The sequence below is a fragment of the Streptomyces sp. NPDC048560 genome, from assembly GCF_040650955.1.
Classification (GTDB): Bacteria; Actinomycetota; Actinomycetes; order Streptomycetales; family Streptomycetaceae; genus Streptomyces.
Window position 1 is genome coordinate 269,686 of record NZ_JBEZIJ010000001.1, and the last position, 115,343, is coordinate 385,028.

The 115,343-nt window shown below is 70.4% G+C and carries 94 protein-coding genes (1 of these 94 running past the window's edge); 40 read left to right on the forward strand and 54 right to left on the reverse strand.

Translation table 11 applies throughout. The features are described from left to right. Window positions 1-140: 140 nt before the first annotated feature. Window positions 141-1,514, reverse strand: a complete 1,374-nt coding sequence (locus AB0C82_RS01170) for a cellulase family glycosylhydrolase (protein WP_362835028.1) — start codon at window positions 1,512-1,514, stop codon at window positions 141-143. A 71-nt stretch (window positions 1,515-1,585) separates the two neighbouring features. Beyond that, window positions 1,586-4,147 (reverse strand): glycoside hydrolase family 9 protein, encoded by a 2,562-nt coding sequence (locus AB0C82_RS01175; RefSeq protein WP_362836961.1) that lies wholly within the window; start codon window positions 4,145-4,147, stop codon window positions 1,586-1,588. Window positions 4,148-4,652: 505 nt separating this feature from the next. On the opposite strand from AB0C82_RS01175, the gene AB0C82_RS01180 reads away from it, so the two are divergent. The 4 genes from AB0C82_RS01180 to AB0C82_RS01195 all read left to right on the forward strand — a co-directional run bounded on the left by AB0C82_RS01180 (window position 4,653) and on the right by AB0C82_RS01195 (window position 10,730). Next, window positions 4,653-5,675, forward strand: coding sequence for a LacI family DNA-binding transcriptional regulator (locus AB0C82_RS01180; RefSeq protein WP_362835030.1), 1,023 nt, complete (start codon window positions 4,653-4,655; stop codon window positions 5,673-5,675). 862 nt (window positions 5,676-6,537) lie between these two features. Beyond that, the gene (locus AB0C82_RS01185) at window positions 6,538-7,644 is read left to right on the forward strand and encodes a lytic polysaccharide monooxygenase (protein WP_362835032.1); all 1,107 of its coding nucleotides are present in this window, start codon (window positions 6,538-6,540) and stop codon (window positions 7,642-7,644) included. Between the two features lie 514 nt (window positions 7,645-8,158). Next, window positions 8,159-9,136 (forward strand): terpene synthase family protein, encoded by a 978-nt coding sequence (locus AB0C82_RS01190; RefSeq protein ID WP_362836963.1) that lies wholly within the window; start codon window positions 8,159-8,161, stop codon window positions 9,134-9,136. Between the two features lie 124 nt (window positions 9,137-9,260). After that, complete coding sequence (locus AB0C82_RS01195; RefSeq protein ID WP_362835034.1) at window positions 9,261-10,730, forward strand: carboxylesterase family protein; 1,470 nt, start codon at window positions 9,261-9,263, stop codon at window positions 10,728-10,730. A 94-nt stretch (window positions 10,731-10,824) separates the two neighbouring features. Here AB0C82_RS01195 and AB0C82_RS01200 read toward each other — a convergent pair whose 3' ends face one another. The 5 genes from AB0C82_RS01200 to AB0C82_RS01220 form a co-directional block, all read right to left on the reverse strand. Continuing rightward, entirely contained in the window at window positions 10,825-11,040 is a 216-nt protein-coding gene (locus tag AB0C82_RS01200; protein ID WP_185298361.1) for an EF-hand domain-containing protein, read from the reverse strand. 551 nt (window positions 11,041-11,591) lie between these two features. Further along, window positions 11,592-12,107, reverse strand: coding sequence for an ATP-binding protein (locus tag AB0C82_RS01205; protein WP_362835036.1), 516 nt, complete (start codon window positions 12,105-12,107; stop codon window positions 11,592-11,594). 251 nt (window positions 12,108-12,358) lie between these two features. Continuing rightward, window positions 12,359-13,126, reverse strand: coding sequence for an enoyl-CoA hydratase-related protein (locus AB0C82_RS01210; protein ID WP_362835038.1), 768 nt, complete (start codon window positions 13,124-13,126; stop codon window positions 12,359-12,361). An 84-nt stretch (window positions 13,127-13,210) separates the two neighbouring features. After that, window positions 13,211-14,449 carry an Ig-like domain-containing protein gene (locus AB0C82_RS01215; protein ID WP_362835040.1) on the reverse strand — a complete coding sequence of 413 codons (1,239 nt, stop codon included), beginning with the start codon at window positions 14,447-14,449 and terminating at the stop codon, window positions 13,211-13,213. Between the two features lie 199 nt (window positions 14,450-14,648). Beyond that, window positions 14,649-15,875, reverse strand: coding sequence for an Ig-like domain-containing protein (locus tag AB0C82_RS01220; RefSeq protein WP_362835042.1), 1,227 nt, complete (start codon window positions 15,873-15,875; stop codon window positions 14,649-14,651). 154 nt (window positions 15,876-16,029) lie between these two features. On the opposite strand from AB0C82_RS01220, the gene glgX reads away from it, so the two are divergent. The 4 genes from glgX (at window position 16,030) to AB0C82_RS01240 (ending at window position 24,467) form a co-directional block, all read left to right on the forward strand. Then, the gene (glgX, locus tag AB0C82_RS01225; protein ID WP_362835044.1) at window positions 16,030-18,273 is read left to right on the forward strand and encodes a glycogen debranching protein GlgX; all 2,244 of its coding nucleotides are present in this window, start codon (window positions 16,030-16,032) and stop codon (window positions 18,271-18,273) included. 70 nt (window positions 18,274-18,343) lie between these two features. Next, entirely contained in the window at window positions 18,344-20,194 is a 1,851-nt protein-coding gene (locus tag AB0C82_RS01230; protein ID WP_362835046.1) for an ABC transporter ATP-binding protein, read from the forward strand. Then, complete coding sequence (locus tag AB0C82_RS01235; protein ID WP_362835048.1) at window positions 20,191-22,062, forward strand: ABC transporter ATP-binding protein; 1,872 nt, start codon at window positions 20,191-20,193, stop codon at window positions 22,060-22,062. Before AB0C82_RS01230 ends, AB0C82_RS01235 begins: the two co-directional genes overlap by 4 nt. A 377-nt stretch (window positions 22,063-22,439) precedes the next feature. After that, window positions 22,440-24,467 carry a M4 family metallopeptidase gene (locus AB0C82_RS01240; protein ID WP_362835050.1) on the forward strand — a complete coding sequence of 676 codons (2,028 nt, stop codon included), beginning with the start codon at window positions 22,440-22,442 and terminating at the stop codon, window positions 24,465-24,467. A gap of 161 nt (window positions 24,468-24,628) precedes the next feature. Here the strand turns inward: AB0C82_RS01240 and glgP are convergent, their stop codons facing one another. After that, window positions 24,629-27,313 carry an alpha-glucan family phosphorylase gene (gene glgP / locus AB0C82_RS01245; RefSeq protein WP_362835051.1) on the reverse strand — a complete coding sequence of 895 codons (2,685 nt, stop codon included), beginning with the start codon at window positions 27,311-27,313 and terminating at the stop codon, window positions 24,629-24,631. Between the two features lie 633 nt (window positions 27,314-27,946). On the opposite strand from glgP, the gene AB0C82_RS01250 reads away from it, so the two are divergent. The 4 genes from AB0C82_RS01250 (at window position 27,947) to glgB (ending at window position 35,897) form a co-directional block, all read left to right on the forward strand. Further along, window positions 27,947-29,998 (forward strand): alpha-1,4-glucan--maltose-1-phosphate maltosyltransferase, encoded by a 2,052-nt coding sequence (locus tag AB0C82_RS01250; RefSeq protein ID WP_362835053.1) that lies wholly within the window; start codon window positions 27,947-27,949, stop codon window positions 29,996-29,998. Further along, complete coding sequence (treS, locus tag AB0C82_RS01255; RefSeq protein WP_362835055.1) at window positions 29,995-31,719, forward strand: maltose alpha-D-glucosyltransferase; 1,725 nt, start codon at window positions 29,995-29,997, stop codon at window positions 31,717-31,719. Before AB0C82_RS01250 ends, treS begins: the two co-directional genes overlap by 4 nt. Window positions 31,720-31,947: 228 nt before the next feature. Beyond that, window positions 31,948-33,441, forward strand: coding sequence for a phosphotransferase (locus tag AB0C82_RS01260; protein WP_362835057.1), 1,494 nt, complete (start codon window positions 31,948-31,950; stop codon window positions 33,439-33,441). A 65-nt stretch (window positions 33,442-33,506) separates the two neighbouring features. After that, window positions 33,507-35,897 carry a 1,4-alpha-glucan branching enzyme gene (gene glgB / locus AB0C82_RS01265; RefSeq protein ID WP_362835059.1) on the forward strand — a complete coding sequence of 797 codons (2,391 nt, stop codon included), beginning with the start codon at window positions 33,507-33,509 and terminating at the stop codon, window positions 35,895-35,897. Between the two features lie 68 nt (window positions 35,898-35,965). Here the strand turns inward: glgB and trxA are convergent, their stop codons facing one another. Both trxA and AB0C82_RS01275 read right to left on the reverse strand, forming a co-directional pair. Next, on the reverse strand, window positions 35,966-36,307 hold the full coding sequence (gene trxA, locus AB0C82_RS01270; RefSeq protein ID WP_362835061.1) for a thioredoxin: 342 nt from the start codon (window positions 36,305-36,307) through the stop codon (window positions 35,966-35,968). A 3-nt stretch (window positions 36,308-36,310) separates the two neighbouring features. Beyond that, window positions 36,311-36,715 (reverse strand): MerR family transcriptional regulator, encoded by a 405-nt coding sequence (locus tag AB0C82_RS01275; protein WP_362835063.1) that lies wholly within the window; start codon window positions 36,713-36,715, stop codon window positions 36,311-36,313. A gap of 105 nt (window positions 36,716-36,820) precedes the next feature. On the opposite strand from AB0C82_RS01275, the gene AB0C82_RS01280 reads away from it, so the two are divergent. After that, complete coding sequence (locus tag AB0C82_RS01280) at window positions 36,821-38,011, forward strand: MFS transporter (RefSeq protein ID WP_362835065.1); 1,191 nt, start codon at window positions 36,821-36,823, stop codon at window positions 38,009-38,011. A 166-nt stretch (window positions 38,012-38,177) separates the two neighbouring features. On the opposite strand, the gene AB0C82_RS01285 is transcribed toward AB0C82_RS01280, so the two are convergent. Further along, on the reverse strand, window positions 38,178-39,533 hold the full coding sequence (locus AB0C82_RS01285; RefSeq protein ID WP_362835067.1) for a cation:dicarboxylase symporter family transporter: 1,356 nt from the start codon (window positions 39,531-39,533) through the stop codon (window positions 38,178-38,180). Window positions 39,534-39,693: 160 nt separating this feature from the next. On the opposite strand from AB0C82_RS01285, the gene AB0C82_RS01290 reads away from it, so the two are divergent. The 3 genes from AB0C82_RS01290 (at window position 39,694) to AB0C82_RS01300 (ending at window position 42,827) form a co-directional block, all read left to right on the forward strand. Further along, a complete protein-coding gene (locus tag AB0C82_RS01290; RefSeq protein ID WP_362835069.1) occupies window positions 39,694-41,370 on the forward strand; it encodes an ATP-binding protein in 1,677 nt (558 codons plus the stop codon). Next, window positions 41,367-42,041, forward strand: coding sequence for a response regulator (locus AB0C82_RS01295; protein WP_362835071.1), 675 nt, complete (start codon window positions 41,367-41,369; stop codon window positions 42,039-42,041). Before AB0C82_RS01290 ends, AB0C82_RS01295 begins: the two co-directional genes overlap by 4 nt. Window positions 42,042-42,203: 162 nt before the next feature. Further along, window positions 42,204-42,827 (forward strand): helix-turn-helix transcriptional regulator, encoded by a 624-nt coding sequence (locus AB0C82_RS01300; RefSeq protein WP_362836965.1) that lies wholly within the window; start codon window positions 42,204-42,206, stop codon window positions 42,825-42,827. A gap of 23 nt (window positions 42,828-42,850) precedes the next feature. Here the strand turns inward: AB0C82_RS01300 and AB0C82_RS01305 are convergent, their stop codons facing one another. Then, complete coding sequence (locus tag AB0C82_RS01305; RefSeq protein ID WP_362835073.1) at window positions 42,851-43,876, reverse strand: ATP-dependent 6-phosphofructokinase; 1,026 nt, start codon at window positions 43,874-43,876, stop codon at window positions 42,851-42,853. Between the two features lie 356 nt (window positions 43,877-44,232). On the opposite strand from AB0C82_RS01305, the gene pta reads away from it, so the two are divergent. The 3 genes from pta (at window position 44,233) to pyk (ending at window position 49,120) form a co-directional block, all read left to right on the forward strand. Beyond that, the gene (gene pta, locus AB0C82_RS01310) at window positions 44,233-46,314 is read left to right on the forward strand and encodes a phosphate acetyltransferase (protein ID WP_362835075.1); all 2,082 of its coding nucleotides are present in this window, start codon (window positions 44,233-44,235) and stop codon (window positions 46,312-46,314) included. Continuing rightward, a complete protein-coding gene (locus AB0C82_RS01315) occupies window positions 46,311-47,612 on the forward strand; it encodes an acetate kinase (protein WP_362835077.1) in 1,302 nt (433 codons plus the stop codon). Before pta ends, AB0C82_RS01315 begins: the two co-directional genes overlap by 4 nt. A 74-nt stretch (window positions 47,613-47,686) precedes the next feature. Then, window positions 47,687-49,120: a pyruvate kinase gene (pyk, locus tag AB0C82_RS01320; protein WP_362835079.1), complete on the forward strand. Its 1,434-nt coding sequence runs from the start codon at window positions 47,687-47,689 to the stop codon at window positions 49,118-49,120. Between the two features lie 87 nt (window positions 49,121-49,207). On the opposite strand, the gene AB0C82_RS01325 is transcribed toward pyk, so the two are convergent. The 4 genes from AB0C82_RS01325 to AB0C82_RS01340 all read right to left on the reverse strand — a co-directional run bounded on the left by AB0C82_RS01325 (window position 49,208) and on the right by AB0C82_RS01340 (window position 53,358). After that, window positions 49,208-50,512 (reverse strand): hypothetical protein, encoded by a 1,305-nt coding sequence (locus AB0C82_RS01325; RefSeq protein WP_362835081.1) that lies wholly within the window; start codon window positions 50,510-50,512, stop codon window positions 49,208-49,210. Then, on the reverse strand, window positions 50,502-51,056 hold the full coding sequence (locus AB0C82_RS01330) for a DUF6114 domain-containing protein (RefSeq protein ID WP_362835083.1): 555 nt from the start codon (window positions 51,054-51,056) through the stop codon (window positions 50,502-50,504). The genes AB0C82_RS01325 and AB0C82_RS01330 overlap by 11 nt, the downstream gene beginning before the upstream one ends. A 95-nt stretch (window positions 51,057-51,151) precedes the next feature. Beyond that, a complete protein-coding gene (locus AB0C82_RS01335) occupies window positions 51,152-51,796 on the reverse strand; it encodes a DUF6230 family protein (RefSeq protein ID WP_362835085.1) in 645 nt (214 codons plus the stop codon). 596 nt (window positions 51,797-52,392) lie between these two features. Further along, the gene (locus AB0C82_RS01340) at window positions 52,393-53,358 is read right to left on the reverse strand and encodes a tetratricopeptide repeat protein (protein ID WP_362835087.1); all 966 of its coding nucleotides are present in this window, start codon (window positions 53,356-53,358) and stop codon (window positions 52,393-52,395) included. 334 nt (window positions 53,359-53,692) lie between these two features. Between AB0C82_RS01340 and AB0C82_RS01345 the strand changes: the two genes are divergently transcribed. Next, the gene (locus AB0C82_RS01345; RefSeq protein ID WP_362835089.1) at window positions 53,693-54,352 is read left to right on the forward strand and encodes a TetR/AcrR family transcriptional regulator; all 660 of its coding nucleotides are present in this window, start codon (window positions 53,693-53,695) and stop codon (window positions 54,350-54,352) included. Here the strand turns inward: AB0C82_RS01345 and AB0C82_RS01350 are convergent. The 4 genes from AB0C82_RS01350 to AB0C82_RS01365 form a co-directional block, all read right to left on the reverse strand. Beyond that, entirely contained in the window at window positions 54,328-56,028 is a 1,701-nt protein-coding gene (locus AB0C82_RS01350) for a methylmalonyl-CoA mutase family protein (RefSeq protein ID WP_362835091.1), read from the reverse strand. The genes AB0C82_RS01345 and AB0C82_RS01350 overlap by 25 nt on opposite strands. Window positions 56,029-56,133: 105 nt before the next feature. Then, entirely contained in the window at window positions 56,134-56,466 is a 333-nt protein-coding gene (locus AB0C82_RS01355) for a DUF3817 domain-containing protein (RefSeq protein WP_362835093.1), read from the reverse strand. Between the two features lie 43 nt (window positions 56,467-56,509). Continuing rightward, window positions 56,510-57,019 carry a MarR family transcriptional regulator gene (locus AB0C82_RS01360; protein WP_362835095.1) on the reverse strand — a complete coding sequence of 170 codons (510 nt, stop codon included), beginning with the start codon at window positions 57,017-57,019 and terminating at the stop codon, window positions 56,510-56,512. 9 nt (window positions 57,020-57,028) lie between these two features. After that, on the reverse strand, window positions 57,029-58,441 hold the full coding sequence (locus AB0C82_RS01365; protein ID WP_362835097.1) for an MFS transporter: 1,413 nt from the start codon (window positions 58,439-58,441) through the stop codon (window positions 57,029-57,031). A gap of 72 nt (window positions 58,442-58,513) precedes the next feature. On the opposite strand from AB0C82_RS01365, the gene AB0C82_RS01370 reads away from it, so the two are divergent. Together AB0C82_RS01370 and AB0C82_RS01375 are read left to right on the forward strand one after the other, a co-directional pair. After that, complete coding sequence (locus AB0C82_RS01370; protein ID WP_362835099.1) at window positions 58,514-59,509, forward strand: DUF5937 family protein; 996 nt, start codon at window positions 58,514-58,516, stop codon at window positions 59,507-59,509. A 78-nt stretch (window positions 59,510-59,587) separates the two neighbouring features. Beyond that, a complete protein-coding gene (locus tag AB0C82_RS01375) occupies window positions 59,588-60,619 on the forward strand; it encodes a glycoside hydrolase family 6 protein (protein WP_362835101.1) in 1,032 nt (343 codons plus the stop codon). A gap of 4 nt (window positions 60,620-60,623) precedes the next feature. Here the strand turns inward: AB0C82_RS01375 and AB0C82_RS01380 are convergent, their stop codons facing one another. The 4 genes from AB0C82_RS01380 to AB0C82_RS01395 form a co-directional block, all read right to left on the reverse strand. Continuing rightward, window positions 60,624-62,591, reverse strand: coding sequence for a kelch motif-containing protein (locus AB0C82_RS01380; protein ID WP_362835103.1), 1,968 nt, complete (start codon window positions 62,589-62,591; stop codon window positions 60,624-60,626). Between the two features lie 3 nt (window positions 62,592-62,594). After that, window positions 62,595-64,403 carry a cellulose synthase catalytic subunit gene (locus AB0C82_RS01385; protein ID WP_362835105.1) on the reverse strand — a complete coding sequence of 603 codons (1,809 nt, stop codon included), beginning with the start codon at window positions 64,401-64,403 and terminating at the stop codon, window positions 62,595-62,597. Window positions 64,404-64,578: 175 nt separating this feature from the next. Further along, the gene (locus tag AB0C82_RS01390; RefSeq protein WP_015578763.1) at window positions 64,579-64,872 is read right to left on the reverse strand and encodes an MTH1187 family thiamine-binding protein; all 294 of its coding nucleotides are present in this window, start codon (window positions 64,870-64,872) and stop codon (window positions 64,579-64,581) included. Next, complete coding sequence (locus tag AB0C82_RS01395; protein WP_362835107.1) at window positions 64,869-65,216, reverse strand: DUF3817 domain-containing protein; 348 nt, start codon at window positions 65,214-65,216, stop codon at window positions 64,869-64,871. The genes AB0C82_RS01390 and AB0C82_RS01395 overlap by 4 nt, the downstream gene beginning before the upstream one ends. A gap of 160 nt (window positions 65,217-65,376) precedes the next feature. On the opposite strand from AB0C82_RS01395, the gene AB0C82_RS01400 reads away from it, so the two are divergent. The 4 genes from AB0C82_RS01400 to AB0C82_RS01415 all read left to right on the forward strand — a co-directional run bounded on the left by AB0C82_RS01400 (window position 65,377) and on the right by AB0C82_RS01415 (window position 68,011). Then, complete coding sequence (locus AB0C82_RS01400; protein WP_362836967.1) at window positions 65,377-66,009, forward strand: AIM24 family protein; 633 nt, start codon at window positions 65,377-65,379, stop codon at window positions 66,007-66,009. After that, on the forward strand, window positions 66,009-66,659 hold the full coding sequence (locus tag AB0C82_RS01405; protein ID WP_362835109.1) for an AIM24 family protein: 651 nt from the start codon (window positions 66,009-66,011) through the stop codon (window positions 66,657-66,659). The genes AB0C82_RS01400 and AB0C82_RS01405 overlap by 1 nt, the downstream gene beginning before the upstream one ends. Next, a complete protein-coding gene (locus AB0C82_RS01410; RefSeq protein WP_362835111.1) occupies window positions 66,656-67,432 on the forward strand; it encodes an AIM24 family protein in 777 nt (258 codons plus the stop codon). Before AB0C82_RS01405 ends, AB0C82_RS01410 begins: the two co-directional genes overlap by 4 nt. Window positions 67,433-67,534: 102 nt before the next feature. Beyond that, on the forward strand, window positions 67,535-68,011 hold the full coding sequence (locus AB0C82_RS01415; RefSeq protein ID WP_362835113.1) for a MarR family transcriptional regulator: 477 nt from the start codon (window positions 67,535-67,537) through the stop codon (window positions 68,009-68,011). 3 nt (window positions 68,012-68,014) lie between these two features. On the opposite strand, the gene AB0C82_RS01420 is transcribed toward AB0C82_RS01415, so the two are convergent. Continuing rightward, on the reverse strand, window positions 68,015-69,526 hold the full coding sequence (locus AB0C82_RS01420; protein ID WP_362835115.1) for a HAMP domain-containing sensor histidine kinase: 1,512 nt from the start codon (window positions 69,524-69,526) through the stop codon (window positions 68,015-68,017). After that, window positions 69,523-70,185 (reverse strand): response regulator transcription factor, encoded by a 663-nt coding sequence (locus AB0C82_RS01425; RefSeq protein ID WP_362835117.1) that lies wholly within the window; start codon window positions 70,183-70,185, stop codon window positions 69,523-69,525. Before AB0C82_RS01425 ends, AB0C82_RS01420 begins: the two co-directional genes overlap by 4 nt. Before the next feature lie 117 nt (window positions 70,186-70,302). Between AB0C82_RS01425 and AB0C82_RS01430 the strand changes: the two genes are divergently transcribed. Then, complete coding sequence (locus AB0C82_RS01430; protein WP_362835119.1) at window positions 70,303-70,974, forward strand: PepSY domain-containing protein; 672 nt, start codon at window positions 70,303-70,305, stop codon at window positions 70,972-70,974. Window positions 70,975-71,028: 54 nt separating this feature from the next. Here the strand turns inward: AB0C82_RS01430 and meaB are convergent, their stop codons facing one another. Both meaB and AB0C82_RS01440 read right to left on the reverse strand, forming a co-directional pair. Next, on the reverse strand, window positions 71,029-71,988 hold the full coding sequence (gene meaB / locus AB0C82_RS01435; protein WP_362835121.1) for a methylmalonyl Co-A mutase-associated GTPase MeaB: 960 nt from the start codon (window positions 71,986-71,988) through the stop codon (window positions 71,029-71,031). A 41-nt stretch (window positions 71,989-72,029) separates the two neighbouring features. Beyond that, window positions 72,030-73,232, reverse strand: a complete 1,203-nt coding sequence (locus AB0C82_RS01440; protein WP_362835123.1) for an acetyl-CoA C-acetyltransferase — start codon at window positions 73,230-73,232, stop codon at window positions 72,030-72,032. Between the two features lie 134 nt (window positions 73,233-73,366). Here AB0C82_RS01440 and mce point away from each other — a divergent pair, with 134 nt between their 5' ends. The 7 genes from mce (at window position 73,367) to AB0C82_RS01475 (ending at window position 82,997) form a co-directional block, all read left to right on the forward strand. Continuing rightward, entirely contained in the window at window positions 73,367-73,795 is a 429-nt protein-coding gene (mce, locus tag AB0C82_RS01445; protein ID WP_328905931.1) for a methylmalonyl-CoA epimerase, read from the forward strand. 163 nt (window positions 73,796-73,958) lie between these two features. Next, the gene (scy, locus tag AB0C82_RS01450) at window positions 73,959-77,822 is read left to right on the forward strand and encodes a polarized growth protein Scy (protein ID WP_362835125.1); all 3,864 of its coding nucleotides are present in this window, start codon (window positions 73,959-73,961) and stop codon (window positions 77,820-77,822) included. Between the two features lie 184 nt (window positions 77,823-78,006). Further along, entirely contained in the window at window positions 78,007-78,945 is a 939-nt protein-coding gene (locus AB0C82_RS01455; RefSeq protein ID WP_362835127.1) for a cellulose-binding protein, read from the forward strand. 96 nt (window positions 78,946-79,041) lie between these two features. After that, on the forward strand, window positions 79,042-80,043 hold the full coding sequence (locus AB0C82_RS01460) for an ATP-binding cassette domain-containing protein (protein ID WP_362835129.1): 1,002 nt from the start codon (window positions 79,042-79,044) through the stop codon (window positions 80,041-80,043). Window positions 80,044-80,048: 5 nt separating this feature from the next. Then, window positions 80,049-80,828 carry an ABC transporter permease subunit gene (locus AB0C82_RS01465; RefSeq protein WP_362835131.1) on the forward strand — a complete coding sequence of 260 codons (780 nt, stop codon included), beginning with the start codon at window positions 80,049-80,051 and terminating at the stop codon, window positions 80,826-80,828. 106 nt (window positions 80,829-80,934) lie between these two features. Next, window positions 80,935-82,128 carry an ABC transporter ATP-binding protein gene (locus tag AB0C82_RS01470; protein ID WP_362835133.1) on the forward strand — a complete coding sequence of 398 codons (1,194 nt, stop codon included), beginning with the start codon at window positions 80,935-80,937 and terminating at the stop codon, window positions 82,126-82,128. Continuing rightward, window positions 82,125-82,997 carry an ABC transporter permease subunit gene (locus tag AB0C82_RS01475; RefSeq protein WP_362835135.1) on the forward strand — a complete coding sequence of 291 codons (873 nt, stop codon included), beginning with the start codon at window positions 82,125-82,127 and terminating at the stop codon, window positions 82,995-82,997. The genes AB0C82_RS01470 and AB0C82_RS01475 overlap by 4 nt, the downstream gene beginning before the upstream one ends. Window positions 82,998-83,011: 14 nt before the next feature. Here AB0C82_RS01475 and AB0C82_RS01480 read toward each other — a convergent pair whose 3' ends face one another. Then, complete coding sequence (locus AB0C82_RS01480) at window positions 83,012-83,341, reverse strand: ATP/GTP-binding protein (protein WP_362835137.1); 330 nt, start codon at window positions 83,339-83,341, stop codon at window positions 83,012-83,014. Window positions 83,342-83,552: 211 nt separating this feature from the next. Between AB0C82_RS01480 and AB0C82_RS01485 the strand changes: the two genes are divergently transcribed. Next, the gene (locus AB0C82_RS01485; RefSeq protein WP_362835139.1) at window positions 83,553-84,584 is read left to right on the forward strand and encodes an LLM class flavin-dependent oxidoreductase; all 1,032 of its coding nucleotides are present in this window, start codon (window positions 83,553-83,555) and stop codon (window positions 84,582-84,584) included. A 158-nt stretch (window positions 84,585-84,742) separates the two neighbouring features. Here the strand turns inward: AB0C82_RS01485 and AB0C82_RS01490 are convergent, their stop codons facing one another. After that, the gene (locus AB0C82_RS01490; protein ID WP_205022376.1) at window positions 84,743-85,135 is read right to left on the reverse strand and encodes an SCO5389 family protein; all 393 of its coding nucleotides are present in this window, start codon (window positions 85,133-85,135) and stop codon (window positions 84,743-84,745) included. A gap of 260 nt (window positions 85,136-85,395) precedes the next feature. On the opposite strand from AB0C82_RS01490, the gene nucS reads away from it, so the two are divergent. Next, window positions 85,396-86,067 (forward strand): endonuclease NucS, encoded by a 672-nt coding sequence (nucS, locus tag AB0C82_RS01495; RefSeq protein ID WP_362835141.1) that lies wholly within the window; start codon window positions 85,396-85,398, stop codon window positions 86,065-86,067. Between the two features lie 75 nt (window positions 86,068-86,142). Here the strand turns inward: nucS and AB0C82_RS01500 are convergent, their stop codons facing one another. The 3 genes from AB0C82_RS01500 to AB0C82_RS01510 all read right to left on the reverse strand — a co-directional run bounded on the left by AB0C82_RS01500 (window position 86,143) and on the right by AB0C82_RS01510 (window position 90,248). After that, on the reverse strand, window positions 86,143-88,611 hold the full coding sequence (locus tag AB0C82_RS01500) for an ATP-binding protein (RefSeq protein ID WP_362835143.1): 2,469 nt from the start codon (window positions 88,609-88,611) through the stop codon (window positions 86,143-86,145). A 226-nt stretch (window positions 88,612-88,837) separates the two neighbouring features. After that, a complete protein-coding gene (locus AB0C82_RS01505) occupies window positions 88,838-89,161 on the reverse strand; it encodes an STAS domain-containing protein (protein ID WP_185298421.1) in 324 nt (107 codons plus the stop codon). A 238-nt stretch (window positions 89,162-89,399) separates the two neighbouring features. Continuing rightward, window positions 89,400-90,248, reverse strand: coding sequence for a 3-hydroxyacyl-CoA dehydrogenase family protein (locus AB0C82_RS01510; protein WP_362835145.1), 849 nt, complete (start codon window positions 90,246-90,248; stop codon window positions 89,400-89,402). Between the two features lie 275 nt (window positions 90,249-90,523). Between AB0C82_RS01510 and AB0C82_RS01515 the strand changes: the two genes are divergently transcribed. Next, complete coding sequence (locus tag AB0C82_RS01515) at window positions 90,524-91,096, forward strand: cob(I)yrinic acid a,c-diamide adenosyltransferase (protein ID WP_362835147.1); 573 nt, start codon at window positions 90,524-90,526, stop codon at window positions 91,094-91,096. A 23-nt stretch (window positions 91,097-91,119) separates the two neighbouring features. Here the strand turns inward: AB0C82_RS01515 and AB0C82_RS01520 are convergent, their stop codons facing one another. Further along, entirely contained in the window at window positions 91,120-91,662 is a 543-nt protein-coding gene (locus tag AB0C82_RS01520) for a hypothetical protein (RefSeq protein ID WP_362835149.1), read from the reverse strand. A gap of 152 nt (window positions 91,663-91,814) precedes the next feature. Here AB0C82_RS01520 and AB0C82_RS01525 point away from each other — a divergent pair, with 152 nt between their 5' ends. The 3 genes from AB0C82_RS01525 to AB0C82_RS01535 all read left to right on the forward strand — a co-directional run bounded on the left by AB0C82_RS01525 (window position 91,815) and on the right by AB0C82_RS01535 (window position 95,704). Further along, window positions 91,815-93,011 (forward strand): histidine kinase, encoded by a 1,197-nt coding sequence (locus tag AB0C82_RS01525; protein WP_362835151.1) that lies wholly within the window; start codon window positions 91,815-91,817, stop codon window positions 93,009-93,011. After that, window positions 93,008-93,658 carry a response regulator transcription factor gene (locus tag AB0C82_RS01530; RefSeq protein ID WP_362835153.1) on the forward strand — a complete coding sequence of 217 codons (651 nt, stop codon included), beginning with the start codon at window positions 93,008-93,010 and terminating at the stop codon, window positions 93,656-93,658. Before AB0C82_RS01525 ends, AB0C82_RS01530 begins: the two co-directional genes overlap by 4 nt. A gap of 168 nt (window positions 93,659-93,826) precedes the next feature. Then, window positions 93,827-95,704, forward strand: a complete 1,878-nt coding sequence (locus AB0C82_RS01535) for a glycoside hydrolase family 18 chitinase (protein WP_362835155.1) — start codon at window positions 93,827-93,829, stop codon at window positions 95,702-95,704. A gap of 111 nt (window positions 95,705-95,815) precedes the next feature. Here AB0C82_RS01535 and AB0C82_RS01540 read toward each other — a convergent pair whose 3' ends face one another. The 20 genes from AB0C82_RS01540 to rho all read right to left on the reverse strand — a co-directional run. Then, on the reverse strand, window positions 95,816-96,262 hold the full coding sequence (locus AB0C82_RS01540; protein WP_362835157.1) for a DUF2550 domain-containing protein: 447 nt from the start codon (window positions 96,260-96,262) through the stop codon (window positions 95,816-95,818). Between the two features lie 133 nt (window positions 96,263-96,395). Then, on the reverse strand, window positions 96,396-96,773 hold the full coding sequence (locus AB0C82_RS01545; protein ID WP_362835159.1) for a F0F1 ATP synthase subunit epsilon: 378 nt from the start codon (window positions 96,771-96,773) through the stop codon (window positions 96,396-96,398). Between the two features lie 109 nt (window positions 96,774-96,882). Beyond that, window positions 96,883-98,325, reverse strand: a complete 1,443-nt coding sequence (atpD, locus tag AB0C82_RS01550; RefSeq protein ID WP_362835161.1) for a F0F1 ATP synthase subunit beta — start codon at window positions 98,323-98,325, stop codon at window positions 96,883-96,885. Continuing rightward, window positions 98,325-99,242 (reverse strand): F0F1 ATP synthase subunit gamma, encoded by a 918-nt coding sequence (locus AB0C82_RS01555; RefSeq protein WP_362835163.1) that lies wholly within the window; start codon window positions 99,240-99,242, stop codon window positions 98,325-98,327. Before AB0C82_RS01555 ends, atpD begins: the two co-directional genes overlap by 1 nt. A 3-nt stretch (window positions 99,243-99,245) precedes the next feature. Beyond that, window positions 99,246-100,817, reverse strand: a complete 1,572-nt coding sequence (gene atpA, locus AB0C82_RS01560) for a F0F1 ATP synthase subunit alpha (protein WP_328905910.1) — start codon at window positions 100,815-100,817, stop codon at window positions 99,246-99,248. A 143-nt stretch (window positions 100,818-100,960) separates the two neighbouring features. Further along, on the reverse strand, window positions 100,961-101,776 hold the full coding sequence (locus AB0C82_RS01565) for a F0F1 ATP synthase subunit delta (protein WP_362835165.1): 816 nt from the start codon (window positions 101,774-101,776) through the stop codon (window positions 100,961-100,963). Next, on the reverse strand, window positions 101,773-102,318 hold the full coding sequence (locus tag AB0C82_RS01570) for a F0F1 ATP synthase subunit B (RefSeq protein WP_362835167.1): 546 nt from the start codon (window positions 102,316-102,318) through the stop codon (window positions 101,773-101,775). The genes AB0C82_RS01565 and AB0C82_RS01570 overlap by 4 nt, the downstream gene beginning before the upstream one ends. A 43-nt stretch (window positions 102,319-102,361) precedes the next feature. Then, entirely contained in the window at window positions 102,362-102,592 is a 231-nt protein-coding gene (atpE, locus tag AB0C82_RS01575; RefSeq protein WP_073889576.1) for an ATP synthase F0 subunit C, read from the reverse strand. Between the two features lie 72 nt (window positions 102,593-102,664). Further along, the gene (atpB, locus tag AB0C82_RS01580) at window positions 102,665-103,486 is read right to left on the reverse strand and encodes a F0F1 ATP synthase subunit A (protein WP_362835169.1); all 822 of its coding nucleotides are present in this window, start codon (window positions 103,484-103,486) and stop codon (window positions 102,665-102,667) included. Between the two features lie 225 nt (window positions 103,487-103,711). After that, window positions 103,712-104,149: a hypothetical protein gene (locus AB0C82_RS01585; protein ID WP_362836969.1), complete on the reverse strand. Its 438-nt coding sequence runs from the start codon at window positions 104,147-104,149 to the stop codon at window positions 103,712-103,714. 263 nt (window positions 104,150-104,412) lie between these two features. Further along, window positions 104,413-105,777 carry an MraY family glycosyltransferase gene (locus tag AB0C82_RS01590; RefSeq protein ID WP_362835171.1) on the reverse strand — a complete coding sequence of 455 codons (1,365 nt, stop codon included), beginning with the start codon at window positions 105,775-105,777 and terminating at the stop codon, window positions 104,413-104,415. 84 nt (window positions 105,778-105,861) lie between these two features. Further along, window positions 105,862-107,142: a serine hydroxymethyltransferase gene (gene glyA, locus AB0C82_RS01595; protein ID WP_362835173.1), complete on the reverse strand. Its 1,281-nt coding sequence runs from the start codon at window positions 107,140-107,142 to the stop codon at window positions 105,862-105,864. Between the two features lie 155 nt (window positions 107,143-107,297). Then, window positions 107,298-107,939 (reverse strand): protein-tyrosine-phosphatase, encoded by a 642-nt coding sequence (locus tag AB0C82_RS01600; protein ID WP_362835175.1) that lies wholly within the window; start codon window positions 107,937-107,939, stop codon window positions 107,298-107,300. Next, window positions 107,936-108,583 (reverse strand): L-threonylcarbamoyladenylate synthase, encoded by a 648-nt coding sequence (locus AB0C82_RS01605; protein ID WP_185298440.1) that lies wholly within the window; start codon window positions 108,581-108,583, stop codon window positions 107,936-107,938. The genes AB0C82_RS01600 and AB0C82_RS01605 overlap by 4 nt, the downstream gene beginning before the upstream one ends. Before the next feature lie 61 nt (window positions 108,584-108,644). Next, the gene (gene prmC, locus AB0C82_RS01610) at window positions 108,645-109,490 is read right to left on the reverse strand and encodes a peptide chain release factor N(5)-glutamine methyltransferase (protein ID WP_362835177.1); all 846 of its coding nucleotides are present in this window, start codon (window positions 109,488-109,490) and stop codon (window positions 108,645-108,647) included. 40 nt (window positions 109,491-109,530) lie between these two features. Then, window positions 109,531-110,607 carry a peptide chain release factor 1 gene (gene prfA / locus AB0C82_RS01615; RefSeq protein WP_362835179.1) on the reverse strand — a complete coding sequence of 359 codons (1,077 nt, stop codon included), beginning with the start codon at window positions 110,605-110,607 and terminating at the stop codon, window positions 109,531-109,533. A 151-nt stretch (window positions 110,608-110,758) separates the two neighbouring features. Beyond that, window positions 110,759-110,983, reverse strand: coding sequence for a 50S ribosomal protein L31 (gene rpmE, locus AB0C82_RS01620; RefSeq protein WP_362835181.1), 225 nt, complete (start codon window positions 110,981-110,983; stop codon window positions 110,759-110,761). Window positions 110,984-111,149: 166 nt separating this feature from the next. Next, window positions 111,150-112,274 carry an LCP family protein gene (locus AB0C82_RS01625; RefSeq protein WP_362835183.1) on the reverse strand — a complete coding sequence of 375 codons (1,125 nt, stop codon included), beginning with the start codon at window positions 112,272-112,274 and terminating at the stop codon, window positions 111,150-111,152. A 121-nt stretch (window positions 112,275-112,395) separates the two neighbouring features. Next, window positions 112,396-114,144, reverse strand: coding sequence for a trypsin-like serine protease (locus AB0C82_RS01630; protein ID WP_362835185.1), 1,749 nt, complete (start codon window positions 114,142-114,144; stop codon window positions 112,396-112,398). Window positions 114,145-114,433: 289 nt separating this feature from the next. After that, window positions 114,434-115,343, reverse strand: partial view of a transcription termination factor Rho gene (gene rho, locus AB0C82_RS01635; protein ID WP_362835187.1) — the 3' end only. Its footprint extends 1,184 nt past the window's final position; 910 of the gene's 2,094 nt are visible here — the last part of the coding sequence; the start codon falls outside the window, past its right edge; it ends in the stop codon at window positions 114,434-114,436.

Sequence of the window (115,343 nt, forward strand, 5' to 3'; positions counted from 1 at the left end):
CCACCACCTTCACCCCCCCGGCCCCCCACATGACCGAAAATACCCCCGCGCCCGCGCGGGGCGGTCACGCGTTGAACACCAGCGCGTGGTGGGGGGGGGGGGGGGGGGGGCCCCCGGCCGCCCGCCCCCCCGCCCCCCGGTCAGCTGGTGGGGAAGTTGTCGGCGGTGCTGATCCGGTTCTTGAGCAGCGCCCCCGATTCGGTCAGCACACCACTGCTGCTGTAGTCGCTGCCGTTGCAGGTGCCGGGCCTGAACGCCGCGCTGCTCTCGTCGGCGTCGGAGTAGGTCCAGTTCGCGTAGCCGATCTTCAGCTGGTCGAGCAGGTCCAGCCAGGCCGTGGTGCTCGCCCGGTCCATCGCTCCGCCGCCGGTGGCACTCACCGTGCCGAACTCGGTGACGAACAGCGGCAGCCGTGAGGCCGCCCGGCTCAGCGTGCTGCGGTAGTTGTCCTTGTGGCTCGCGGCGTAGAAGTGGAACGCGTACATGATGTTGGTGGCATTGACGGGATTGTTGACGACCTCGCTCTCGTCGGAGCCGTCCGAGACCCCCAGCGAGGACCAGCCGCGCGTGCCGACGATGATGACGGCGTCCGGGTCGGCGGCCCGGATCACCGGGATGACCTGTTCGGCATAGCTCTTGATGGCCGTCCAGCTCACGCCGTTGGGCTCGTTGGCGATCTCGTAGATCACGTTCTTCTTGTCGGCGTTGCGGGCCGCGACGGACGCGAAGAACGTCTTCGCGCGGCCGAGGTTGTAGTTCGGATCGCCCGGCGTCAGCGTGTGGAAATCGATCATCGCGTACATGCCGCGCGCCTCGGCCATGTCGACGAGGCCGTTGACGCGACTGGTGAAGCCCGCGGGGTCGGTCTCGTAGCCGCTCTCCTGCACGTACATGGCGACGCGCAGCAGGTCCGACTTCCAGTCCTTCGCCAGGGCGTCCACGGAGGCGCCGTTGTAGCACTTGCTGAACCACTGGATGCCGTGCGTGCTCATCCCGCGCAGCTGTACGGGGCGGTTGTACTGATTGCACAGGTTCACGCCGCAGACCCGGACCTGTCCGTTGACCTCCAGGGGGGTGCCGCCACCCGTGCCGGGCGGCGGGGTCTCATCGACGGAACCGGTACAGGCGACGCCGTTGAGCGTGAACGCCGTGGGCTTCGGGTTGGCGCCCGTGAAGGAGCCCGTGAATCCGACGTCGGCCGCCGCGCCGGTGGCAAGCGTGCGGTTCCAGTCGAGGCCGACGGTCGTGACCGCCGTACCGGACTGCGACCAGGTGGCGTTCCAGCCCTGGACGAGCTTCTGTCCCGCGTCCGGCATGGTGAACTTGAGCGTCCACCCGGATACGGGTTCACCCAGGTTGGTGATCTTCACTCCGGCCTGGAAGCCGCCCTGCCACTGGCTGGTGACCGTGTAGTCGACCTTGCATCCGGCGGCGGCCGCCGCCTGGGGGCTGAACAGGGCCGTGAGGCCCAGGATCGTCGCGCAGGCCGCCAGTAGAGCCAAAAGGCGTTTCACAGCATTCCTCCTCGTACGCAGTGGGAACGACACGCCGGCCGCGGCACGGGCCCGTGTCGGGGTTCGGCCGCTCATCGTCCTGATGCCGTTCCGCACGCCCGGTCGTTCAGCCTGAAGACCCGGGGGTCGTTCACGGGGCCGGTGGACCGGCCGTTGAAGCCGAACCGCACCGTCCCGCCGGGGGCGATGGCGATGTTCCAGTGCAGCGCATCGGCGGTGATGCCGGGACCGCTCTGCCGGACGTCGGCGCCCCACGTGTCGGTCACCCGCTGCCGGTCGGCGAACGTCCAGTCGAGCTTCCAGGGCCGGATGGTCTGTGCGCCGGTGTTCTTCACCACGACCTGAGTGGTGAAGCCGCCGTCCCAGCGCTGCGAGGTGTACGTGACCTCGCACCGGGCAGTGGCGGGGGCACCGCTGCCCAGATCGTCCACGTAGGACGCGACCCAGGCGAGCGGGGCGTTCCAGTTGACGGTGATCTCGTTCGTGGACCAGGACTCGATGTCGTCGATGTAGCACATCGACGGTGCGCAGCCCTGCAGCCGTGCTTGCGCGACCGGGTCCTGGATGGCGTCGTTCGGGCCGCCGGCCAGGGACCCCGGGGCGGGGTGCGGCAGGGCCGGGTCGAGCTGGTTGGCCCAGAACCGGTGGTGCTGGTTGCGCGAGTCCCGCTCGCCGTATCCGGTGACGTAGGACTGGTTCAGCGCGTTGCGGCCCAGCAGGTAGTCCAGTCCGCGCAGTACCGCGTCACGGTAGACGGTTCTGCCGGTCAGGTCGTGCGCCGAGCCGAGGACGACCATGTTGTTGGCGACCTGGCTGTTCGAGCCCCAGACGTAGTGCCCGTCCTCGGGCGCGTACGGCAGGCCGTACGCCTCCCGGGCCGAGTCGGCCGCGTATCCGTCGGCGGCCTCGGTCACCATGCCCCGCACCGTGGCGAGCTGCTCGGCGGACAGCTTGCTCGGCACGGACGCAAGGTTCAGGGCGCCGAGCCCGGCGGTCGCACCCCAGGACATGCCGCCGCCCGGGAAGACGGCGTCGGTGTCGCCGTGCAGCGGGGAGTTGAGGACTTCCTGGCGGTACGCGTCCTCGCCGGTGGTGAGGAACAGCTCCGCGGCCGCCCAGTAGAACTCGTCCCGCACGTCGTCGTCGTTGTAGGCGCCGCCGCCCGTCGCGTCCTGGGGGTCGGCGAGAACGTCCGGGTGGGCCTTGGCCGCCGTCCACGCGGACCGCGCGGCCGACCGGCACCGCGCGGCGAAGTCCGCGTCGTAGACCTGGAAGAGGCGGGCGCACTGGGCGGCGGTGGCAGCCAGGTTCAGGGTGGCGGCCGTGGTGGGCGGATGCAGTTCCCGGGGCTGGGGGTCGCGGTCCGGCCGGAGCGGCAGGCCGGTCCACGCCTTGTCGTGCAGCTTGTGGTGCGCCATGCCGGCCAGCGGCTTCCCCGCGGGCACCTGCATCCGCATCAGGAACTCCAGCTCCCAGCGGGCCTCGTCGAGGATGTCGGGAGTGGCGTTGCCGTGCTCCGGCAGACGGAGCCGGCCGTCACCGAGCGGCCCGGCGTCGGCGTTCTCCTCGTACAGGGTCCGTTCGAAGGTGGACATCAACTGGGCTACGGAAATACCGCCGTTGACGACGTACTTGCCGTGGTCACCGGCGTCGTACCAGCCGCCCGCCGCGTCGAGGCGGTAGTCGCAGACGCCCGGCTGGCAGGGCACGTCCTTGTCGCCCTGGTTGGGGCTCACGCCCAGGTGGCCGGCGGGCCGCGCGTACTGCTCGCCCACGATGTCCGCGTCGATCTCGATGCCGCTGCGGTTGTGGTAGAAGTACGCGAGCGCGTCGGTGCGCAGCGACGCGTAGAGGTCGTCGCCGATGGCGAACGGCTCACTCCTCTCGCCCGCGACCGTGACGGTGTAGCCCTCCCCCGGCGTGGTCACCGCGCTGAAGTCGAAGGTGTGGACGTTCTGCCGCGATGCGGTGTCCACGCTCGCGGGGGTGGTGGCGCCGCCTGCCAGGCGCGTCCCGTCGGCCGCGTCGAGCGTCCAGGCCAGCGGTCCGGTCTCCTCGGTGACGAACGTGCCGCCCTTGGGGCCGTGCGTCAGGTACCCGACCTGGTTGACCCTGACCGGCGATCCGGTGTCGGGTTCGTACGGCGGTGGCGCGGTCCCGCCGCGCAGCGAGACGTCGTCGACGCAGAAGGTGAGGGCCTCGGCGCTGCCCCCGATCTGGAACGCGAGCTGTGCGGCCTCGTGGTCGGCTCCGGCCGTGAAGGTCTCGGTGACGCGTTCGGGCGTCGTCCCGACCTGCTGCGCGGTGGCGAGTTCCGTGGTCCACGGTTCGGTCGCCATCTGCACGTTGGCACGGATGGTGACCGGCACGGTGGACGTCGCCGTGTAGCTCAGGGTGTATCCCTCGCCCGCCGTGAGGGCGAGCTGGTTCTGCCCCACGATGGCGTCCCATGCGTTGGCCGTGCCCGCGGGTACGTCGGCGCACAGGCGTCCGTCCGACACCGCGACGGGGCTGTTGGCCGTCGACCACCAGGGGGCGGTGCCGGCGGAGAAGTCCCCGTTGACGATGACCTCGGGGGCCTCGTCGGCGGGTTCGGCCGCACCCGCGGGTGCGGCGAGGCCGGCGGCCAGCATCCCGGCGGTGGCCGCCACGCCCAGTAACGCGCTCACGCGTCTGGAACGGCCCGGTTGACGGAACGTACGGGACAGGCGGGGAGAGAGAGGCTGATGTCGCGGCACACTGAAGTCCTTAGGGGAGGGGAAAGGCACGCAGTGACTGGAGCACCGGCATTGCGTCCGGTGGGGGCGGAACATAAGTGGGAGCGCTCCCAATCTCGTGCGTCGCGAGAGGCGCCGTCAAGCTGTTGGACAGCATTCACCGCTGCCGTGTTCTCGGGGACCGACCGCGCCCACGGGCCGTGGACCCCGTCCCGGGCCGCTGTCCGCACCCCCGGCACGAAGGCCGCCGCCCCGCGGCCGGCCGGGCGGACGAGGGCGGGGGCGGACCCTCACCGATCACTCGGCACGCGCCTGACCGGGGGATATACGGGTGCGGTCGCGGGAGGTTCCCGGAGGTCGGCGGGACATGCGGCCGGGCGCTCCTCGGGCCGTAGGATCGGGTGTTCTTGGGGGTGGGAACATGCTGAAGCGAAGTTCCGGCACACCGACGCTGGAGGAAGTGGCCGCCCTTGCCGGTGTGGGGCGGGGCACGGTCTCCCGGGTGATCAACAACGCGTCCGGAGTCAAGGCGTCCACACGCCGTGCCGTACAGCGCGCCATCGACGAGCTGGACTACGTGCCCAACGTGGCGGCGCGTTCACTGGCCGGGCGGCGCGCGGACGCCGTCGCGCTGGTGATGACGGAGACGGACTGGCGGCTGTTCGGTGAGCCGTTCTTCTCGGAGATCGTGCGGGCGGTCGGGGACGCCCTGACCGAGTCGGGCGTGCAGCTCCTGCTCACGCTCGTCCGCACCGACGCCGAGCGGCAGCGGCTCGTGGAGTTCGTACGCGGCGGCCGGGTCGACGGGGCTCTCCTGATGTCCGTACGGGCCGAGGACCGGCTGCCGGACATGCTCGCCGACGCGGGGCTGCCCACGGTGCTGCTGGGCAGGCGCTCGGGTGACGAGCGGGTGACCTACGTGGACGCGGACAACGCGGGCGGCGCGCGGGACGCGGTCGGCCATCTGGTGCGCGGCGGCCGGCGGACCATCGCCGCGATAGCGGGCCCGCCCGAGATGCACGTCGCCCAGTGCAGGCTGCGCGGTTACCGGGAAGCGCTGAAGGACGCCGGACTCCAGGAGGTGGCGTCCCTGGTCGCACAGGGCGACTTCACGGAGGCCAGCGGGAGGCGGGCGATGGCGGGGCTCCTCCAGCTGCACCCGGAGGTCGACGCCGTCTTTGCCGCGTCGGACAGCATGGCAGCCGGGGCACTCGCAGCCCTGCGGGCGGCGGGGCGCCGGGTGCCGCAGGACGTGGCGGTGGTCGGCTTCGACGACTTCGAGCTGGCCGAGCAGACCGAGCCTCCGCTGACGACCGTACGCCAGCCCATGGAGGAGATCGGCCGGACCATGGTGCGGCTCCTGCTGGAGGAGATGGAGCAGCCGAAGGTGGCGTGGCGTCATGTGATCCTGCGGACGCGGCTGGTGGTGCGCGAGTCGGCCTGATCCGCTCGCGTACGCGGCGGCGAAACCCGGGCACGGGGCGCACCGCAGGCCGGTCACCGCCGGCCCGATCCGCGCGCGTACGCGGCGGCGACCCGTCCCCGGGCGCACCTCACGCCGGTCACCGTGACGGCCGCGCACGGAAGATATCGGGAGCGCTCCCAGCCCGTGGACACGACGGGAGGGCGCCGTCGCATCTGCCTGCCACCGCTGACCTGCCTCTTCGCAATCCGTTCGTCACAGTGCGTCCCGATGGGTTGTCAGGAACACGGAGACGCTCCTACAGTCCCTAGAAACCAGTGGGTGGGAGCGCTCCCAGACGTACGCGAGCCGGCGCTCCGGATTCCCTGGACGCCCCATGAACGCCCCATCCGGTCACCCTCCCAGAGAGGCCCCGCATGAGAGCGCCACCGCAAGACCCATGCACGCGCGCACTCTCCGCGGCGGGCCTGGGCTGACCCGCACGATCCGGCGCCCACCGCGCCGCCCCGCACTCCGTATCCCGGAGCCGCACCGCCCCGCTGCTCCGCCGCACACCCGCCGCCCCGCGAGCGGCACCGAGCCGTGCCCAGCACCCGGGCCCAGGCGCCCGTGTCCAGCACCCCGCGTCCCGGAACCGCGCAACGTCGACTCCCACGGCACAGCGGCTGTGTCCGCGCAGGAGCCACGGCACCACCTGCCCCGGCCCGCACGCCCGAACTCCCCAAACCACGACGCACCGCCCTCCTGATCCAGGCACACCCCCCAGACTCCTCGCCCGTCGGTCGGGCGTCCTCCCCCGCACGGGGAGGGCTGCTCACCGGGCGGTGACCGCAGGAGACAGGCCCCACCGGAAGCCAATCCCCACACAGGCACAGGAGACACCATGGCTCGACGCAAGAAACAACTCGTTTCCCTGGCGGCGGTGCTCGCGACGCTGCTCAGCGGGATCGCCCTGACGCTGATGGGCCAGGGCAGCGCCCAGGCCCACGGCGTGACGATGACCCCGGGATCGCGCACCTACCTCTGCTGGCTGGACGCCAAGACCAGCACCGGCGCCCTGGACCCGACCAACCCCGCGTGCAAGGCCGCGCTCGCCGAGAGCGGCGCGACCGCGCTGTACAACTGGTTCGCCGTGCTCGACTCCAACGCGGGCGGACGGGGCGCGGGTTACGTCCCGGACGGAAAGCTGTGCAGCGCCGGTGACCGGTCGCCGTACAACTTCACCGGTTACAACGCCGCCCGGGCCGACTGGCCGCGCACGCACCTGACATCCGGGAAGACCATCCAGGTCAAGCACAGCAACTGGGCGGCACACCCGGGCTCGTTCCGGGTGTACCTGTCCAAGCCCGGCTACTCGCCCAGCACCGAGCTGGGCTGGGACGACCTGGATCTGATCGAGACCGTCACCAACCCGCCGCAGACAGGCTCGCCGGGCACGGACGGCGGCCACTACTACTGGAACCTGAACCTGCCTTCGGGCCGCTCGGGTGACGCGGTGATGTTCATCCAGTGGGTTCGCTCGGACAGCCAGGAGAACTTCTTCTCCTGCTCCGACGTCGTCTTCGACGGCGGCAACGGCGAGGTGACCGGCATCCGCGGCTCGGGCGGCACCCCGGACCCGACGCCGACCCCGGACCCCACACCCACTCCGGACCCGACGCCCACGCCGCCCGACCCGCACACCGGCTGCATGGCCGTCTACAGCGTGACCAACTCCTGGAGCGGCGGCTTCCAGGGCTCCGTCGAGGTCATGAACCACGGCACGACGGCGCGTGACGGCTGGGCCGTGAAGTGGACACCCGGCGCGGGCGCCCAGGTCAGCAGCGTGTGGAACGGCCAACTGGCCAGGGGGTCCGACGGCACGCTCACGGTCAGGAACCTCGACTACAACCGGACCATCCCGCCGGACGGCAGCGTCACCTTCGGGTTCACGGCGACGTCGACCGGCAACAACTTCCCGGTCGGCTCGATCGGCTGCGTCACCCCGTAGCCACTGGCACGAGCAGCGCCGGTTCCCGCATCGTGCGGGAACCGGCGCTGTCGTGTCTCAAGGCTCGTTCCCGGCCCGGCCGCCACCTGGCGCGGCACACGGTCCGAGCCCTTCAGCGCACGCGCCCTGCCCCAACTCCGCGTACAGTCCCAGGAGTTACCCGAATGCTCAGAAACGTTCAGGTGTTCTGGGCGATCACGCAATTTCGGTCACAAACCGCTTCCGTCAGCCGCCGACAACCGGTTCACTAGGTGTCACGCATGGTGATGCGAGCGGTCCTGACAGCTCGCGCGCACGGCTCCGACACCCCGGGCACCCGGCGGAGGGAAGTGGACGCGATGACGGTCTTACCTCGCACGGTGACCCTCTGGCCAGGGCTGACGCTCCTGGGGCACCCTCCCGCCGACGAGCCGGCTCCGATGCGTGAATTCGATCAATTCCCGGTTCGTATCGTTCATCCGCATCGTTTCGACGAGGGGCACCAATGAGCCAGATTGTGTTGCCGGTGTTTCATATGCCGTTCCAGAGCGCAGGGTGCAATCCAGGGATGGAGCAAACGAGGAAGGCCGCCTGGGAGTGGGCGGAATCCAATGATCTCCTGTTGTCTCCGGTGGCCAGGAAGAAGATGGTGCGGACACGGCCGGAACTCTGGATATCTCTCATCTTTCCGTCCGCCTCGCAGCAGCATCTCGACCTCTTCTGCCAATGGCTCTTCTGGGCCTTCCTGGTGGACGACGAGTTCGACGACGGACCCGCCGGGCGCGATCCGCGGATGTGCGAGGAGGCGATCGCCCGGCTCGTGGACGTGCTGGACGGCGCCGTGCCGCACGGACCGATGGAGCGCGCGCTCGACGGACTGCGGTGGCGCACCTGCCAGGGCCGGTCCCAGCGCTGGATCCGGCAGTTCCGCAGGGACACCGTCGCCTGGCTGTGGACGTACTACGCGGAGGCCGTGGAGCGGGCGGCGGGACAGGTGCCGAGCCGGGCCGACTTCGTGAAGCACCGCCGGGACTCGGTGGCGATGCAGCCCTTCCTCGACCTGCACGAGATCACCGCGGGAATCGATCTGCCGGACTCGGCCCGTAGCCTTCCCGCGTATATCGCGCTGCGTAACGCGGTGACCGATCATTCCGGTCTCTGCAACGACATCTGCTCCTTCGAGAAGGAAGCCCTGCTCGGATACGAGCACAACGCCGTCCGGCTCATTCAGCGGGACCGCAGATGCACACTCCAGGAAGCGGTCGACGAGGCGGGAATTCAGCTGGCCCGCATAGCCGAGCGCGTACAGCGGGCCGAAAAGGAACTTGCCGAGGAAATATACGCGGCGGGTATCGACGGCGGGACCAAGGCCGCTCTGGAACGCTGCGTCCAGGACTACCGCGGCCTGGTCCGGGGCGATTTCGACTACCACGCGCGCGCCGAGCGGTACACCCGCCCCGATCTGCTGGAACTCGACGAACGCGAAGTGATGTCGGGGTACTTCGCCGCCTGACGGCCGTCCGGCCGCAGCGTCGCCGCGAGGGACCGGTTCCGCCGGAGCCCTCGGGCGCCGTCGCGCGCGGAAGCGGGTACGTATGGAGTCACGACCGTCGTCCCGCGAAAGGCTGACGCGCACCATGCCCGAGACCCAGGTGGACATACCCCCGCAGGTCCTGACGGCCCACGGCGCCGTGCGCGGCGCGGTCGAGGGGGGTGTGAGGGTCTTCCGCGGCATTCCGTACGCGGCCGCGCCGGTGGGAGCCCGGCGCTTCCGGGCGCCGGAGCCGCCCGAGCCGTGGGACGGGGTGCGGGACGCCGTCGCGTTCGGCCCGACGGCACCCAAACGGGGGTACGCGCCGCCGCTGGACCGGCTGCTGCCGGACCCGGAGGTGGCGGGCGACGACTGCCTGAACCTGAATGTGTGGACGCCGTCGGCCGGCGCGTACGGACTTCCCGTCCTGGTCTGGATCCACGGCGGATCTCTGCTGCACGGCTCGTCGGCCGTGCCGGTGTACGACGGGACGGCGTTCGCCCGGGACGGGGTGATCCTCGTCTCGGTCAACTACCGCCTGGGCATCGAGGGGTTCGGTGTCCTCCCCGACGCGCCGCACAACCGGGGGCTGCTCGACCAGCTCGCGGCGCTGGAATGGGTACGGGACAACATCGCGGCGTTCGGCGGCGATCCGCACCGGGTGACGGTGGCCGGGGAGTCGGCCGGAGCCGTCTGCGTCGGCGCGCTCCTCGCGGCACCCCGGGCGGCGGGACTGTTCCGGCGCGCCGTGCTGCAGAGCGGTACGCCGACGGCCCTCTCCCCCGAGGCCGGGCGGCGCACGACGGAACTCGTCGCGGCGCGCCTGGGAGTTGCGGCGACAGCCGCCGCACTGGCCGGACAGGACCCGGAGAAGCTCCTGGACGCCCAGACGGAGATCACCGCGGGCGGCTCCCCGCTCACCGGCGGAAACCCCTTCCAGCTCGTGGTGGACGGCACGCTGCTGCCACGTGATCCGGCGGAGGCGCTGCGCGAGGGCGCCGGCCACGGCGTCGATCTGCTGATGGGGTCGAACAGCGAGGAGTACCGGCTCTGGTTCGTGCCCAGCGGGCTGACGACGAGGCTGGGGCGGGTCGGACTGCGCCTGGCGCTGCGGAAGTTCGGGGTACCGCGCGCCACACTGCGTACGTACCGCGGCAACCGCCCCCGGGCCACGCCCGGTGAACTGCTCGGCGCCCTCGCGACGGACCTGCTGCTACGGGTCCCGCTCAACCGGCTGGCCGACAGCCGGGTGGAGGCCCGTGCCGCCACGCGTCTCTACGAGTTCGGCTGGCCCTCGCCCGTGCAGGGTCTCGGCGCCTGCCACGCACTGGAGATCGGATTCGTCTTCGACACGCTGGACCGGCCGGGCACGGTGGCTCTGACGGGCCCCGGCGCCCCGCAGGAACTGGCCGACGCGATGCACGGTGCGTGGGTACGGTTCGCCGGGTCCGGCGACCCCGGCTGGCCGGCCTGGGACGCCACCCGGCCGGTGATGGTGTTCGGTCCCGGTGCGCCGGCGGTGGTCCTCGGCCCGCGGGAGGACGAACTGCGGAGCTGGGAGCCGTACCGCGGCTGACGGGGACGCACGCGACGTCGGGAGAGGACGCGACGGATGGGGCGGGCGCGTCCGGCGGCCCCCCGGCCCTGCGGCCGGGGGTCCCCCAGGCGGGTCAGGCCTTGTTCTGCGCGGCCCAGAACTCGTCGAAGGTGAGCAGGCCGTCACCGTTCGCGTCGTTCGAGTTGATGATCGCCTGTGCCACCGTCTCGGTGACGAACGGGTCGCCGAGCTGAGCCATCGCGCTCTTGTACTCGTTCGCCGTGATGAGGCCGTCGCCGTTCTGGTCGAACCGGTCGAATGCCTTGCGTGCCGACTCGATGTCCGCCACTGTTCCGCCCCTTCGTCATACGTCACTGCCGGGGGTCAGATTATCGGGCGTATTCGGGGGCCCGGGCGGCGGCCGGTGAACTCGGCGGAGAGGGTGCGGGCCACCGCCACGGTGGCGGCCACTCCGGCCGGTCCGCTCCCAGCCACGAGGTATCCGGTGGGCACGGGGGCGGCGCTCACTCCACCTCGCACCCGCACCGGATCTCCACATGAAGAGGCAATGAATTACACGACCGGCCCCATGGTTATGCACGAAAAGCCAGGTGGGTGACCCAAAGCACCTACGATTTATTCGCCAGATGGGCAGCTATGTACGCGATTGCCCGGATTGGGACTTTGGCACCAGGGGCACCGGTCTGCCATAGTCGGTGGCACGACCCCCATTGACCCGGGCCAGGTCGTCCACAGCGGCCGTGAACACACCCCCCATTTCACGGCCCCCCATAGAGGCCCCCGACGCGCCGCACAACGGCTGACCGGGGGCTTCTGTGCGTCCGGTCGCGTAGGCGGGGGGTCGAGCGGGTGCCGGGCAGGGGCCGGGGCCGGGCGAGGTCAGCGGTCGGAGATCCGCATTTCGAACCACGTGGTCTTGCCGCGCGGTAAGAGGTCCACGCCCCATCGGTCGGAGAGCTTGTCGACAAGGAAGAGCCCTCGCCCGCTGACATCCATCTCCCGGACCGGCATCAGACAGGGGAGCCCGCGGGAGGGGTCACGCACCTCGATCCTGATCCAGCCCCGGCGGCGCACCATCCGCAGACCGAAGACCCGGGCGCCGGTGTGGCGCACCGCGTTGCCGACCAGTTCCGAGACGAGCAGAACCGCGTGCTCGGCGATCAGCGGGGAGAGCGCCCACTGCCGCAGGACCACGCCCGCGGTGAGCCGGCGGGCGGTCGCCGCGGACTCCGGGCGCGAGGGCAACCGGACCTCGTCCTCCGTCGGATTCCCGAACAACTCCAGTGCCTTGAACGCCTGTTCGTCCTCACTGGTCGATGTCCAGCGTGCCGCGGTTGCGCTGCTGCGCGGTCGCGGCTGTTCCACACCCTCCAGGCCCGCCATGCCCACCATCATGGCCGCACGGAGTGGGTTCCGGGGCCGTTCCGGGGGAATCCCTCCCCCGGAATCAGGCATTCCGCAGACATGGGTAGGCATATGCCACTGGCAGAACGCGGCCCCGGACAGCCCGGCTGACCTGCGGAAACACCCTCCAGAAAGGTATGTGCCGGAGTCGGCGGACCGCCGGGCCTTAAGGTTGCCTTAAGGCCCAGCTAATCCGCCCGCACGGATGAACGCACGCCGCTCTGTACCCAACTGGCGTTCGGTCAGAGGAACTTGGCCTTGCCCGGCCCCTCCTCCACAAAGCTGCGCATTCCGCGCTCGCGGTCCTCGGTGGCGAACAGACCTGCGAACCAGTTCCGCTCGATCGTGAGCCCGGTGTCGATGTCGGTCTCCAGGCCCGCGTCCACGGACTCCTTGGCCGCGCGGAGCGCCAGCGCGGGCCCCTGGGCCAGCCGGGCGGCCCAGGCGTGCGCCTGCTCGTACACCTCGGCCGCGGGCACCACCCGGTCCACCAGACCCATCGTCAGGGCCTCCGCCGCCTTCACGTGACGGCCCGTGAAGATGAGGTCCTTGGCCCGGGAAGGGCCGACCAGCCGGGCGAGCCGCTGGGTGCCGCCCGCGCCGGGGATCAGACCGAGCAGGATCTCCGGCTGGCCGAGCCTCGCGTTGTCCCCGGCGATCCGGAAGTCGGCGCAGAGCGCCAGCTCGCAGCCACCGCCGAGCGCGTAACCGGTGACGGCGGCGACGACGGGCTTGGGAATGCGCGCGACGGCGGTGAAGGAGTCCTGCAGCGCCTTGGACCGCTTGACCATGGCGGTGTGGTCCATCGCCTGCATCTCCTTGATGTCCGCGCCCGCGGCGAACACCTTCTCACCGCCGTAGAGGATCACGGCCCGCACGTCATCGCGGCGGGTGGCCTCTTCGGCCAGCTCACGCAGACGGTCCTGGGTGGCGACGTCCAGGGCGTTCATCGGCGGGCGGTCCAGCCGGATCGTGCCGACGTTGTCGCTTACTTCGAGGGTTACGGTCATGGGAGGCAGGTTAACCGGCGCTAACGGCAGCGGGGCCGGTGCTGTTGGTCACAGCACCGGCCCCGCTCCGTCGGACGACAGGACCTACGCGGTCCACTCCGGCCAAGCCATGTTCCAGCCGTTGAGGCCGTTCTCAGGCTGGATCGTCTTGTCCTTGGAGTTCTTCACCACGACCACGTCCCCGATGAGGGACTGGTTGAAGAACCAGGCCGCCGGGGTCTGGCCGTCGTAGCCGCCGCGCACGTCCCGCAGACCGACACAGCCGTGGCTCGTGTTGGTCGTGCCGAAGATGCCGGAACCGCCCCAGTAGTTGCCGTGGATGAACGTGCCCGAGGTGGACAGACGCATCGCGTGCGGCACGTCCTTGATGTCGTACTCGCCGCCGAAGCCGACGGTGTCGCCGTTCATCCGGGTCACCTTGAGCTTCTCGCTGATGACCATCTGCCCGTTGTAGGTGGTCGTCGCCGGGGCGCCCGCGGAGATCGGGATGTCCTTGATCTGCTTGCCGTCCCTGACCACCTTCATCCGGTGGCTGCTCGCGTCGACCGTGGAGACCTGACTGCGGCCGATGGTGAACGACACCGTCTTGGCCTGCTTGCCGTAGACCCCCGGCCGCCCCTCGACACCGTCGAGGTCGAGCCGCACGGTCACCTTCGTGCCCGCGGCCCAGTACTCCCGCGGACGGAAGTCCAGCCGGTCGTTGCCGAACCAGTGGCCCGCCACCTCCACGGGCGGATCGGCCGTCACACGGATCGCGTTCTCCACGGCGTCCGGGTCGGTGATGCCCCGGGTGAAGTGGATCGACACCGGCATACCGACGCCGACGGTCGAACCGTCCTCCGGCGTGTACTGCCCGATGAAGGTGTTCTGCGGGACCAGCGTGGTGAACGTGGTGTCCTTCGCCGACTCGCGCCCCTTGGCGTCCTTGGCGACCGCGTGCACCGCGTACTTCGTCGCCGCCGCAAGATGCCGGTCCGGGACCCAGCTGGCCCCGTCCGCCGCGATCTTGCCCTCGACCTCGTTGCCCTTGGGGTCGGCGACCTTCACCGTGCTCAGCTTGCCCTTGGCCGCCGAGATCTTGAGGGCCCCGCTCGTCGCCACCGAGTCCGCGCCGTCCTCGGGAGCGATCGTCACGACCGCCTGCGAGGCGCTGGTGTCGGCGGTCTTCGGCCCGCTGTCCTTCGCCGGCTTGTCACCGCTCTCCGCCGTGCCCCCGCCGCAGGCCGTGACCAGGAGCAGCAACGCGCCCAGTACCAGAGCCAGGAGTCCGGCCGCCCCGCGCCGTCCGCCGGCCGATGCCCCCCATATGGGCTGCCCGTTCAATGTGGTCGTCTCCCCTCGCACGGCCCGGCGTCCCGCCGGAACCCGCACCCCCGGCGCGCTGAACATGCGCGCCCGGCGCTAGATAATCACACCGGAAGCGAGGATTGCTCCCCTCCGAATGTCACCGTTCAGTCCCAACTTGTCCGGGGACATGCGCAGGTGGCAGGGGGTGCGGCGGAGCCGGCGGGCCGGCCGGACGTCAGCGCAGCGCGGACCCCGCCTTCCATGCCTTCCATCCCAGGTTCCAGCCGCCGAGACCGTTGTCGGGCGCGACCTTCCTGTCCTTCGAGTTGACCACCTCGACCACGTCGCCGATGAGGGTCCGGTCGAAGAACCAGCCGCCCGGGGCGTCCCCGCTGCCACCCTTCACATCACGCAGTCCGATACAGCCGTGGCTGGTGTTGAGGGAGCCGAAAGTGTCGTCCGAGGCCCAGTAGTTGCCGTGCAGGAAGGTGCCCGACTCGGTGAGCCGGATGGCGTGCGGGACGTCCTTGATGTCGTACTCGCCGCCGAAGCCGACCGTGCGGCCGTCCATCCTGGTCACCTCGTGCAGCTCGGTGACGACCATCTTCCCGTTGTACGTGGTCGTCTTCGGGGCGCCCGCCGTGATCGGCACGGTGCTGATCAGGTCGCCGTCACGGCGCACCTCCATCGTGTGCTCGGCCGCGTCGACCAGGGACACCTGCGAACGGCCCACCGTGAAGCCGACCGTCTTCTGCTGGCTCCCGAACACCCCCGGCGCGCCCTCCACATCACGCAGGCCCACGTCGACGGTGACCTCGGTGCCCGGTTTCCAGTACGTCGCGGGGCGGAAGTCGAGCCGCTCGTCGCCGAACCAGTGGCCCACGACCTCCACCGCGGGATCCGCGGTGACCTCGATGGCCCTCTCGACGGCCGCGCGGTTGCGGACCGGGCGGCTGAAGTCGAAGGAAACGATCATGCCGGTGCCCACCGTTGAGCGGTTCTCCGGTTTGAAGTACCCGATGAATCGGTGCTCGGGGACCACCGTGGTGAAGGCGGTGCTGCGGGCCGAGCGGCGGCCCGCGGCGTCCACCGCCACCGCCTCGACGCTGTATTTGGAGGCGAGGCCGAGCCGGCCGGTGCCGCCCGAGGGCGACCAGGAGAGCCCGTCCTCGGAGATCCGGCCGGCGACCACCTCGCGCTGGGCGTCCTCGATCCGGGTCACCGTCACCCGCTCCAGCCGCCCGTCGGGCACCTTCACCTCGATCCGGCTCTGCGGGCGGACGTCCTTGGCGCCGTCCTGCGGGGAGATCCGGATCACGTCGGGGGACGAGCGGGGTTTGCCCTCCCCCACATCCCGCGTTTCTTCGGTGCAGCCGGTCAGTACGGCCAGCACGGTGAGCAGTCCGGCCCATGTCAGCACGGCGGCCGAACCCGCCCGTGCGCTTTTCGCTACGTGGTTCACGCACCCCCAACGACCAGGGCCGCTCGGGGGAAACGTGAGTGCGGGGGCCGCCGTGGGCAGAACAGAGGGAAGGACCACATCGGGATGGCCACGGCCGGGACGCCGTGAGCTCCCTCGCCGGTGCCGGTCCGAACGAGCCGCGGGAGGCTGAGAGGTGTCGAGCGCAGCCGAGCAGGAGGCATTGCAGGAGTCGATCGGAAAGGCGGTGGAAGGGAGATCCGGGGTCGTGGCCGCTCGTGGCGCACCGCCCGCACCACCCGTATGGCCGGGGGCGCCCATGCCGCTCGGTGCCCGCTTCCGGGTGGGCCCGGACGGGGTGGCGGGGACGAACTTCGCGCTCTGGGCGGGCGGGGCGGAGTCTGTCGACCTCTGCCTCTTCGACGAACGCGGCGGCGAGACGCGCTGCCCGCTGACCGAACTGACCCACGAGATCTGGCACGGCTTCGTGCCGGGCGTCCTGCCGGGCACCCGCTACGGCTACCGGGTGCACGGCCGCTGGGACCCCTGGACCGGCGCCCGCTGGAACGCGGCGAAGCTGCTCCTCGACCCGTACGCACGGGCGGTGGACGGCACCTTCACCCTGCCGCCGGAGGTGTACGGCCATGTGCGCGACTGGCCCCAGCAGCAGGTCGCGGACACGGTCCGCGACGACCGGGACTCGGCTCCCTTCGTCCCCAAGGGGGTCGTCGTCCATGACGACGACGACTGGGTGGAGGACCGGCGGCCCAAGACGCCCTGGGCGGACTCCGTCATCTACGAACTCCACGTACGCGGTTTCACCAAGCTCCATCCGGACATCCCCCCGGAGCTGCGCGGTACGTACGCAGGTCTGGCCCACCCGGCGGCCATCGGCCATCTGAAGCGGCTCGGGGTGACGGCGGTCGAGCTGCTGCCGGTGCACCAGTTCGCCCACGAGGACCACCTGCTGCGCCGCGGGCTGCACAACTACTGGGGCTACAACTCCATCGGCTACTTCGCCCCGCACGCCGACTACTCGGCGAGCGGTACCGCGGGCCAGCAGGTCGGCGAGTTCAAACGGATGGTGCACGCCCTGCACGACGCGGGGATCGAGGTGATCCTCGACGTGGTCTACAACCACACCGCGGAGGCGGGCGAGCTGGGGCCGATGCTGTCGCTGCGCGGCATCGACAACCGGGGCTACTACCGGCTCCAGGCCGACGCCCGCAGGTACGCGGACTACACGGGCTGCGGCAACACGCTGCACGTGGTGCAGCCGCAGGTCCTGCGGCTGATCACCGACTCGCTGCGGTACTGGGTGACGGAGATGGGCGTCGACGGATTCCGCTTCGACCTGGCGGCGGCGCTCGCCCGCTCGATGCACGACGTCGACATGCTGTCCCCGTTCCTCGCGGTGATCGCCCAGGACCCGGTGCTGCGCCGGGTCAAACTGATCGCCGAACCGTGGGACGTCGGCAACGGCGGCTACCAGGTAGGCGCCTTCCCGCCGCTCTGGACCGAGTGGAACGACCGCTACCGCGATGCCGTACGCGACTTCTGGCGCGGCGCCCTGCCCGACGTAAGGGACCTCGGCTACCGGCTGACCGGCTCCAGCGATCTGTACGCCTGGGGCGGCCGACGGCCGTACGCCTCGGTCAACTTCGTCACGGCGCACGACGGCTTCACCCTGCGCGACCTGGTGAGCTACGAGCACAAGCACAACGAGGCGAACGGCGAGGGCAACCGCGACGGTACGCATGACAACCGTGCCTGGAACGGCGGCGCCGAGGGCGAGACCGACGATCCGGACATCAACGCGCTGCGCCGCCGCCAGCTGCGCAACCTCCTCACCACGCTCCTCCTGTCGACCGGTGTCCCGATGCTGGTGGCCGGCGACGAGATGGGCCGGACGCAGGGGGGCAACAACAACGCCTACTGCCAGGACAACGAGGTCAGCTGGCTGGACTGGTCGCTCCTGGACCAGCCGGAGTGGCGCGGGCTGACCGAGCTGACCGCCCGGGTGCTGGCGCTGCGCCACACCCATCCGGTGCTGCGGCGCCGTGCCTTCTTCTCGGGCCGGGCCCAGTCACCGGACGGCCTGCGGGACCTGGCGTGGTTCACCCGTGAGGGCAAGGAGATGACGGAGCGGGACTGGTACGCGCCCGCGGCGACGCTCGGCCTGTACCTGTCCGGGCGTGACATCCCGGGCCGGGACGCCCGCGGCGAACAGGTCACCGACGACAGCTTCCTGACGCTCCTGCACGCGGGGCACGAACCGGCCGGGTTCACCCTCCCGGGCGCGCCCTGGGCGACGACGTACGAACTGGTCCTGGACACCTCTCTGGAGGACCAGTCACAGGCCCCGGGAACACTGCACCAGGGCGGCACGACCCTGGACGTTCCGGGGCGGACGGTGCTGCTGATGCGCGTGCGGGAGTGAGGCGCGCAGGCCGGACGCGGCGGAAAAAGGACATGAGAGATGTCAGTGGTGAACCGTAGGCTCGCTCCTGATGCCCGAAACACTTGCAGAGCACACGGACCGGTCCGCCGTGCGCTCGTTGCTGCGCCTGTGGCCCTATGTCCGCCCCATCCGCGTCCGGCTGTTCAGCGCCGCGTTCGTCGCGATACTGGCCTCGTGCCTCGGGCTCGTGATCCCGCTCGTGCTGAAGTGGATGGTGGACGGTCCGGTCGCCGACCGCGACCCCGGGGGCGTGTGGCTGGGAGCGCTGTACCTGCTGCTCCTCGGGATCGCGGAGGCGGTGCTCTTCGGCCTGCGGCGGTGGCTCGTGGCCCGGCCGCTCGCGGGGGTCGAGGCATCGATGCGAGCGGACCTCTACCGGCATCTGCAGCGGCTGCCGGTGGCCTTCCACGACCGCTGGCCCTCGGGGCAGCTGCTCTCGCGCGGGACCACGGACCTGATGCTGCTGCGGATGTTCCTGGCCTTCCCGCTGACCTTCCTGGTGGTCAACGCGACCACGATCCTGGTCGGTTTCGTCATCCTGTTCGACCAGGAGTGGTCGCTCGGTCTGGTGCTGCTCGCGCCCGCCGTCCCGCTGGTGATCCTCTGCTCGCTGTTCGAGACGAAGTACTCCGTGGTGGCGCGCGAGGCCCAGGACCAGGTGGGTGATCTGACGACGGTCGTCGAGGAGAGCGTGCTCGGCATCCGGATCGTCAAGGGCTTCGGCCGGCACCGCAGCCAGGCCCTGGCCTTCCGCGAGCTCTCCCGGCGGCTGCGCGGCACGGAGCTGGGCAAGGCCAGGCTGCTGGCCGGGATCTGGGCCCTCATCACCACCATTCCGGAACTGGCGATCGGCGCGGCGCTGGTCCTCGGCACGGTCCAGGTGGCCGACGGCGACCTGTCCGCCGGCACGCTCGTGGCCTTCCTGTCGACGGCCCTCGCGCTGCGCTGGCCGGTGGAGTCGATCGGCTTCCTGCTGGCGATGAGCCAGGAGTCGGCGACGGCGACCGAGCGGTACTTCGAGGTCATGGACGTGGCGGAGGAGCACGGCCGCGACGGGGACGGCCGCGGCCGGGAGGCCGACGAGCCCGGCATGGTCTTCGAAGGCGTGGAGTTCCGGTATCCCGACGCCGAACCCGGTTCGGCGCCCGTGCTCGCGCGCATCGATCTGCACGTCCGCCCCGGCGAGACGATGGCCCTGGTGGGGGCCACGGGTTCGGGGAAGACGACGCTGACGGCGCTCGTCCCGCGACTGCACGAGATCACATCGGGCCGGATCATGCTGGACGGCGAGGACATCGCCGGGATGGCACGGCCGCGGCTGCGCGAGCTGGTGTCGGTGGCGTTCGAGGAGCCGACCCTGTTCTCCGCGTCGGTCGGCGAGAACGTGCTGATGGGCGCCGAGGGGGCGGGCGAGGAGGAACTGCGCCGGGCCCTCGCGGTGGCGCAGGCGGAATTCGTGTACGACCTGCCGCACGGCCTGGACACCCAGGTCGGTGAGCAGGGGCTCAGCCTCTCCGGTGGTCAGCGCCAGCGTCTCGCGCTGGCCCGCGCCGTCGTCGGCCGCCCTCGCTTCCTGGTGCTGGACGACCCGCTGTCCGCCCTGGACGTGCACACGGAGACGCTCGTCGAGGCGGCGCTCCGGCAGGTGCTGGAGCGGACGACGGCGGTGGTCGTGGCCCACCGGCCGTCCACCGTGATGCTCGCCGACCGGGTGGCCCTGCTCTCCGAGGGCCGGATCAGCGCGGTCGGTACGCACCAGGAACTGCTGCGGACCAACGCCGAGTACGCCTGGCTGATGTCGGGCGCCGCGGAGCCGGAGAGCGCCGGGGAGCGCGGAAGCGCCGAAACCACCGCGGCCGCCGCCGAGGACGCCACTGCCGAGGAGGGCAGCACCCGATGACCAGTGCCACGACCGACGGACCGGCTCTCACCGACGACAGCCCGCCCGGCCCGAAGGCGGACCCGGCCGGGCCCGCCGGTGATCCTTTCGACCGGGACGCCCTGCCCGCGCCGCTCGGCGCGACCCGCGCGCTGCTCCTCTCGCTGCTGCGTCCGCTGCGCGGCCGGGTCCGGGTGGCCGCGCTGCTCCTGGTGCTCCAGCAGGCGGCTGTCCAGGCCGGCCCGCTCCTGGTGGCGTACGCCATCGACAGCGGCGTACCGGCGTTCCGGCGCGACGACTACGGGCCGCTGATCGCCGTGGCCGCCGGATACGGGCTCTGTTCGCTCGGTGCGGGTCTCCTCCAGTACGCGTTCATCAGGGGCTCGGCGCGGATCAACCAGGACGTCCTGCTCGATCTGCGCGGCCGGATCTTCCGGCACGCGCAGGCGTTGAGCGTCGACTTCCACGAGCGCTACACCTCCGGCCGGCTGATCTCGCGCTCCACCACGGATGTCGAGTCGCTGCGGGAGCTGCTGAGCGAGGGCCTCCAGGAACTGATCGGCGTGATCCTGTCGTTCGTGTCGATCTCCGTGCTGCTGCTCTGGCTGGACCCGGCCATGGGCTCGATCGCGGTGCTCTCCTTCGTACCGCTGTACCTGCTGGTGCGTCTGTACCGGCGGCGGGCCGCGAAGGTGTTCGCGACCCGGTCCACGGCGATCGCCTCGGTCATCGTCAAGTTCGCGGAGACGATGAACGGCATCCGCCCGGTCCAGGCCTTTCGCCGGGAACGGGGCAACGACGCGGACTTCGCGGTGCTCAACCGCCGTCACGAGCGGGCCAACGGCGACTCGATGCTGGAGATGGCGCGCTATGTCGTCGGCTCCCGGCTGGTCGCCAACACGGCCGTGGCGGCGATGGTGCTGTGGGGCGCCTACCGCGTGGCGTCCGGGACGCTGGCCCTCGGGGTCCTGGCGGCGGCCGTGCTGTATCTGCGGCGGCTCTACGACCCGATCGACCGGCTCGGGATGTTCCTGAACTCCTACCAGTCCGCCGCCGCTTCGCTGGAGAAGATCGCGGGTCTGCTGGCGCAGACGCCCACGGTCCCCGAGACGGACGATCCCAGGGAGCTGCCGGCGCTGCCCGGTGACCACCCGGGCCGCGAGGTCGCCTTCGAGGGAGTGCGCTTCGCCTACCGCACGGGCGGCGAGGTCCTGCCGCGCTTCGATCTGAGGGTGCCGGCGGGGCAGACCGTCGCCGTGGTCGGCTCGACGGGTGCGGGGAAGTCGACGCTGGCGAAGCTGCTGGCCCGCTTCTACGACCCGACCGAGGGCCGTGTCCTGCTGGACGGCACCGATCTGCGGGACCTCTCGACCGCCGAGCTGCGGCGGGGCGTGGTGATGGTGACCCAGGAGGCGTTCCTGTTCTCCGGGACGGTCGCGGAGAACATCGCGATCGGCAGGCCGGACGCGACGCCGGCGGAGATCGAGCGCGCGGCGAAGGCCATCGGCGCGCACGACTTCATCAGCAGCCTGCCCGACGGCTACGACACGGACGTGCGCAAGCGGGGCGGCCGGATCTCCGCGGGCCAGCGCCAGCTCGTCGCGTTCGCCCGCGCGCTGCTCGCCGATCCCGCGGTGCTCATCCTGGACGAGGCGACGAGCTCCCTGGACATCCCGGGTGAACGGGCGGTCCAGCAGGCGATGGACACGGTGCTGCACGGCCGTACGGCGGTGGTGATCGCCCACCGGCTGTCGACCGTGGAGATCGCGGACCGGGTGCTGGTGATGGAGCACGGCCGGATCGTGGAGGACGGCGCCCCGGCCGAACTCATCGCCGGCACGGGCCGGTTCGCCGGTCTGCACAAGGCGTGGCGGGAGAGCCTGGCCTGACGGGGCCGCGGTCCGGGGCCCGCTCCGGAGCCTGCCGGGACGGCGCGGAACGAGCCACACTCCGCGCCGTCTCATCAGGTGGTCACCGGCCGGAAACCCATGGGCCGTTCGAACACACCTCGCGGGCCCCTGACCCCCGATCGCCGTGGGATTCCGGGCCCGGCCGAACTCCGGACGACATCGCGGCAATGATCGCGGAAACGTCCGCTTAACGAACATGGCCCATCGGGCATCGAACTGTTTCCGGCCAACTTCTTGACGCGGTCCTGACAGATACCGCCATCTGCTGACACTCTTCACCCCGTTCTGCGCACTTCTTGCTCTGCCCGGATGGCTCACCCAGCCGCCCGAACACCCCCCTCGCAGAAGGAGTCAGCGTGAGATCCACGCACAGCCGTCGTGCCACCGCGACCGGCGCTCTGATAGCCGCCGCAGCCATGCTCGCCGTCGGAATCCAGACCGGTACCGCCACCGCCACTCCCGGCAGTGGTCCCGTCGCCGCCCCCGCAGCGAAGGCCGACCCGGGATCGCTCCCGGCGCAGCTTTCGCCCTCCCAGCGCGCCGAACTGCTCCGCGACGCCAACGCCACCAAGGCCGCCACCGCCAAGCAGCTCGGCCTGGGCCCGCAGGAGAAGCTCGTCCCCCGCGATGTCGTCCAGGACCGCGACGGCACCACCCACACCCGTTACGAGCGCACCTTCGACGGGCTTCCCGTCCTCGGCGGCGACCTCGTCGTACAGGTGACCGGGGCCGGGAGGACCGAGGGCGTCACCAAGGCGTCCAAGGTCACCACCGCCCAGCTGAAGGCCGTCGGCACCACGGCGGACGTCGCGCCGGCCGTCGCGGAGAAGCAGGCCCTGGGCGCCGCGAAGACCGAGGGTTCGAAGGCGACCGAGGCGAGCAAGGCGCCGCGCAAGGTGGTCTGGATGGCGAGCGGGACTCCGCAGCTCGCGTACGAGACGGTCGTCGGCGGCTTCCAGCACGACGGCACCCCCAACGAGCTGCACGTCGTCACGGACGCCTCCAGCGGCGCGAAGCTCTTCGAGTGGCAGGCCGTCGAGACCGGCACCGGCAACACCCAGTACAACGGCCAGGTGACGCTCGGCACCGCGCCCTCGTACACGCTGACCGACACCACGCGGGGCAACGGCAAGACGTACAACCTGAACCGCGGCACGTCCGGCACCGGGACGCTCTTCTCCGGCACGGACGACATCTGGGGCAACGGCACCCCGCAGAACCTGGAGACCGCCGGTGCGGACGCGCACTACGGCGCGGCCGAGACCTGGGACTACTTCAAGAACAAGCACGGCCGTACGGGTATCCGGGGCGACGGCGTCGCCGCGTACTCCCGCGTCCACTACGGCAACAACTACGTCAACGCGTTCTGGCAGGACAGCTGCTTCTGCATGACGTACGGCGACGGCGACGGCAACGTCAAGCCGCTGACCTCGCTCGACGTCGCCGCCCACGAGATGTCGCACGGCGTCACCGCCGCCACCGCCAGGCTCGTCTACAGCGGTGAGTCCGGCGGCCTGAACGAGGCGACGTCCGACATCTTCGCCGCGGGTGTGGAGTTCAACTCCAACACCGCCGCCGACCCGGGCGACTACCTCGTCGGCGAGAAGATCGACATCCGGGGCAACGGCACCCCGCTGCGCTACATGGACAAGCCGAGCAAGGACGGTTCGTCCAAGGACGCCTGGTACTCGGGCATCGGCTCGATCGACGTCCACTACTCCTCGGGTCCGGCGAACCACTGGTTCTACCTGCTCTCCGAGGGCAGCGGCGCCAAGACCGTCAACGGCGTCTCCTACGACTCGCCGACCTCCGACGGACTGCCCGTGACCGGCATCGGCCGGGAGAAGGCCCTGCAGATCTGGTTCAAGGCCCTCACCACGAAGTTCACCTCCACCACGAACTACGCGGGGGCCCGCACCGGCACCCTCGCCGTGGCCGGTGAGCTGTACGGCACGACCAGCGCCGAGTACAAGGCCGTGGCCGACGCCTGGGCCGGTATCGCCGTGGGCGCGCGCCCCGGTGGTGGCGGCGGCGGTGGCACCGTCTTCGAGAACACCACCGCCGTGGCGATCCCGGACAACGGCGCGGCCGTCACCAGCACGGTCAACGTCACCGGTGTCACGGGCAACGCGCCGAGTACCCTCCAGGTCGGCGTGGACATCACGCACACCTGGCGCGGTGACCTCGTCGTCGACCTCGTAGCCCCGGACGGCAGCACCTACCGGCTGAAGAACTCCTCGTCGAGCGACTCCGCGGACAACGTGGTGGCGACCTACACGGTCAACGCCTCGTCCGAGGTGGCGAACGGCGCCTGGAAGCTCAAGGTGCAGGACGTCGCCGCGCAGGACACCGGCAGGATCAACAGCGTCAAGCTGACCTTCTGAGACCCACCGGCCTCCGCGATCCGCTGAGATCGGTCGAGGGCCGCCCTGACCCCCCGAGTCCCCCCGCGGGCCTCTGAGGGTGCACCGAAAACGGAACGGCCCGGGCGGAGTTCACTCTCCTCCCGGGCCGTTCGCCACTCCCGTTCCGGCCGGGAGGGACGTCAGCGCAGCAGTACGCCCGCGCCGTCCACCTCCCCCTCCGCCGGCAGCGCCACCAGGCCGAGTTCGGCGCCGGAGGCCAGCAGCCGGTGGGAGGGCAGGACGCGCACGGTGTAGCCGTACGGTCCCGTCCGGTCCAGGGCCAGCGTGCCCTCGTACAGCCAGCGGTCCTCCAGGTCGTGACCTCCCGCCGGCTTCAGCGGGAACGCCTGCGCGTCCGCGATCGCGTCGCCGGAGTCGACCCGCCCGGCGACCACCTGCACCTCGACGTCGTCCGGGTCGAGACCGCCGAGTGCGATCCGTACCCGGAGCGACAGGGTGGACCCCAGTTCCGCCGAGCCCCCCGTGACGGAGGCGGCCGTCGCCTCCACATGGTCGACGGCGACCCCGGGCCAGGCGGCCCGTACCCGGGCCTTCCACACCGCGAGTTCCCGGGCCGTCCCCGGATCGAGGGAGCGCCGGGCCAGCGCGGCGGGCGCGTAGAGCCGCTCCACGTACTCACGGACCATCCGCCCCGCGAGCACCTTGGGGCCGAGCGTGACCAGGGTGCGGCGGACCATCTCGATCCAGCGCTCCGGCAGCCCGTCGGCGTCCCGGTCGTAGAAGCGGGGTGCGACCCGGTCCTCGATCAGCGCGTAGAGGGCGTTCGCCTCCAGCTCGTCGCGCCGGTCCTCGTCCGTGGCGGAGCCGTCGGCGGTGGGGATCTCCCAGCCGAAGTCGGGCTCGTACCACTCGTCCCACCAGCCGTCCCGCACCGACAGGTTGAGGCAGCCGTTGAGCGCCGCCTTCATTCCGCTGGTGCCGCACGCCTCCAGCGGGCGCAGCGGGTTGTTGAGCCAGACGTCGCAGCCCGGATAGAGGCTCTTCGCCATGCCCATGCCGTAGTCCGGCAGGAAGACGATGCGGTGGCGCACCCGCGGGTCGTCCGAGAAGCGCACCAGCTCCTGCACCAGCCGCTTGCCGCCGTCGTCGGCCGGGTGCGCCTTGCCCGCGACGACGATCTGGATGGGGTGCTCCGGGTGGAGCAGCAGCTCCGTCAGCCGGTCGCGGTCGCGGAGCATGAGCGTGAGGCGTTTGTACGAGGGCACGCGCCGGGCGAACCCGATGGTCAGTACGTCCGGGTCGAGCACTCCGTCGATCCAGCCGAGCTCGGCCGTACCGGCGCCGCGCCTGCGCCAGGAGCCGTACAGCCTCCTGCGCACCTCTGTCACCAGCTGTTCGCGCAGGACCCGGCGCAGGTCCCAGATCTCCCGGTCGGGGATGCCGGCGACGGCGTCCCACCGCATGGGAGTGCCGCCGGGGCGTCCGTGGGACTCGCCGTCGAGGGCACCTTCCACCGGACCGCCCGCGAGCGCGTCCTCGGCGCGGCCGGCTCCGACCTTCCCGGCACCGAGCCTGAAGACCTCCGGCGCGACCCAGGTCGGGGCGTGCACGCCGTTGGTCACCGAGGTGATCGGCACCTCGGAGGGATCGAATCCCGGCCACAGCCCGGAGAACATCTCGCGGCTGACCGCTCCGTGCAGGGTGGAGACGCCGTTGGCGCGCTGGGCGAGCCGCAGCCCCATCACCGCCATGTTGAAGAGACCGGGTTCACCGCCCTCGTACGTCTCCATGCCGAGCCGCAGGATCCGGTCGACGGCGACCCCGGGCAGCTCGGCGTCGTCGCCGAAGTGCCGGGCCACGAGCTGGCGGTCGAAACGGTCTATGCCGGCGGGTACCGGTGTGTGCGTGGTGAAGACCGCGCCGGCCCGCACCACTTCGAGGGCGGCGTCGAAGTCCAGCCCGGTCTCGGAGAGTTCCCGGATGCGTTCGAGGCCGAGGAATCCGGCGTGGCCCTCGTTGGTGTGGAACACCTCCGGGGCGGGGGTCCCGGTCAGCCGGCAGTACGTCCGCACGGCGCGGACCCCGCCGATTCCGAGCAGCATCTCCTGGAGCAGGCGGTGGTGGCTGCCACCGCCGTACAGCCGGTCCGTGACATCGCGTTCGCCCGCCGCGTTCTCCTCCACGTCGGAGTCGAGCAGCAGCAGCGGTACGCGGCCCACCTGGGCCTGCCAGACGCAGGCATGGAGCGAGCGCCCGCCGGGCAGGGCGAGCACCACGCGGCTGGGCGTGCCGTCCGCCTCCCGCACCAGGGTGAGCGGGAGTTCGTTCGGGTCGAGGACGGGATAGTGCTCCTGCTGCCAGCCGTCGCGCGACAGGGTCTGGCGGAAGTAGCCGTGCCGGTAGAGCAGGCCCACCCCGATCAGGGGTACGCCCAGGTCGCTGGCGGCCTTGAGGTGGTCGCCCGCCAGGATGCCGAGCCCGCCGGAGTACTGCGGCAGGGCCGCGGTCACACCGAACTCGGGCGAGAAGTAGGCGACGGCCGCGGGGAGTTCCGCGCCGGCGGCGAGCTGGTCCTGATACCACCTCGGGCCGTCACGGTAGGCGCGGAGGTCGTCGGAGACCTCGGTCAGCCGGCGCAGGAACTGCTGGTCACCGGCCAGCTCGGCGAGGCGCCCCGCGGACACGTTGCCGAGCAGACGGACGGGGTCGGCGTCCGCGGGCCGCCAGCCCTCGGGGTCGACGGCCTGGAAGAGCTCACGGGTCTCGTTGTGCCAGGACCAGCGCAGGTTGCGCGCGAGTTCCTGAAGCGGTTGAAGGGAATCGGGGAGGACAGGACGCACGGTGAATCGACGAATGGCCTTCACGTATTCCACCTTTACAGGGGACGTACGAATCCGAGGGACGCACCACGGTGTGCACCCTCTCCGTCACCCTCGAAGGTAGCGGCGCGCCGTGGATCCCGGCCACGGCGTACGACCGGCTCACCGGCTCCGGCGCTCACCCCCCGTCCGCACCCCCGTACAACGGCCCCGCCCGCAGGGGTCGGGCGCACGATTCAGGCGCCCCATGCGGCCCGTTGGCCTCAGACGATATGGCCGATTCCGCACCCTCCTGCGGTCTTGTGGCACTTCGGGGGCACACGGAAGGCTTCCGGGTGGCGCCCGGGGCACGGGGAACCGCCGCGGGGCGCCCGGCAGCTACGACCGAGTAGTTAACACGGCACCGGATTGCCCACCCGAGAACGGTGGGCAGGCTTTCCCGGTACACAGCCTCGGCAGTCCGTATCCGCTCACCCGAATCGGGCGCGGATACCCCGCGCAGCACCCATTCGAGTGCCATTCGAGTGAACGCGGACAGGAGCGGCCATGCCCACAGCCAGCCAGCCGACAGCAGAGCGGCTACAAAGGACAAACCCTAATAAGCGCGCCACACCCGTACAGCTCTCCGCAGCACAGTCGTGCCCCGCGCCCCCCGAGCTCCAGCCCCCAGGTGATTCCATGATCGGTCGCATTCCCGTCCTCGACGTCCGTCCGCTCGTCGACTGCGGCAGAAGGCCGGCCAAAGCCGTGGCCGGTGAGACCTTTCAGGTCACCGCCACGGTCTTCCGCGAAGGCCATGACGCGGTAGCGGCCAACGTCGTCCTGCACGACCCGAGCGGACGCCCGGGGCCGTGGACGCCGATGCGTGAACTGGCGCCGGGAACGGACCGCTGGGGCGCCGACGTCACTCCACCGGCCGAAGGCGGGTGGACCTATACGGTGGAGGCCTGGAGCGACCCGGTGGCCACCTGGCGGCACGCCGCCCGGATCAAGATCCCGGCGGGCATCGACACCGAACTGGTCCTGGCCGAGGGCGCCGCACTCTACGAGCGGGCAGCCGAGGACGTACCCAAGCAGGACGGCCGGGAGGCGGTGCTCGCCGCCGCCGACGCCCTGCGCGACACCACGCGCCCGGCGGCCTCCCGGCTCGCCACGGCACTCTCCCCCGCCGCCGAGGAGGCCCTCTCCCGCCACCCGCTGCGCGAACTGGTCACCGCCTCACGCCCGTTGCCCCTGACCGTGGAACGCCGCCGGGCGCTGTACGGCTCCTGGTACGAGCTGTTCCCGCGTTCCGAAGGCGCCCGGGTGGAGGAGGTCAAGCCGCCGAAGGGGACGAGGAAGGGCCGGGCGGGCAAGGCCGCGAAGCCGCTTCCGCCGGCCACGCGCATCGTCAGCGGCACGTTCCGCACGGCCGCCGAGCGGCTGCCCGCCGTGGCCGCGATGGGCTTCGACGTCGTCTACCTCCCGCCCATCCACCCCATCGGCACCACCCATCGCAAGGGCGCGGACAACACCCTCACCCCCGGCCCGGACGACCCGGGCGTGCCGTGGGCGATCGGCTCGGCCGAGGGCGGTCACGACGCCGTCCACCCCGAGCTCGGCACGCTGGCCGACTTCGACCACTTCGTCGAGACGGCCCGCACCCTGCGCATGGAGATCGCCCTGGACTTCGCCCTCCAGTGCTCCCCCGACCACCCCTGGGTGACCGAGCACCCGGAGTGGTTCCACCACCGGCCCGACGGCTCCATCGCCTACGCCGAGAACCCGCCGAAGAAGTACCAGGACATCTACCCGATCGCCTTCGACAAGGACATGCGCGGGCTGGTCGCGGAGTCCGTGCGCGTCCTGCGGTTCTGGATGGGCCACGGCGTGCGCATCTTCCGCGTCGACAATCCGCACACCAAGCCGGTGGTCTTCTGGGAGAAGGTGATCGGCGAGATCAACCGCACCGATCCCGACGTGATCTTCCTGGCGGAGGCGTTCACCCGGCCCGCGATGATGCGCACGCTGGCCGCGGTCGGCTTCCAGCAGTCGTACACGTACTTCACCTGGCGTAACACGAAGCAGGAACTCACCGAGTACGTCACGGAGCTTTCGGGCGACTCCGCCTCGTACATGCGGCCCAACTTCTTCGTGAACACCCCCGACATCCTTCCCGGTTACCTCCAGGAGGGCGGCCGCCCCGCCTTCGAGGCGCGGGCCGTCCTGGGCGCGACACTGGCGCCGTCCTGGGGCGTGTACGCGGGATTCGAGCTGTGCGAGAACACCCCGGTGCGTCCCGGGAGCGAGGAGTACCTGCACTCGGAGAAGTACGAGATCAAGCCCAGGGACTGGGAGTCCGCGGAGCGCGAGGGCCGGTCGCTGGCTCCGCTGATCACCTCGCTCAACCGGATCAGACGACGCCATCCGGCGCTCCAGCAACTGCGCGACGTCCACTTCCACTCCGTCGACAACGAGGCCCTGATCGCGTACAGCAAGCGCTCGGGTTCCGACATCGTCCTGGTGGTGGTCAACCTCGACCCGCACCACACCCAGGAGGCCACGGTCTCGTTGGACATGCCACAGCTCTGCCTCGACTGGCATGAGCGCGTGCCGGTGCGCGATGAGCTCACCGGCGACACCTATCACTGGGGCAGGACCTTCTATGTGCGTCTGGAACCGGGTGTGACACCCGCGCACATCGTCGTTCTGCGACCGTCCCCGCCGACCGGAGGGTCACCCACACCATGATCGTCAACGAGCCCGTCCACGACACGTTCGAGGACACTCCCGCCAAGGACCGCGATCCCGACTGGTTCAAGCGTGCCGTCTTCTACGAGGTACTCGTCCGGTCCTTCCAGGACTCCAACGGCGACGGCATCGGCGACCTCAAGGGCATCACGTCCAAGCTCGACTACCTGCAGTGGCTGGGCGTCGACTGCCTCTGGCTGCCGCCGTTCTTCAAGTCGCCGCTGCGCGACGGCGGTTACGACGTCTCCGACTACACCGCCGTGCTGCCGGAGTTCGGCGACCTCGCCGATTTCGTCGAGTTCGTCGACGCCGCGCACCAGCGCGGTATGCGCGTGATCATCGACTTCGTCATGAACCACACGAGCGACCAGCACGACTGGTTCCAGCAGTCCCGCACCGACCCCGACGGGCCGTACGGCGACTACTACGTCTGGGCCGACGACGACAAGCAGTTCCAGGACGCGCGGATCATCTTCGTGGACACGGAGACGTCCAACTGGACCTTCGACCCGGTGCGCAAGCAGTACTACTGGCACCGGTTCTTCTCGCACCAGCCCGATCTCAACTACGAGAACCCGGCGGTGCAGGAAGAGATCATCTCGGCGCTGCGCTTCTGGCTGGACCTGGGCATCGACGGCTTCCGGCTGGACGCCGTGCCGTACCTCTACCAGCGCGAGAACACCAACTGCGAGAACCTGCCGGAGGCCCACGCCTTCCTCAAGCGGGTCCGCAAGGAGATCGACGCCAACTACCCGGACACCGTGCTGCTGGCCGAGGCCAATCAGTGGCCCGAGGACGTCGTCGACTACTTCGGTGACTTCCAGAGCGACGGCGACGAGTGCCACATGGCGTTCCACTTCCCGGTGATGCCGCGCATCTTCATGGCCGTACGGCGCGAGAGCCGCTACCCGGTCTCGGAAATCCTGGCGAAGACCCCGGCGATCCCGAAGAACTGCCAGTGGGGCATCTTCCTGCGCAACCACGACGAGCTCACACTCGAGATGGTCACCGACGAAGAGCGCGACTACATGTACGCGGAGTACGCCAAGGACCCGCGGATGCGGGCCAACATCGGCATCCGCCGCCGGCTCGCGCCGCTCCTGGACAACGACCGCAACCAGATCGAACTGTTCACGGCCCTGCTGCTCTCCCTGCCCGGCTCCCCGATCCTCTACTACGGGGACGAGATCGGGATGGGCGACAACATCTGGCTCGGCGACCGCGACGCGGTCCGCACCCCGATGCAGTGGACCCCCGACCGCAACGCCGGGTTCTCCTCCAGCGATCCGGGGCGGCTGTACCTCCCCACGATCATGGACCCGGTCTACGGCTACCAGGTCACCAACGTCGAGGCGTCCATGGCCTCGCCGTCCTCACTGCTGCACTGGACCCGGCGGATGATCGAGATCCGCAAGCAGAACCACGCGTTCGGAACGGGCTCCTACACCGAGCTGCCGTCCTCGAACCCGGCCGTCCTCGCCTTCATCCGGGAGGCCCCGCCGAACGGTGACGGCACCGACGATCTGGTGCTGTGCGTCCACAACTTCTCCCGGTTCGCACAACCGACGGAACTGGATCTCCGGGCGTACAACGGCCGTCATCCGGTGGAGCTGATCGGCGGGGTGCGCTTCCCTGCCATCGGCCAGTGGCCCTACCTGCTCACCCTCGCGGGACACGGCTTCTACTGGTTCCGGCTGAGGAAGGACCCACCCGTCGCCTGACGGCGAACTGCCGCGTACGACCTCCCGCGGGGCGGTTTCCGCCGCCCCGCAGGGGGCACTCTCCCCCCATATCGAGCTCTTCCGGGATCCTCCGGCCCTTTAGGGGCCAAAGATCGAGTCCGTACGGACCTTCCTCTCCCGACACGTCCCGCACAGCCGGACAGCCATTGCCGCAATCCGGGACACTCTTCGCATCCTGTGGTGTGCCCGGGGAAAGGACGCGATGCCATGTCGGAGGCTGCATCCACTCGAGTCGCCACATCGAAGAGTAAAACGAAGAGCACAACAACGAGCACGACGGCGAGAACGACAGCGAGTACGACAGCGAGCACACTCACGAGTTCCGAAGTGGTGGCGGCGGACAGCGCCATCGCGGGTGAGGACCTCCTGTCCTCCCTCGCCCCCCTGCTCCACACCTGGCTTCCTGGCCGGCGCTGGTTCGCGGGCAAGGGCCAGCCGGTCACCCATTTCTCGCTCGTCTCGGCGACCGAGATACTGCCGGTGCGCTCTGCCGGCACGGGGCCCGGACTGCTCCATCTCCTGGTCAGGGCCCACCAGCCCGGCCTGTCGGCGAACACGTCCGGCGACTGCTACCAACTCCTGCTCGGGGTACGCGCCATGCTCCCGCCCGCGCTGGCCTCCGCCCGCATCGGGCGGGTCCAGGACGGGCCGCTGGCCGGCCGCACGGTCTACGAGGGTCTGCACGATCCGCGCGTCGCCGAACTCCTGCTGGAACGGCTCCGCCGTCCCGGCACCCTCGGTCCGCTGCGCTTCGAGCGCACGTCCGCGATCCCCGCCGGGCTCGCGCCCCGGCTGCTCGACACGGAACAGTCCAACTCCTCGCTCGTCTACGGCGACTCCTTCATCCTCAAGATCTTCCGCCGGGTCTTCCCGGGCACCAACCCGGATCTGGAGCTGCCGCTCGCCCTCTCCCGCGAAGGGTGCGGGCGGGTGCCCGCACCGGTCGCCTGGTTCGAGGCCACCACTCCGCAGCCGGTGACGCTCGGAGTGCTGCAGCCGTTCCTGCGCGGAGCGGGGGACGGCTGGCAGCTCGCCCTCGGCGCGCTCGCGGCTGGCCGGGACTTCGTACCGGAGGCCCGCGCCCTGGGGCGGGCCACCGCCGAGGTGCACCTCGCGCTCGCCGCGGCCCTGCCCACGCCCGCGCTGCGCCCCTCGCAGACCAGACAGCTCGCCGACGGGATGACGGAGCGGCTGGAGGCCGCCGCCCGTGCCGTACCGGCACTCGTGCCGTACGTGCCGGGGCTGCGTACCGCCTTCGACGCCGTCGCCGCGCTCGGGCACGGGGACAGCGGCTGGGCGGTCCAGCGGGTCCACGGCGATCTCCACCTCGGTCAGGCGCTGCGTGCCGGGAACGGCTTCTGGTCGCTGATCGACTTCGAGGGGGAGCCCGCACGGCCCCTGCCGGAGCGCCGCCGTCCGCAGCCGCCGGTGCGCGATGTCGCGGGAATGCTCCGCTCCTTCGACTACGCGGCCCGCTCGCACCGCCCGTGGAACGACGCGTGGGCGGCCGGCTGCCGCGCCGCGTACTGCGAGGGATACGCGCGGGCCGCGGGCTCCGACCCGCGCGACGAACCGGAACTGCTCCGCGCCTACGAGACCGACAAGGCGGTGTACGAGGTGCTGTACGAGGCACGGAACCGGCCCGACTGGCTGCCCGTGCCGATGGCCGCGATCCAGCGCCTGGCCGCGGCGGCCGACTGAACCACCCCGCCACTTCCCTCCCCCTCTTCCCTCCGCTTCTCTCCCCCTCCGAGGAGGCAGTCCCTGTGACCGCCCGCAAGCCGTCCCGCAAGACGTCGAACCCCATCGAGGTTCCGCCCGTCCAGCAGCCGGTGACCGCCGAGGTCTCCGCCCCGACCGCCCCCGCCGCGTCCACCGCAGCCCCGGCCAAGGGTGCCGCCGCGCCGCCGGCCAAGCGCGCCCGGGCCAAGCGGGCGGCCGCGACGCCGCCACGCCCCCGGCGCGGCGGCGGCAGCAAGGAGGTACTGCCCGCCGTGGCCCTGGACGGCGGGGACCGGGCGCGGCTGCTCGCCGGTGAGCACCACGCCCCGCACGACGTGCTGGGCGCGCACCCGACCGTGGGTGGCGTGGAGTTCCGCGCGCTGCGACCCTTCGCTCGATCGGTGACCGTGGTCGCCGAGGGGCTGCGGGCGGAACTGCACGAGGACGGCGACGGGTTCTTCGCCGGGGTCCTGCCGCTGTCCGACGTCCCCGAGTACCGGCTCTCGGTCGCCTACGAGGACAACGAGACGGAGGTCGACGACCCGTACCGCTTCCTGCCCGCACTCGGCGAACTCGACCTGCACCTGATCGGCGAGGGCCGGCACGAGGAGCTGTGGACCGCTCTCGGTGCCCGGCCGATGGAGCACCAGGGGGTGACCGGCACCCGCTTCACCGTGTGGGCGCCGAACGCCCGCGGGGTGCGGGTCGCCGGTGACTTCAACTACTGGGACGGCAAGGGCCTCCCGATGCGCTCACTCGGATCGTCCGGCGTGTGGGAGCTGTTCGTCCCGGCGATCGGCGAGGGCGCCCTGTACAAGTTCGACATCTGCCGCCCCGACGGCTCGCACACCATGCGTGCCGACCCGATGGCCCGGCAGACGGAGATTCCCCCCGCCACCGCCTCGGTGGTCACCGCCTCGCACCACGCGTGGCAGGACGCGGACTGGATGGCGCACCGCGGCGACCGCCCGGTCCACGAGGCCCCCTTCTCGGCGTACGAGGTGCACCTGCCCTCCTGGCGGCCCGGCCTCACCTACCGCCAGCTGGCGACGCAGCTGCCCGCCTACGTGCGCGATCTGGGCTTCACCCACGTCGAGCTGATGCCGGTCTCCGAGCACCCCTTCGGCGGCTCCTGGGGCTACCAGGTCACCGGGTTCTACGCGCCGACCTCCCGCATGGGCGGCCCGGACGACTTCCGGTATCTCGTCGACGCCCTCCACCAGGCCGGCATCGGCGTCATCGTCGACTGGGTGCCGGCGCACTTCCCGCGCGACGACTGGGCGCTCGCGGAGTTCGACGGCCGCCCGCTGTACGAGCACTCGGACCCGTCCCGGGCCGCGCACCCCGACTGGGGGACGCTGGAGTTCGACTACGGCCGCAAGGAGGTGCGCAACTTCCTCGTCTCCAACGCGACGTACTGGTGCGAGGAGTTCCACATCGACGGCCTGCGGGTCGACGCGGTGGCCTCGATGCTGTACCTCGACTACTCACGCGAGGACGGGCAGTGGTCGCCGAACGAGCACGGCGGCCGGGAGAACCTGGACGCCGTGGCCTTCCTCCAGGAGATGAACGCGACCGTCTACCGGCGCAATCCGGGGGTCGTCACGATCGCCGAGGAATCCACCGCCTGGACCGGCGTCACGCGCGCCACCGACCAGGGCGGGCTGGGCTTCGGCCTGAAGTGGAACATGGGCTGGATGCACGACTCGCTGGTCTACATGTCCAAGGAGCCGGTGCACCGCAAGTACCACCACAACGAGATGACCTTCTCGATGGTGTACGCGTACAGCGAGAACTACGTCCTGCCGATCTCGCACGACGAAGTGGTGCACGGCAAGCAGGCGCTGGTCAGCAAGATGCCGGGCGACTGGTGGCAGCAGCGCGCCAACCACCGCGCCTACCTCGGCTTCATGTGGGCCCACCCCGGCAAGCAACTCCTCTTCATGGGGCAGGAGTTCGCGCAGGGGGCGGAGTGGTCCGAGGGGCACGGACCCGACTGGTGGCTGCTCGACCCCTCGTACGAGGCCTCGGGCGACCACCGCGGTGTCCGCACGCTGGTGGGTGACCTGAACGCGGTGTACGGGGCGGTGCCCGCCCTCTGGCAGCGCGACACCGTGCCGGAGGGTTTCGACTGGGTCGACGGGAACGCGTACGAGGACAACGTGTTCGCGTTCCTGCGCTACGACGCCGACGGCTCGCCCCTCCTGGCGATCTCGCACTTCTCCCCGGTGGTGCGCCACGACTACCGCGTCGGGGTGCCGGACGGCTTCGAGAGCTGGGTGGAGATCATCAACACGGACGCCGCACGCTACGGCGGTGGCGACGTCCGCAACGAGGAGCCGCTGAAGCCGGAGGCGGTGTCCATGCACGGCAGGCGGTCGAGTGTCCTCCTGACGCTGCCGCCGCTGGCCACGGTGTACTTCCGGCCCGCGTGACCCGCTGACCCGCACCCGGCCCGACGGGGGCCCGCACCGCATCCGCCGGTGCGGGCCCCCGGTGGCACTCAGGCCGGCGCGAGCACGTCCTCCAGCTCCTGGAGCAGCTTGCGCCTGGGGCGGGCTCCGACCATGGACTTCCGCGGTTCGCCGGCCCGGAACACCATCAGCGTCGGCATCGAGAGCACCGCGTACCGGGCGGTGATGCCCGGGTTGGCGTCCACGTCGATCGTGACGACCTTGAGCCGGCCGCTCTCCTGCTCCGCGACGGCGCCGAGCACCGGGGCGAGCTGACGGCAGGGGCCGCACCAGTCGGCGGTGAACTCGACCAGGACCGGGAGCTCCGCCCCCAGAACCTCCTCGTCGAAGGTCGCGTCGGTGACCTCGGAGACGCCTTCTATGTGCATCATTCGTCATCCTCCCAGTTCGCAACGTGGTTCGGGGCCCCCGGGCAGGCCGGCCGAGGCCTCGACCTCGGCACGGGCCAGTTGCACGCCCACTTCGTCCCTGACCGTCCGCAACTGCTCGATGAGCGTGTCGAGTTCGCCGAGTTTGCGGCGGTAGACGGCGAGGGAGGCGGGGCAGGCGTCACCGGCCGGGTGGCCGGCACGCAGGCATTCGACGAACGGGCGGGTCTCCTCCAGATCGAACCCGAAGTCCTGCAGGGTCCGGATCTGCTGGAGCATCCGCAGATCGTTCTCGTCGTACGTGCGGTAGCCGTTCACCGCGCGCCGTGCGTGCAGCAGCCCGCGTGACTCGTAGTAGCGCAGAGTCCGCGTGGTCGTCCCGGCCCGCTCGGCCAGCTCCCCGATTCGCATAGGCCGACCGTAATCCTTGACGCGGACGTCAGGGCAAGGCCCGGACCCGGAGCTCTGCGGCACGTCGCCCCGGCAACGGGTGGTCCGGAGGCTAGCGTCGGCGGCATGGACGGTGATCGTCGAGGGTGGCGCCGGTGTGAGCTCGGCGGGGCGGTGTTCGCCGTGTGCATGGCCGGCACCACCCTGCCCACCCCGCTGTACGGCCTCTACCAGGAGAAGTTCGGCTTCTCCGAGCTCGTGGTCACCCTGGTGTACGCCGCGTACGCGTTCGGGGTCATCGGGGTGCTGCTGCTGGCGGGGAACGTCTCGGACACCGTGGGCAGGAGGCCGGTACTGATGTGCGGCCTGGCGCTGGCGGCGGCGAGCGCCGTCTGCTTCCTGTCCGCCACGGGGCTCGGCTGGCTCTTCGCGGGGCGGCTGCTGTCGGGGCTGTCCGCCGGCCTGTTCACCGGGGCCGCCACGGTGTACGTGATGGAGCTGGCGCCGCCCGGCGGCGCCTCCCGGGCCACCTTCGTCGCGACCGCCGCCAACATGGGCGGGCTGGGCTGCGGTCCGCTGCTCGCCGGAGTCCTCGCGCAGTACGCCGCGTGGCCGCTGTACCTGCCCTTCGCCGTACACCTCGCGCTGGTGGCCGGCTCGGCCGCCGTCCTGTGGTGGCTGCCGGAGACCGTACACGAGCGGCGTCGGCCGAGGACCGTACGGCCGCGGCGCCCCGGTCTGCCGCCGAAGGTGGGGGCGGTGTTCGGGCCCGCCGCGACCGCGTCGTTCGTGGGCTTCGCGCTGTTCGGGGTGTTCACGTCCGTCAGCCCGGCGTTCCTCGCGCAGTCCCTCGACGTGCGCAACCACGCCGTGACCGGTGGCGTCGTGGCGCTCGCCTTCTTCGCCTCGACCGCGGGCCAGCTGGCGGTCGGCCGGGTGGGGGCGGGCCGGTCGCTGCCGCTGGGCTGCGCCGGTCTCCTGGCCGGACTCGCGCTGCTGGCGGGGGCGCTGCACTGGGACCTGCTGGTGCTGGTGGTCCTCAGCGCCCTCGTCGGCGGGGCCGGGCAGGGGCTGTCGTTCCGCGGGGCCCTGGCCGCGGTGGCCGGGGCCTCTCCCCCCGACCGTCGGGCCGCGGTCGTCTCCACGCTGTTCGTTGTGGCGTACACGGGTATCTCGGTGCCCGTGATCGGCGTGGGGGTACTGACCGGCCCGATGGGCCTGGAGGGGGCGGGACTGGTCTTCATCGCCTGCATGGCCGTCCTCGTCTCGACGGCGGCCGTCTACCTCCTCCGGCATCCGGTGCGGGCCGGGGCATGAACACACGCGCGGGGCCGGTACGGGGTTCCGTACCGGCCCCGCGCGTACCGATGTCGCGCGTACTTGTCCGCGGACCGCCTGGGATGACGAAGAAGACGCCGCCCACGACCATCGCGGGGCTGTAGGCCATCACGCTCACGCCCCGCCCGCCCTACGGTTCCCTGCCTCAGACCTTCGCGGGCACCTCGCCGCCCTCACGCTGCTCGGGGACCACGCTCTCCACCGGCGCGTCATCGGCGAGGGTCTTCTCGTCGAACGGGATCCGGCCGGCGAGGACTTCGTCGACTCGCTGCTTGTCGATCTCCTTGGTCCAGGTGCCGACCAGGACCGTGGCCACCGCGTTGCCGGCGAAGTTCGTCAGGGCGCGGGCCTCGCTCATGAACCGGTCGATGCCGACGATCAGGCCGACGCCGTCGACCAGTTCGGGGCGGTGCGACTGGAGCCCGCCCGCGAGGGTCGCGAGGCCGGCGCCGGTGACGCCCGCCGCCCCCTTCGAGGCGATCACCATGAAGACCAGGAGCGAGATCTGCTCGCTCGCGCTCAGCGGGTCGCCCATGGCGTTGGCGATGAAGAGGGAGGACATCGTGAGGTAGATCGCGGTGCCGTCGAGGTTGAAGGAGTAGCCGGTCGGCACGGTGATGCCGACGACCGGCTTGCTGATGCCCAGGTGCTCCATCTTCGCGATGAGCCGGGGCAGGGCCGACTCCGACGACGAGGTGGACACGATCAGCAGGAACTCACGGCCCAGGTACTTCAGCAGCGACAGCAGATTGACCCCGGCGACGAGCCGCAGGATCGTACCGAGCACGACGAAGACGAACAGCGCGCAGGTGACGTAGAAGCCGATCATGATGATCGCCAGGGACTTCAGCGCGTCGAGGCCGGTCTCGCCGACCACCGCTGCCATCGCGCCGAACGCGCCGACCGGGGCGGCCCACATGATCATGGCGAGGATCCGGAAGACGAGGCGCTGGATGTGGCCGATGCCGCGCAGGACCGGCTCGCCGGCGGCGCCCATCGCCTGCAGCGCGAAGCCCGCGAGCAGCGCGATCAGCAGCGTCTGGAGGACCTCGCCGCCGGTGAAGGCGGAGACCATGGTCGTCGGGATGATGCCGAGCAGGAAATCCACGGTCGACTCGCTGGCCCCCGCCGCCTGCTTCTCACCTGCGGCACGGGCCGCCTCGGTGATGTGGAGGCCGGAACCGGGCTCCAGGATGTTGCCGACGACGAGGCCGATGGCCAGGGCCACCGTCGACATCACCAGGAAGTAGCCGAGGGCGAGACCGCCGACGGCTCCGACCTTGGCGGCCTTGCGTACGGAGCCGACGCCCAGCACGATCGTGCAGAAGATGATCGGCGAGATCATCATCTTGATCAGGTTCACGAAGCCCGCACCGATGGGCTTGAGTTCCACGGCCACCCCGGGGGCCACGAAGCCCACGAGAATGCCGAGAACCACGGCTCCGATCACGGCCAGGTAGAGATAATGGGTCCGGTCCCGCCTTGCGGCTGTTACTGCCACGGGGGCCTCCTCGGCTGATGTCGCGGTCGCTCCCCCGTCCCTGGGGGCATCGGCGACTATCCATCCCCCTGTGACCCCCGTCACCCTTGCGTTCATATCGTTCACGGTCGGGTTCAAGCCACCTCCGGACACGCTGACCGGGCCAGGCAGACTGGACGGCATGCGCCTCCCCCGTACCCGCCCCCGGAGCCTGGCCGGACAGCTCTTCGCCATGCAGGTCGTGCTGGTGGCCGCTGTCGTCGCCGGGTGCGCGTTCTTCGCGTACGCCTCCGGGAGCGCGCAGGCGCAGGAGACCGCCGCCCGGCAGGTGCGGGCCGCGGCGCTGGCGGTGGCCGGTTCCCCTTCCGTGCGGGAGGCCATCCGCACCCCGGACCCCTCCGCCGCGCTCCAGCCGTACGCGGAGCAGGTCCGCGAGGAGACCGGGATCACCTTCGTCACGATCATGAGCCCGCGACTGGTCCGCTGGACGCATCCGGACCGCGAGCGGATCGGCGAGACGTTCCTCGGGCACACCGCGCAGGCGCTGCGCGGCGAGACGTTCACGGAGACGTACACCGGCACCCTCGGGCCCTCGATACGGGTCGTGACACCGGTCAGGGACGGTGGCAGGATCACCGGCCTCGTCAGCGCCGGCATCACCGTGGAGCGGGTCTCCACACAGGTACGCGAACAGCTCGGCGCACTGGGTCTCGCGGCGGGCGGGGCGCTGGCACTCGGCGGGCTCGGCACGTATGTGATCAACGCCCGGCTGCGGCGCCACACGCACGGCATGAACGCGGGCGAGCTGAGCCGGATGCACGACTACCACGAGGCCACCCTGCACGCGCTGCGCGAGGGGCTGCTGATGCTCGACGGGCGGCGCCGGATCGCGCTGATCAACGACGCGGGCCGCGAGCTGCTCGGCCTGGGGCCCGGTGCGGTCGGCAGCACCGTGGCCGAGCTGGAACTGCCCGCCCCGCTGACCGGGGCCCTGCTCGCCTCCGAGCCGCGGGTCGACGAGGTGCACCTGGCGGCGGACCGGGTGATCGTCGTCAACACCCGTCCGGTGGTGGGCGGGGAACGGCGTGGCACCGTGGTGACGCTGCGGGACCACACCGAACTGCTCTCCCTCTCCGGGGAGTTGGACTCGGAGCGAGGTTTCACCCAGGCGCTGCGTTCCCAGGCCCACGAGGCGGCGAACCGGCTGCACACCGTGGTGTCGCTGATCGAACTGGGCCGCGTCGAGGAGGCCGTGGACTTCGCCACGGCGGAACTGGAGCTGGCCCAGGTCCTCACCGACCGGGTCGTCGGCGCGGTCGCCGAACCGGTGCTGGCCGCACTGCTGCTCGGCAAGGCGGCGCAGGCGAACGAGCGGGGCGTGGAGCTGGTGCTCGCCGACGACAGCCTGATCGACGACGGGGCGCTGCCCGCGACGCTCGCGCAGCGCGATCTCGTGACCATCCTCGGCAATCTGATCGACAACGCGGTCGACGCGGCATCGGAGGCGGCGACGGGCGGCCCGGGAGCGGGGGGCGCCGGGCACGGCACGGCGGCCATCCCTTCGCCGCGCACCGGCTCGCGGGCCCGGGTCACGGTGACGGCGCTCGCGGGGGACGGCGAACTGCTGCTGCGGGTCGCCGACACGGGCGCGGGCATCGGTCCCGACGACGCGGACGAGGTCTTCCGGCGCGGCTGGTCGACACACGGCGCCGGACGCGGGCTCGGCCTCGCCCTCGTACGGCAGGCCGCGCACCGCAACGGCGGGAAGGTCTCGCTGGACCGGGGCGCCGACGGCGGCGCCGAGTTCACCGTGCGGCTGCCGCTGCCGGACCGTACGGCCGGAGAGGTCACCGCATGATCCGGGTGCTGGTCGTCGAGGACGACCCCGTGGCGGCGGACGCCCATCAGCTGTACGTGGGCCGGGTGCCGGGCTTCGAGGTGGCGGCCGTGGCGCACTCGCGGGCGGAGGCGGCGCGGGCGCTGGAGCGCACGCCGGTGGATCTGCTGCTCCTGGACCTGTACCTGCCCGACGGGCACGGCCTCCAGCTGCTGCGCTCGCTGCGTGCCGCCGGGCACGCCGCCGACGTCATCGCCGTGACGTCGGCGCGTGATCTCGCGGTGGTGCGGGAGGGGGTGTCGCTCGGTGTCGTCCAGTACGTGCTGAAGCCGTTCACCTACCCCACCCTCCGGGACCGGCTGGTGCGGTACGCGGAGTTCCGTGCGGCGGCGGGCGAGGCGAGCGGCCAGGAGGAGGTGGACCGGGCCCTCGGCGCGCTGCGGGTCGCCCATCCCTCGGCGCTCCCCAAGGGGCTGAGCGGTCCGACGCTGGAGGCGGTGACCCTGGCCCTGCGGGACGCCGGAGAAGGGCTGACGGCGGCCGCCGCCGGTGAGGCGCTGGGAATCTCGCGGATCACGGCCCGGCGCTATCTGGAACATCTGGTCACGACGGGCCGGGCGGCGCGCAGGCCGCATTACGGACAGGTCGGACGTCCGGAGCTGCACTACCGCTGGGTTCCGGAGAGCCACTGAACGCGTCGGCACGACCCGGTTCGTCCTAGTAGCTTCCTACGAAGGGTGATCTGGGCGGAACCGACCGTAGCCAGGGGGTCCTTTGCCTCCTACGGTGGGGCCGTGCATCCCACTCCGCCCTTCAACGCCCCCGCCGCGCGCCGACTTCGCGAGGCTCTGGGGATGGCGCCCGGTCATGTCGCGTACGGTCTCGCAGCTCAGTACGGCCTCCGGCTCCCGCCGGAGACGGTGATCGCCTGGGAGCGGGGTACGGCGACGCCGACGGACCGCGAGCTGACGGCGCTCGCGGGTGTCCTGTGGTGCGCGCCCGGCGAGCTGCTCGCCGCCGCCTCCACCCTGCGCGAGCACCGGCTGACCCAGGGCCTCTCCATCGAAGAGCTGGCCGGCCGGACAGGACTCAGCGGCGCCTCCTACCAGCGGATGGAGGAGTCGAACCGCTGGCGCGGCAACGAACGGCAGTCGGCCGCCCTGTGCGAGGCGCTGGAGCTGACGGCCGCCCAGTTCCTGACCGCGAGCGGCCGCAACGAGGACCTGGCGGAGCTGCTGAACAGCGCGGTGACGACGCGCTGGCAGGCGTACGTGCGCCCGGTCACGAAGCTCGTACCGCTGGACCGGGTCCTGATCCAGAGCGTGCTGGAGCAGTTGCACGCCGACTACCAGTCGCTGATGGTGTCGACCCTGACGTGGAGCAGCGCGGACACCCAGCGCCCGGAGACGACGGGCGACTCGGGCCGCGCCTTCCTCGCCCGGATCGTCGAGCACTTCTGGCGCACGGCGGGCGTGTAGGACCGCCCTGGGGGCCGGGTCCGTCAGAAGACCGACTCGGCCTCGTACATCCGGTCCGCCGGGACCGTCTTGAGCCGGGTGACCGCGTCGGCGAGCGGGACCATGGCGATCTCGTTGCCGCGCAGCGCCGTCATCCTGCCGAAGTCGCCGCGGTGGACCGCCTCGACCGCGTTCCAGCCGAAACGCGTCGCGAGGACCCGGTCGTACGCGGTCGGTGTGCCGCCGCGCTGCACGTGCCCGAGGATGACGGGCCGGGCCTCCTTGCCGAGCCGGCGCTCCAGCTCGATGGCCAGGCGGTTGCCGATGCCCGCGAAGCGCTCGTGGCCGAACTGGTCGATCTCGCCCTTCGCGTACGGCATGGAGCCCTCGGCCGGGTGCGCGCCCTCCGCCACACAGATCACGGCGAACTTCTTGCCGCGCGCGAAACGTTCCTCGACCATCTTGACCAGGTCGTCGACCTGGAACCGCCGCTCGGGCAGGCAGATCCCGTGCGCGCCGCCCGCCATGCCGGACTCCAGCGCGATCCAGCCCGCGTGCCGGCCCATCACCTCGACGACCATGACCCGCTGGTGCGATTCGGCGGTGGTCTTGAGGCGGTCTATGGCTTCGGTCGCGACGCCGACTGCGGTGTCGAAGCCGAAGGTCCGGTCGGTGGCGGAGATGTCGTTGTCGATGGTCTTGGGCACGCCGACGACGGGCATACCGGCGTCCGACAGCATCCGGGCGGCGGTCAGGGTGCCCTCGCCGCCGATCGGGATGAGCGCGTCGATGCCGTAACGGCGGCTCAGTTCGTCGCAGTTCTCTGCGGCTTCCCGCAGCCGGTCCCGCTCCAGGCGGGCTGAGCCGAGAATGGTGCCGCCGCGGGCCAGGATGCCGCTGACGGCGTTGAGATCGAGAGGCCTGTAGTGGCCGTCGAGCAGTCCTTTGAACCCGTCCTCGAAGCCGATGACTTCGTCGCCGTGACCCACGACGGCGCGGTGCACGACCGACCGGATCACTGCGTTCAGGCCGGGGCAGTCGCCGCCCGCCGTGAGAATTCCGATGCGCATCGTGCTGGGTCTCCTGCTCGCTAGTGCCGTGCATTCGGGGGGCTCCTCGAAGGGACCCCCGTACCGTGAGCCACGGCGATTGTCCCACGCCCGGTCCGGCCCCCGCTCTCCCGGCTGCTCCGGCACGAGGGGCCGGGAGATCCCGCGAGGGGCCCGGGCGGGGGTCTCCGGCGGCCCGCGGACCCGTGGAAACCCCGGGGAACGGGCCTGTGAACGGCCTCCGGCGGGGCCCGCTCCGGCGGGCGCCCACGCCGCCCCCGCAGGTATCGTCAAGAGCAATGCAAGCCAATGACACCCCTTTCGGGATATCAGCAACCCCACCGGACGAGTCGGCCGATCAGGACGGGAGAGCACGCGTGGCGCGCAGCGTGTACGTGACGGGAATCGACCGGGGGGACGGCCGCCAGGTCGTCGACCTGGGAGTCATGGAGCTACTGACGCGTCAGGTGGACCGGGTCGGAGTCTTCCGGCCGCTGGTCCATGACGGCCCCGACCGGCTGTTCGAGCTGCTGCGGGCCCGCTACCGGCTCACCCAGAGCCCCGCGAGCGTGTACGGCCTCGACTACCACGAGGCATCCGCGGTCCAGGCGGAGCAGGGTACCGACGAACTGGTCTCCCTGCTCGTCGAGCGGTTCCACCAGGTGGCCCGGGAGTACGAGGTCGTGCTGGTCCTCGGCTCGGACTTCTCCGCCACCCAGCTCCCGGACGAGCTGGCGCTCAACGCCCGACTGGCCAACGAGTTCGGCGCGTCGGTGATCGCGGTGGTCGGCGGCAAGGACCAGACCGCCGAGTCCGTACGGTCCGAGGCGGGCAACGCCTACCGCGCGTACGCGGGCCTCGGCTGCGACGTCCTCTCGGTGATCGTGAACCGGGTCGCGCCGGAGGACCGCGAGAAGCTCGCCGAGCGGCTCGCCGCCCGGCTCCCCGTCCCCTCTTCGGTCCTCCCGGACGACCCGGCGCTCTCCGCGCCCACCGTCGCCCAGGTCACCGCGGCGCTCGACGGCACCGTCCTGCTCGGCGACGACGCGGGCCTGTCCCGGGACGCCCTGGACTTCGTCTTCGGCGGCGCCATGCTGCCGAACGTGCTGAACGCGCTGACCCCGGGCTGCATGGTGGTCACCCCCGGGGACCGCGCGGACCTGGTGATCGGCGCACTGGCCGCGCACAGCGCGGGCACCCCGCCCATCGCGGGACTGCTGCTGACGCTGGACGAACGGCCGGGCGAGGACATCCTTCGGCTCGCCGCCCGGCTCGCGCCGGGCACCCCGGTCGTCGCGGTGGCCGGCGGGTCCTTCCCTACGGCGGCCGAGCTCTTCACGCTCGAAGGCAAGCTCAACGCGGCGACGCCCCGCAAGGCGGAGACCGCGCTCGGTCTCTTCGAGCGCCATGTGGACACCGCCGCCCTGCTGGAACGGCTCTCCGTGGCCCGCAGCAGCCGGGTCACCCCGATGATGTTCGAGCACGACCTGCTGGAACAGGCGCGCTCCAAGCGCCGCCGGGTCGTCCTGCCCGAGGGCACCGAGGAGCGGGTGCTGCGCGCCGCCGACGTACTGATGCGGCGTGACGTCTGCGAGCTGACGCTCCTGGGTGACGCCGACGTGATCCGCAAGAAGGCCGCGGACCTCGGCATCGACCTCGCGGGCACCCAGCTGATCGACCCGCAGACCTCCGAACTGCGCCAGTCCTTCGCCGAGCGGTACGCACAGCTGCGGGCCCACCGCGGAGTGACGGTCGAGCTCGCGTACGACGTCGTGTCGGACGTGAACTACTTCGGCACGCTGATGGTCCAGGAGGGCCTGGCCGACGGCATGGTCTCCGGATCGGTGCACTCCACCGCGGCGACGATCCGCCCGGCGTTCGAGATCATCAAGACCAAGCCGGACGCCTCGATCGTCTCGTCCGTCTTCTTCATGTGCCTCGCCGACAAGGTCCTCGTGTACGGCGACTGCGCCGTCAACCCGGACCCGGACGCGGAACAGCTCGCGGACATCGCCGTGCAGTCGGCCGTCACCGCGGCCCGGTTCGGCGTGGAACCCAGGATCGCGATGCTGTCGTACTCGACCGGCACCTCGGGAACGGGCGCGGACGTCGACAAGGTGCGGGAGGCCACCGAGCGGGTACGCGCCGCACGGCCGGATCTGCGGATCGAGGGCCCGATCCAGTACGACGCGGCGGTCGAGCCGTCCGTCGCGGCCACGAAACTGCCCGGCTCGGAGGTCGCGGGCCAGGCGTCGGTGCTGATCTTCCCGGACCTCAACACCGGCAACAACACCTACAAGGCCGTGCAGCGCTCGGCGGGCGCGGTGGCCGTCGGCCCGGTGCTCCAGGGGCTCCGCAAACCGGTCAACGACCTGTCCCGCGGCGCGCTCGTCCAGGACATCGTCAACACCGTGGCCATCACCGCGATCCAGGCGCAGGGCGAGGAGCGAACCGTATGACCGAGCCGACCGACGAAGGTACGACCACCGTGGCAGCCGTACACCCCCATCGCGTCCTCGTGCTCAACTCCGGCTCCTCGTCGGTGAAGTACCAGCTCCTGGACATGCGGGACCACTCCCGGCTCGCCACGGGCCTGGTCGAGCGGATCGGCGAGGCGACCTCCCGGCTCACCCACACCCTCCAGCCCGGCGGCGGCGCGGAGCCGCGGATCCGGACGGGCCGCATCGCCGACCACGAGGGGGCGCTGAAGGCGGCGGCCGAGGAACTGGCCGCCGACGGATTCGGCCTGGACTCCCCCGAGCTGGCGGCGATCGGTCACCGGGTGGTGCACGGCGGGCTGCGGTTCACCGAGCCCACCGTGATCACGGACGAGGTGCTGACGGAGATCGAGCGGCTCGTCCCGGTGGCCCCGCTCCACAACCCGGCGAACATCACGGGCATCCGTACGGCGCGCGCGCTGCGCCCGGACCTGCCGCAGGTCGCGGTCTTCGACACGGCGTTCCACACGACGATGCCGGAGAGCGCGGCGCGGTACGCGATCGACGTCGAGACCGCCGACGCGCACCGCATCCGCCGCTACGGCTTCCACGGCACCTCGCACGCGTACGTCTCCCGAAGGACCGCCGAGCTGCTGGGGCGCCCGCTCCAGGACATCAACCTGATCGTGCTGCACCTGGGCAACGGCGCCTCGGCGTCCGCGGTGGCGGGCGGCCGGTGCGTGGACACCTCGATGGGACTGACCCCCTTGGAGGGGCTGGTCATGGGTACGCGTTCAGGAGACATCGATCCGGCCGTCACCTTCCACCTGAAGCGGGTGGCGGGGATGTCCACGGACGAGATCGACGTCCTGCTGAACAAGAAGAGCGGTCTCGTGGGGCTCTGCGGCGACAACGACATGCGGGAGATCCGCCGCCGGGTCGACGAGGGCGACGAGCGGGCCGCGCTCGCCTTCGACATCTACATCCACCGGCTGAAGAAGTACATCGGCGCCTATTCGGCGGTCCTCGGGCGGGTGGACGCGGTGGTGTTCACGGCGGGTGTCGGGGAGAACTCCGCCCCGGTGCGGGAGGCTGCCATCGCCGGTCTGGCGGAACTCGGGCCGGCGGTGGACGGGGACCTCAACGCCGTGCACTCCCGTGAGCCCCGGCTGATCTCGCCGGACTACGCGCGAGTGGCGGTGGCGGTGGTGCCGACGGACGAGGAACTGGAGATCGCCGACCAGACCTTCGCGCTCGTCGGACAGGCCGGGAGGCCCGTCGGACAGGCCGGCCCGCTCATCGGACAGGTCGACAACTGAGCACCCCCGCGCCCCTTTGTATCTTCCACCAGACGGAATATTCCGCAGCGAAACAAACCGATAGGATCCGCCTCATGCGCCGTTCCAAAATCGTCTGCACCCTCGGTCCCGCCGTCGACTCCCATGAGCAGCTCGTCGCTCTGATCGAGGCCGGCATGAGCGTGGCCCGTTTCAATTTCAGTCACGGCACCCATGAGGAGCACCAGGGCCGATACGACCGGGTCCGCAAGGCCGCCACCGAGACCGGCCGCGCGGTCGGCGTACTCGCCGACCTCCAGGGCCCCAAGATCCGCCTGGCGAAGTTCGCCGAGGGCCCCGTGGAGCTGGTCCGCGGGGACGAGTTCACGATCACCTCCGAAGACGTTCCGGGCGACAAGTCGATCTGCGGTACGACCTACAAGGGTCTGCCGGGCGACGTCGCCAAGGGCGACCCGATCCTGATCAACGACGGCAACGTGGAGCTCAAGGTCGTCGCGGTCGAGGGCCACCGCGTGCGGACCATCGTCATCGAGGGCGGTGTCATCTCCGACCACAAGGGCATCAACCTGCCCGGCGCGGCCGTGAACGTCCCCGCCCTCTCCGAGAAGGACGTCGACGACCTGCGCTTCGCGCTCCGGATGGGCTGCGACCTGGTCGCCCTGTCCTTCGTGCGGGACGCCGAGGACGTCAAGGACGTCCACAAGGTGATGGACGAGGAGGGCCGCCGGGTCCCCGTCATCGCCAAGGTGGAGAAGCCGCAGGCCGTCGAGCACATGGAGGGCGTCGTCGCCGCCTTCGACGGTGTGATGGTGGCCCGTGGTGACCTGGCCGTCGAGTACCCGCTCGAAAAGGTCCCGATGGTGCAGAAGCGCCTCATCGAGCTGTGCCGCCGCAACGCCAAGCCGGTGATCGTGGCGACCCAGATGATGGAGTCGATGATCACCAACTCGCGCCCGACGCGCGCCGAGGCGTCCGACGTCGCCAACGCGATCCTGGACGGGGCCGACGCGGTCATGCTGTCCGCCGAGTCCAGCGTGGGCGCGTACCCGATCGAGACGGTCAAGACGATGTCGAAGATCGTCGTCGCCGCCGAGGAGGAGCTCCTCTCCAAGGGCCTCCAGCCGCTGGTGCCGGGCAAGAAGCCCCGTACACAGGGCGGTTCGGTCGCCCGTGCCGCCTGCGAGATCGCGGACTTCCTGGACGGCAAGGCGCTGGTCGCCTTCACCAAGTCCGGTGACACGGCCCGCCGGCTGTCCCGCTACCGCGTCTCGCAGCCGATCCTCGCCTTCACCACGGAGGAGGCGACCCGCAACCAGCTCGCGCTGAGCTGGGGCGTCGAGTCCTACGTCGTGCCGCACGTGGACAACACCGACGCCATGGTCGACCTCGTGGACGCGGAGCTGCTCAAGCTGAACCGCTACAACGACGGCGACACGATGGTCATCACGGCCGGTTCGCCCCCCGGCGTCCCCGGCACCACCAACATGGTCCGGGTGCACCACCTGGCCGAGGTCGTCGAGCGCGGCTGACGCTCCTCCCGGCAGATGACGGTGGGCCGTATCCCCTGAGGGATACGGCCCACCGTTTCGTGCGGCTCCCGAACGGGTTCCTGGTGGCTAGCTGTTGCCGCCGGTGAAGAAGTTCGACAGACCCGGCACGCGGAGCGAGCCGCCGAACTGGCCTGCCTGCGTGACCTTCACCTTGGTGAAGAAGGCGAAGGGGACGTTCAGCGGCGGCGGGGTCTCCGGGCTGAAGGTGACCGGGATGAGGCCGAAGAGGTTCCCCTTCAGCTCCTCCGTGTACATCGTCACCTCGCCGTTGCGGATCGTGGACGTGGAGCCCTCGTCCGAGGTGACGTGACCCGTCGTGCCGGCCGGTCCGGCCGTCAGCTGGTGGAGGTCCTTGATGTCGATGGAACTCGCGGTGAACTTCAGCACCTTCTTGATGCTGCCGTCCGACCGCTTCACCTCGACGATGCCCTTGTAGTCGAGCCCGTTGAGCGTGAGCATCGACGACTCGAGGACCCACGGCTCGTTCGGGAGCAGCGGGATGCCCTGCTCCAGGTCGGCCGCGGCGAGCGCCTCGGGGTCGGGAACCGGACACGGGAAGCGCTCCTTGGCGCCGTCCGGGATGTCCTCGTCCTTCACCGGGTCCAGGCCCTTGACGCCCTCGTCGAGCTCCTCGACCTCCTTGCCGGCCTTGTCCGCCGCGTCGCGGATGGCGTCGGCGGTCCTGTCGACCGGTTCCTTCGCCTCGTCCGCCTGGTCCGCCGGGGTGGTGGGGGCGGGCTCGGCGGGCGCGGGCTCGGCGGGAGCGGGCTCCGCCGGTGCGGGCGTCTCGGTGGTGGGAGCCGGGGACGGGCTCGCCGTCTCCTCGTCCGGTCCGTCGAGGAGGTCCTTGAGCGCGTCACCGACGCCGAGCGGGTCGAGCGGGTTCGTCGTCCCGGTGGGCTCGGGTGTCGCGGCGGGCTCGTCCTTCGCCGTGGTGGCGGGCTCGTCCTTCGCCGTGGTGGCGGGCGTCGTCGAGCTCGCCGAGGGCTCGGGTGCGGCCGGCTGGGTCGCCTCCGGCTTCTCGGCCGGTTCGGTGGCGCCGGGGTCCGGCGCGGCACTCGTCGTGGCGCTCGGCGTCGGCGTCGCGGTCGGCTTCGGCTCCTGCGACTCGCTGGGCTCGTCGGAGCGGGTGACGCACGGCCCGGGAGCGAAGGGTATGTCAGAGGCGTCGTCGGCCATCGCGAGCTTGGGGGTGAGCCCCATGCCGACGAAGACCGCCGTGGGCATCGCGGCGAGCGCGAAGGCCTTGCCCGCGGGTATGTGGAGCTTCGTCAGCAGCGACTTCCTCGGGGCCGCGTGGCGCGGGCCCCTCCGCTCGCGGAGGTCGTCACCGGTGACGGTGTTCATCTGCTGTCCGTCGTCACCCCGCACGATGCCCCCCGCCGTCGGCGTCGACCGCCGTGTCGTACGCGGCGGGCTGCTGCGGAACGGCCGCCCCGTGGAACGCTTCCTCCGAAGGCGCGGCCTGCGGCTGCTCCTCCGCCACGCCCTTGCGGTACGGGTCCTCGGCCTCCGCGGGCTCGCCCGGGGCCCAGGAGATGGACAGCGCGCCGCCCAGCATGGAGAGCAGGAAGCCGATCAGGAAGCCGCCGATGTTGGCGACGGGTATGGAGATCAGCGCCAGCAGGATCGCCGCGACGCCGGCGAACACCCGCACGATGTGGTGGAACCACATCGTCAGGCCGAGCGTGATCAACAGGACCCCGATGATCAGGGATCCGGCGCCGGCGGTGGTGGACATCGCCAGCGTCATGTTGCCGAGGTGGAGATCGGCGTAAGGGAAGTAGGCGATGGGTACACCGCCCACGATGGTGAACAGGCCCGCCCAGAACGGCCGGTTACCCCGCCAGGTGCGGAATCCCCGCCGGAAGACGGTGAGGTAGTGCTCGTTCTGCCCTGTGGACTCGGGGCTCATGGAAAACAGCTCCCTGGAACCGGTACTGCTGTGAGAAGAGAAGGGGTGGGCGGCCGGACGCCCTCAGGGAGCGTTCCGGCCACCCGGGCGAGTGCTTAGAAGCACTCCTTGACGCCCTTGTGCAGCTTCAGGCTCAGGTTGCTGAGCTTGAAGGTGCCGGCCGTGGTCGCCCAGGCCGTCTGCTCCACGTTGGTCAGGGTGGCCTTCTTCGCGCGCTGCGCGAAGCCGCCCGGCTTGACCGCCGCTTCCGTGCCGGCCTGGATGCCGGGGGCACCGAGGGAAGAGGCACCGACGCCGATGTCGATCTGCTCGAAGTACGCGTCCGCGTCGAGCTGGGCGACGTCCAGGTAGAGGTTGGTCGCCTCGACCGGCTTCTTCGGGTCCGTACCGGCGTTCAGCTCCAGGCTGACGCTGCCGAGACCGAAGGGCAGGTTCGGCGTGACCACCGACTGGCACATGTTGGTGATCGTGGCCTTGCTGAAGCCGGACACCGCGACGGGGTGTGCCTGCTTCTCCTTGCCATCGATGTCCGTGCCGACAGCGACGCTGCCGTACTGGACGAAGTCCTCACCGACGAGCTTGTCCGTGCTGACCTTGAAGCTCTGGCCGGACACGGCGAAGGACGCGGCCAGCGCACCCTGCGCGAGACCGACACCCACTGCCGCGGTCGCGACGACGCTCGGCACCATGACGAGAGCGAAACGCTTCCATCTCGTCCCACCGCGGATTTGGGAACTCATAATTTTCCTCCTTCTCGGACGTACATCTCCGGTCGGGCTCGTGCCCGCCCTGGGATGGGAGAAGTGCTACGTCCTCGGGAAGGAGAGCGCCCGGACCGGAGGCGTGTACCGCATCCGAATCACCGGCGATCACCCCCGAGCGACAACCACTGGTCACGCTTCTGCGCAACCGGTTCGGACAGGCCCTGCCGAACGGCAGGAACCCCCCTGTCCGCGATCGGCGCCACTGCCGCCGACCGACCCGGTGGGGACCCGAAGGGCCGCAGGCCCCGACTGGCGGTGGGGCTGGCGGTATCGGACCGAGCTTGGCCGATCGTGGTGCATTCACGGCCGGGACACAAGGGGTGTCGTTACTCGCTAGTAACGGGCCGATAACCGAGCCGCGACAGGGCGGCATCGACCGGCCACACAGGGTGGTGCCAAACGGACACAGGAATCGGAAGAATGGGGACCTTGACGGACAGATCCCAGGGCGCGATTTACTGCGAGTAACAGTTCGCGTCTTTGTCAAGATTTGGCAAAGCGGAGGGTTCTCTTATCCCCCGGGGCGCGAAAACGGCCGTGGTGCCCGAAGGCTCCACGGCCGTGTTGTCAGATCAGAACAAGACCCGCGCCAGGGCCGTACGGGCGGCGGCGACCCGGGGGTCGTCGGGTCCGATGACCTCGAAGAGCTCCAGCAGCCGGATCCGCGCGGCGTCCCGGTCGTCACCGAAGTTGCGGCGGACGGCCTCCACGAGACGGCCGAACGCGTCCTCGACGTGTCCGCCCACGAGGTCCAGGTCGGCTGCGTCGATCTGCGCATGGAGGTCGTCCGGCTTCTCGGCGGCGTCCTTGCGCACCTGCTGCGGGTCCATCTTCTGGACGCGCCCCAGCAGGTCGGCCTGGGCGAGGCCGAGCTTCGCCTCGACGTTGGCCGGGTCGTCGGCGAGCACGTTCTTGTACGCCTGGACGGCGCCGCCGAAGTCGTTGGCGTCCAGCGCCTGCGCCGCCGCTTCCAGCAGCGCGTCGTACGGACCCGCGGGCACCTCGGCCGGCGGCTGTCCCGCAGCGCCCTCGCCCTGCGCCGCGGGATCGACGACGATTCCGGTGAGACCGAAGCGCTCCTCGCCGACCTGGATCAGCTGGTCGAGCGTCTCGCGGATCTGGGCCTCGGGGGCCGCGCCCTGGAAGAGCGGGAGAGCCTGCCCGGCGACCACGGCGAAGACCGCCGGGATGCTCTGGACGGCGAACTGCTGCATCAGCATCTGGTTGGCGTCGACATCGACCTTGGCCAGCACGAACCGGCCGTTGTACTCGAGGGCCAGTCGCTCCAGCAGCGGGCCGAGCTGCTTGCACGGCTGGCACCACTCGGCCCAGAAGTCGATGACGACGGGAACCTCGGCGGAGCGGGTCAGTACGTCGCGCTCGAAGCCCGCCTCGTCGACGTCGATCACAAGGGAGCTGGGGGCCGCGGCGGCGGCGCCGCCCTGGCGGGAGGCCTCGGCACGGGCCTGCTCGGCCTTGGCCTTGGCCTCACCGGCCGCTTTTACGGCGCCGAGGTCGACGACGCCGCTCATGGACATGTTCCTAGGCTGCATACGTACATCCTCCCCCCTGCACCGGTCGTTCCGGAAAGCGATACGAGAACCGGCCCCGTCCGCAGCCTCCGCCGGTGTGCGTGGCGTGCGGACAGACACGGTCCCGGGGCCGGTGAAGGCCCCTGTTTCGGTGCCGGGTCCCCACCCGGCTCCTGTGGCTGTCGATCGGTCGTCGCGTGAGGCCCGGCGTCACCGTCGTCCTTACGCTACGACCCGTAGCGTAACTGCCGGGACCGGCTCCGGGACAGGCGGTCCCGGTGATCTCTCTCACGGTGACCGGGTACGGCCGACCGTACTTACTCACGGGTATGGTCGCGGGATGCTCAGCCACAGCCACGCCAAAGCCCCCCGAACCGGGCGCCCGCGCAATGCCGCGGCGGACGAGGCGATCCTGGAGGCGACCCGTGCGTCCCTCGTCGATCTCGGCTGGTCCAAGCTGACGATGGGTGACGTGGCCCTGCGCGCCGGGGTCGCCAAGACGACGCTCTACCGGCGCTGGGCGGGCAAGAACGAGCTGGTGGTGGACGCCGTCGCGGTCCTCTTCGACGAGCTGGAACTCCCCGACCTGGGCAGCCTGTCGGCCGACGTGCAGGGAGTGGTGCTCCAGTTCGCGGCTCTGCTGGAGCGGCCGGAGACCAAGACCGCCCTGATGGCGGTGGTCGCGGAGTCGACGCGCGACGAGGCGCTGCGAACCCGGATCCGGGATTCGATCGTGGAACGCCAGAAGCGTCTGGTGCTGCTGGGGCGGGAACGGGCCCAGCAGCGCGGAGAGCTGCCGCCCGAGCCTGACGCGGCTACGGCGGCGCGCACCGCGGACCTGATCTTCGACGTGATCGCCGGGGCGGTGGTGCACCGGGCACTGGTGAGCGCCGAGCCCGTCGATGCCGACTGGGCCCAGCGCTTCACCGTGCTGCTGCTCGCGGGGCTGGGCGCCGCCGCGTCGGCCGGGACTGATCAGAAGCCGGGCGGCTCCGTGTAGGTGCCCCACTCGTCGCGCAGGACGCCGCAGATCTCACCGAGGGTCGCCTCGGCCCGTACGGCCTCCAGCATCGGCGCGATCATGTTCGAGCCGTCGCGCGCGGCGGCGAGCATGGCCTCCAGCGCGTTACGGACCCTGGCGTCGTCCCGGGCGGCCTTGCGGCTGCCGAGCTCCCGCACCTGCTCCCGCTCGACCTCGTGGCTGACGCGCAGGATCTCCAGGTCACCGGTGACCGAGCCGAGCGCGGTGTTGACGCCGACGACCTTCTTGTCGCCCTTCTCCAGCGAACGCTGGTACACGAAGGCGGACTCGGCGATCTCGCCGGTGAACCAGCCGTCCTCGATGCCGCGCAGGATGCCCGAGGTCATCGGCCCGATCGGGTGCTTGCCGTCCGGGTGGGCCCGGGTACCGCGCTCCCTGATCTGGTCGAAGATCTTCTCGGCCTCGGCCTCGATGCGGTCGGTGAGCTGCTCGACGTACCAGGAGCCGCCCAGCGGGTCCGCCACGTTGGCGACGCCGGTCTCCTCCATCAGCACCTGCTGGGTGCGCAGCGCGATCTCGGCGGCCTGCTCGGAGGGGAGCGCGAGGGTCTCGTCCAGGGCGTTGGTGTGCAGCGAGTTGGTGCCGCCGAGGACGGCGGACAGGGCCTCGACCGCGGTCCTGACGACGTTGTTGTACGGCTGCTGCGCGGTGAGCGAGACGCCGGCCGTCTGGGTGTGGAAGCGGAGCCACTGCGCCTTGTCGGTCTTGGCGCCGTACACCTCCTTCATCCAGCGCGCCCAGATGCGGCGGGCGGCGCGGAACTTGGCGATCTCCTCGAAGAAGTCGAGGTGCGCGTCGAAGAAGAAGGAGAGACCGGGGGCGAACGTGTCGACGTCCAGTCCGCGGGACAGGCCGAGCTCCACGTAGCCGAAGCCGTCGGCGAGGGTGTACGCGAGCTCCTGCGCGGCCGTGGCTCCGGCCTCGCGGATGTGGTAGCCGGAGACCGAGAGCGGCTTGTACGCGGGGATGTCGCGGGCGCAGTGCTCCATCAGGTCGCCGATGAGGCGCAGATGGGGCTCCGGCTGGAAGAGCCACTCCTTCTGTGCGATGTACTCCTTGAAGATGTCGGTCTGGAGCGTGCCGTTGAGCACGGCCGGGTCGACTCCCTGACGCTCGGCGGCGACCAGGTACATGCAGAAGACGGGCACGGCGGGGCCGCTGATCGTCATGGAGGTCGTGACGTCGGCGAGCGGGATGTCCTTGAAGAGGACCTCCATGTCGGCCGCGGAGTCGATGGCGACACCGCAGTGCCCGACCTCGCCGAGCGCGCGGGGCTCGTCCGAGTCGCGGCCCATGAGGGTCGGCATGTCGAAGGCGACACTGAGCCCGCCGCCGCCGGCGGCGAGGATCATCTTGTAGCGCTCGTTGGTCTGCTCCGCGTTGCCGAAGCCGGCGAACTGGCGGATGGTCCAGGTACGGCCTCGGTAGCCGGTCGGGTGGAGTCCCCGGGTGAAGGGGTACTCACCGGGCCAGCCGATCCGCTCGAACCCCTCGTACGTGTCACCGGGGCGTGGCCCGTACGCGGGCTCCACCGGGTCTCCGGAGAGCGTGGTGAAGTCCGCGTCACGCTTGCGGGCCTTGTCGTAACGGGCCTGCCAGCGTCGGCGGCCTTCCTCGATCGCGTCAGCGTCCATACCTCGAATTTACTAGGACGTCCTAGTAAATGTCGATGGCAAACCGCCCGATGCTTTGCACGGGGCGGCTCGGGGGTGGTGCGTGGCGGTGCGCCGCGGCGCGGATCAGGCCTTGGCGTACTCGGGGGAGGCCCCGGCGATCAGCGGCTGCACCTCGCGGACGACCTTGCGCTCGACGAAGAACGCGGCCGTCGGAATGGTGCCGGATACCAGCACCCAGAGCAGCTTGCCCATCGACCACTTCGCCTTGGAACCCAGGTCGAAGGCGAAGACCAGGTAGATGATGTAGAGGACCCCGTGGGCCTGCGAGACCACGAGCGTGACGCCCTCGCCCGTGTCGAATCCGTATTTGAAGATCATGCAGACGCAGAGGATCAGCAACATGACGGCGGTGACGTAGGCCATCACCCGATAGCGGGTCAGCACGCTGGATTTCATGCCGATGAGCGTAGCCCGCGGTCCTGGGCGATCTTGCAGCGGCCTACTTGTCCTCGAAGTCCTTCGCCGCCACCCGCAGCGGGCGCAGCAGCGCGAAGATCTCGGCGCACTCCTCGGCGTCGTACACCCCGAGCCCGAAGTCCATGGCCATCAGGTCCCGGGTGGCCGACTCGACGACCTCGCGGCCCTTGTCCGTGATGGAGGCGAGCGTTCCGCGGCCGTCGTTCGGGTTGGGGCGCTTGTCCACCAGACCGGATCTGACCAGCCGGTCCACGGTGTTCGTCACCGAGGTGGGGTGCACCATGAGCCGCTCGCCGATCTTGGACATCGGGAGCTCGCCGGCCTGCGAGAAGGTGAGCAGCACCAGCGCCTCGTAACGCGCGAAGGTCAGCCCGTACGGTTTGACGACCGCGTCCACCTCCGCCAGGAGGATCTGCTGCGCCCGCATGATCGAGGTGATCGCGCCCATCGAGGGCACGGGCCCCCAGCGTCGCTGCCAGAGTTCGTCGGCGCGGGCGATCGGATCGAAGGGAAGGCTGAGCGGCTTCGGCACGGCACGACCTTACCCACTGGTCACATGCCGGTCAGCCCCATCTCGCACTTCGATATCGGACCCCTGTTCGGAACCCGTTCGGGGTGCGGTCCTGCGCACCTCGACGATCAGCAGGAGGGTACAAGCGGTACCGATCACTCCGGATGCCGCGACGACCTGATGGACGGGGAAGAACTCGGCCGCGAGTCCCGCCAGCGCCATCCCGACGCCCTGGACCGTCATCAGCCCCGCCGTGAGCAGGGTCATGGCCCGCCCCCGCAGCTCCTGCGGCACGGCGTCGACGAACCACTGGTCGAGGCCGATGACGTAGGCCGCGCCCATGCCGGTCAGCACGAGCGAGACGACGGTCAGGACCATCCCGGGCCGCACCGCGTACAGCACCAGCGGTACGAGCCCGAGCGCCGCGACCGGCAGCACGATCCGCGAACGGACGCGGGGGCTCAGCACGGAACCCGCGTACAGCTCCGCACCGATGTGGCCGACCGCCATGGCGCACATCATCAGTCCCAGGGCGGCGGGGCCGGCGCCGATCGCGTCCGCGTACGGGGCGGCCAGCGCCTCGGGGGCCACGACGAACGCCGTGGGCACCCAGAAGAGCAGCATCAGGGCCCTGATCCTGCGGTCGGCGAGGATGATCCGGGCGCCGGAGAGCGAGTCCTTCAGCAGTGCGCCGCCGCCCTCGCCGCCCGTGCGTGCGGGCCGGTCCCGGGTGCCGAAGCGCAGGAGCAGGGCAGAGCAGAGGAAGGTCGCCACGGTGATGGCGATCGCTCCGCGCGGGGTCAGCGCGGCGAGCAGGACACCGCCCACCCCGAAGCCGATGAGCAGCGCGCTCTGCGAGACGATCCGGAGCAGCGAGCGGCCCAGCACGAAGAGGTCACCCTCGCCGAGGATGTCGGTGAGGGCCGCCATCCGGGTCCCGGTGAAGACCGGTGACACGGCGGCGACCAGACAGCGCAGGACGAGGAGCCCGGCGACGGGTGTGCCCGGCACCACCATGACGGCGACGCAGGCGGCACAGATCAGGTCGCAGGTGACGAGGACCCGGCGGGCCGGGTAGCGGTCGGCGACCCCGGCGAAGAGCGTGCCGCCGACGAGGTACGGGAGGAACCCGAGCGCGAAGGTGAGGGCGCTCAGCAGGGGCGAGCCCGTGAGGTCGTAGACGAGGAAGGTCAGGGCCAGTTCGCTGACCACGACGCCGAGCAGGGACAGCAGGTGCGCCGCGAACACGGCCCGGAACTCCCGTACCGCGAACACGGCGAGGTAGCTCTGCGGGGCCGACGGCGGTCCTGGGGCCTCCCGGAGCGCTTCCGCGGGGCCCGGGTCGGGGTGGGCGGTGCGCTCCGGGAGCGGGGCCGGGGGCGGCACCTCGGAGGCGGACCGGTCGCGGGGGCTGCCCGCCGGGGTGTGGGTGTCGCTCGGCATGGACGCAGCCTGCGGGAGCGGACACCCTCCTCCGTAGACTTTCGGCCGAGGCCGAATGTTCCGGGAGGCGACGTGCCGTTCCATCTGCACTTCGAGGAGAGCGACCTGCTCCGCTGCCGTTTCGCGCTCTCGCCGCTCTGGGAGACGCAGGCGGCCGTACGCCTCCTCTCCCGCCCCGGACAGCACGGCTACCACCTGCCCTGGCTGCGCCGCATCCGCGAGGGCGCAGCCAAGCTCGACCTCGCCCCGCTCTGGCTGCTGATGCCGGACCGCGGGCACAACCCGGACTTCATCTCCCTGCCGCCGCGCGGACCGGTCACCACCTTCGCCGAGGAGATCGCCCAGGTGCGCGCGGTCGACCCCGCGGTGGCCCGCGAGGACATGGCTCTGGCGCTCGCGGACCGCCCAGGCGGTCTGGAGTCCGCCGCGGGGCAGCGGCTGCTGGCGGACCCCGCGCGGGCGGTCCAGGAACTCGCCGACCTGCTGGAACAGGCCTGGCGCGTCCTGGTCGAGCCGCACTGGCCCCGGCTGCGCGCCCTGCTGGAGGCGGACATCGCCTACCACTCGCGCCGCCTCGCCGAGACCGGCTTCGAGGGGCTGCTCGGCGAGGTGAGTCCCCGGCTGCGCTGGACGGACTCCACCCTCACCGTGGTCGGGACGAACGGCGACCACACGAGGGCCCTGGGCGGCCAGGGGCTCGTCCTGATGCCGAGCGTCTTCGTGTGGCCCGAGGTCGTCGGCGGGTACGAGGAACCCTGGCAGCCCGCGGTCATCTACCCGGCCCGGGGCATCGGCGGGCTGTGGACGGAGGCCGGTGAACGCACCCCCGAGGCCCTGGCACGCCTGCTCGGCCGGGCCCGCGCGGACGTGCTGTGCGCACTCGACGAACCGGCCGGGACGAGCACGCTGGCGCACCGGCTCTCCCTGGCCGCCTCCTCCGTGTCGGAGCATCTGTCGGTGCTGCGCGCGGCCGGGCTGCTGACCTCCCGGCGGTACGGGCACCAGGTGCTGTACGAGCGCACCCCGCTCGGGATCGCCCTCGCGGTGTCGGACCACCACGCAGGGTGACCGTCATGTCACGATTGATCCCACTTGCGTAACCGCTGTGCCCTTGCCTGCCCGTGCGCCACCGTCCGAGGGGGCTGGATGTCCGGCCGCAGAATCTTCCCCGTACTCGCCGCGTTCACCGCCGTGGCCCTCGGTGCCGCCCTGACGGCGGGCTGCTCCAAGCCGTCGCCCGGCCCGAAGGAGAAGCCGGCCGGCACCGCTCCGGTGCGGGGTGAGGCCGCGCCGAGCGCCTCCGCCCCGTTCTGGGTGGATCCGGACAGCGACGCCGCCCGCCAGGTCCGCACCTGGGAGAAGCAGGGCCGCACCGAGGACGCCGGGATCCTGCGGCGGATCTCCGCCCGCCCGGTCGCCGACTGGCCGTCCGGCGACGACCCGGCCCCCGAGATCCGCTCCGCGGTCCGCGCCGCCGCCAGGACCGGCCACAGCGTGCTGCTGGTCGCCTACAACATCCCGCACCGCGACTGCGGCGCCTACTCGGCGGGCGGCGCCGCCGACGCGGCCGTCTACCGCTCCTGGATCGGCGAGTTCGCCGCCGCCATCGGCAAGGCGCCCGCGACGGTCGTCCTGGAGCCCGACGCGCTCCCCCACATCGCGGACGGCTGCACCCCGGCGGAGAACCACGACGAGCGCTTCACGCTCCTCTCGGAGGCCGTCGGCACCCTCGGGAAGCTGCCGCACACGAAGGTCTACCTCGACGCGGGCAACGCCGACTGGATCAACGACCCGGCCAAGATGGCCGGGCCGCTCAGGCGCGCCGGGATCGGCCGGGCCGACGGCTTCGCGCTCAATGTCGCCAACTTCCAGACCGACGCCACGGCGCGGTCGTACGGAGCCAGGCTCTCGGCCCTGCTCGACGGCGCCCACTTCGTGATCGACACCAGCCGCAACGGCAACGGTCCCCTGCCCGGCGACCGCGCCGAGGCGTGGTGCAACCCGCCGGGGCGGGCCCTGGGAACGCCCCCCACCACCCGCACCGGTGACGACGGACTCGACGCCTACCTGTGGATCAAGCGGCCCGGCGACTCGGACGGCACCTGCCGCGGCGGTCCGTCGGCGGGCACCTGGTGGCCCGACTACGCGCTGGGCCTGGCCAGGAGGGCGAAGTCCTGAGCCCTCATCGCCCGCCGCCTGAGCCGACCTTGACCCACTTCGCCTCGGACGGGGTGCCGTCCGTGTCGGTGACGAAGAGCATGTACCAGCCGGGCGGCACCAGCGTGCTGTCGTCCGGCACCTCCACCGTCAGCGCTCCCCCGTCCCTCTTCAGGCCGAGCTCGACCGAACGCTGCTCGACGTCCGTGGTGTGCGTGACGGCGCTCGGCCGCATCAGCCGGGCCGTCGCGATCTTCGTCGGTCCGGCGACCTCGAAGGTGGCGTGACCGCCCCGCACGAGGTCCCGGGGCCCGGCGCCGATCACCGGCCGCTCGCCCTTCCCGTACAGCGAGGGAGGCGTGTAGACCTCCATGCGCTGCTCGAACTTGCCGAGCTTGGTGTTGTCCTTGTCGCCGTAGAGCGAGTCCGAACCGAAGGTCGCCACGCGCCCGTCGGGGAGCAGCAGCGCCTCCGAGTGGTAGTTGCGGCCGACGGTCGGTTCGGCCGCCTCCGTGAAGGCGTTGGTCCTCGGGTCGTAGAACTGCGCCTTGAGGATGTTGCTGGCGCCGCGCCCCCGGTAGTCCGCCGATCCGCCGGTGGTGAACACCGTGTCGTCGGGCATGATCACGCTGTTCAGGTACCGGGTGCCCTGAGGGAGGTCGGGCCCTTCCTCGAAGACCGGGCTGTCGGCCTTCAGATCGACGATCGCGGTGCGCGCGGTCGACCTCCTGGACTCGCCCACGCCGCCTCCGCCGAGGATCATCACCTTCTGGTCCTGGGCCGGCGGCAGCATCAGCGAGGCGGCGGTCTCGGTCTCCTGCGCGTCGGCCAGGCCCGCTACCTCGGTGAAGGTGTTCTTCTTCAGGTCCCACACCCCCGGGGCCCGGCCCTTGTCGGCGGGTCCGTAGCCGGCGTTGGCGCCCGGGTAGAAGAGCTTGCCGCCCTTGGTCAGGAAGAGCGCGGGGTAGGTCGGGAAGTAGTGGAAGGGCCCCTTGGACCACTTCTTCGTCCTGGGGTCGTAGATCTCGTTGTCCCCGGGCAGGATCGCGCCCACGTCGTCGAGGCCGGACACCGCGAGCACCCTGCCGTCCTCCAGTCCGACGAGCGTCGGGTACCAGCGGGCCTCCTTCATCGGGTCGACGCGGATGTACTTCTCGGCCGTCGGATCGAACTCGTACGCCGCCTTGATCCCCTGGAAGTCCTGCTTGTCCATGGTGAGCTTCTCGGCGAGGCCGTACGAGTTGTCGGCGGCCTTGCCCGTCAGGCCCTCGATCTCGTACTGGGCGGCCTCGGTGGTCACCGATTGCGGACCGTCCTTCAGCGACTCCACGAAGACCCGCGCCTCCGCCGCGGTCACCTTGGTCTTCCACGGCTTCATCCGGCCGCTCTCGAAGTAGTCGATCTCGAACTCGCGCTTCGCCCTGGGCACCGTCACGTCGAACCGCGAGACGTACTCGACACCGGACGGCGAACGGAAGACGGTGCCCTTCTTGAGGGTGAGCGGCTTGTCCGGGTTCTCGTTCTTCACCCGCATCCCGCCGCCGGCCCGCTTCACCCTGCCGTCGAGCACCTCGTACCGCGCGGTGCCGCCGGCTATGAGCAGCCTGCCGTCCGGGAGCGCCGCGTGACCGCCGCAGAAGAAGTCCTCGGGGGTGGCGATCTTCGTGAAGTCGTCCGTCCTGGGGTCCCACAGGACCGTGTCGAACGTGCCCTCGTCGAAGTTCTCCTCGTCGTTGCCCGAGCCCGCGACGATCAGCACCTTGCCGGTGTGCAGGAGGGCGGCGTGAATCGCGTTGGTACGGAATTCGTTCGGGATGTTCACCCTCTCCCAGGAGCCGAACTCGGCCTTGTAGGCGGGCTGGTCGATCTTGTAGGCGTGGTACCGGTCCTCCGCGAAGGAGATGGCGGCCGGAGCGTTCAGCCCGGCGAGCAACACGATGGCACCGCCGCCCAGGAGCGTCTTCTTCATGCGTTTCGTGGGCGTGTAGGCCATGCCTCAGCTCCCGCCTGCCGGGGTGGTGGACGCGGCGGACGCGGACGCGGAGGGGGCCGCCGTGGTGGTGGTCGTGGTGGTGACGTAGGCGGACTCCGGCGGCTTCACCGGCACGGACACGACACCGGCCGGCCGGCTGCGGCGCCCCTGCCAGGTCGTCCACGACCAGATGACGACCGGTGAGAGGGAGACGGCGAGGGCGAGCACGGCCCAGGTACGCATCGCCACGTGTGTGTGGCCCAGCAGGACGGAGGCGACGAGCGAGCTCAGCAGCACAGCCGCCCAGAAGAGGTGGATGCGGAAGGTGAGCAGCCGGTCGGGGCTGGCCTGACCGCCCTTCGGCGTGACGACGAACCGGCCGTCGGTGCGCAGCACCGCGGAACCGAGCGACTTCAGGTAGATCGGCGCGGAGAGCGCGGACATCGCCATGCCGGCCAGCCCGCCCGAGCCCTCGGGCTCGTGCGGGGAGACGTTGTGGCGCCGGTTCCAGAGGTAGAGGCCGATCTGGAGCGCGGCCGCGTCGCTGTAGAGCATCAGCCAGATCGACGCCGCGACCTGGGTGCCGGAGGCCCCGAGCCAGAGGAACAGCACACAGCTCAGCACGCCCAGCAGCCAGTTCACCGCGGTCATGGGGTAGTACACGAGCATGAGCGTGTAGCTGAGGAGCCGGCCGGGCGGTACCCGGAACAGCGCCGTGCCGTACTGCCGCAGGAGCGTCTCGTACGTGCCCCTCGACCAGCGGAGCTGCTGGGTGAAGAAGTCGGTCCAGGAGGCCGGTCCCTCGCCGACGGCCAGCACGTCCGGGGTGTAGACCGAGCGCCAGAACCTCCCGGTCAGCGGGTTGCGGCGGCGGTGGATCTCGAAGCCGGTCGCCATGTCCTCGGTGATCGAGTCGTACAGGCCGCCGACCTGGCGCAGTGCCGCGATCCGTACGACGTTGTTGGTGCCGACGAACATCGGGGCGCCGTAGCGGTTGCCCGCCCGCTGGATGAGCGCGTGGAAGAGGAACTGCTGCGACTCGGCTGCCTTGGTGACCGCCGAGTCGTAGTTCCCGTAGACCTGCGGTCCGACGACGAAGGCGACGTCGGGGTCCCGGAAGTAGCCCGTCATCCGCTCCAGGAAGTTGGGCATCGGTACGTGGTCGGTGTCGACCGAGGCGAAGAAGTCGTACCCGTCCCCGTGCATGGCGAGCCAGGCGTTGTAGTTGCCGTGCTTCGTCCGTGCCTTGTGGGCGCCCTTCCTGCGGTTCCACTCGGGCACCCCGTTCCGGGTGAAGTGGTGCACGCCCAGTTCCGCGCAGAGCATCCGGGCCGCGGGGTCGTCGCCCTCGTCGAGCAGCCAGATGTCCAGCGGGCCGTCGTGGTGCATCCGCACGGCGCCCTGGAGGGTGGCCCGCACCATCGAGAGGGGTTCCTTGCCGGGTACGTACGTGGTGAGGAACGCGACCCGGGTTCCGGGCTCGGGCGTGACGGGGACCGGGTCCCGGGCGACCAGCGTGGCGTGCGCCACCGAGACGACGTTGACGAGCATGAAGAGCTCGATCAGGCCGATCGACGCGAGCATCAGCGCGTCGGCCCAGACGAGCCAGCGCTCCCCGTTCTCGCGCTCGGTCCAGTGCGTCGGCCAGACCAGGTACAGGAGCAGCGCACCGGTGAGCACCGGGGCCAGCGTCATGAGGAGGAGCGCACCTATTCGGTGTTTCTCCGTCGACAGCAGGCTGCGGTACCGCACTCGGTAACCCACCGGGTCCGGCTCGGTGAGCGGACCCGCGAGCCGGCTGTACGTGTCGTAGTCGTAGCCCTCCGACCGCACCGTGCCTCCCAGGTGTCGAACGGGTTGGTAGCCACTACGGAAAGGGACTCCCCACGGCGGGGCGACTCGGCAGGGCCGAGTGAGGGGTTTTCGGAACGGAACGCGAGAGGCCCCCGGCCGTGTGACGGCGGGGGCCTTTCGGGTGAACGCGGAGGCGCGTGGCGCGGAGGGGGTGTCAGCCCGCCAAGTGGCGTTCCACCGTCTCGACCTTGGACGTCAGACCGTCGGTGACGCCCGGACGGATATCGGCCTTCAGTACCAGGGAGACGCGTCCGGCGCGTGCCTCGACGGCGGCGACGGCCCGCTTGACGACGTCCATGACCTCGTCCCACTCGCCTTCGATGGAGGTGAACATGGCATCGGTGCGGTTGGGCAGTCCGGACTCGCGGACCACCCGCACCGCGTCGGCGACGTACTCGCCGACGTCCTCGCCGACGCCGAGCGGGGAGACGGAGAAGGCGACGATCATGCGACTACGCCCTCGCGGCGGGCACGGCCGGCGATGACGCCGTCGGCCTCGTACCGCTTGATGAGCTTGTCGCCGTACAGCCCGCCGAAGGGCAGGAGCGACAGGACGAAGAAGAGGGCGACGCGCTTCAGGGGCCACTTGGCCTTGACCCACACGTCCAGCAGGAACACCGCGTAGATCACGAAGAGGGCGCCGTGCAGGACGCCTAGCGGCATCATCAGGAAGTCGATGTCCGAGACGCGGCTGAGGATCGAGCCGAAGAGGATCAGCGCCGGGAAGGAGAGCGCCTCGGGAACGGAGATGAGGCGCAGCCGGTGCAGGGCGGAAGCGGTCTTGATGTCCACGAGGGCACCTTCGGTGGGAGGACGGTGACTGCTTGTGAACGCAGGCACAAGCGCGACCATTGTGGCATCGTCGCCGACCGGTCCGGGAAGCGGGGGTGGCCGTTACCGCCACCGGGCCCTGTCCGCTCCGCGCCGCGCCGGTTACCGTTCAACGGTGGCAATGTTCCGGCTCCAAGGCGGCAAGACGCTCGCCGTCGACCTCACGGGCGACGGCGTCAAGGCGAAGAACGGCTCGATGGTCGCGTACGACGGCCGGATAGCCTTCAAGAAGATGTCCGGCGGCGGTGAGGGCATCCGCGGGATGGTGACCCGCCGGCTGACCGGCGAGCAGATGACCATGATGGAGGTGACGGGCCAGGGCACCTGTTACTTCGCGGACCGGGCGAGCGAGATCAGCCTCGTCACACTGCGGGGCGACAAGCTGTACGTCGAGGCGAGCAACCTGCTGGCCACCGACGGCGGGCTGCGCACCGGCACCACCTTCACCGGCCTGCGCGGCGGGGCGAGCGGCAACGGGCTGTTCACCACGACCGTCGAGGGCACCGGCCAGGCGGCGATCATGTCGGACGGCACGGCGGTGGTGCTGCGGGTGACGACCCGGTACCCCCTGAGCGTCGACCCGGGCGCCTACATCGCGCATCAGGGCAACCTCCAGCAGCACTTCCAGTCCGGGGTGAACTTCCGCACACTCATGGGCGAGAGCTCCGGCGAGTCCTTCCAGATCCGCTTCGAGGGCGAGGGCCTGGTCTACGTGCAGCCCAGCGAACGCAACACCCTCGGGGGCGATGTCTGATGCCGTTCCGCGAGATCAACTCGAAGATGGTCGAGGCCACGGTGGTCCCGGGCCAGAAGATGTACAGCCAGCGGGGCGCGATGCTCGCCTACCGGGGCGACGTCTCGTTCACCCCGAACATGCAGGGCGGCCAGGGCGGCCTGGCCTCGATGATCGGCCGGCGGGTGGCCAACGAGGCGACGCCGCTGATGACGGTCGAGGGCAGCGGGACCGTGATGTTCGGCCACGGCGGCCACCACATCCAGGTGATCGCGCTGGCCGGCGACACCCTGTACGTGGAGGCGGACCGGCTGCTCGCGTTCGACGGGACGCTCCAGCAGAGCACGATGTTCATGGGCTCGCAGGGCGGGGTCATGGGCATGGTGCGGGGCCAGGTGACCGGGCAGGGCCTGTTCACCACGAGCCTCAAGGGCCACGGCTCCGTCGCGGTGATGGCCCACGGCGGAGTGATCGAGCTGCCGATCACTCCGGGCCGCGACGTGCACGTGGACCCGCAGGCCTACGTCGCCCACCACGGTGACGTACGCAACAAGCTCTCCACCGCGCTCGGCTGGCGGGACATGGTGGGGCGCGGCTCCGGCGAGGCGTTCCAGCTGGAGCTCAGCGGCAATGGTGCGGTGTACGTCCAGGCGTCGGAGGAGAAGCTGTGAGCACGCCCGTGATCCACGACCCGATGACGCTGCCGTCGGACGACAACGTCAACGCGTACACCTTCTGCGTGGAGCTCAAGGGGAGCCAGTGGTTCCTGCAGAAGGGCAAGATGATCGCCTACTACGGGCAGATCGAGTTCAACGGGATCGGGCACGGCCGCTTCGAGCGGCTGCTCCGGACGAGTTTCCACTCACCGCTGCACGCGAGCGACTGGGTGGTGGCCGAGGGCAGCGGCAAGATGCTGCTCGCGGACCGGGCCTTCGATGTGAACTCGTTCGACCTGGAGAACGGCAACCTGACGATCCGCTCCGGCAACCTGCTCGCGTACCAGCCCACGCTGGCGCTGAAGCAGTCGATCGTGCCCGGCTTCGTCACGCTCATCGGTACGGGGAAGTTCGTGGCCGCATCCAACGGTCCCGTGGTCTTCATGGAGCCGCCGCTGCGGGTCGACCCGCAGGCGCTGGTGGGCTGGGCGGACTGCCCCTCGCCCTGCCACCACTACGACCACGGCTACATGTCGGGCGTGATGGGCGGGCTGCGGTCGCTGACGGGGGTCGGCGGGGCCTCTGGCGAGGAGCACCAGTTCGAATTCGTCGGGGCGGGCACGGTGCTGCTCCAGTCGACCGAGGTACTCATGGCCGAACAGCCGACGGGCGCGGTTCCGCACCAGGCGGGAGTGCCCGGGGGTGGTGCGGGTGGTGCGGGTCAACCTGGCTCCGCGCCCCGTCTGCCCGGCCAGTTGGGGGACCTCCAGCGTCGATTCGGTTTGTGAACGGTAGGCTCCGGAGTGTGACATCGAACGTCTGCGCGCGCGTGCCGGGTGTCACACCTCCACACTTCGTCCGGCTTTCAACTTCTTAGGTAGAATCCATACATGGAGACCGAGACGGCCACTCGCTGGCTGAGCGATGCTGAGCAGTGCGCCTGGCGCACCCACCTGGACGTCAGCCGGCTGCTGATGCACCAGCTGGAGAAGGACCTCCAGCCGTTCGGCCTGACCAACAACGACTACGAGATCCTGGTCAACCTGTCGGAGTCGGACGACCAGCGCATGCGGATGAGCGACCTGGCCGCGTCGACCCTGCAGTCCAAGAGCCGGCTCTCGCACCAGATCACCCGCATGGAGAGCGCGGGCCTGGTCCGCCGCGAGAACTGCGAGTCGGACCGGCGCGGGCTGTACGCGGTGCTCACCGAGCAGGGAGCGGAGACCATGAAGCAGGTCGCGCCGCACCACGTCGCGTCGGTGCGCAAGCACTTCATGGACCTGCTGTCCCCGGAGGCGCTGGCCGAGCTGCACACGGCTCTGGCGCCGATCGCGGACCACCTGCGCGGCCGGCGCGGCAAGCCGTAACCGTCACTCGCCCCGATCGCCGGACAGGCTCGGTCCCCGAGCCTGTCCGGCGATCCGCTTGGACCGGGGCAGCCGGAGCCGGAACTGAGCGCCGCCCGACGGGGCGCCGGCCACCGTCAGCGTGCCCCCGTGCCGCACCGCGACATCCCTCGCGATGGCGAGACCCAGCCCCGCACCGCCGTCGTCCCGGCTGCGCGCGTCGTCCAGCCGCACGAACCTCTCGAAGATCCGCTCACGCTCCTCCTCCGGCACCCCTGCCCCGTCATCCGTGACGTCCACGAGCACCGAGTCCCCCTCCGCGCGCACCACGACGGCCACCGAACGCTCCGCATGGCGTTCCGCGTTGTCCAGCAGATTGCCGAGCACCCGGGCCAGCTGCCCCCGCGAGCCGCGCACCTCCAGGGCGTCCTCGTCCCGGACGGACACCGCGACGGGAACCCGGTCCCCCGCGCGCTGCGAGACCTCCTCGCGCACCAGCGCGCCCAGATCGACCGCCGCGCGCCCCGGCCGCTCCCCCGCGTCCAGGCGCGCCAGGAGCAGCAGACCGGCGGCCAGTTCCTGGAGCCGTACGGTGTCGGCGACCGCCCCGGGTACGTCCAGCAGCTCCGGATGCGCGGCCCCCACCTCCAGCTGGGTCCGCAGCGAGGCGATCGGACTGCGCAGCTCGTGGGAGGCGTCCGCGACGAAGCGCCGCTGCCGGTCCACCGAGGCCTCCAGGACGGACAGTGTCTCGTTGGTCGTACGGGCCAGTCTGGCGATCTCGTCCCGCGAGCCGGGCTCGGGCACCCGGCGGGCCAGATCCTCGGACGCGGTGATCGCGGCCAGTTCCCGGCGGATGCCCTCCACGGGACGCAGCGCGCGACGGGTCACCAGCCACGTCACTCCGGCGACGACGAGCAGCAGGACGGGCAGTCCGGTCAGCATGGCGCCGCGCACGGTGCTCACGGCCTCCTGCTCGGCCGCGAGCGGGGCGCCCGCGTGCACGGTCAGGGTCAGCCCGGCCGATGTGGTCGCCTCGACGGCGGCGAAGCGGTAGTCGGCCGTCTCGCCGTCGACCGTGGCCGTGCCGTCGGTGAAGCCGGGTTCGTCGGAGGAGACCTCGCCCCGGCCCGGGTCGTCACGGCTGCCGTCGTCGTCCCCGTCGTCCCCGTCGTCCCCGTCACCGTCGTCCTCACCGTCCCCGGACGCCGGCGACGGCGCCGTGGGGACCGGGGCGACCTGCTCCGTACCGGTCCCGGAGACCGCCTCCAGATCCTTGGACACGGCCACCGGCCGCCCGTCCTCGTCGGTCACCTGGACCGGGTGGACGTCCTCCTCCCCCAGTTCCAGCTCGCCGTACGGCCTGTCGAGGGCGAGCTGCCCGGCCACCTCGCGGGCGGCCACCTCCGCCTCCAGACCGGCGCGGTCGGTGAGGTTGGCGCGCAGGACGAGGAGGACGGCCAGTCCGGCGCCGATCAGCGCGACCGCGACCACCAGCGTGGCCCCCAGGGCGGCCCTGGCCCGTACGGACCTCACAGCGCCTCCAGCCGGTACCCGGCGCCACGGACCGTACGGATGGCCGCCGCCCCGAGTTTGCGCCGCAGAGCGCTGATGTAGACCTCCACGATGTTCGGGTCGCCGTCGTACGCGAAGTCCCACACGTGCTCCAGGATGTCCGCCTTGCTCACCACGGCCCCGGCCCGCAGCGCGAGCTGCTCCAGCACGGCGAACTCCTTGGCCGTCAGCGCGATCTCGTCCTCACCCCGGTGCACCCGTCTCGCGGCGGTGTCCATACGCAGGGAACCGACGGCCAGCACCGGCGAGGGGGAACCGCTGCCGCGCCTGCGGAGCAGCGCCCTGATCCGGGCGACCAGTACGACGTAGCTGAAGGGTTTGGTCAGATAGTCGTCGGCGCCCGTGTCGAGGCCCTCCGCCTCGTCGTACTCCCCGTCCTTGGCGGTCAGCATCAGGATCGGCACGTCGTGGCCCGCGGCGCGCAGGGCGGCGCAGACCCGGTAGCCGTTCATCCCGGGCAGCATGATGTCGAGGACGACGAGGTCGTACGTCCCCTCCCCCGCCCGGTGCAGCCCTTCGAGGCCGTCGTGCACGACGTCCACGGCGAAGCCTTCGGCAGTGAGTCCCGCGGCCAGGGACATCGCCAGCCGCTTCTCGTCCTCCACGATCAACAAGCGCATGGGCACAGAGTCGCAAACCGAACCTGAAGGCGCCTTCAGGTGGCTTCAGGCTGCGTTCAGCATCGCCCCGGCAGTGTGGTCCGTGTCGAACCGGACAGCACTCGGGGAGGAACCCTCATGAAGCGCAACATCGCCATCGCCGCGGTCACCGCCGCCGTACTCGTCGGCGGCGGAGCGGTCGCCACCGCCGCCTTCGCGGACGACGACGACCGCGGCGGCACGGGCGCCGGCACGAAGTCCGGCAGCGGGAACGGGAGCGTCAGGGGGAGCACCGGCGACAAGGCCGGCACCGGCACCGTGATCAGCGTCGACGAGGCCACCGCCACCGCGCTCAGGGCCGTCCCCGGCACGGTCACGGGCGTCGAGCTGGACGACGAGGACGACGACGACCGTCTCGTCTGGGAACTCGACGTGTACGGCTCCGACAAGGTCTGGCACGACGTGACCGTGGACGCGTTCGCGGCGAAGGTGCTCAGCGACCGCGAGGACGACGACAACGACGACCGCGACCGGCAGGCTCCCCGGTCCGCCGCCGTCCCGTTGAACGCCGCGATCGACGCCGCACTCGCCGAGCGGCCGGGCACGGTGACGTCCGTCGAGCTCGACCGCTCCGACGACGACGACCGCCGGAGCGGCGCGCTGCGCTGGGACGTCGACATCGACGGCAAGGACGGCCGGGGCTACGAACTGGGCGTCGACGCCAGGAACGGGAAGGTCACGGTCGACCAGGACGACGACTCGGACGACCGGGATGACCGGGACGACCGGAGCGACGACCACGACGGCTGATCCGCCTCACGGTTCCGGAGCGGCCCGCACGCCGCCCCGGAACCGTTCAGCGGTTCACTCGCCGCCGGTCAGACCCGCCACCAGCTCGTCGGCCGCCGCGTACGGGTCGAGCCGGCCCGCCACGATGCGTTCGGCGAGCGTGTCCAGGCGGCGGTCGCCGTGCAGGTCGGCGATCCGCTCGCGCAGGGCCGTGACCGCGATCGTCTCGACCTCGTGGGCCGCGCGCCTGGTGCGCCGCGCGGTCAGCACCCCGTGCTCCTCCATCCAGGCCCGGTGCTTCTCCAGCGCCTCGACGACCTCGTCGATGCCCTCGCCCCGGGCCGCGACCGTCTTCACGATCGGCGGGCGCCAGTCGCCGGCCCCACGGGACTCCCCGAGGCCCAGCATGTGGTTCAGCTCGCGGGCGGTGGCGTCCGCGCCGTCCCGGTCGGCCTTGTTGACAACGTACACATCGCCGATCTCCAGGATTCCGGCCTTCGCCGCCTGGATGCCGTCGCCCATGCCGGGCGCCAGCAGGACGACGGAGGTGTCGGCCTGGGCCGCGATCTCCACCTCCGACTGACCGACGCCGACCGTCTCCACCAGGATCACGTCGCAGCCCGAGGCGTCCAGCACCCGGATGGCCTGCGGGGCCGACCAGGCGAGGCCGCCGAGATGGCCGCGGGTGGCCATGGAGCGGATGTAGACGCCCGGGTCGGACGCGTGGTCCGACATCCGGATCCGGTCGCCGAGGAGAGCGCCCCCGGAGAACGGCGAGGACGGGTCGACGGCGAGGACGCCGACCCGCTTCCCCGCCCGCCGGTACGCGGAGACCAGGGCGGACGTCGATGTCGACTTGCCGACACCCGGCGAGCCGGTCAGTCCCACGACGTAGGCGTTCCCCGCCAGGGGCGCGAGCGCCGCCATCACCTCGCGCAGTTGCGGCGAAGCCCCCTCCACCAGGGAGATCAGCCGGGCCACGGCCCTCGGCCTGCCCTCCCGCGCCTGCTCGACCAGGGTGGGGACGTCCACCATCACCGCTCCGTTCACTCGTAGGGCTCGCTGCTCGGGTACCTCTACTTGGGGACGCGGATGATCAGCGCGTCACCCTGACCGCCGCCGCCGCACAGCGCCGCCGCACCGGTGCCGCCGCCGCGGCGCTTCAGCTCCAGGGCGAGGTGCAGGACGACCCGGGCACCGGACATCCCGATGGGGTGGCCGAGCGCGATGGCGCCGCCGTTGACGTTGACCTTGTCGGACGTGACGCCGAGGTCCTTCATGGACTGGACGGCGACGGCCGCGAACGCCTCGTTGATCTCGATCAGGTCGAGGTCGCCGACCTCCAGGCCCTCCTTCTTCAGGGCGTGCCGGATGGCGCCGGAGGGCTGCGACTGGAGCGAGTTGTCCGGTCCCGCCACGTTGCCGTGGGCTCCGATCTCGGCGATCCAGTCCAGGCCCAGCTCCTCGGCCTTGGCCTTGCTCATGACGACGACGGCGGCGGCACCGTCGGAGATCTGCGAGGACGTGCCGGCGGTGATCGTGCCGTCCTTGGCGAAGGCCGGACGCAGCTTGCCGAGCGACTCGACGGTCGTCTCGGCGCGGATGCCCTCGTCCTTGGAGAACAGGACCGGGTCGCCCTTGCGCTGCGGGATCTCGACCGGGGTGATCTCGGCCTCGAAGATGCCGTTCTTCTGGGCGGCGGCGGCACGCTGGTGGGACAGGGCGCCGATCTCGTCCTGCTCCGCGCGCTTCAGACCCAGACGCGTGTTGTGCGTCTCCGTCGACTGACCCATCGGGATGTTCTCGTACGCGTCGGTCAGGCCGTCGTGCGCCATCGAGTCGAGCATCTCGATCGCACCGTACTTGTGGCCCTCGCGGGACTTCGGCAGCAGGTGCGGGGCGTTCGTCATGGACTCCTGGCCGCCGGCCACGACGACGTCGAACTCACCCGCGCGGATCAGCTGGTCGGCGAGCGCGATCGCGTCGAGCCCCGACAGGCACACCTTGTTGATCGTGAGCGCCGGCACGTTCATCGGGATGCCGGCCTTGACCGCGGCCTGGCGCGCCGGGATCTGCCCCGCCCCGGCCTGGAGGACCTGGCCCATGATCACGTACTCGACCTGGTCGCCGCCGATGCCGGCCCGGTCCAGCGCGGCCTTGATGGCGACGCCGCCGAGGTCGGCTCCCGAGAAGGACTTGAGGGAGCCGAGGAGGCGGCCCATGGGCGTCCGGGCGCCCGCGACGATCACAGAAGTGGTGGTACCGGTCGTTCCTGACATGGGCACGGCCCCTAGGGGTGAGAAGTGAACGAGGGTTTACACGAATGTACTGAGCGGTACCTCGCCCGTCATCCGGCAGCGGGTGTGATCGCGCGCACGTTGCGTAACCATCGACGGGGCGTTGCACTGGTTCCATGCTGACGCGAATCGACCACATCGGGATCGCCTGTTTCGACCTCGACAAGACCGTCGAGTTCTACCGCTCGACCTACGGGTTCGAAGTGTTCCACTCCGAGATCAACGAGGAGCAGGGCGTACGGGAGGCCATGCTCAAGATCAACGATACGTCCGACGGGGGTGCCTCGTACCTCCAGCTGCTGGAGCCGACCCGGGAGGACTCGGCCGTCGGTAAGTGGCTGGCCAAGAACGGCGAGGGCGTCCACCACATCGCCTTCGGTACGGCGGACGTGGACGGGGACGCCGCGGACATCCGCGAGAAGGGCGTACGGGTGCTGTACGACGAGCCCAGGACCGGCTCGATGGGGTCCCGGATCACGTTCCTGCACCCGAAGGACTGCCATGGTGTCCTCACCGAACTGGTCACGTCCCGGACGGAGCACTGACCCCCGGATACCCGGCCCGGTAGAGTGGGCGGTTCCGGGCCGGGGCCGGGCCGGGGCCGCGCCGCGTCCCTGCCGTTGATCTGTCACCATTCCCCGGGGGACCGTTCCTGACGAGCGGTGCTCGTTTGGAGAATCGCGACCAGGGGACGGATGGGACCGCGCAGTGCGGGGCTACGAACGCCAGGAGAGCCACCGAGCTGAAGACGACCATCTCTCTCGGTTCGAAGCCGAGATGGACCGGCTGAAAACCGACCGGGAGAAGGCCGTCCAGCACGCCGAGGACCTCGGTTACCAGGTCGAGGTCTTGCGCGCCAAGCTGCACGAGGCCCGGCGCAATCTCGCGAGCCGTCCCGCGTACGACACCGCGGATCTCGGCTACCAGGCCGAGCAGCTGCTTCGCAATGCCCAGATCCAGGCCGACCAGCTGCGCACCGACGCCGAGCGCGAGCTGCGTGACGCCCGGGCCCAGACGCAGCGGATCCTTCAGGAGCACGCGGAGCACCAGGCCCGTCTCCAGGCCGAGTTGCACGCCGAGGCCGTGCAACGGCGGCAGCGGCTCGACCAGGAGCTGGCGGAGCGCCGCCAGACCGTCGAGTCCCACGTCAACGAGAACGTCGCCTGGGCCGAACAGCTGCGCGCCCGCACCGAGTCGCAGGCCCGCCGGCTCCTGGAGGAGTCCCGCGCCGAGGCCGAGCAGTCGCTCGCCGCGGCCCGCGCCGAGGCCAACCGGCTCGCGGACGAGACGCGTCAACGGCTTGGTTCCGAGGCCGAGTCGGCCCGGTCCGAGGCCGAGGCGATCCTGCTGCGCGCCCGCCGGGACGCCGAGCGCCTGATCAACGCCGCGTCCGACCAGGCCCAGGAGGCCACCTCCCACGCCGAGCAACTGCGCAGCTCCACAACGGCGGAGACCCAGCAGACCCGGCAGCAGACCGCCGAGCTGAACCGGGCGGCCGAGCAGCGGATGCAGGAGGCCGAGACACAGCTTCGCGAGGCCCGCCTGGAGGCCGACAAGGTCGTCACGGAGGCGAAGGAGGCCGCGGCCAAGCGGCTGGCCGGCGCCGAGTCGCAGAACGAGCAGCGCACCCGTACGGCCAGGTCGGAGATCGCACGGCTGGTCGGCGAGGCGACGAAGGACGCCGAAGCGCTCAAGACGGAGGCCGAGCAGGCGCTCGCCGACGCCCGCGCCGAGGCGGACCGCCTCAAGTCCGAGGCGTCCGAGAGGGCCCGCACCGCCGCCGCCGAGGACGCCGCGGCCCAGCTCGCCAAGGCGGCCAGGACTGCCGAAGAGGTGCTGACCAAGGCGTCCGAGGACGCGAAGTCCACCACCAGGTCGGCGAGCGAGGAGGCCGACCGCATCCGCCGCGAGGCGGAGGCCGAGGCCGACCGGCTGCGCGGCGAGGCCGCCGAACAGGCGGACCAGCTCAAGGGCGCGGCCAAGGACGACACCAAGGAGTACCGGGCCAAGACGGTCGAGCTGCAGGAGGAGGCGCGCAGGCTGCGCGGCGAGGCCGAGCAGCTGCGTTCCGAAGCGGTCGCCGAGGGCGAGCGCATCCGCGGCGAGGCCCGCCGCGAGGCCGTCCAGCAGATCGAGGAAGGTGCCCGCACCGCCGAGGAGCTGCTGGCCAAGGCCAAGGCGGACGCCGACGAGCTGCGGACATCGGCGGGCGCCGAGAGCGACCGGGTCCGTACCGAGGCGACCGAGCGTTCCGCCGCGCTGCGCAAGCAGGCGGAGGAGACCCTGGAGCGCGCCCTCGCCGAGGCCGAGCGGCAGCGGACCGAGGCCGACGAGCAGGCCGAGGCCACCACGGCCGCCGCCGAGCGTGCGGCGGCGGAGCTCCGTGAGGACGCCGAGCGGGCGGCCGCCGCCCGGCGGACCGAGGCCGCCGACGAGCTCGCCCGGCTGCACACCGAGGCGGAGAAGCGGGTCGCCGCCGCCGAGGAAGCGCTCGGCGAAGCCCGTACCGAGGCGGAGCGCGTACGCCTCGAAGCGAACGAGGAGGCGGAGCGGCTGCGCGCGGAGGCCGCCGAGCGGCTCCGCACACTCCGGGAGCAGGCCGAGACGGAGGCCGAGCGGCTGCGCACCGAAGCCGCCGCCGACGCCGCGCGCTCCCGCGCCGAGGGCGAGTCCGTCGCCGTACGGCTGCGCACCGAGGCCGCCACCGAGGCCGAGCGCCTCAAGTCCGAGGCGCAGGAGAGCGCCGACCGGGTGCGGGCCGAGGCTGCGGCTGCCGCCGAGCGGGTCGCCGCGGAGGCCGCCGAGGCACTCGCCGCCGCACAGGAGGAGGCGAACCGGCGCCGTCGCGAGGCCGAGGAGACCCTCGGTGCCGCGCGCGCCGAGGCCGACCAGGAGCGCGAGCGGGCCCGTGAACAGAGCGAGGAACTCCTCGCCTCCGCCCGCAAGCGGGTCGAGGAGGCCCAGACCGAGGCCCAGCGCCTGGTCGAGGAGGCGGACCGCCGGGCGACCGAGATGGTCTCCGCCGCCGAGCAGACCGCACAGCAGGTACGGGACTCCGTCGCCGGTCTCCAGGAGCAGGCCGAGCAGGAGATCGCCGGACTGCGCTCCACCGCCGAACACGTCGCGGAGCGCACGAGGACCGAGGCGCAGGAGGAGGCCGACCGGGTCCGCTCCGACGCCTACGCCGAGCGGGAGCGTGCCACCGAGGACGCCAACCGCGTCCGTCGCGTCGCCAACGAGGAGACCGAGGCGGCCAAGTCGCTGGCCGAGCGCACGGTGTCCGAGGCGATCACCGAGTCCGAGCGGATGCGCGCGGACACCTCGGAGTACAGCCAGCGGGTCCGTACCGAAGCGGCCGACGCGCTCGCGTCGGCCGAGCAGGACGCCTCGCGCTCCCGTGCCGAGGCCCGCGACGACGCCAACCGCATCCGCGGTGAAGCGGCCGCGCAGGCCGACCGGCTCATCGGTGAGGCGACCAGCGAGAGCGAGCGGCTCCGCACCGAGACGACGGAGCAGGCGGAGCGCCTCGTCCGCGAGGCCACCGAGGAGGCCGAGCGGCTGCGCGCCGAGGCCGCCGAGCAGCACCACCAGCTCGTCGGCGACGCCACCGACGAGGCCGAACGACTGCGCGCGGAGGCGGCGGAGACCGTCGGTTCGGCGCAGGAGCACGCGGCACGCACGCGCGCCGAGGCGGAACGGGTCCGCGGCGAGGCGGAGTCGGCGGCCGAGCAGCTGCGTACCGAGGCCCGCCGGGAGGCCGACCGGATGCTCGACGAGGCGCGCGAGGCCGCGTCGAAGCGCCGTGCCGACGCCGCCGAGCAGGCCGACCAGCTCATCAACAAGGCCCAGGAGGAGGCGCTGCGCGCCGCCACCGAGGCCGAGGCGCAGGCGGACACGATGGTCGGCGCTGCCCGCACGGAGGCCCAGCGGATCACCTCCGAGGCCACGATCGAGGGCAACACCCTGGTGGAGCGGGCCCGTACGGACGCCGACGAGCTGCTGGTCGGCGCACGCCGCGACGCCACGGCCACCAGGGAACGGGCCGAGGAGCTCCGGAGCCGTCTGGAGAGCGAGATCGAGGAACTGCACGAGCGGGCCCGCCGTGAGACCGCCGAGCAGATGAAGACCGCCGGAGAGCGCGTCGACAAGCTGATGAAGGCCGCGACGGAGCAGCGCGACGAGGCCGCCGCGAAGGCCAAGGAGCTTCTCGCGGACGCGAGTTCGGAGGCCGGCAAGGTCCGGATCGCCGCCGTGAAGCGCGCCGAGTCCCTGCTCAAGGAGGCGGAGCTCAAGAAGGCCAGCCTGGTCCGCGAAGCCGAGAAGCTGCATGCCGAGGCGGAGGCCGAGGCGAAGCAGATGGTGGACGAGGGCCGTCGTGAGCTCGATGTGCTCGTGCGCAGGCGCCAGGACATCAATGGGGAGATTTCCCGTGTCCAGGACGTACTCGAAGCGTTGGAGTCTTTCGAGGCGCCGGCAGGTGGCGGGAAGGCGGCCAACGGGAGTACACCCGGGGGTGTCAAGGCCGGAGCCACGGCTTCCAACCGTTCGGGTGGCAAGTCGTCCGACGGCTAGCCGGTCAACCGCGTCACATGCTTCGGCATGAACATTCAACCCTTCGAGTGGCAAGCGCTCCGGAGGTCAGCCACTCAAAAGGGGTGTCATTCTCCAGATCAAAGCGGCATCTGCACGTTGACACGCCGCTCAGGCCCCTAGGATTCCCCCTATCACCTCACCGGTCTCATTCGACAGGAAACCCATGAGCGACCCTTCCTCCCCCTTCGGCTTCGAGCTCGTGCGACGTGGTTACGACCGCGGTCAGGTGGACGACCGCATTACCAAGCTCGTCGCAGACCGTGATAGTGCTCTGGCACGAATCACCTCTCTGGAAAAGCGCATCGAGGAGCTCCACCTCGAAACGCAGAACGCTCAGGCCCAGGTCAACGACGCCGAGCCGTCGTACGCCGGTCTTGGCGCGCGCGTCGAGAAGATCCTCCGCCTCGCCGAGGAGGAGGCGAAGGACCTGCGCGAGGAGGCCCGTCGCGCCGCCGAGCAGCACCGTGAGCTGGCCGAGTCGGCAGCCCAGCAGGTGCGCAACGACGCGGAGTCGTTCGCGTCCGAGCGCAAGGCGAAGGCCGAGGACGAGGGCGTTCGCATCGTCGAGAAGGCCAAGGGCGAGGCGAACACGCTGCGCACCGAGGCGCAGAAGGACGCTCAGCAGAAGCGCGAGGAGGCCGACGCCCTCTTCGAGGAGACCCGCGCCAAGGCCGCCCAGGCCGCCGCGGACTTCGAGACGAACCTGGCGAAGCGCCGCGAGCAGTCGGAGCGCGACCTCGCGTCCCGCCAGGCGAAGGCGGAGAAGCGTCTCGCCGAGATCGAGCACCGCGCCGAGCAGCTCCGCCTGGAGGCCGAGAAGCTCCGCACGGACGCCGAGCGCAGGGCGCGTCAGACGGTGGAGACGGCGCAGCGCCAGGCCGAGGACATCGTGGCCGACGCGAACGCCAAGGCCGACCGCATCCGCAGCGAATCGGAGCGCGAGCTCGCGGCGCTGACCAACCGCCGCGACTCGATCAACGCCCAGCTCACCAACGTCCGCGAGATGCTGGCGACGCTGACGGGTGCCGCGGTCGCCGCCGCCGGCTCCCCGGTGGACGACGAGCCCGCCACCCGTGGTGTCCCGGCTCAGCAGACCCGCTGAGCCCGAGTACCACAGCTGTACCACCCGGCACGGTCACGCGCGCCCGGTTCCGCCCTTGTGGTGGCGCCGGGCGCGCGGCCGTTCTAGCGTGAGCGCATGATCGAGCTTGAGGGTCTCACCAAGCGATTCGGCGACAAGGTCGCCGTCGACCATCTGTCGTGTCAGGTCAGACCGGGAATGGTGACGGGTTTCCTCGGCCCCAACGGCGCGGGCAAGTCGACCACGATGCGGATGATGCTCGATCTCGACAACCCCACCAGCGGAACCGTCCGCATCGACGGGAAGCACTACCGCGAGCTGGACGAGCCCCTCAAGTACATCGGGGCGCTGCTCGACGCCAAGTCGATGCACGGCGGCCGCAGCGCGTACAACAATCTGCTCTGTCTCGCCCAGAGCAACCGCATCCCCACCAGCCGGGTGCCCGAGGTCCTGGACATGGTCGGGCTCGGCGCGGTGGCGAGGAAGAAGTCGAAGGGGTTTTCCCTCGGCATGGGGCAGCGGCTGGGAATCGCTTCGGCGCTTCTCGGTGATCCGGAGATCCTGATGTTCGACGAACCCGTCAACGGTCTGGACCCCGAGGGAATTCACTGGATCAGAAATCTGATGAAGGCCCTCGCGGCAGAAGGCCGGACGATCTTCGTCTCGTCCCATCTGATGAGCGAAATGGCGCTGACAGCCGATCATCTGATCGTCATCGGCCAGGGCAGACTGCTCGCCGACACCTCGATGGCGGATTTCATCCACGACAACTCCCGCAGTTATGTACGGCTGCGTTCCCCGCAGCAGGAGCGGCTGCGGGACGTGCTGCACGGAGAGGGCATCGTCGCCGTCGAGTCGGGCAACGGCACGCTGGAGATCGACGGCGCCACCACGGAGGCGCTCGGTGAGCTCGCCGCCCGGCATCAGCTCGTCCTGCACGAACTGAGTTCCCAGCGGGCCTCGCTGGAAGAGGCGTTCATGCAGATGACGGCGGGTTCCGTGGAGTATCACGCGCACTCGGAGCGCGACGCCGTGACTCCGCCTCCCACGGGTCCCCACTGGGGCGACGAGCCGGACCGGTCCGCCGGCGGCGTCTTCGATCACGGCAAGGGAGCATGACCACGATGGCATCGGTACCCGCGGTCCTGACCTCCGAGTGGACCAAGATCCGTACGGTCTCCTCGACCACCTGGACGCTGATCTCCGCGTTCGCCGTCACCGTCGCCATGAGCGCGGCGCTCTGCGCGCTGATGAACGCCCAGTTCGACGAGCTCTCCGACGCGGAGCGTGCCACCTTCGATCCGACCTTCGTCAGCTTCTCCGGGATGATCCTCGGTCAGCTCGCGATGGTGGTCTTCGGCGTCCTGGTGGTGGGTACGGAGTACAGCTCCGGCATGATCCGTACGTCACTGGCGGCGGTGCCCCAGCGCGCCACGTTCCTCTTCAGCAAGATCGCGGTGGCGGGCATGCTCGCCCTCGCCGTCGGCCTCGCGACCAGCTTCATCTCGTTCTTCCTCGGCCAGGCCCTGCTCGGCGAACACCGCACCGACCTCGGCGCGGACCACGTGCTGCGCGCCGTCTTCGGCGGCGGCATCTACATGGGTCTGATCGCGATCTTCTCGATGGGCGTGGCCACGATGCTGCGCAGCTCGATGCTCTCGCTGGGCATCCTGATGCCGTTCTTCTTCCTCGTCTCCCAGATCCTGTCGGCCGTCCCGGGCGCCAAGAACGTGGCCCGCTACTTCCCCGACCAGGCCGGGTCGAAGATCATGCAGGTGGTACCCGACGCGATGAACAGCGACCCCGCCCCGTACGGACCCTGGGGCGGCCTCGGGATCCTGCTGGCATGGGTGGTGGCCGTACTGATCGGCGGATACGCCGTACTGAAGAAACGCGACGCGTGACAACTTGGCTGGAACCGTCAAGGCGCGGTTATCCTCCTAACTCTTACGGGGGCGTGCGGCCGGGTGGCCTGGGCCCCGACGACAGATAAGTCGATGGGGCTGGAGAATGATCGAGGCAGTCGGCCTGACCAAGCGCTACGGCGCCAAGACGGCCGTGCACAACCTTTCCTTCAAGGTGCGGCCGGGGGCCGTCACCGGGTTCCTCGGTCCCAACGGGTCCGGCAAGTCCACCACCATGCGCATGATGCTCGGCCTGGACAATCCGACCGCGGGCCATGTGACGATCGGCGGCCACGCCTTCCGCAGCCTGCCGAACGCGCCGCGCCAGGTGGGTGCCCTGCTCGACGCCAAGGCCGTGCACGGCGGGCGCAGCGCCAGGAACCACCTCCTCTCGCTGGCGCAGCTCTCCGGTATCCCGGCCGCCCGGGTCGACGAGGTCCTCGGCGTCGTCGGTCTCCAGGACGTGGCGCGCAAGCGTTCCAAGGGCTTCTCCCTCGGCATGGGCCAGCGGCTCGGGATCGCGGCGGCCATGCTCGGTGATCCGCAGGTGCTGCTCTTCGACGAGCCGGTCAACGGTCTCGACCCGGAGGGCATCCTCTGGGTCCGTAATCTCATGAAGATGCTGGCCTCGGAGGGGCGGACGGTCTTCGTCTCCAGCCATCTGATGAGCGAGATGGCGCTGACCGCCGATCACCTCATCGTGATCGGGCGCGGCCAGCTGATGGCCGACATGAGCGTCACGGACTTCATCTCGGCCAACTCGGCCGACTTCGCCCGCGTCCGGGTCCCTTCGGACGGTCCGGAGCAGCGCGAGAAGCTCACCACCTCGCTCACGGAGGCCGGCGGCCAGGTCATGTCGGAGCCGGACGGGGCCCTGCGCGTCACGGGTCTCCAGCTGTCCCGGATCAGCGACCTGGCGCACGGCGCGGACGTACGGCTGTGGGAGCTCTCGCCGCACCAGGCGTCGCTCGAGGAGGCGTACATGCGGATGACGCAGGGCGCCGTGGACTACCGCTCGACCGTGGACGCCAAGGCCGCGCTCCAGCAGCAGCCTCCCGTCGGCTACGGACAGCAGCCCGGTTACGCGCAGCCGCTCCAGCAGCCCGAGATGCCGCAGCAGGGCTGGTACGCCCCGCCGCCGCCCGGACAGAACCCGTACGCGTCCGCGCCTCCCGCGCCGGCGCCCGTGACGGCTCCGGCGCCCGCGCAGGCTGCGGCCCCGGTGGCACCAGCTCCGGCCGCGCCTCCCGCCGCCCCCGCAGACACGACCGAGCGCGAGACCAGCGAGGACTCCCGATGACGACGCCGGCGCCCCAGGCCCCGTACCAGCCCCCTCAGCAGGCCCAGGTGCCGCAGGACCGGCAGGGCGCTCCCGGGGGCTTCTACAACTCGCCGATCCCGGTACGCCGTGCGAGCCTCGGCGACGCGATCGCCTCCGAGTGGACGAAGATCCGCTCCGTACGCTCCACGATGTGGACCCTCGGCGTGATGATCGTGCTGCTGCTCGGCATCGGGCTGCTGTCCGCGGTCGCCGTCAGCGCCTCGGACGCCGATCTGGGAAGCACCCCGGTCCTCAGCCTCGGCTTCTTCGGTGTGCTGCTCGGCTCGATCTGCGTGATCACGCTCGGCGTGCTGACCATCGCGTCGGAGTACGGGACCGGCATGATCCGTACGACGCTGACGGCCTGCCCCAGCCGCGCCCGGGTACTGACCGCGAAGGCGATCGTCTTCTTCCTGCTGTCCTTCGTGATCACCACGGTGATGACGACGATCGTCGGCGTCCTGCAGACGGCGATGCTGGACGGTGTGGAGCCCTCGGGCGACGACTGGCTGCGCTCCACGGTGGGCGTGGCTCTCTACATCGCGACGCTCGGACTGCTCTCGCTCGCGCTCGGCGCGCTGATCCGGCACTCGGCGGGCGCGATCACCATCATGATCGCCCTGGTGCTGCTGCCGCTGGTCCTGGCGATGTTCATGTTCTCGGAGACACTGGCCGACCTTCAGCAGGCGCTCTTCGAGTACTCGATCCCCAACCAGCTCGGCGCGTTCTACGACGCCTCGGTCACCACGTCGGGGCCGTCCGGCTGGGAGCCGCTGTGGATCATCCTGGGCGTGACCGCCGTCGCCATGGCGGCCGCGTACTTCACGCTGGACCGTCGCGACGTCTGAGGCCTGCCCCACGCTCAGTAGCGCGGAGCGTTCCTGGACCGCTGCACCCGGGTGGTGCGGCGGTCCTTCGCGTTCCAGCACGCCTTGTGCCAGTGCCTGCGGTCGTCGATGCCGCCGAACTCCGGCCAGGCGACCAGGTGCGGGACTCCGGACGGGATCTCCTGGTCGCAGCCGGGGCAGCGGTACCGTTTCCCCCCGGCGCTCGCACCGCTCACCGGCCGCACAGACCACTCCTCGCCCTGCCAGCTCTCGGTGGCTCCGCCTCCGCCCCACCGCTGCCCCTCCGAGAAGGGACTGCTGGTGGGGCTCTCGCCGCCTCGGGGGCGGTTGCGGCGCGGAGACACGTGACACCTCATGGGGCAGATCGGGCGGTTTCCCGTCCAGCGTAGGCCCATCGGCCCCGGGCAAACGGTCTGTACGGCCCGAGACGGGGCCGTGCCGAGGGCGAGTTAGCGGAAAATCGCAACAACTTCACTCCGGACCGTGCCTTTGGCACGTGTCAGACGTTGTTGCCTATAGGGGAGAACCGCGTCGGCCGCAAGGAGGTAACAGGCGATGCGCGTCGGAACGTTCGTACTGGCAGCTCAGTTTCCGGGCCAGGGGCAGGGCGAAGCGCTGCACCGGGCCGTCCGGTCCGCGGAGGTCGCGGAGGAATCCGGACTCGATTCGGTCTGGCTGGCAGAACACCATTTCGTGCCGTACGGGGTCTGCCCGTCCGCGGTCACACTGGCCGCGCTGCTGCTCGGCCGCACCCGCAGAATCCGGGTCGGTACGGCGGTGAGTGTGCTGCCGAACCAGCACCCCGTCGCCCTCGCCGAGCAGGCCGCGCTGCTGCACATCACCAGCGGGGGCCGGTTCTCGCTCGGGGTGGGACGGGGCGGGCCCTGGGTGGACCTGGAGGTGTTCGGCGGAGGCCTCGCGGCATACGAGAGGGACTTCCCCGAATCGCTCGGGCTGCTGCTCGACTGGCTGCGCGAGCCACGGGTGGCGGGCACCGGTGAGCGGTTCGAGTTCCGTGAGGTGGCGGTCGTGCCGCGCTCCGACGAACTGCTGGCCGAAGGCCCCGGCGGCCCGGAGGTGATCGTGGCGTGCACCTCGCCGAAGAGCGTCCGGCTCGCGGCCTCGAAGGCGCTGCCGATGCTGCTGGGTATGCACTGCGGGGACGAGGAGAAGGCGGAGATGGTCGCGCTGTGGCGCACGGCCGCCAGGGATGCGGGTCACCCGCCGGACGTCGTGGAGGGCATCGGACATGTGTCCGCAGGAGTCGCCCAGATCGCGGACAGGCCGGCCGACGCGGTGGAGACGCTCGTGAAGGCGATGCCGGGTTGGCTGAAACAGGGGCTGGACGCCCATGTCACGGTCGACGGCAGGCATCGGGTGATGCGCGACCCCGTCGCCTACACGGAACTGCTCTGCGACATGCATCCGGTGGGCCCGCCCCGCCTCGCGGCCGACCGCCTCGCGGCGACCGCGGAGCGGACCGGCATCACCCGCTTCGCCCTCCTGGTGGAAGGCTCGGGCGATCTCGCCGCGACCGAGGAGAACGTGCACCGCCTGGGCACGGAAGTGCTTCCGCTGCTGACGTGACGCGTTCGTTCCGGTGCTCCGGGCGGTGCCGGTAGTGCTCGTGGTGCTCAGCGCGCTGGTGGTGCTCATGGTTCCGGGTGCTCATCGTGCCGGTGGTACGGGAGCTGCCGCCCCGAGCCTGTCGCACTTCCCGCGGCCCGGAGCGGCAGCAGAAGCGTTCAGCAGTCCCGTAGTTCGGGCGACTGGTTGAGCAACTGGCCCCTCACCGAGGTGAATCGGGCCAGGCGCTCGTCGACCGAGGCGTCCAGCGGGAAAACCGCCAGACGGTGGCAGTTCTGGAATGCCAGACGCACCCCGAAATGCCGCTGAAGTGCGCCACGTATCGCATCACTCGCGAGCGCTCGCAGCAGCTGACCACGTGCCTGCTCGTCCGGCGGCGGCGTCTGGTTGTCGGCGAACTGTCCGCCGTCGACCTTCAGCTGGGCCACCAGAGAGCTGATCATCTCCCATGCGTAGGGCAGGGAGGTCCGGACGCAGTCGACGAAGTCGGCTTCGTCGACCTCGCCTCGCTCGGCCTGTTCCAACAGCGCCGGTGAGACGTCGAGCGACATGGGTTCTCCTCTCGCGACCCCGGCGGTGCGCCGGGGCCTTACGGGCAGGGAAGGAGGACGGCGACGCAGCGTACACAGACGGCGACCTCCTGCTTACACGGTAAGCGCGCAGTCCGGGCCGCACCAGGAGATTGGGAACACAACCGGCCAATAACGAAGGCTCTCAAAGAGGGGCAAGCCCGATGGGCCGGGTCGCCTGCGCACGGGAGAGGTCTGCGGGAATCGCGTGGAGCACCTGTCGTCGAGTAGCGTTGCCGACCATGCGTCTCGTCATCGCCCGTTGCTCCGTCGACTACGCGGGCCGGCTCACCGCCCACCTGCCCTCCGCCCCCCGTCTGATCCTGGTGAAGGCGGACGGCAGTGTGTCGATCCACGCCGACGACCGGGCGTACAAACCGCTCAACTGGATGTCCCCGCCGTGCTCCCTGAAGGAGGGCGCCGACGGCGACGAGGGCGTCTGGACGGTGGTGAACAAAGCGGGCGAGAAACTGATCATCACGATGGAGGAAATCCTCCACGACTCCTCGCACGAACTGGGTGTCGACCCCGGCCTGATCAAGGACGGCGTGGAAGCGCACCTGCAGGAGCTGCTGGCCGACCGGATCGAGATCCTCGGCGAGGGCCACACGCTCATCCGCCGCGAGTACCCCACCGCCATCGGCCCCGTGGACATCCTGTGCCGCGACGCGGACGGCGCGACGGTGGCCGTCGAGCTGAAGCGGCGCGGCGACATCGACGGCGTGGAGCAGCTGACCCGTTATCTGGAGCTGCTGAACCGCGATCCCCATCTCGCACCGGTGAAGGGCATCTTCGCGGCGCAGGAGATCAAGCCGCAGGCGCGGGTGCTGGCGACGGACCGCGGCATCGGCTGTGTGGTCCTGGACTACAACGCGATGCGGGGCATCGAGGACGACAAGCTGCGGCTGTTCTGACCTTCGCCACCCACGACGTACGACGCCGGCCGGACTCGGATGCGAGCCCGGCCGGCGTTCTGCGTGGTGGGCGTTCTACGCCGTAGGTGACTGGACGCTGTCCGAGGCCGACGGCGTGTCCTGGGAGGGGCCGGTCACCGCGAGGGAGGTCTCCGGCGCGGAGGGCGGAGGTTCCTCCGTGGTCGGCGGGTCCGTCGGCTCGGTCGGCGTGTCCGTCGGCGGCGTGGTCGGCGGCGTGGTGGGCGGCTTCGTCGTCGGCGGCTTGGTCGGCGGCTTCGTCGTCGGACCTGTGGTCGGCGCCCCCGTGGAGGGGCGTCCGGTCGGGCTCGTGCTCGTCGGGTCGTCCGTCGTGCGCGTGGCCCCGGGGTCCGAGGGTCCCGTGGACGGCGTCGTGCCCGCGGACGGGGTGGCGTGGCCGGACGGGCCCGGGGACGGTGTGCCCTCGCCCGGTGTGCCGCTCTTCTCGGGCGCGCCCGAGGCCGGCTCGTCCTCGGGGAACTCGTCGTCGAAGCCGTCCTCGTCGGCGGACTGCTCCGTGGTCACGTTCCGGCTGTCCGGCTCCTCGCCGCCCGACGTCGTACCGAGCGCCACGACCGTACCGAGCAGGGCGACCAGCAACGCTCCCGCGCTCGCCCCGACCAGGTTGCGCCGGGCGCCGCGCAGGAAAGCGGGGCCGCGGCCCGCCGGGGTGTCCGGGCGGGAGATCACGGCCGTCCCGTCGGGGACGGGCAGCCGGGGGAAGAGCGGCAGGGCCGCCGCCACTCCCGGGGGCGTGAGGACCGCATCCTCGTGGCGCGCGGGCGAAGGCTCCTCGCCCGCCGGTGGACGGATGCCCGGCACCTGCCCGCCGGAGCGGTCCGAGACCAGGGCGAGCGCCCTGCGCCCGGCAACGGCGCCCGACTTGTCGGCGAGAGCGCCGCGCATACCGATCGACGCCTCCAGTTCGGCCCTGGCGCGCTCCAGATGGCCGGTGCAGAGTGCGAGGACGCCCAACTCGTGGTGGAAGTAGGCCTCCTCCGCCACCTCGCCGGCGATCCTCGCGCCCTCCTGGCCCATCCTGAGGACCTTCTCCCAGGCTCCCCACTGCATTCCGGCGGCGAAGGCCGGGGAGGCGCTACGGGCCAGCAGGACGGCGACGCTCGCCTGTCCGGCCAGGCCGCCCGGCACCAGCTGCGCCAGCGAGGCGAGTACGGCGTCGGACTCGGCGACCGCCCGCTCGCAGGTGACCGAGGGGTGCCCGGCCCACCAGGCGTAGTGCTGTGCGGCGGTCTTGGCCCGGTCGGCGGCGCCCTCGCCGTATCCGCCGGCTTCGAGCTGGGCGACGACGCCCGCCGCGAGCCGGTAGCGGGGGCCGGCCGGGGAGAGCAGTCCGCATCCGAAGAGTTCGCCGAGTGCGGCGTCGGCGTGGGTGTCCCCCACGAGCGCCGGCAGGTGCGCCTGGTGCGGCACCTCGCCGCCGAGCGCGACGGCGAAGCGCAGCGTCTCGCGCGCGGCCTCGCTGAGCCGGGAGGCGAGCAGCACGGCGGGGGCGGCTCCCTCCCCCAGGCTGGGCAGCGGCGCGTCCTCGGCCGCCGCGGGCACGGAAGGGGCGAAGGGCGTGTCGGAGCCGTACGCGTCGAAGGCTTCGGGATCGCGCAGGTCGTCACGGTGGCGCAGCAGGGCGCCGGCCTGGACGAAGCGCAGGGGCAGCCCCTCCGACTCGAACCAGAGGTCACCCGCCCAGTTCGCCTCGTCGTCGGTGAGCGCGCGCTCGACGACCTTCTCCAGCAGTTCGATGGAGGCACTGCGGCTCAGCCCGGTGACGGAGAGCTCTTCCAGGTGCGCGTCGGGGCCGGGCGCGGCGACATCGGGTGTCGCGGCGAGGACGAACGCGCACTCAGGCGTGGCATCGAGCAGTTCGTCGAGCCCGGCGCCGCCGAACTCCAGATCGTCGAGGATCACTACAGCGCCGATGCCCCGGACCAGTCCGAGGAGCTCTTCGCGACCGGGACGGTGCGACGGAGCGCGGTAGACGGCTTCGAAGAGTGCGTACTGAAGGTCCGTGGTGGTGCGCTTGTGGCCGCTGAGCCGTACGACGCCGTCGGGCGCCAGGTCCGCGCAGTCGGTGGCGACGGCGTCCAGCAGGGCCGTGCGCCCCGATCCGGAGGGCCCTGTGACGCGTACCGACCGTCCGCGCGCCAGCAGCCGTACCAGCCGGTCACGGAGCTCCTGGCGTTCCAGGAGCGGCAGTTGCGGGCCGGGCGGTCCCGGCGGGACGGACGGGGCCGCGGCGCGTTCACGGTCCGCGCGCTCGGTCGCGGTGTGCCGTACGGGCGCCTCGGGCTGCCGGCCGGGCGGGCAGGGTTCGACCTCGCTGCCGTCGACCGGATTGATCGTGAGGAGCAGGTCGCCCGATATGAGCTGGACCGTGCGGGCCTGCTGCGGCGCGTGGAGCCCGAACTCGGGCGTCAGCGGTTCACGGGACTGCCGCGCAGGCATACCGTCCCCTTCGAAGCCGTCGTGGTCGCGGCCGTACTCCTCGGGTCCCCGGTTGTTCGGGTCCATCGCTAAGCCCCCCAGATGCGTCGCACGCGGTTGCCCTGACCCGGCCTCGCACGCCCCGCTGTCGCAACTGGTCCGGTGTCCGCCCATGGGTCCGTCTGTCGGCAGACGGCCGAACCCTAAACCTTCGCACAGTATCTACGAACCGCCGGGGTGCCGCGCCGCCCGGGACGTCACGGTCTCGTGAGGATTGTGCGTGCGACGACGTCGGCCCGCCGGAGACGGAACCTCAGACGCGCGGCAGTGACTCCGCGGCGATTCCGCCCTCGATGGCCAGGATGCGGTGCAGTCTGGTGGCGACGAGCAGGCGCTGCATCTGTGGTGGTACGCCGCGCAGAACGAGCCGCCGGCCGGCGCGCCCGGCCCGGCGGTGGGCACCCATGATGACGCCGAGTCCGGTGGCGTCCCAGGAGTCCAGCTCGGTCAGGTTCAGCACGAGATCGCCGACGCCGTCGTCGACGGCCGAGTGCAGGACCGTACGGGCGTCCGCCGCGCTTCGGACGTCGAGGCGGCCCCCGACGACCAGCTCGGCGTGGTCGCCCCTGATGTGCATATGCGCTCCCCGGGATTACTCCGTAGCAAGGTCCGTCTGTCTGTTCTGTCTCTGCCACAACTGACTGCCGCAGCGACAAGGAAGTTGCCGTCTGTAAGCGAACCGATACCGAATTCACTCGGTGGAGTGACATCGGACCGCCCGCCGCTGACCGACTCCCGGGAATCCGGACCGCTCCGGCTCACGGGGCCCCGGGCCTGATCGACGGCGGATCGGGCGGCCCGGGGCATGATCGCTCTCAGTAGGTGTAGAAGCCCTGCCCGCTCTTGCGGCCGATGTCACCTGCATCGACCATCCGGCGCATCAGCTCCGGGGCGGCGAACTTCTCGTCCTGCGACTCCGTGTAGATGTTGCCGGTCGCGTGCAGCAGGATGTCGACGCCGGTGAGGTCGGCCGTGGCGAGGGGACCCATGGCGTGGCCGAAGCCCAGCTTGCAGGCGGTGTCGATGTCCTCGGCCGACGCGACGCCCGACTCGTACAGCTTGGCGGCCTCGACGACCAGCGCCGAGATGAGGCGCGTGGTGACGAAGCCCGCGACGTCACGGTTGACGACGATGCACGTCTTTCCGACCGACTCGGCGAACTCCCGTGCCGTGGCGAGGGCTTCGTCGCTCGTCTTGTAGCCGCGCACCAGCTCGCAGAGCTGCATCATCGGGACCGGCGAGAAGAAGTGCACACCGACGACCCGCTCGGGCCGCTCCGTCACGGCAGCGATCTTGGTGATCGGGATGGCGGAGGTGTTGGAGGCGAGCACGGTGTCCTCGCGCACGATCTTGTCGAGCGCGCGGAAGATCTCGTGCTTGACCTCCAGCTTCTCGAAGACGGCCTCGACGACGACGTCCACGTCGCCGACGGCGTCGAGGTCGGTGCTCGTGGTGATGCGGGCGAGGGCGGCCTCCGCGTCGGCCGCGTCCAGCTTGCCCTTGGAGACGAACCGGTCGTACGACGCCTTGATGCCGTCCAGGCCGCGGGCCAGTGCCGCGTCGGTGACGTCGCGCAGGACGACGTCCCAGCCCGCCTGGGCGGAGACCTGCGCGATCCCGGACCCCATGAGTCCGGCCCCGATGACGGCGAGCTTCCTGGCCACGTTTGCACCCCTTTGGATAACGGTTGTTCACACGCTCTCCGGCGGAGATTAGTACCCGTGAGGGGCCCTGGGGAGGCGAAGAGATGCGCGTCACGTCTCAAATGACGGACATCACACCGGGACGCCTCATCCGGTGGCGCGCCACGTGCAGTTGGCCACCTCGGTCGCCGCCGGGACGCGTACGTGCCCGAGGGCCGTCCCGTAGACGCGGCGAGGCGCCGTAGCTGTCGTCGCGCGCCCGCCAGGGGTCACGGGACAGCCCTTAGGCTGGCCCCATGGTCAACCTGACGCGCATCTACACCCGTACCGGCGACCAGGGCACCACCGCCCTCGGCGACATGAGCCGGACCGCCAAGACCGATCTGCGGATCTCGGCGTACGCCGACGCGAACGAGGCCAACGCCGTCATCGGTACGGCCGTCGCGCTCGGGCAGCTGCCCGAGGACGTGGTGAAGGTCCTCGTCCGCGTGCAGAACGACCTCTTCGACGTGGGGGCCGATCTGTCGACGCCGGTCGTGGAGGACCCGAAGTATCCGCCGCTGCGGGTCGAGCAGTCCTACATCGACAAGCTGGAGGCGGACTGCGACAGCTTCCTGGAGGAGCTGGAGAAGCTGCGCAGCTTCATCCTGCCGGGCGGTACGCCGGGGGCGGCGCTCCTGCACCAGGCGTGCACCGTCGTCCGCCGGGCCGAGCGGTCCACCTGGGCGGCGATGGAGGTGCACGGTGACGTGATGAACGCGCTGACCGCGACGTATCTCAACCGTCTCTCCGACCTCCTGTTCATCCTCGCCAGGGTGGCGAACAAGGAGGTCGGTGACGTGCTGTGGGTGCCGGGCGGCGACCGCTGAGCGCCGCCGCGCCGGCCTGAGGGTCACACCCCCTCGGGTGCCTGCTTCGGGAACAGGGTGTAGCCCCCGGCGATGATCAGGTTGATCCCGATCACCCACAGCATCTTCTGCTGCCACATCTCCAGCGATCCGGTGTCGCCGTCGTCCCCGACGTACCAGATCGCGGCCTGGAGCAGTGCCACGGCGGTCACCGCGGCGACGCACCAGCGGGCCGCAGTGCGCCATTCGTGCGCGGCCCGCGCCATGCCGTACTTCGGCGGCTTCACCGGCGGCGGACCGCCCGCGAAGCGGTGAGCGAACCTGGCGTCCGCCCACCTGATGGCCGAGTGGCCGAGGCCCACGGTGAAGCCGATGTAGACGGCGGCGAGGCCGTGCTTCCAGTCGGGTTCGGCGCCGTTCCTGAGGTCGACGGCCGTGACGACCAGCAGCACGACCTCCAGCAACGGTTCGCACAGCAGCACCGCGGCGCCGAGCCGGGGCCTCCTCGCCAGGTAGCGCAGCGCGAGTCCGGCGGCCAGCAGCACCCAGAATCCGACTTCGCAGAGCACGATCAGTACGACGATCACGGTTCTTCTCCTCCCGGTTCCCTTCCAGGATCCCGGCCGGAGGGAGCCGGTTCGTCGTCGGCAGTGACGAATCGCGACTGCATCCTTCGATGTACCCCCGGTTCACCCGCCGTGCGGAGGTTCTCCGCCGGGCGTCCGTGTTGGATGGGAGAGTGCTCACTGTCTCCCGTCCCCACCGCCACGACGTACTGATCGCGGCTGTCGGGCTGCTCGGCGGTCTGGTCCTCTGGCTGATCGGTCTGCACATGCAGGGGCCGCGGCCGCTGGACGCGCCCTGGGCCGCGCTGGTGCCCCTCGCCGTGATGGCCGGGCTCGAACTGCTGCGCAGGAGCGCCCCGCTGACGGCCCTGCTCATCGCCGTGCCCGCCCTGGTCGCCGACCAGTTCACGGTCGGGAACCTGGCCACCGTCCTGATGTTCACGGACGTCGTGTACGCGGCCGTGGTGTACGGGTCCCCGGCCGCCGCCCGCCGCATCCCGGTGGCCTCGCTCCTGGTGACCGTGGGGGTGACGATCGGGTTCCTGGCCTGGTTCCGCACCGCTGAGGCGCTGCTCATCGGGGTGGCGGCGGGCCTGGTGTCGTTCGCCCCCGCCATCACGGGAGTCAGCGTGCGCAACCATCGCGACGCGGCGGAGACCGCCCGGCTGCGGGCCGACCAGACCGCGCTGCTCGCCGAGATGGACCGCGCCCAGGCGGTGACCGCCGAACGGGCGCGGATGGCGCGGGAGCTGCACGACATGGTCGCCAACCATCTGTCCGCGATCGCCATCCACTCCACCGCGGCGCTCTCCATCGACGACCCCGGCACCTCCCGCGAGGCGCTCGGCGTGATCCGCGAGAACAGCGTGGAAGGGCTTGCCGAGATGCGGCGGCTCATCGGGCTGCTCCGGCACAGCGGGACGGAGGGCGGGCCGAGCGCGGCGCCGACCCTCGCCTCACTGGACGTCCTCGTCGAGCAGGCCCGCACCAACGGCGCGACGAGCGGCCTGACGTGCGCGCTGGAGGACCTGCGCGGGAAGCCGGAGCGGCTGCCCGCGCCGGTCGAGCTGGCCGCCTACCGCATCGTCCAGGAGTCCTTGACGAACGCGCTGAAGCACGCGTCACCGGGCCCGGTGACGGTGCGGCTCGCGCGAGGGGACGACGTCCTGTCGGTGGAGGTCACCAGCGAGTCCGGCAGCCGGCCCGGACCGCGTGCGCCCGGTTCCGGTGCGGGGCTGGTGGGAATGCGGGAGCGGGTGGCGCTGCTCGGCGGATCGATCTCGGCGGGCGCCGAGCCCGCGGCGGACGGCCGGAGGATCTGGCGGGTGCGGGCGGAACTGCCCGTGCGGGAAGGGACGATGAGGGAATGACGATCCGGGTGCTGGTGGCGGAGGACCAGTCGGCGGTGCGCGCGGGCCTGGTGCTGATCCTGGGCAGTGCGCCCGACATCGAGGTGGCCGGGGAGGCGGGCGACGGCGAGGCTGCGGTGCGGCTGGCCAGGGAGCTGCGCCCGGACGTCGTCCTGATGGACCTGCAGATGCCCCGGCTCGACGGGGTGTCGGCGACTCGTCAGGTGGTCGCGGAGAAGCTCGCGGACGTACTGGTGCTGACGACGTTCGATCTGGACGAGTACGTCTTCGGGGCGCTGCGGGCGGGGGCCGCGGGCTTCCTGCTGAAGAACACCGACGCCCACGATCTGCTCGCGGCGGTACGCACGGTGGCACGCGGCGAGGGGCTGATCGCGCCGGCGGTGACACGCAGACTGATCGCGGAGTTCGCCGGTACGACCCCCGTACGCCGGGCGGACACTCCCCCTCCCCCGGGCCTCGAATCACTCACGCGGCGGGAGCGCGAAGTTCTCGGCTGCCTGGGCGAGGGACTGTCGAACGCGGAGATCGCGATGCGGCTGTCGATGGCGGAGGCGACGGTGAAGACGCACGTCAGCAGGCTGCTGGGGAAGCTGGAGCTGCGGAGCAGGGCCCAAGCTGCGGTGATCGCACAGGAGTTGGGACTCTGAGGTTTAAGCCGGTCTTTGGTCTGGACCTCTTGACGATTGGTCCAGACCTTCCTAATCTCACCGAGCACACTGCGGTGAGTACGCCATGACAAGGCGCGCTCAGGGCGGCGCAGGGTTTGCAGTCCACGGACCATCCCCCGTTTGTCGGACCTCACCCGAGGAGCACCGTTGACCACTGAGACCCCCCCACGCCGGGCCGGATTCAGACAGCGACTCAGTACCGGCACCACCATCCGTTCCAAGGCCGTAGCGGGCGTCACCGCACTGCTTCTGCCGCTCGCGGCGATGGTGGGGCTTGCCAGCCCCGCCGAGGCCGCCACCTCGGCGACCGCCACCTACGTCAAGAAGTCCGACTGGGGCACCGGCTTCGAAGGCCAGTGGACGGTGAAGAACACCGGCACCACCGCACTCTCGTCCTGGACGATCGAGTGGGACTTCCCCTCCGGCACCGCGGTCGGCTCCGCCTGGGACGCCTCCGTCACCGGCTCAGGCACCCACTGGACCGCCAAGAACCTCAGCTGGAACGGTTCCGTCGCCCCCGGCGCCAGCATCAGCTTCGGCTTCAACGGGACGGGCTCCGGCTCCCCCAGCGGCTGCAAGCTGAACGGCGCCTCCTGTGACGGCGGCAGCGTCCCCGGCGACAACGCGCCCTCTGCGCCGGGTACCCCCACCGCGAGCTCGATCACCGACACCTCGGCCAAGCTCACCTGGTCCGCGGCGACCGACGACAAGGGCATCAAGAACTACGACATCCTGCGCGGCGGCACCAAGGTCGCCACGGTCACCGGCACCACGTACACGGACAGCGCGCTCACCGCGGGCACCGACTACTCGTACACCGTGCAGGCCCGCGACACCGCGGACCAGACCGGCCCGGTCAGCGGCTCCGTCGCGGTCCGCACCACCGGTGGCGGCACCACGCCCCCGCCCGGTGACAAGATCAACCTCGGCTACTTCACCAACTGGGGCACCTACGGGCGCAACTACCACGTGAAGAACCTGGTGACCTCGGGCTCCGCCTCGAAGATCACGCACATCAACTACGCCTTCGGCAACGTCCAGGGCGGCAAGTGCACCATCGGTGACGCCTACGCCGACTACGACAAGGCCTACACGGCCGACCAGTCGGTCGACGGTGTCGCGGACACCTGGGACCAGCCGCTGCGCGGCAACTTCAACCAGCTGCGCAAGCTCAAGGCCAAGTACCCGAACATCAAGGTCCTCTGGTCCTTCGGCGGCTGGACCTGGTCCGGCGGCTTCGGCGCCGCGGCACAGAACCCGGCCGCGTTCGCCCAGTCCTGCCACGACCTGGTCGAGGACCCCCGCTGGGCCGATGTCTTCGACGGCATCGACATCGACTGGGAGTACCCCAACGCCTGCGGTCTCACCTGTGACACCAGCGGCCCCGCCGCACTGAAGAACCTCTCCACCGCACTGCGCGCCAAGTTCGGCGCGAACAGCCTGGTCACCGCGGCCATCACCGCGGACGGCTCCGACGGCGGCAAGATCGACGCCGCCGACTACGCGGGCGCCGCTCAGACCATGGACTGGTACAACGTGATGACGTACGACTTCTTCGGCGCCTGGGCGGCCAAGGGCCCGACGGCCCCGCACTCGCCGCTGACCTCGTACACCGGCATCCCGCAGGCGGGCTTCACCGCCGCCGACGCGATCGCCAAGCTGAAGGCCAAGGGCGTTCCCGCCAAGAAGCTGCTGCTCGGTATCGGCTTCTACGGCCGCGGCTGGACCGGCGTCACCCAGTCCGCCCCAGGCGGCACGGCGACCGGAGCGGCCCAGGGCACGTACGAGGCGGGCATCGAGGACTACAAGGTCCTCAAGAGCTCCTGCCCGGCCACCGGCACCATCGCCGGCACCGCCTACGCCCACTGCGGCACCAACTGGTGGAGCTACGACACCCCGGCCACCGTCGTCTCGAAGATGACGTGGGCGAAGAACCAGGGTCTCGGCGGCGCGTTCTTCTGGGAGTTCAGCGGAGACACCTCCAACGGCGAACTGGTGAGCGCGATCAACAGCGGTCTGCGGTAGTCCCCACGCCGTAGCACCACGCACGACCCGCACAGCCCCGGAAATACGACCGGGGAGACAGGTCCGCCCCCTGTCTCCCCGGTTTTTCGCTGTCCTTGTACGGAGCCGGCCTCAGGCCACGTTCACCCGCTGGCCGGGCGGCGCCGCCTCCAGCCAGGCCAGGAAGCCGGTGAGGGCGTCCTCGCTCATCGCCAGCTCCAGGCGGGTCCCCCGGTGGAGACAGCCGAGCACGACGGAATCGGACAGAAGTGCGAGCTCTTCCTCGCCCTCGGGCAGCCGGCGGGCGATCACCTCGATCGAGGCGCGCTCCAGAGCACGGCGAGGCCGGGGATCGTAGGAGAAGACCCGGAACCAGTCGACCCGGTCGCCGCTGTAGCGGGCGACGCCGTACACCCAGCCCTTGCCGCTGGGGTCGGGTTCCTCGGAGACGTCCCAGCGCAGACTGCAGTCGAACGTGCCGCCGGAGCGCTGGATCAGCCGGCGGCGCAGGCCGAACACGAACAGACCCAACAGGACCAGTACGACGACCAGACCGCCAACCCACAGAGCGAGGACCATCTCCACCGACCTCCTCGCAACGTCGATTACGGATATCCGGACCGAACTGCATCTGCATTGCCTCAGCCGCGGCACGGTCTGGAGAATTCCAGCTCGGGCCGCGGCTGAGTAAAATCATCTGTCGGCGGGGGTGCTAGCGCAGCACCGCCACCGCGCGCAGACGGATATCGGCGCGCCGCTCGGCGGCGGCGTCCGTCTCCGACTTCGCGCGCTCCAGCGCACGCTCGGCGCGCTGGACATCGATCTCGTCCGCCAGCTCGGCGATCTCCGCCAGCAGCGACAGCTTGTCGTCCGCGAACGAGATGAATCCACCGTGCACAGCGGCGACGACGGTGTCGCCTCCGCTGGTACGGATCGTCACCGGGCCCGATTCCAGCACACCGAGAAGCGGCTGGTGACCGGGCATGACGCCGATGTCGCCGGACGTGGTACGCGCGACGACCAGGGTGGCCTCGCCGGACCAGACACTGCGGTCCGCGGCGACCAGCTCGACATGCAGCTCAGCAGCCAAGGGTGGCTCCTCGGGTCACCACCCGGCGGTCGAGCCGGGTGTTGGGTCAATTCTACGGGGCGTGGTGAGGGGGGCGGGACACACCCACCCCCCTCGGTGAGCCGGAGGCTCAGGAGACGCCGAGCTCCTTGGCGTTGGCCTTGAGGTCCTCAATGCCACCGCACATGAAGAACGCCTGCTCCGGGAAGTGGTCGTACTCACCGTCGCAGATCGAGTTGAACGCGGCGATCGACTCGTCGAGCGGCACGTCCGAACCGTCCAGGCCGGTGAACTGCTTGGCGGCGTGGGTGTTCTGCGACAGGAAGCGCTCGACGCGACGGGCACGGTGGACAACGAGCTTGTCCTCCTCGCCCAGCTCGTCGATACCGAGGATCGCGATGATGTCCTGGAGGTCCTTGTACTTCTGCAGGATTCCCTTGACACGGGTGGCCGTGTCGTAGTGGTCCTGCGTGATGTAACGCGGGTCCAGGATGCGGGACGTGGAGTCCAGCGGGTCCACGGCCGGGTAGATGCCCTTCTCGGAGATCGGACGGGAAAGAACCGTCGTCGCGTCGAGGTGGGCGAACGTGGTGGCCGGGGCCGGGTCGGTCAGGTCGTCCGCGGGGACGTAGATCGCCTGCATCGAGGTGATCGAGTGACCACGCGTCGAGGTGATGCGCTCCTGGAGCACACCCATCTCGTCAGCCAGGGTCGGCTGGTAACCCACTGCGGACGGCATACGGCCGAGCAGCGTGGAGACCTCGGAACCGGCCTGCGTGAAGCGGAAGATGTTGTCGATGAAGAGCAGCACGTCCTGCTTCTGCACATCGCGGAAGTACTCCGCCATGGTCAGGGCGGACAGGGCCACGCGCAGACGCGTGCCCGGCGGCTCGTCCATCTGGCCGAAGACCAGTGCGGTCTTCTCCAGAACACCGGAGTCCGTCATCTCGTCGATGAGGTCGTTGCCCTCACGGGTGCGCTCACCGACGCCGGCGAACACCGACACACCGTCGTGCAGCTTCGCCACACGCATGATCATTTCCTGGATGAGGACCGTCTTGCCGACGCCCGCACCACCGAACAGACCGATCTTGCCGCCCTTGACGTACGGGGTCAGCAGGTCGACGACCTTCAGGCCGGTCTCGAACATCTCGGTCTTGGACTCGAGCTGGTCGAAGGCCGGGGCCTTGCGGTGGATCGGCCAGCGCTCGGTGATCTGAGCTTCGGCCTCCGGCTCGTTCAGGATCTGACCGAGGGTGTTGAACACCTTGCCCTTGGTGATGTCACCGACCGGCACCATGATGCCCTTGCCGGTGTCGGTCACCGGGGCCTGGCGGACCAGGCCGTCGGTGGGCTGCATCGAGATCGCACGGACCACGCCGTCACCCAGGTGCTGGGCGACTTCGAGGGTCAGCGTCTTGCGAGCGCCGTCCTCGGCCGGGTCGTCGACCTCGACGTGCAGGGCGTTGTAGATCTCCGGCATCGCGTCGACGGGGAACTCCACGTCGACGACCGGGCCGATGACCCGGGCGACGCGGCCCGTGGCAGCGGCCGTCTCAACAGTGGTCGTCATTACTTGTCACTCCCCGCGGTCGCGTCGGCCAGAGCACTGGCACCGCCGACGATCTCGCTGATTTCCTGGGTGATTTCGGCCTGGCGGGCCGCGTTGGCAAGCCGGGAGAGGCTCTTGATGAGATCCCCGGCGTTGTCGGTCGCCGACTTCATCGCACGGCGGCGGGCAGCGTGCTCGGAAGCAGCGGCCTGCAGAAGTGCGTTGTAGATACGGCTCTCGACGTAGCGCGGCAGGAGGGCGTCGAGGACGTCCTCCGCCGACGGCTCGAAGTCGAACAGCGGAAGGATCTCGCCCTTCGTACCGCTCTCCTCCGCAACCTTGTCGAGCGAGAGGGGCAGCATCCGGTTGTCCACCGGGTTCTGCGTCATCATCGACACGAACTCGGTGAAGACGATGTGCAGTTCGTCGACGCCACCCTCGGCCGAGTCCTTCTGGATGGCCTCGATGAGGGGCGCGGCGACGTTCTTGGCATCCCCGTACGCCGGGCTGTCGGTGAAGCCGGTCCACGACTCCGCGACCTTGCGCTCGCGGAAGCCGTAGTAGGCGACACCCTTGCGGCCGACGATGTACGTGTCGACCTCCTTGCCCTCACCCGCGAGCCGCTCCCGGAGCCGCTCCGCCGCCTTGATGGCGTTGGAGGAGTAGCCGCCGGCCAGACCGCGGTCGCTCGTGATGAGCAGGACCGCGGCACGGGCCGGGGACTCGGCTTCGGTGGTGAGCGGGTGCTTGGTGGAGGAACCCGTCGCCACCGCGGTGACCGCGCGGTTCAGCTCGGTCGCGTACGGCATCGAAGCCTGCACCTTGCGCTGCGCCTTGACGATGCGCGAGGCGGCGATCATTTCCATCGCCTTGGTGATCTTCTTGGTCGCGGTGACGGCTTGGATGCGGCGCTTGTAAACGCGAAGCTGAGCGCCCATCGATCAGCCCTCGCCCAGAAGCTTGCCGTCCGAGGTCTCGAACTGCTGCTTGAAGGCGGCGATCGCGTCAGCGATCGACTGCAGCGTGTCGTCGGACATCTTGCCGCCCTCGGCGATGCTGGTCAGGAGGTCCTTGCGCTCGCGGCGCAGGTACTCCAGCAGCTCGCTCTCGAAGCGACGGATGTCCTCGACCGGGACGTCGTCCATCTTGCCGGTGGTGCCGGCCCAGACGGAGACGACCTGCTCCTCGACGGGGAAGGGTGCGTACTGCGGCTGCTTCAGCAGCTCGACCATGCGCTTACCGCGCTCCAGCGAAGCCTTGGAGGCCGCGTCCAGGTCGGAACCGAAGGCGGCGAACGCCTCCAGCTCGCGGTACTGGGCGAGGTCCACGCGAAGACGGCCGGAGACCTGCTTCATGGCCTTGTGCTGGGCGGAGCCACCGACTCGGGAGACCGAGATACCGACGTTGAGCGCCGGACGCTGACCTGCGTTGAACAGGTCGGACTCCAGGAAGCACTGGCCGTCGGTGATGGAGATGACGTTGGTCGGAATGAACGCCGACACGTCGTTCGCCTTGGTCTCGACGATCGGGAGACCCGTCATCGAGCCCTTGCCCATCTCGTCCGAGAGCTTGGCGCAACGCTCCAGCAGACGCGAGTGCAGGTAGAAGACGTCGCCCGGGTAGGCCTCGCGGCCCGGCGGGCGGCGCAGCAGCAGCGACACGGCGCGGTAGGCGTCGGCCTGCTTCGACAGGTCGTCGAAGATGATCAGGACGTGCTTGCCCGCGTACATCCAGTGCTGGCCGATGGCCGAGCCGGTGTACGGCGCCAGGTACTTGAAGCCGGCCGGGTCGGACGCCGGGGCGGCGACGATGGTCGTGTACTCGAGCGCGCCGGCCTCTTCGAGGGCACCACGCACGGAGGCGATGGTGGACCCCTTCTGACCGATGGCGACGTAGATGCAGCGCACCTGCTTGTTCACGTCGCCCGAGCGCCAGTTGTCGCGCTGGTTGATGATCGTGTCGACAGCCAGAGCGGTCTTACCCGTCTGACGGTCACCAATGATCAGCTGACGCTGGCCGCGGCCGATCGGCACCATGGCGTCGACGGCCTTGTAGCCGGTCTGCATCGGCTCGTGCACCGACTTGCGGACCATGACGCCAGGGGCCTGCAGCTCGAGGGCGCGGCGGCTTTCGGTCGCGATCTCGCCGAGACCGTCGATCGGGTTGCCGAGCGGGTCGACGACGCGGCCGAGGTAACCCTCGCCGACGCCGACGGAGAGCACCTCACCGGTGCGCTGCACCGGCTGGCCCTCTTCGATACCGCTGAACTCGCCGAGGACGATCGCACCGATCTCGCGCTCCTCGAGGTTGAGGGCGAGACCGAGGGTTCCGTCCTCGAACTTCAGCAGCTCGTTCGCCATGGCGGAGGGGAGGCCCTCCACCTTCGCGATGCCGTCGCCGGCAACGCTGACCGTACCGACCTCCTCGCGCGAGGCCGCGTCCGGCTTGTACGACTGGACAAAGTTCTCCAGCGCGTCCCGGATCTCCTCCGGCCGGATCGTGAGCTCCGCCATCTGGGTTCCCTGCTCTCCTTGTTGGGCCCGAAGTTTCTTAAGGGGGTCTGGGGGCGACCCCCAGGAATCTTCTGCAATTTCTGCACGGCCCAACCGGGCCGCTGTTCTTGCTCGTTCAGGTGGTACTTGTGCGCTGCGCGCTGTCAGCCGGCCATCCGGCGGGTGGCCTCTTCGAGGCGCTCCGCGATCGTGCCGTTGATGACCTCGTCACCGACGCGCACAGAGATCCCGCCGAGGACCGCGGGGTCCACGTCCAGGTTCAGGTGCATCTGCCGGCCGTAGATCTTCGCCAGGGCGGCGCCGAGGCGCTGCTTCTGCCGATCGGACAGCGGTACCGCCGAGGTGACGACGGCGACCATGCGGTCCCGGCGCTCCGCGGCGAGCTTGGACAGGGAGTCGAGTCCCGCCTCCAGGCTACGTCCACGGGGCTGGGTCACGAGGCGCGTGACGACTCGCTCCGTGACGGGCTGCGCCTTGCCGCCGAGCAGGCTGCGGAGCAGCTCGCCCTTGGCGGCGGTGGACGCGGTCCGGCTGGTCAGGGCGGAACGCAGTTCCTTGTCGGAACCTACGATCCGGCCGAACCGGAAGAGCTCGTCCTCGACGTCGTCGAGTGCACCCGCGCGCTGGGCCGCGGTGAGGTCTGCGGTGTTCGCCAGCTCCTCGACCGAGTCGACCAGGTCACGCGACTGCGACCAGCGGGAACGGACCATGCCGGAGACCAGGTCCACGGCTTCGCCGCCCACCTGACCGCTCAGCAGTCGCCCGGCCAGCTCGGCCTTGGCCTCGCCTCCCTGCGACGGGTCGGTGAGGACCCGGCGCAGCGATACCTCGCGGTGGAGCAGCGCGGTGACGGCTGCCAGCTCGTCGGCGAGCTTCGCCGCGTCGACCGACGTGTTGTCGGTCAGTGCGTCGAGACGCTCACGTGCGGAAGCCAGTGCCTCGCGGCTCGCTCCGTTCATCGGACGGCCTCGGCCTTCGCCTCGAGTTCATCGAGGAAACGGTCGACGGTGCCGCTCTGCCGGGCGTGGTCCTCGAGGGACTCGCCGACGAGCTTGCCGGCCAGGGCGGTGGCGAGCGTGCCCACGTCCTGACGCAGCGCGGAGGACGCGGCCTTGCGGTCGGCCTCGATCTGGGCGTGGCCGGCGGCGATGATCTCTTCGCGCTGCCGCTGACCTTCCGCCCTCATCTCCTGGATGATGACGACACCCTGCTCCTGCGCCTCCTGGCGCATACGAGCGGCTTCGTGGCGGGCTTCGGCGAGCTGAGCCTTGTACTGCTCAAGAACGCTCTGGGCCTCGGTCTGGGCCGCATCGGCCTTTTCGATACCGCCTTCGATGGCCTCGCGACGCTCGTCCAGAACCTTGTTGATGTTCGGGAGGAGCTTCTTGGCGAGGAAGCCGAAGACGATGAGGAAGGCGATGAGGCCGATGACGAGCTCTGGAATCGGCGGGATGAGGGGATTTTCCATCTCCTCAGCCGCGACCGTAAGCAGCTGGCTCACATCAGTGCCTTTCGTCTCGGTTGCTGTTCGTCCGGCCTGAAACTCAGGTGCCGTAGACGAACGGCATGACCAGACCGATCAGGGCGAGCGCCTCACAGAAGGCGAAGCCGAGGATCTGGTTGGCGCGGATGAGACCCGCAGCCTCGGGCTGACGGGCGAGAGCCTGGGTGCCGTTACCGAAGATGATGCCGACGCCGACGCCGGGGCCGATCGCGGCGAGGCCGTAACCGACGGAGCCGAGGGAGCCGCTGACGGCAGCAAGGGTCTGGGACATGCCAGTCTTCCTTCTCTTTCAAGGACCGGTGGGGGTTGGCCACCGGACGAATAAGGGTCGGGTGCGGGATGCTCAGTGGTGCTTTGCGAGCGCGCCCTGGATGAAGGTGCAGGTCAGGAGCACGAAGACGTACGCCTGCAGCGCCTGGATGAAGAGCTCGAACGCGGTCATCACGATGACCATCACGAACGAGACGCCGGCGTAGGCGATACCAATGCCGTTGAGCAGGTACCAGCTGGCGATCGTGAACAGAAGCAGGAGGGTGTGGCCCGCGAACATGTTCGCGAAGAGTCGCACAGCGTGGGTGAACGGCCGGACCAGCAGGTTCGAGAAGAACTCGATGAGCATGGCCAGCGGCAGCACCGGGCCGAGCGACTTGTCGTAGCCGGTGATGTTCTTCCAGCCGCCGACGAAACCGTGGCGCTTGAAGGTCAGGCTGACCCACAGCACGTAGACGATCAGTGCGAGCACGATCGGGTACGCGATGATCGACGTCACCGGGAACTGGGCGACCGGGATGATCGACCAGAGGTTCATCATCCAGACGAAGAAGAACAGCGAGACGACGAGGGGGACGTACTTCTCACCCTCGCGCTTGCCGATCGTCTCGTAGACGATGCCGCGGCGGATGAAGTCGTAACCCATCTCCGCGATCGACTGCAGCTTGCCGGGGACCATCTTGGGCTTGCGGAAAGCCGCCCAGAAGAAGCCGACGATGATGATCGAGCCGAGAAGCGCCAGCAGCATCGGCTTGTTGAAGTACAAGTTGCTGTCCGGGTCACCCCACAGCGGCTCGAACAGGAACGAGTGCAAGCCGGGTGCCGGGAAACCACAACCGTCGAAGATGTGGCAATCGGTCTCGAAGGCGAGCACCTGTGTCGGGTCAGCACTCACCGCGGGCTCCTTCAGCGTGGCGCATAGGTACGGCAACCTCGTTGTGTCGGCGCGGCGCGCAGCCGCGGTTCGGCACTGGACTGGTGTTACGGATGTGTGAGCGGCAGTCAGGCATTGAGCCTCGCGATCGAGCAGGCGTCAGCTCACATGCCCGCGCCCGCAGTGCCGCAGTTGGAACCGGACGATAGCAGGGTCCCGAACCTGTGCTTATTCCGCCCCTACCCTTCACGTCGACGACCCCGTGTTCTTGGGCTTGTCACCCTTGTCGGAGTCGGGTTCGACGTAAAGGATCTTGGCCTTCATGTGCGCACGCGCCTGTGCGCCGATCCACGCGAGAGTCGTCGCGACCAGCGTGATCGCGAAGGCCTTCGGGTTGAACACCTCGGTGTCCTTGAACGCGGCGACGAAGATGAACAGCAGCAGGAGCTGTGCCGTGTACAGCATCAGCCCCATCGCCTGGAACAGGTGCGGGAGGGACCTGGCGGTCCGTTGCAGAACGACGAGCCCGATCCCCATGAAGAGGATCACCACGAGCGTCGCAACGACCGCGCCCAGGGCTCCCTTGCCGCCGGCGACCGCACCGCTGATCGCGGCGGCGACAGCGCCGACGGCAGCGGTGGGCACGGCGGTCTGGAGGAGAGTCCGGACGTCGTTGGACGGCATGGCGGCAGCTCCGCTGTACAGGGGGTGGGCAGTAGGTGTCGTCATGGACGAGCGTAGGCCCGGCGCGAGTCGATGCTCAGCCGATGGACCCTCTTACCAAGGTCCTTCGGCTCTATCACCGGGTCTCGTGAACGGTATCACAAACTATTTGATGAGGTCTTTACCTGAAAAGTGTGCCAACTGTCACACATGAGAGTGACCCTGCGCGTTTGCGCGGGACAAACCGACACAATGTCTGGTAATGGGCACCAGCGCCCGAAACGTCAACGTGACGAGTTGGCCCTGCGTCGCTCGTGCGTACGCCCGCGGGAGCTGATCGCGGTCGCCCCGTTGACGCCCGAGACCCCGACGGCCACGGGGGTCCGCTCGGGGGCCTGTGGCGCCATCTCCGTGCCGTCCGGGCCCTGTTGTCCGTACGCGGCCGTCTCCTCGGGCCTGGCGGCGTGCCTGCGGCGCCGGTAGCGCGGCGGTACGAAGGAGTCGGCCCAGTCCGGGGTGCGCGGCGTGAAGCGGGGCATCAGCAGCAGGATCAGGCCCACCGCGCTCGCCCCCATGATCGTCAGCACGATCCACATCGACGCCGAGTGGACCGAGTACCCCACCGCGCCGAAGGCGATCAGCGCGGACCAGAAGTACATGATCATGACGGCCCGGCTGTGCGAGTGGCCGATCTCCAGCAGCCGGTGGTGCAGGTGCCCTCGGTCGGCGGCGAACGGCGACTGTCCGTTCCACGTACGGCGCACGATCGCCAGCACCAGGTCGGCGGCCGGGATGGCGATGATCGTCAGCGGCAGCAGCAGCGGGATGAAGACCGGCAGCATCGCGTGGGTCGCCTGCCGCTCACTGCCCTCGAACAGCTTCATCGTGTCCGGGTCGACCTGCCCGGTGACGGAGATCGCTCCCGCGGCGAGGACCAGGCCGATCAGCATCGACCCCGAGTCGCCCATGAAGATCCGGGCGGGGTGCATGTTGTGCGGCAGGAATCCGAGGCACATGCCCATCAGGATGGCCGCGAAGAGCGTCGCGGGGGCGGCGGCCTCGATCCCGTACCCGTACCAGAGCCGGTAGGTGTAGAGGAAGAACGCCGCGGAGGCGATGCACACCATGCCGGCCGCCAGACCGTCCAGGCCGTCCACGAAGTTGACCGCGTTGATCGTGATGACGACCAGCGCGACCGTGAGCAGCGTGCCCTGCCACTGGGTGAGGGCGACCGTGCCGACGCCCGGGATCGGCAGCCACAGGACCGTGAGGCCCTGGATGACCATGACGGCGGCGGCGATCATCTGCCCGCCGAGCTTGATCAGCGCGTCGAGTTCGAACTTGTCGTCCAGGACGCCGATCAGCCAGATCAGCGCGGCGCCGGAGAGCAACGCCCTTGGTTCGTTGGAGAGTTCGAAGACATCCGTGAGGTTGTCCAGATGGGCGGCGACGATCAGTCCCGCGCACAGTCCGCCGAACATGGCGATGCCACCGAGCCGCGGTGTCGGTTCTCGGTGTACGTCACGCGCACGGATCGCGGGCATGGCCCCGATCGCGATGGCGAACTTACGCACCGGTCCGGTCAGCAGATAAGTAACTGCGGCCGTGACACAGAGCGTCAGCAGGTAATCACGCACGGGCTGCCCCACAGAAATCGCCGGCCATCTCAGCCCCACACCCTAGCCTCAAGAACAAGGACTCCACGGTACGGGAGATGGTTGCACCCGCTTCGCCTACCCCGGATAGGGGGGATTTCTCACCGTGAGTTCGCGCACGTCCGCGAGCAGACGGCCGGGGTCGCCGGCCTCCCGGACCGCCGCCCCGAAGAGCACCGCGATGCGCGCCATGTCGGCCTCGTCCATGCCCTGGGTGGTGACGGCGGCCGTGCCGAGCCTGATCCCGCGGGCGTCTCCGTAGGGCAGGGCGCAGGTGTCCAGGACCATGCCCGCCGCCGCGAGGCGCTCGCGTGCGGTGCGGCCGTCGACGCCGAGGGGGGCGGGGTCCGCGACGATCAGATGGGTGTCGGTGCCCTCGGTGGTGACGTCGAAGCCCTCGGCCTCCAGCCCGGCGGCGAGCACCCGCGCGTGGGCGACCACCTGATGGGCGTACAGGGCGAACGCCGGCGTCGCCGCCTCACCGAAGGCGACGGCCTTCGCCGCGACCGTGTGCATCTGGGCGCCGCCCTGGGTGAAGGGGAACACCGCCCGGTCGATCCGTTCCGCCAGTTCCGGTCCGCACAGGATCATGCCGCCGCGCGGCCCGCGCAGCACCTTGTGCGTGGTCGCGCACACCACGTCCGCGTACGGCACGGGGCTCGGCGCCGCTCCCCCGGCGATCAGGCCCATCGGGTGGGCGGCGTCGGCGATCAGATAGGCACCGACCTCGTCGGCGATCTCCCGGAACAGCTCGTAGTCGGGATGCCGGGGGTACGAGATGGAACCGCACACGATCGCCTTGGGGCGCCGGGCCCGGGCCAGGGCGCGGACCTGCGCGTAGTCGATCAGCCCGCTGTCGGGGTCCACGCCGTAGCCGACGAACTCGAACCAGCGGCCGGAGAAGTTGGCGGGCGAGCCGTGGGTGAGGTGTCCCCCGTACGGGAGTCCCATGGCCAGCACCGTGTCACCGGGGCGCAGCAGTGCGGCGTACGCCGCGAGGACGGCCGAGGAGCCGGAGTGCGGCTGGACGTTGGCGTGCTCGGCGCCGAAGAGCGCGGTGGCCCGCTGGATCGCGATGCGCTCGGCGGCGTCCGCCTGCTCGCATCCGCCGTGGTGCCGGGCACCGGGGTAGCCCTCGGCGTACTTGTTGGCGAGCGGCGAGCCCAGGGCGGCGAGGACGGCCGGCGAGGTGAAGTTCTCGGCGGCGATCAACTGGAGGGTGCCCGCCTGCCGGTGTGCCTCCCCCAGCAGCACGTCGGCGATCTCCGGGTCCTCCCGGAGCAGGGCGCCGAAGTCCTGCGGGAGGGCTGTGCGCGAGCGGGACACGGGGGCTGGTGCGGCTGGAGTGGTGACCGGCATGTGACGGCTCCGGGCCTGGGGAGGGGTGGGCTCTCAGACCAATGTAGGCCCGCGCGTGAAGCGCTGCCCGCTGCCGGACGACCCGGTACGCCGGTCGGCGCACGGCCGGTGCTCCATAGGGCTCAGCGCGGGTGACTCCCCCGGCGGCGACGGCTTCAGTGGGGCGTCTGTACGCCTGTCAGCGCGGTGACGACCGGGTCGAGGGCCTGGTTGATCTCGTCGCCGATGGAACGGAAGAACGTGATCGGTGCGCCGTACGGGTCGTACACCTCGTCCGCCTCGGCGGTGGGGGCGAGCAGCCAGCCGCGCAGTGCCGCCGCCGCCCGCACCAGGGCGCGGGCGCGCTCGACGACGCCCTCGTCCCGGGGGTCGGGGAGCGTGGCGGGGTCTATGGCCCGGACGAGCCGGGTGAACTCCTTGAGGGTGAACGTCCGCAGCCCGGCCGAGTGGCCCATGGAGATCACCTGGGCCCGGTGGTCACGGGTGGCGGTGAGTACGAGGTCGGCGCGGATCACGTGCTCGTCGAGCAGTTCGCGGCCGACGAAGCCGGTGGCGTCCGCGCCGAAGTCGGCGAGGACGACCTCGGCGTTGGCCTCCATGGGAGCGCCTTCGTGCCCCCAGGTGCCCGCGCTCTCCACGATCAGGCCGCCGCTCAGCGGATCACCGAGGCGGTCCACCAGGGCATGACGGGTCAGCCGCTCGGTGATCGGCGAGCGGCAGACGTTGCCGGTGCTGACGTGGAGGATGCGGAAAGTGTCGGTCTGCCCCGCTATGCCACGCCCCTCAGGGGCGGTCAATTGGCCACCTCGAGGTCGGGTACCACCTTGCGCAGCTCCTCTACGGAGAGCGCGCCGGCGCGCAGGAGGACAGGGATCTTGCCGGTGACGTCGACGATGGAGGACGGCACGATGCCGGGCGTGGGTCCGCCGTCGAGGTACACGGAGACGGAGTCGCCCAGCATCTCCTGGGCGGCGTCGCAGTCCTCCGGCGAGGGGTGTCCCGTGAGGTTCGCACTGGAGACGGCCATCGGGCCGACTTCGGTGAGCAGCTCGATGGCGACCGGGTGCAGGGGCATCCGGATCGCGACGGTGCCGCGGGTGTCGCCGAGGTCCCACTGGAGCGAGGGCTGGTGCTTGGCGACGAGGGTCAGCGCACCCGGCCAGAACGCGTCGACGAGTTCCCACGCCTGCTCGGAGAAGTCCGTGACCAGGCCGTGCAGCGTGTTCGGGGAACCGATCAGGACAGGGGTCGGCATGTTGCGGCCGCGGCCCTTGGCGTCGAGCAGATCGCTGACACCTTCGGAGCTGAAGGCATCCGCACCGATCCCGTACACGGTGTCGGTGGGCAGCACGACCAGTTCGCCGCGGCGGACGGCGGACGCGGCCTCACGCAGGCCGGTCGTACGGTCGGTCGCGTCGTTGCAGTCGTATCGCCGTGCCATCAGCCGGCCTCCTCAAGCATGTACGGGTATTGCGGGTACGGGTGGTGCGGGTCAGGACCGGTCACGGCATGGCCCTGCGGGCGGTCGCGAAACGGGGCCTGTTGTTCAGGTCGGGGTGGTCGGCCGCGTCGGCCCAGCCCCGCTCCTCGGTGAAGATCCACGGCACCTGGCCGCCCTGGGTGTCGGCGTGCTCGATGACGACGAGGCCGCCGGGACGCAGCAGGCGGTGCGCGGTCCGCTCGATGGACCGGATGAGGTCGAGGCCGTCCTCGCCCGAGAAGAGCGCCATCTGCGGGTCGTGGTCACGGGCCTCGGGTGCCACGTACTCCCACTCGGTGAGCGGGATGTACGGCGGGTTGGAGATGACCAGGTCGACCTGGCCGTCGAGCTCGGGAAGGGCCGTTGCGGCGTCTCCCCGGTGGATGGTGACCCTGGACCCCTCGGCGTTCTTCCTGGTCCACGTCAGGGCGTCCTCGGACAGCTCCACCCCGTGCACACGCGAGCGCGGCACCTCCTGCGCCATCGCAAGCGCGATGGCGCCCGATCCGGTGCAGAGGTCGACGATGAGCGGTTCGACGACGTCCATCGCGCGGACGGCGTCTATGGCCCAGCCGACGACGGACTCGGTCTCCGGGCGGGGCACGAAGACACCGGGCCCCACCTGGAGCTCCAGGTAGCGGAAGAACGCGCGGCCGGTGATGTGCTGGAGGGGTTCGCGGGCCTCGCGGCGGGCGATGGTCTCCCAGTACCGGGCGTCGAAGTCCCGGTCCGGCACGTTGTGCAGCTCGCCCCGCTTGACGCCGTGCACGAAGGCGGCGAGTTCCTCGGCGTCGAATCGCGGTGAAGGGACACCGGCGTCGGCCAGCCGCTGGGTGGCCTGGGCCACCTCGGCGAGCAGCAGGTTCATCGCGGTTCTCCGAACGGGGGTCACGGGCGGGACGGGCAGGTTACGCGTTGGCGAGCTTGGCGGCCGAGTCGGCGTCGACACACGCCTGGATCACGGCGTCCAGGTCACCGTCGAGCACCTGGTCCAAGTTGTACGCCTTGAAGCCGACGCGGTGGTCCGAGATCCGGTTTTCCGGGAAGTTGTACGTGCGGATCTTCTCGGAGCGGTCGACGGTACGGACCTGGCTGCGGCGGACGTCGGAGGCTTCCTGCTCGGCCGCTTCCTGGGCCGCGGCCAGGAGCCGCGAGCGCAGGATGCGCATGGCCTGCTCCTTGTTCTGGAGCTGGCTCTTCTCGTTCTGGCAGGAGGCGACGACACCGGTCGGCAGGTGCGTGATGCGGACGGCGGAGTCGGTCGTGTTGACGGACTGGCCGCCGGGACCGGAGGAGCGGTAGACGTCGATGCGCAGGTCGTTGGCGTGGATCTCGACCTCGACCTCCTCTGCCTCGGGCGTGACGAGCACACCGGCGGCGGAGGTGTGGATGCGGCCCTGGGACTCGGTGGAGGGCACGCGCTGCACACGGTGCACACCGCCCTCGTACTTCATCCGTGCCCAGACACCCTGGCCGGGCTCGGTGGCACCGTTGCCGCCCTTGGTCTTCACGGCGACCTGGACGTCCTTGTAGCCGCCGAGCTCGGACTCGGTGGAGTCGATGATCTCGGTCTTCCAGCCGACGCGCTCGGCGTAGCGCAGGTACATGCGCAGCAGGTCACCGGCGAACAGGGCGGACTCGTCGCCGCCCGCGCCCGCCTTGATCTCCAGGAGCACGTCCTTGTCGTCGCTGGGGTCGCGCGGGACCAGGAGGAGGCGGAGCTTCTCGGTGAGTGCTTCGCGCTGCTTCTCCAGGTCCTTCACCTCGGCGGCGAAGTCCGGGTCGTCGGCGGCGAACTCGCGAGCGGTCTCGATGTCGTCGCCGGTGCGCTTCCAGGACAGGTACGTGGAGACGATCGGGGTCAGCTCCGCGTAGCGCTTGTTGAGCTTGCGCGCGTTGGCCTGGTCCGAGTGGACCGACGGGTCGGCGAGCTTCTTCTCGAGACCGGCGTGTTCACCGATCAGTTCCTCGACCGCCTCGAACATTCGGGGGCTCCTGGTTGATTACGTCGACGGGCCTGCTGGAGGGCGTGCTGTCCGGGGTTCCCCGGGGATCTCCCCCGGGCGTCCGGCCGGAAAAAACGCCGGCCCCGGCGCCCCCTGGAATGAGGGCGCCGGGAACCGGCGCAGTGGCTCGCTACTTGCTGGCGGAGCCGGCAGCCTTGCCGAAGCGGGCCTCGAAGCGGGCCACGCGGCCACCGGTGTCGAGGATCTTCTGCTTGCCCGTGTAGAACGGGTGGCACTCGGAGCAGACGTCGGCGCGGATGGCGCCGCTGCCCAGGGTGCTCCGGGTGGTGAACGACGCACCGCAGGTACAGCTGACCTGGGTCTCGACGTACTCGGGGTGAATCTCGCGCTTCAAGGTGTCTCCTAGTTTCGGGAGGGCTCCGGGTCGTCCGCGCTGATTGCGCGTCCGTGAACCGGGGCCGACGTACCAGTCTGCCAGGACTGGGCGTATCTCCCAAAACCGGGGTGGGCCCGCAGGTATTCCCGGACCTCCACAAACGCCGGCACGGGACCGGGAGGTGTCACCGGACGACCTGCCCCGCCGTTCCCTTGTCGCCCGCGGACGTCACGGTGGCCGAGGCGGGGATCGCCCGGTCCTGCTTCAGGGCCGCCCACACCTGGCGGGCCGGCTTCTCCATGGGCACCACCCGGTTCGGGTCGGCCGGGTCGTACCGCACGGGCATCGTGACCATGTGGACGTTCTTCGGACCGAGGCCCTTCAGCCCGTTCGCGAAGGACGTGAGCTTCTTCACCGAGCCGAGACCGGAGTCCGTGGTGACAGCCTTCGTGGCCGCGTCGGCTAGCCCGAGGAGTTTCTTCGGGCTGGAGAACACCCCGACGCTCTTCGTCTGTTCCATCAGCGCCTTCACGAAGGCCTGCTGCAACTGGATGCGGCCCAGGTCGCTGCCGTCGCCGACGCTCTTGCGGGTGCGGACGAGACCGAGCGACTCCTCGCCGTCGAGCCGGTGCGTACCGGGCGTCAGGTTCAGATGGCTCTTGGAATCGTTGATCGCCCGGTCGGTGGTGATGTCGACGCCGCCGAGTTCGTCTATGAGCTTCTTGAAGCCGGTGAAGTCGACCTCGACGTAGTGGTCCATGCGGATGCCCGACATGGCCTCGACGGTCTTCACCGCACAGGCGGGTCCCCCGACCTCGTACGCCGTGTTGAACATCGCCCGGTCGTCCGCGGCCACCGGCTCGCCGGAGACGTCACCGGTGCAGGCGGGGCGCTCGATGATCGTGTCCCTGGGGATGGAGACGACCGAGGCCGAGGTGTGGCCCTCGTCGACGTGCATCACCATCGCGGTGTCCGACCGGGCGGCGCCCTGGTCCGCGCCGTACGCGTCGTTGGCGCCCGAACGGGAGTCGGAGCCGAGCACCAGGATGTCCTGGGAGCCGTTGTCGGCGTCGTCGGGGCGGTCCCCGCCCAGCTCGGCGTCGATGTCGATGCTGGAGAGGTTGCCGTCCAGCTTGAGGTAGACGTAACCGGAGCCCGCACCGCCCAGCACGACGGCCGCGGCGAGCGCCCACGCGGACACGCGCAGCGCCGTGCGCCGCGCGCTGCGCTCGGGGCTCTTGCGGCGGCGGCCCGTGGCGCCTGCGCGCCGCGGTCCGGTCGGCGTGGTCTGGCTCGTGTGGTCCGGCATCTGCTCACATTCCGTGACGGGGTTTGCGGCTGAAAAGACTTACATACGGTTGTTCCAATACGCAAAGAGCCCCCGCGTCCAAGGACGCGGGGGCTCTTCGGCAGGAGTGCTGCGGGTGTGATCAGCCGAACAGGTTGTAGCTCGACGCTCCGGAGCCCAGCAGCTTGCGGGAGCCGAAGATCCCGCTGTCCGCCTTGCCGGTGCCCGGGTAGAGGTACAGCTCGCCGGTCTTCACGCGGACGATGATGTCCGCGATGCCGTCGCCGCTGAAGTCGCCCGTGGTGACGAGGGCGTTGGCGACGTCCCAGGTCCTGACGAGGACCTTGGAGGCGAACGGTGCGCTCGCCTTGCCGGTGCCCGGGAAGAGGTAGATCTTGCCGCCGCTGCCGCGGGCGATGATGTCGGCCTTGCCGTCGTTCGTGAAGTCGCCGCTGCCCCGGACCATGGAGTAGCTGAGACCGCCGCCGCCGATCTTGCTGCGGGTGGCGAACGAACCGTTGCCCTTGCCCGGGTACAGCCAGAAGTCACCGGCGGAGTCCGTCGACAGGACGTCGGGGTGACCGTCGCCGGTCAGGTCACCGGGCGACAGGATCTGCTTGCGGGAGCCCCAGCCGGTGGCGATCCGCTTGGACTCCCACTCCTCCGTGGCCGGGTTGATCCAGTCCCAGTAGAGGCTGCCGTCGCTGGTGCGGTAGAGCAGGTCCTGGTAGTCGTCCCGGTTGAGGTCCGTCTGGAGCAGGAGGTTGAGGGCGCCCCAGTTGCTGCCGAAGGTGTACTTCGACATGGAGCTGCCGTTCGAGGTGAACCCGTAGATCGTGTTCGTCGACGCCTTGCGGGCCAGCAGGTCCGCGCGGTGGTCGTAGTTCAGGTTGGTGTCGTACGCCCGCGCGTTGATCGCGGGGACGTAGCTGCTCACCTTGGTGAAGACGCTGTACGCGCCCTCTCCGACACAGTCCGTGATGCCCCACGAGACGATGCCGACCAGCTTGCCGCCGACCACGAGCGGGCCGCCGGAGTCACCGTTGCAGGCGCCGGTCGTCTCGGCGTCGGTCGCGCCCGTCTTGCCCGCGCAGACCATGTGGCCCGACTTGAAGTCGCCACCGTACGAGTTGGCGCACGTCGTGTCCGAGACGATCGGAAGCGTCGCCGTACGCAGGGTCGTGGCGATCTCGTTGTTGGTCGAGCTGGTGCGGCCCCAGCCGTACACCTTGGCCTGGGTGCCGGGGGCGTAGAGGGCCGTGTCCGCCTTCGCCATCACGGGCAGCGGCTTGACCGTGACCGGCTTGACCAGCGTGAGCACCGCGATGTCGTTGTCGGCAGCCCCGGTGGCGCCGTTGTACTGCGGGTGGGTCCACTGCCGGTAGGCCCAGTTCACTTCCCCGCTGCCGACCGAGTCGGTGGAGTCGGCTCCGGTGACGACCGTGCCGTACTCGGCCCAGTCGAAGCCGTCGACGCAGTGCGCGGCCGTGGCGATCTTGGCGGGCGCGATCACGACGCCACCGCAGAAGAAGCCCCCGGTGCCGTCGTTGTACCAGAGCTGCGCCATCCACGGGGCGGTGGAGATGGACGTCTCCGTGCCGCCGATGACCATCGGGGCGGGACCCGGGTCGTCCGTGGCATTGAGCTTGGACGGGGCGAGGGTCTTGCGGTCGGCCTCCGCCGCCTTGACCACACGCTCGCGCAGTTCGGCGTCCGACGGCGCGGTGGGACGGTCCACGGCTGCTGCCGCGACGGTCGGAACCGGCTCGTCGGCCTGGGAGCTGGCCATCGTGAGCCCCGTGCCCACGAGGGCGAGGACGGTGACAGCTACGGCCGGAACGGCGAGCTTGAGCCGGCGCGAGTGCCGGCCACCCCTGGTGCGTATGTGCACGCGGCGATCCTTCGTATCGGAACCGGCGGTGCGTGGGACTCCGCCGGATCGTGGGACGGCGGGGGCTCGGCAGAACGTCTGCCCGCAGCGGGGCAGCACGAAGAAGGGCTTTCGCCCTATGCGGTGCTGCCGGGATGGCCCCCCCACCTCAACTGACGCAGATATTACGCCAGGATCAACAAAAGGGGGACTCCGGAGGAAGGCAAAAAGAAATCCGCCCCGTCACCGAAGTAACAAGGCGGATTTCAAGGACGGTTGAACTGTCCCGATTCTACTTTTTGGTCAGCCGTCAGTCGTTCCCATTGCCGCTGCCGGGAGTCGTCTTCTGAATCTGCAGAAGGAACTCGGCGTTGGACTGGGTCTTCTTCATGCGGTCGAGCAGCAGCTCGATCGCCTGCTGCTGGTCGAGTGCGTGAAGCACCCGGCGCAGCTTCCAGACGACTGCCAATTCATCGGTGCCGAGAAGGATTTCTTCCTTACGGGTGCTGGACGCGTCGACGTCCACCGCCGGGAAGATGCGCTTGTCGGAGAGCTTCCGGTCGAGCTTGAGCTCCATGTTTCCGGTGCCCTTGAACTCCTCGAAGATCACCTCGTCCATGCGCGAGCCGGTCTCGACGAGCGCGGTGGCGAGAATGGTCAGCGAGCCGCCGTCCTCGATGTTGCGCGCGGCACCGAAGAAGCGCTTCGGCGGGTACAGCGCGGTCGAGTCGACACCACCGGACAGGATGCGTCCGGACGCAGGCGCCGCGAGGTTGTACGCGCGGCCCAGACGGGTGATCGAGTCGAGCAGGACGACCACGTCGTGACCCAGCTCCACGAGGCGCTTCGCGCGCTCGATGGCCAGCTCGGCGACCGTGGTGTGGTCCTCGGCCGGACGGTCGAAGGTCGAGGAGATGACCTCGCCCTTCACCGACCGCTGCATGTCGGTGACCTCTTCCGGACGCTCGTCGACCAGGACGACCATCAGGTGGCACTCGGGGCTGTTGACCGTGATCGCGTTGGCGATGGCCTGCAGGATCATGGTCTTACCGGTCTTCGGCGGGGCCACGATGAGCCCACGCTGGCCCTTGCCGATGGGGGCGACCAGGTCGATGATCCGGGTGGTCAGGATGTTGGAGTCGGTCTCCAGGCGGAGCCGGTCCTGCGGGTAGAGCGGCGTCAGCTTCTGGAACTCCGGACGGCCGCGGCCGGTCTCCGGC

Coding starts and splice junctions, on each gene's coding strand:
- AB0C82_RS01175 (WP_362836961.1), bottom strand. CDS start 4,147: ATGCTGGCCGCCGGCCTCGCCGCACCCGCGGGTGCGGCCGAACCCGCC.
- AB0C82_RS01180 (WP_362835030.1), top strand. CDS start 4,653: ATGCTGAAGCGAAGTTCCGGCACACCGACGCTGGAGGAAGTGGCCGCC.
- AB0C82_RS01185 (WP_362835032.1), top strand. CDS start 6,538: ATGGCTCGACGCAAGAAACAACTCGTTTCCCTGGCGGCGGTGCTCGCG.
- AB0C82_RS01190 (WP_362836963.1), top strand. CDS start 8,159: ATGCCGTTCCAGAGCGCAGGGTGCAATCCAGGGATGGAGCAAACGAGG.
- AB0C82_RS01195 (WP_362835034.1), top strand. CDS start 9,261: ATGCCCGAGACCCAGGTGGACATACCCCCGCAGGTCCTGACGGCCCAC.
- AB0C82_RS01205 (WP_362835036.1), bottom strand. CDS start 12,107: ATGATGGTGGGCATGGCGGGCCTGGAGGGTGTGGAACAGCCGCGACCG.
- AB0C82_RS01210 (WP_362835038.1), bottom strand. CDS start 13,126: ATGACCGTAACCCTCGAAGTAAGCGACAACGTCGGCACGATCCGGCTG.
- AB0C82_RS01230 (WP_362835046.1), top strand. CDS start 18,344: ATGCCCGAAACACTTGCAGAGCACACGGACCGGTCCGCCGTGCGCTCG.
- AB0C82_RS01235 (WP_362835048.1), top strand. CDS start 20,191: ATGACCAGTGCCACGACCGACGGACCGGCTCTCACCGACGACAGCCCG.
- AB0C82_RS01250 (WP_362835053.1), top strand. CDS start 27,947: ATGATCGGTCGCATTCCCGTCCTCGACGTCCGTCCGCTCGTCGACTGC.
- treS (WP_362835055.1), top strand. CDS start 29,995: ATGATCGTCAACGAGCCCGTCCACGACACGTTCGAGGACACTCCCGCC.
- AB0C82_RS01260 (WP_362835057.1), top strand. CDS start 31,948: ATGTCGGAGGCTGCATCCACTCGAGTCGCCACATCGAAGAGTAAAACG.
- trxA (WP_362835061.1), bottom strand. CDS start 36,307: ATGATGCACATAGAAGGCGTCTCCGAGGTCACCGACGCGACCTTCGAC.
- AB0C82_RS01275 (WP_362835063.1), bottom strand. CDS start 36,715: ATGCGAATCGGGGAGCTGGCCGAGCGGGCCGGGACGACCACGCGGACT.
- AB0C82_RS01280 (WP_362835065.1), top strand. CDS start 36,821: ATGGACGGTGATCGTCGAGGGTGGCGCCGGTGTGAGCTCGGCGGGGCG.
- AB0C82_RS01290 (WP_362835069.1), top strand. CDS start 39,694: ATGCGCCTCCCCCGTACCCGCCCCCGGAGCCTGGCCGGACAGCTCTTC.
- AB0C82_RS01295 (WP_362835071.1), top strand. CDS start 41,367: ATGATCCGGGTGCTGGTCGTCGAGGACGACCCCGTGGCGGCGGACGCC.
- AB0C82_RS01300 (WP_362836965.1), top strand. CDS start 42,204: ATGGCGCCCGGTCATGTCGCGTACGGTCTCGCAGCTCAGTACGGCCTC.
- AB0C82_RS01305 (WP_362835073.1), bottom strand. CDS start 43,876: ATGCGCATCGGAATTCTCACGGCGGGCGGCGACTGCCCCGGCCTGAAC.
- AB0C82_RS01315 (WP_362835077.1), top strand. CDS start 46,311: ATGACCGAGCCGACCGACGAAGGTACGACCACCGTGGCAGCCGTACAC.
- pyk (WP_362835079.1), top strand. CDS start 47,687: ATGCGCCGTTCCAAAATCGTCTGCACCCTCGGTCCCGCCGTCGACTCC.
- AB0C82_RS01330 (WP_362835083.1), bottom strand. CDS start 51,056: ATGAGCCCCGAGTCCACAGGGCAGAACGAGCACTACCTCACCGTCTTC.
- AB0C82_RS01335 (WP_362835085.1), bottom strand. CDS start 51,796: ATGAGTTCCCAAATCCGCGGTGGGACGAGATGGAAGCGTTTCGCTCTC.
- AB0C82_RS01340 (WP_362835087.1), bottom strand. CDS start 53,358: ATGTCCATGAGCGGCGTCGTCGACCTCGGCGCCGTAAAAGCGGCCGGT.
- AB0C82_RS01345 (WP_362835089.1), top strand. CDS start 53,693: ATGCTCAGCCACAGCCACGCCAAAGCCCCCCGAACCGGGCGCCCGCGC.
- AB0C82_RS01350 (WP_362835091.1), bottom strand. CDS start 56,028: ATGGACGCTGACGCGATCGAGGAAGGCCGCCGACGCTGGCAGGCCCGT.
- AB0C82_RS01355 (WP_362835093.1), bottom strand. CDS start 56,466: ATGAAATCCAGCGTGCTGACCCGCTATCGGGTGATGGCCTACGTCACC.
- AB0C82_RS01365 (WP_362835097.1), bottom strand. CDS start 58,441: ATGCCGAGCGACACCCACACCCCGGCGGGCAGCCCCCGCGACCGGTCC.
- AB0C82_RS01375 (WP_362835101.1), top strand. CDS start 59,588: ATGTCCGGCCGCAGAATCTTCCCCGTACTCGCCGCGTTCACCGCCGTG.
- AB0C82_RS01380 (WP_362835103.1), bottom strand. CDS start 62,591: ATGGCCTACACGCCCACGAAACGCATGAAGAAGACGCTCCTGGGCGGC.
- AB0C82_RS01390 (WP_015578763.1), bottom strand. CDS start 64,872: ATGATCGTCGCCTTCTCCGTCTCCCCGCTCGGCGTCGGCGAGGACGTC.
- AB0C82_RS01400 (WP_362836967.1), top strand. CDS start 65,377: ATGTTCCGGCTCCAAGGCGGCAAGACGCTCGCCGTCGACCTCACGGGC.
- AB0C82_RS01405 (WP_362835109.1), top strand. CDS start 66,009: ATGCCGTTCCGCGAGATCAACTCGAAGATGGTCGAGGCCACGGTGGTC.
- AB0C82_RS01415 (WP_362835113.1), top strand. CDS start 67,535: ATGGAGACCGAGACGGCCACTCGCTGGCTGAGCGATGCTGAGCAGTGC.
- AB0C82_RS01425 (WP_362835117.1), bottom strand. CDS start 70,185: ATGCGCTTGTTGATCGTGGAGGACGAGAAGCGGCTGGCGATGTCCCTG.
- AB0C82_RS01430 (WP_362835119.1), top strand. CDS start 70,303: ATGAAGCGCAACATCGCCATCGCCGCGGTCACCGCCGCCGTACTCGTC.
- meaB (WP_362835121.1), bottom strand. CDS start 71,988: ATGGTGGACGTCCCCACCCTGGTCGAGCAGGCGCGGGAGGGCAGGCCG.
- AB0C82_RS01440 (WP_362835123.1), bottom strand. CDS start 73,232: ATGTCAGGAACGACCGGTACCACCACTTCTGTGATCGTCGCGGGCGCC.
- mce (WP_328905931.1), top strand. CDS start 73,367: ATGCTGACGCGAATCGACCACATCGGGATCGCCTGTTTCGACCTCGAC.
- AB0C82_RS01455 (WP_362835127.1), top strand. CDS start 78,007: ATGAGCGACCCTTCCTCCCCCTTCGGCTTCGAGCTCGTGCGACGTGGT.
- AB0C82_RS01460 (WP_362835129.1), top strand. CDS start 79,042: ATGATCGAGCTTGAGGGTCTCACCAAGCGATTCGGCGACAAGGTCGCC.
- AB0C82_RS01465 (WP_362835131.1), top strand. CDS start 80,049: ATGGCATCGGTACCCGCGGTCCTGACCTCCGAGTGGACCAAGATCCGT.
- AB0C82_RS01470 (WP_362835133.1), top strand. CDS start 80,935: ATGATCGAGGCAGTCGGCCTGACCAAGCGCTACGGCGCCAAGACGGCC.
- AB0C82_RS01475 (WP_362835135.1), top strand. CDS start 82,125: ATGACGACGCCGGCGCCCCAGGCCCCGTACCAGCCCCCTCAGCAGGCC.
- AB0C82_RS01485 (WP_362835139.1), top strand. CDS start 83,553: ATGCGCGTCGGAACGTTCGTACTGGCAGCTCAGTTTCCGGGCCAGGGG.
- AB0C82_RS01490 (WP_205022376.1), bottom strand. CDS start 85,135: ATGTCGCTCGACGTCTCACCGGCGCTGTTGGAACAGGCCGAGCGAGGC.
- nucS (WP_362835141.1), top strand. CDS start 85,396: ATGCGTCTCGTCATCGCCCGTTGCTCCGTCGACTACGCGGGCCGGCTC.
- AB0C82_RS01500 (WP_362835143.1), bottom strand. CDS start 88,611: ATGGACCCGAACAACCGGGGACCCGAGGAGTACGGCCGCGACCACGAC.
- AB0C82_RS01505 (WP_185298421.1), bottom strand. CDS start 89,161: ATGCACATCAGGGGCGACCACGCCGAGCTGGTCGTCGGGGGCCGCCTC.
- AB0C82_RS01515 (WP_362835147.1), top strand. CDS start 90,524: ATGGTCAACCTGACGCGCATCTACACCCGTACCGGCGACCAGGGCACC.
- AB0C82_RS01530 (WP_362835153.1), top strand. CDS start 93,008: ATGACGATCCGGGTGCTGGTGGCGGAGGACCAGTCGGCGGTGCGCGCG.
- AB0C82_RS01540 (WP_362835157.1), bottom strand. CDS start 96,262: ATGGTCCTCGCTCTGTGGGTTGGCGGTCTGGTCGTCGTACTGGTCCTG.
- atpD (WP_362835161.1), bottom strand. CDS start 98,325: ATGACGACCACTGTTGAGACGGCCGCTGCCACGGGCCGCGTCGCCCGG.
- AB0C82_RS01555 (WP_362835163.1), bottom strand. CDS start 99,242: ATGGGCGCTCAGCTTCGCGTTTACAAGCGCCGCATCCAAGCCGTCACC.
- atpA (WP_328905910.1), bottom strand. CDS start 100,817: ATGGCGGAGCTCACGATCCGGCCGGAGGAGATCCGGGACGCGCTGGAG.
- AB0C82_RS01565 (WP_362835165.1), bottom strand. CDS start 101,776: ATGAACGGAGCGAGCCGCGAGGCACTGGCTTCCGCACGTGAGCGTCTC.
- atpE (WP_073889576.1), bottom strand. CDS start 102,592: ATGTCCCAGACCCTTGCTGCCGTCAGCGGCTCCCTCGGCTCCGTCGGT.
- AB0C82_RS01585 (WP_362836969.1), bottom strand. CDS start 104,149: ATGCCGTCCAACGACGTCCGGACTCTCCTCCAGACCGCCGTGCCCACC.
- glyA (WP_362835173.1), bottom strand. CDS start 107,142: ATGCCGGTCACCACTCCAGCCGCACCAGCCCCCGTGTCCCGCTCGCGC.
- AB0C82_RS01605 (WP_185298440.1), bottom strand. CDS start 108,583: ATGGCACGGCGATACGACTGCAACGACGCGACCGACCGTACGACCGGC.
- prmC (WP_362835177.1), bottom strand. CDS start 109,490: ATGAACCTGCTGCTCGCCGAGGTGGCCCAGGCCACCCAGCGGCTGGCC.
- prfA (WP_362835179.1), bottom strand. CDS start 110,607: ATGTTCGAGGCGGTCGAGGAACTGATCGGTGAACACGCCGGTCTCGAG.
- AB0C82_RS01625 (WP_362835183.1), bottom strand. CDS start 112,274: ATGCCGGACCACACGAGCCAGACCACGCCGACCGGACCGCGGCGCGCA.